The organism is Shinella sp. HY16, assembly GCF_028534175.1.
Lineage (GTDB): Bacteria > Pseudomonadota > Alphaproteobacteria > Rhizobiales > Rhizobiaceae > Shinella.
The window spans coordinates 1191558-1290555 of the sequence record NZ_JAHYXL010000002.1 but is presented as its reverse complement, the minus strand read 5'-3'; the positions used below and the strand labels follow the sequence as shown (position 1 = coordinate 1290555).

Below are 98998 nucleotides of genomic sequence, written 5' to 3'. Positions count from 1 at the left end.
TCAATCCTCTTGACGGTTGTGGGCGCTGTGCGGACCCATTTCCGTCACGATAGGCAGAGACTTGCCGATTCTACAAGGCGTTTTTCCTTAACGAGACGTTAGTGTTCCGGCTCGGAGCTCAAGCTTTACAGTTGTAAAGTCCGCCGTGCCGGGCAGAGGACTTTACAATTGTAAAGTTCCAATTTGCCTGATCGCCGCCGGCGTCGGGAATGCGAAGGCTGCGACGGAGAAATGATGCGTGGTGTATTTCATCGACCGCGTCAGTGCGGGTGGTCGGTTGGTGGCGGCTTATTGGCCGTTCAAGTGCTGCTGTCGGTCGCTAGAGGCGCACCGCGCAGAGCGTGCGGGAAGGGATGCCCGCTCCGTCGCCTGACCCGGATTGATGGAGTGCGATCCGAGTGGGTGCGCTGGCTATAGGGGGCAGGCAACCGTAGCTCAACGCGTTCTGTCGCGCCTCCGCCAGGGGTGGTAGCCTAGGTGGAGCCCTGCGGGAGGTCGCGCCCCACGAATATGCGGGGCATTTCCTTCAGTCGATAGCGCGCCCGATGCGTGCGGCGACGCGCCATGGAATGGATCCGGCGCTTGGCGGCAGGAGATGTGGTCCTTGCACATTCAAACGCGCCGACCAGCCGCCTCGAGATCATTCCCCGAGGGCGGTCCGGTGGAGTTAGGCTATGGCGCATTTGAGAACGCCGGCGATCGTCGGCTCCAAGAGCCGGCTTGTGGCCCAGTTTTTCGCGGACTACTGCGCCGCCAGCGTCTCAAAGGCGACCTTCATTCGTTCGCCGGCCTTCGCGGGAAGCTTGACCGATTTTGCGGTGTCGAGATTGGCGGATCCGTCGCCCACGCGAATGAGGGCGACCATGCCCATGCTGTAGTGCGGCGAGCACTTGATGCCGTAGTAGCCGGGCTCGGCGACCGTCAGTACATACTCTTCGTTGACTTTGCTCCTGAAGGGTTTGACGCCTTCGGGAAGCATGCCTTTGATACCTTCGACATTGTGGCTCTTGTCGGAGGGGATGAAGCGAACCGTGTCGCCTGGCTCTGCAGCGATGGCGGCGGGCTCGAAAACCATGGCGCCACTTTCGCCCTTGTTCAGCATCTTGACTGCATGCTCTGCGGCTTGGGCTGCGCCGCCTGCAAGAACCATCAGGGCCGTCATGGCCAAAAGTCTCGTCATTACATCCTCCTCCAGATCGGATGGAGGGATGTCCCATGGTGTGGGTAGTGTCGCAATGCGACCTTAGTGCCGGATCAGCCGGCAAGCACGAAGGCTTCCAGCGCATCGGCAGCAATCGGCTTGTACATGATCTCGATGCCGGCAGCTTCTGCTGCCAGCCGCGTTTGCGGCTTGCGATCGGCCGTCAGGATGCGGGTAGGGCGCGCACCATGTTGGGCGTGCAAAGCCTCTACCGTCTCGATGCCGGTAAGCGCGCCATCGAGTTGCTGGTCGATGAGGTAGAGGTCGGGCACGATGCCGATTTCGTCGAGCAGCGAAAGCGCCTCCTCGCCACTGGCCGCCTCCAGCACGCTGACCCCGCGCCGTTCCAGGAGCAAGGCAATGGCCCTGCGCAAACCCACATCGTTTTCGACGAGAAGTGCGATCCGGTCGCTGTTGTCGCCGGGTTCTTCCGGTATGACAGGCGTTGCTTCGCGGTAGATGGGGTTAGCCCGGGATGCCATGCGGGCGAGGTCGACGGAAAAACAGGTGCCGCGACCGGGTGTGGAGCGCAGATCAAGGCGGTGGCCGAGAAGAGCGCAAGCCCTCTCCACGATGGCGAGGCCAAGCCCCATGCCTTCGGAGGCTGAGGCTGATCCCTGAACCCTGTGGAATTCACGAAAGATCGCCTGCTGCTGGTCCGCCGCGATGCCCGGTCCCGTATCGTGGACCTCGACACGCACATGACCGTTCACACGACGCGGGCCAACGAGGATGCGGCCGCTCGCGGTGTACCGTATCGCATTGCTGATCAGATTCTGCAGGATGCGGCGTAGATACGTCGGGTCGCTCGAAACCGTAAGGCCACAAGGCAGGATATCGAGCCTCAGTCCCTTGCGGGCCGCGATCGGGGCGAATTCGTCTGTAAGCTGCCGAAGAAGCAGGGAGAGGGGAACCGGCCCTATATCGACCGCCGTCCCGCCAGCCTCCAGCCGGGAGATATCGAGCAGGGCGCCGAGAATACCCTCTACGCTGACGAGGGCGTTGTGCGCTTTTTCGAGTGTCCCACGCATCGGGGTCGCTTCCGCGTCATCCCTTGCGGCGGCAACGAAAAGCTTCGCGGCGGAAAGCGGCTGCAGGAGGTCATGGCTTGCCGCGGCGACGAAGCGCACGCGGGCTGAGTTGGCACGCTCGGCTTCGGCTAGGGCGGCCGCAAGGTCGCCGGTGCGTGCTGCCACGCGCGCTTCCAACGAGTTGTTGGCGCGGATCATGGCGTGGATGGCGAGCCGCTCGCGCGTGACATCGGCAAAGGACATGACAAAGCCGCGCCCCGGCACTTCCTGCGCGAAGACATCGAGGATGATGCCGGAGGCATGAGTGATCTCAAAGGATAGAGGCCCGCGCGGTAGCCGGCCATCGATCCACTGACGCAAGGTGTCACCGGAAAAACCATCGCCAAGGGTGATGGCGTCGGCGATGTAGTCTGCCAGCAGCTCGAAGGGTATTCCTCGCCGTAGGAGGCGTGGCGGAATGTCGAACAGCTGCGCGACCCGGCTGTTCCATCCCACCAGTCGGCGGTTGGCGTCGAAAATGCCGACGCCCTGATTTATGTGCTCCAGCGTGGCCCGGATCATACGGGCCTGGTCATCGAGCAGCTTGCCACGTTCGGAGCGCTCCATGCGGATCAGGTCAGTAATGTCGGTCTGGAGAATGACAGTGCCGCCATCGGCTGTTCGTTGCTCGCTGACCTGAAGCCAGCGGTCACCACTAAGCCCGACATTGAAGACCTGCCGTGCCCGGTGCAGGCGCATGCGCTCGGCTACCCAGGATTTGGGGGTCACGCCGCGGGGGAGGGCGAGGTACGTGGAGCGGCTGGCGGTTTCCACATAGTCGGCAAAGGTAATGCCGGGAGCAAGTTTCTCGTGAATGTCCACGAGGTCCCGACAGAAGCGGGAATTGCAGAGCACGAGCACTTCAGCCGGATCGAAGAGCGCAAACCCTTCCTCGATGGCCTCGATCGCCTGGGACAGGTCACGGCGCGCGCGCTCCGTGGCGCTGTTGGCCTCGTTGAGCAGTTTCAGCGTCGCTTCGAGATCCCGCGTACGTTGACGAACCCTTTCTTCGAGCATGGCCGCACGCCGGAACTGCTCGAAGGCGGCGCCACGGTCGCCGGTATTCTGCTCGACATGGCGCATCAGCGCGTCAGCGATGACAAGCATTTTCTCGAGGTTGCGGCTATCGCCATCGGCCGGATCAAACAGGCCGTCGGAAATCCGGGTGCTCATGAGCCACCTTCCGAAACGACGGTGCCGGGTGGGTAGAAGGCGAAGCCGGTCATCGTATGGTTTATGTGCATGGGGCCGATCTGCTCACCGTAGGTGGAAAAGCCAATGACGCCGTGCTGGCGCAGAAGTTCGGAGACAGGACCTGTCATCTGCCGCTCCTGTGCCTCGATGCGCCGCAGAATGCAGTCGAAGGCGAGAACTGCGACGGGATCGGCCGGATCCTTCAACGCCTGCAGCTCTGTTGAAAGATGCCCTACCAGATCGTGCGGCTCGGCGATGGTAAGCACCATGCCCTCGTCGATCGCTGAGAAGAACAGCAGTTCGCCGGATGGCAGTACCCGCTGAATGGCGCGGACGTGGTGACGGTCTCCCATCCGCACGGTCAGCGGATGAATGGCGAAGGTGAGGGTGTTGACGCTCTCCGGCTCCATGCCGATCAGGCGGGCATATTCCCGTACCGCCGGCTCGCCATTGATACACCGCACGATGCGGGCTGCGGGATTTGCCTCGGTTACGACCATCCGTCGCTCCGTCGGCTTGATGTGATCCATCTTGAACGGGCGCAACGGACAGTCGCCACGGATCACCGAGATGACCGCAGCATTGGGGAGAAGCCGCTCGCCCTCAAAGACGAGCGTTTCCCGGAAATGGACGCCGTCTCCCGCCGAACCGCCGATCAAAGGCATCGCACCCGTAGCGGCGGCGAGTGCGGAGGCGAGTTCGTCTTCGCGCGCTGAAAGCCCGTCGACGAGGAGGAGGGCGAACTCTTGCGCCAAATGGCCGTGATCGCGGGCAAGGGTCTGGCGGATGTGTAGCAGAGTATCGGACAGCGTGTCGGCGGCAAGCGTGGAGAGGTTCTGGATCAAAAATGTTTCGGCAGCGAAATGATTTGCACGAAACCCGACTGCGACAATGCTCTCCTCCTCATAGCCCGCCCCGGAAATTTCTCCGGCCGTGGTGCAGCCGGCGATCCTGGCACCCGGCCAAGCTCTGGAGCTCTCCGAAACGACGGCCGCGACATCGGCTTCGGGTGAAACAAAGAGCAGGACAAGCGCAAACGGGCCGGGGCCAAGACCCGCAGCCAGGCGCGCAACCGGACAGCTCTCATGCGCCGATACGAGCGCACGGGTAACGAAGTGTTCATCCACGGGCGATGGCCTCCTCCGCCGTTCCCCCGTCTCTATCTTAAGCATCCGCCGCGGGGCCGCGCCAGCGGGGAATGAAGCCGTTAGCCGATGGTCTTAGTATCCGCCAGAAAATCCCGACGAATTGGCCGATCGACACGTTCACGCACCGCCATGCCCGAAGTTCCGCACTGGCCTTCCAAAATCACCTTCAGGTGTCAGTAACCATGATTGCAAAGCTTGCTTCCTGCGCGAACAGCACCGCCTGCATGCGTGTCTGCACACCGAGCTTGCGCATAATGGCGGTGACATGCGCTTTCACCGTCGTCTCGGCGATGGAAAGCTCGTAGGCGATCTGCTTGTTCATGCGGCCAGCACAGACAAGCTGCAGGATGCGGGCCTGCTGGCGCGTCAGCAATGCAAGCCGCTTGACCGCCTCTTCCGAGGGGCTCGGTACGGATCCTTCCAGTGCCAGACGGCTTGCGTGGATCTCCCCGCGTGCGATGACGGCGAAGGCTTCGCGGAATTCTTCGCGCGAAGCATGTTTTGGCACGAAGGCATTGATGCCGGCCTTCAGGGCCGCCCGCACGATACGAACCTCATCGAGCGACGAGACGACGACGATCGGCGTCTCCGGCGCTGCCTGGCGCAGGCGCACCACGCCATCGAGGCCGTTGACGTCGGGCAGGTTGAGATCGAGCACGACAACGTCCGGCGACGGCCCGCTGGCAAGCCGCGTCAGCGCCGCTTCCAGCGTGCCGACGGCTTCGACATCCGGAATGCCCACCGGTCCCGTCAGCGTCATCGACAATGCATCGCAGAACAACGGATGATCGTCGACAATCAGCGCCGACCGCAGCATGCGAAGAGGTTTTTCCGGCACTAGAACTGGTATCATGCGAAATTCCCGATAGGGCTGGCGGTAGCTTAGCATCAAATTCGTCCGTCTTCATCGGCCTTTCGGCCAGCGCCAAAGCAACAAAGCCGGGCGTTTCCGCCCGGCTCTTCATCTCAGTCCAGCGAGGCCAGTTGTTTTGGCAGGCGGAAGGTCCAGACTGTGCCGCCCTGATTGAGGTAGTTGACCTTCTTCGCGACCTCTCCGCCCCACAGCGGAACGGCGCCGCCCCAACCCGAAATCACGGACACATACTGCTCGCCGTCCTGCTCCCAGGTCACTGGTTGGCCGACGATGCCCGAGCCCGTCTGGAATTTCCACAAATCCTCGCCGGTCTCGTTGTTAAGCGCGACGAAGTCGCCTTCCGGAGTACCGAAGAACACGAGGCCGCCGGCCGTTGCCATCGCGCCACCCCATAGCGGAGCACTGTTCTTGTATTCCCACTTGATTTCGCCGGTGCTCGGGTCGATTGCCTTGAGGCTGCCGATATGGTCCTCGAAGAGCGGTTTGATGGTAAAACCGGCACCGAGGTAAGCCGCGCCCTTCTTGTAGCTGATGGGCTCATTCCAGATGTCCATGCCCCATTCGTTGGAAGGCACGTAGAACAGGCCCGTCTTCGGGCTGTAGGCCATTGGCATCCAGTTCTTGCCGCCGAGGAACGAGGGCACGGCAAAGACCTGCTGGCCTTTAGCGCCGTCAGCGGCCGCGGCCGCATCGCCCGGACGGTTGTCCTCGTTGTAGATCGGCCTGCCGGTCTCATCGATACCCTTGGCCCACGTGATGTTCTTCACGAAGGGATGGGCGGCGACGAATTTCCCGTCCTCGCGGTTCAGCACGTAGAAGAAGCCGTTACGGTCGGCAGTGGCGAAGCGCTTGTTCCCGTCCTTGTCGACGAAAGGAACGACCTCGTTCACGCCGTCGAAATCCCAGCCTTCGCGGGGTGTCGTCTGGAAGTGCCACTTGATCTCGCCGTTTTCGGGGTCGATACCGAGGCGCGAGGCGGCATAAAGGTTGTCGCCCTTGTTGCCTTCCACAGGCTTGCCAGCATTGCGCAGATGGCTGTTCCACGGAGCCGGATTGCCCGCGCCGAAGATCAATGTCTTGGTGTCCTCGTCATAGGAACCGCCAAGCCAGGTCGCTCCCCCGCCCGTCTTCCACAGGTCGCCCGGCCAGGTCGCGTTGAGCGTCCCGGTCATCGTGCTTTCCTTGCCCTTGAAGGTTCCCATATGCCCTTCGATGACGGGACGGGTCCAGACGAGTTCGCCGGTCTCGGCATTGCGCGCCTGCACCTCGCCGACGACGCCGAACTCACCGCCCGAATTGCCCGTCACGACGAGACCGTTCACGATCAGCGGGGCGGCGGTGTAGCTGTAGCCTTCCTTGTAGTCTGCAATCTTCTTGTTCCAGACCACGTCGCCTGTCTTGCGGTTCAGCGCGACGATGCGCGCGTCGAGCGTGCCGAAATAGATGTTGTCACCGAAGATCGCCGCGCCACGGTTGACCACGTCGCAGCAGGGGAGGATACCCTCGGGCAAGCGCGCGTCATACTGCCAGACTTCCTTGCCTGTCTTGATGTCGATGGCATAGAGTCGGCTGTAGGAGCCGGTAATGTACATCATGCCGTCATAGATGATCGGCTGGCTTTCCTGGCCGCGTTGCTTCTCACCGCCAAGCGAGAAGGCCCAGGCCGGCACGAGATTCTTGACGTTCTTGGTGTTCAGCGTCTCCATCGGCGAAAACCGTTGCAGGCCGCGGCCCATGCCGTTGGTCAAGACGTCGCCGACGGTTTCGGCGTCCTTGGCAAGATCGTCCTCGGTCACGCCGGCATAAGCGGCGCTCGAACAGGCGATGGCCGCAATCGCGGCCAATACGAGTTTCCTCATGGCATCCTCCCACTCCATGCCCGCAGCAGGACGCGGGCTCCACGAGGGGGATCATCGGTGCTGTTCGGGAAGGGTTGAATTGGACCTTGGTCGTAAAATGCCCGTTGCGGCGGGTTTCCGGCCTCTTCGCCCCCCGTCAATAGGTCGTATATCGAGCGATAGGGCAGGGGGGTAGCATCTCGGGACCAAGGGGAGGAGAGCCCATGACGATCCTGAAATCGCTTGCCGGCGCGGTTGCGGCCGCGCTCCTGTCATTTACGCCGGCACTCGCCGAGACGCCCGTCGTGCGCGCCGCGCTGCAGCTTTCGGGCACGGTGAACTGGGAAGCCGACACGATCCGTCACTACGGCTTCGACAAGGCAAATGGCTTTGCCCTCGATGTGAGTGATGTTGCCGGTGCGCCGGCGGCGCAAATCGCGCTCGTCGCCGGCGAAGTGGACATGATCGTTTCCGACTGGCTCTGGGTGGCGCGCGAGCGCGCTGCCGGTCGCGATCTTGTCTTCATCCCCTATTCGCGCGCCGTCGGCGCCCTTATGGTCGCGGCCGACAGTCCGGCCAAAACGCTTGCGGATCTCAAAGGCCAGAAGATCGGTGTTGCGGGAAGCCCCATCGACAAGAGCTGGCTGATCCTGCGCGCCTATGCGCAGAAAGTGGAGGGCTTCGATATTTCCGGGACGACCGAGCAGATCTTTGGCGCTCCACCACTCGTCTACAAGGCAGCGCTCGACGGCGAAGTACAGGGTGCGCTGAATTTCTGGAATTTCGGCGCCCGCATGCAGGCGGCGGGCATGCGTCCGCTGATGACCGTCGATAAGGCAGCCGAGGCGCTCGGCCTCGACCCGCAAACACCGCTCGTCGGCTATGTGGTGCGCGGTGAACTGTTGAAGGCCAATCCGGGTCTTGGTGGAGCGATCGCCGCGGCCTCACATGCCGCCAAGACAAAGCTGACGTCCGATCCGGCTGCCTGGGCGCGTATCCGCCCGATGATGAAGGCGGCGAACGATGCCGAATTCGAGGCGCTGAAGGCGGGCTTCCTTGCTGGTACGCCGAAGGCGGGTGCCGTTGACGAAAAGGCTGCCGCCCGCATGCTTGCCCTCATGACCGAGCTCGGCGGCGCCGACCTCGTGGGCGACCTGAAAGAACTGCCCGATGGCGTTTTCCATCATCCCGGCAGCTGAGCCGGTCCTGCGGCTCGATCTGGAGAAAGGCGGGCCGGGCCGTGTGCTTGGCCCGATGGCGCTTTCGCTCGTGCCGGGTGAAACCGTCGCGCTGACCGGCCCCTCAGGCGCCGGCAAGACGTCGCTGCTGCGCATCGTTGCCGGGCTCGACAGGCGTTTCGAAGGACGACTGGAAGCAACGGAACGCGTCGCGATGGTCTTCCAGGAGCCGGTTCTCCTGCCCTGGCGCACGGCTCTGCAGAACCTCACCATCGTCGCGCGTGTCAGCGAAATCGAGGCACGGCACTGGATGGAGGAGGTTGGGCTAGCAGGGCTTGGCGGGCGCTTTCCGGGCATGCTTTCACTGGGCCAGCAGCGGCGCCTCTCGCTGGCACGGGCCTTCGCTTCCAGACCGGATCTCCTGCTGATGGATGAGCCGTTCGTCAGCCTCGACCCGGTGCTGGCCGATGAAATGATGAGCCTGTTCGAGCGACTGATTACCGCGCGGCCCTGTGCGACGCTGCTCGTCACCCATGTCCGGGCCGAGGCTCAGCGGCTTGCCGGCCGTATCCTTCGCCTGGAGGGCCGGCCGGCACGGCTTGTCGAGGAGGATCAGAAAGCCGGAGCGTATTTCCAGTTGTCGGCGTCGGGCGTCACGACGTCGAGGTCATAGCCGGCCCCCTTGAGGCGCCTTGCTGACGGAAGGCCGTTGTCGGCCGCCTCGTCGATGTAGCGGCGGCCGAGTGCCTTGTTTTCCAAGACGCCGCGCCCGCGCATGAGGTCGAGTCCATAGTTGAACTTGCCGACAGGATCGCCGGCTTCGGCCGCACGGCGGTCCCATTCTGCAGCGGCATCGGGGTTTTCAGGACCGCCGAGGCCATTGTCATCGAGCTGCGACATCCAGGTCATTGCTCCAGTCCAGCCGGCCTCGGCACAGCGCTCGAAGAGTTCGCGCGCCATCTCATGCCGGCCGGACTTGGTGATGTAGTAGCCGGTCGCGCAGATTGTCATGCTGGTGCGCCCCTCGGCGATATCCTTCATGACGCGGTTCAGCGTCAGTTCCTCCGGATTGAGCGTGCCGCCGGCGCCGGCATCCGCCTGCGACAGGGTCGTGTTGGCAGAAAGGAACAACAGGCTCGCGGTAACGATGACAAGACGCATGGTGGGTCTCCAGTTCAGGCCTTTCGCGCCGTCAGGCCACGGGCGGGGTCGTAACCCCAGATGGCGATGAGGCCGGACACGGCGAAGGCGGCGAGGGTGACGGCGAGCGCCGTAAGATTGCCCTTGGCGTAGAGGGAAAAGCGGATCAGCTCGACGGCATGGGTAAAGGGATTGAGCGCACACAGGTCCCGCAGGCGCGGCGAGGCTTCGGCCATCTTCCAGAGCGGATAGAGCGCCGAGGAGAGGAAGAACATCGGAAAGATCACGAAGTTCATCACACCTGCGAAATTCTCCAGCTGTCGGATGAAGGAGGAGAGCAGGAGACCGAGCGCGCCGAGCATCATCGCGGCGACCGCCATGGCTGGGGCGGCGGCAAGATAACCCAGCAAGGGAAAGCGAATCCCGTAAAGCGCGGCGATGGCGAGGAAGGTATAGGCCTGCAGCACGGCGATCAGGCTGCCGGCCAGCAACCGGCAGAACAGCAGCCACCAGCGTGGCAGCGGCGCGGTCAGGAGAAGCCGCATCGATCCCATCTCCCGATCATAGACGAGGCTGAGGGACGATTGCATCCCGCTGAACAGCAGGATCATGCCAACCAGCCCCGGTACGATGTAGATTTCGTAGGTGATGTAGGTCTGGTAAGGCGGCGTGATGGAAAGGCCAAGCGCCGCGCGAAAGCCGGTGGCGAAGACGAAGAGCCAGACCAACGGTCGTACCAGCGCCGCGACAAGCCGCCCGCGCTGTCCGAGAAACCGCAACGCTTCCCGATAGAGGATTGCCCGAAGCGCGGTGAGGGGACGGGAACGCCGTACGCCGCCAGTTTGCGGTTCAGCTCCGTCCAGAGCCTCCGTCGTCATGCCCGTTCTCCCGTCAGTGCAAGGAAGCGGGCCGTGAGATCCGCACCGCCGATTTCTCCAGCCTCGCCGTCGGCAAGCACGCTGCCACGATGGAGGATGACAAGCCGATCGGTCTTGCGCACCTCGTCCACCAGGTGGGTCGCCCAAAGCACGGTCAGCCCGTCCGCCGAGAGGTCGTGCACGTGGGCGGTGATGGCAGTGCGTGCGGCCGCGTCGAGGCCGACCGTCGGCTCATCCAGCAGCAGCACCTGCGGCCTATGCAGGAGGGCGCGGGCGATTTCCATCCGCCTGCGGTGGCCGCCGTTGAGTTTTGCGACTTTCTCCCCTGCACGCTCTGCCATGCCGAGCCGCTCAAGTGCTGCAATCGTGCGCATCTCCGCCTCGCGCCCCGAAAGGCCATGCAGCGCGGCGAAGTAGAGGAGGTTGTGCCGGACGGTGAGATCCGGATCGAGCGTGGAGGCCTGGAAGACGGCGCCCATGCGGGCGAGGGCGGCGCGTGGCGCGCGCGCCATGTCAAAACCCGCCATCACGATCCGGCCGGCACGCGGCGTGAAAAGCCGCGTGAGCATTCCGAACAGTGTCGACTTCCCGGCACCGTTCGGCCCGAGCAGGGCGCAAAAGCGGCCGGGTTCGACGGAAAACGACACGTCATCGAGCGCACAGCGCGCGCCCCAATCATGACTGATGCCCTCCACCGTCAAACCGCCCATGGTCGACTACTCTATGGTGATTGCGACCTGTTGGCTGTCGCCTGTGCTACCGGGAACCTTCAGGTGGTAGCTGCCCGGCTTGATCGCAACGAAGCTGATTTCCGCCTCGCCCGCCTCGTCGAATTCGATGGAATCGATGCCGAGGGGACGGATCTCGATACCCTCAATGACGATCTCGTTGATCCACACTGCCCTGAAGAACCCGGCTCCTTCCAGCGCCAGCTCCTGGCTGCCATCCGCTTCGATCTTCACCGTGTAGTACTTCCCCGACTTCAGCGTGAGCGGCGCCTTGGAAACCGGCTGCCCAGCCGAGAGCGTGATGTTTGGCAGGCTCTGGCGGTTGGATTTCGACAAGAGGCCGGCGAGCCCCAGGCCCGCCTCGGGTTTGGCGTCGTCTTCGTCATCCGCCTGCGCGGCGAAGGGTATGGCGGCGAGTATGATTGCGGCCAGAATTGCTTTCTTCATCTTATCCTCCCTCTCAAAAAGTCATGGACGGGTCGCCGCACCCCAGGGGAAACGGCCGACCTTGATGGATTTCACGGGTTCCAGCGTGGCGACATCGACCACGGTGACGTCCCCTGAAACACCGTTGGTGGTGAAGAGCTGCGTGTGGTCGGGCGAAAACGCGAGGTGCCAGACACGACGGCCGACAAGCACGTATTTCTGGACCACAAACGTATCGGCATCGATCACCGCCACGTGATTGGACGGTCCGAGCGCGACGAACGCCGTCTTGCCATCGGGCGTGAACTCGAAGCCGACGGGCTGGATGAGGTCGGCGTTGACACCCGTGATCTCGAAGCGGATCTTCGCCTTTTCCGCCTGGGTGGCGACATCGAAAACGGTAATCGTTCCGCCAATCTCCGAGGAGACCCACAGTTCTGCCCCTTCCCTGGCGAATTCGGCATGACGCGGGCGGGAATCCACCAGTGTGTTGGCGAAGATCGCCTTCTTCTCCGTGTCGATCCAATGGGCCATATTCGTCGTTTCCGAGGTGGTGATGACGATCTTGCCGTCCGGTGAGACAGCCATGCCCTCGGGCTCGATGCCGACATTGATCTGGCCCACGACCTTGCGCGTCTCGACATCGACGACGGTCGTCACCGCGTCGTCCTCATTGGCGATCCACAGATGCCTGTCGTCCGGCGCGAGAACGAATTGCTCGGGGTCCTCCCCGGAGGGAAGGTCATGCAGGATCTCGCCGGTTGCCGGATCCATCACCTGGACCGTGTCGCTGTCGGACGCACAAATGTAGACGCGGCTGTGGTCGGAATTGAACGTGATGCCGCGGGGTCGCTCACCGGTCTTGATAGTACGCACGACCTCGAGGGTCGCCGTGTCGATTACGGAGATCGTATCGTCCTTCTCATTCGTCACCCAAATCTCGCCGGCCAGAGCCTGGAGCGGGGCAGCGACCAGAAGCGGGGCGATCAACAGGACCGGAAATCTCATTTCATCCTCCAAAGGCAGTGCAGGCGCTTTCGGGCCGGTCGAGGCCCAGCGTGTCCATTTCGTTGGTCTGGTGCAGATAGCCGTCGAGCGGTGTCAACTCGACTAAGGCGCGGGCATTGACGACCGCCATGGGTTGGCGGAGTTGCCCGTTCCAGGCGCGATAACTGAGGCTGCGGCCCTTGAAGCCGTCGAGGGCGAATTTGTCCGAGAGGATGAAGCCGCGGATCACCGCGGGATCCGCGGTGTTGGTGCGTGTCACCGCTTCGCCGATGCTGCGCAGCGCCGTCCAGGCCGCGTAGTCGCGGGAGCCCATCTCGCGCCCGGCAGCCTTCTCGAACCGGTTCTGCAACTGCACGGCCGCCCATTGCTCGAGCACAGGTGCCCAGCCTTCGCCGCGAAGTCCGTCCGAGCCTGCGACGGGACGGGGCAGCCAGGTGTTGTCAGCGACATAGCGGGCAAAATCATCTGCCTCGTCGGCGATCAAAAGCACGTCGTGATCGGGAAAATCCTGGGTGAAGAGCGGAATTTCCTGCCCGGCAGCGCGACGCAGGTCCGTATCGAAGGACCACTCCTTCGAGGCGAGGATTTCGACGCCGAATTTTTGCGCCGAGGCGCGCAGGGTCTCGGCGAAGGCGCGATCCTCCGGTTTCGGGCCGGCGATCATCACCGTCCGCGTCCACCGGCGGGCTTTCAGCACCTGCATAAGGGCGTCGCTACGCATGGCATCTTCGGTCATGGTATGCAGCAGGTTGGGGCGGCACTCGACATCGCGCAGTCGCCGTTCGCCCGAGGCGACGTTGAACAGAAGGGCGTTCCGGGCCTCCGGCAAGTCCGCGACTGCAAGAATGCCTTCCGGCGTGGCATCGAGGAACAGGATTTTGGAGGCCGAAAGTGCCTTGCGAGCCGCGTCGAGAAAATCGCCGCCGGGTTCCACAGAGATGACGGAGAGGCTGTAGTCGTGACCCATGAAGCTGCCGGTCGTCTTCGTATCGGTCAGAGCAACCTGCGCGCCCGCAATGCCACGATCCTCCGGGATGGGGTCGAGATTGGAGAGAACCGGCGGTGCCGCCACCTCCTGCCGAAGATAGGTCATCGGTATGGTGATCGTGGCTGCAGCCGACGAAGCGCAAAAGACGAACGCGGCCGCAAGGCAAAGCCCCTCGCGGTGCGGCATGAAGCGTACCGGCATGTCTCATCCTCCTACACAGGCGAGCATGGCGGCAGCGCATGAACCCCGAAATACGACCTTGGTGCCATGGGGCGGGGCGACCTAGGTCGCATATCGCCGCGGCCGGGGCTTACCGTAGAAAAATGGCAGTAAGAAATGCGAGGGAGGACCGCATGTCGGCCAATATCATTCGCGGCGGGATCGCTGCTTTCATCCTCTTGGCGACGACGAGCATCGTGATCGCCCATGGCGACGTGGCGCCGCAGCCTGTCAACACGGATGCCCTGCCTGACGTGGGCGAGGAATGGCTGACCGAGAATCCCTATCGCGAGGCGGCGATCGGTCACGAGGCCTGGCTGAAGGCGGTGGAGATCGGCGCTTCGGGCTTCAACCAGAACTGCGCGCGCTGTCATGGCCTCGGCGCGGTTTCGGGCGGGCTTGCGCCGGACCTGCGCTTCCTTGAGGCCGAGGAAGCCGGCGACGAGTGGTTCATGGAACGCTTCCGCCACGGCTACACCCAGGACGGCACGACGAAGATGCCGGCTTTCGGCGACATTCTCGGTCAGAAGGCAGCCTGGGCGATCCGCACCTATGTGGAAACCCGGCCAGAAGATGGGGCGCTCGACAACCATGCCCAGCGCCTGCATGAGATCCGCGACGAACTGGGCAGCGGCAAGGTGGCTGATACGGCCGCGCTCAGGAAGGAACTGGAGACGATCGCGTCCGAAGTAAAGACCGCGTCCGGGGCTCCCGTGGCCGACAGCGTGACCTACGAGGCAGCACGCATTCTCTCAGAAACGCCGGAAAGCTGGAAGAAGGCGGCGGAAGTGCTGACGGTCGGCCTTTCCGCCACGCAGTAACGCACATGCTCCGCCGTGCTCTTCTGGCCCTTGTCCTCGGCGTTGCCCTCCCGGGCGGCGCTTTTGCGCGTTGCGAGGACTACAAGCCTCAACCCAAACCGCAGAACACTTTCGCGCAGGATGTCGGTCGCGATTTCGACCGGATTCTTGAAGAAGGCTGGATAGAATTCGCCGTCTATGCGGACTATGCGCCCTGGTCCTATGAGGAAAAGGGCAAAGCAGTCGGTGTCGACGTCGAGATCGGGCGGCTGATCGCCAAGGGCCTTGGTGTCGAGGCGAAATTCCGCCTCGTTGCCGCCGGGGAAAACCTGGAGGCGGACCTCCTGAACTATGTCTGGAAGGGCGCGACCGTCGGCGGCCGCGTCAGCGACGTGATGCTGCATGTGCCCTATGACAGTGCCCTCGTCTGCCGTATCGAGCAGGTTACCTTCACCGGACAATATGCCACGGAAAGCATCGCGATCGCCTATCGTGCGGCTGACTATGCGGAGAAAGGGCCGACGCCGCCCTTCTTCCGCTTCGATCCGGTTGCTGTCGAGAACGATTCCATCGCCGATTTCTACCTCACTTCCCTGATTGGCCCCGTCGACAAGATCCATCGGTACCGGTCGGTGGCTGCGGCAATGGATGGGCTGGCGGAGGGCGTAACCAAGGCTGCGATGGGTCCGCGTGCGGAGCTGGAAGCCGGGCTCGTGCGCCATCCGGAAAGCGGGTTGACGGTGCACGCCCCACCGCTTGTCGGCTTTGCCCGGGGAAGCTGGACGGTCGGCATCGGCATCAACTTCCAGCACAAGGACCTCGCCTATGCCGTCGACGAAGCTATCGCGGCGGCGCTCGCCGACGGTGAGATCGCGCGTATCTTTGCGGCCCACGGCCTGACCTTCACCCCGCCCACGCGCTAAGGTTCAGAACGTCGAAACATCGCCGGCGAAATCCACTGCCGTTACCCGCGTCACCGCAGGGGAGCGGTGGAGCGCGGCGCGTATCGCCTCGCAGGGCATCAGGCAAAAGGCCGTCGAGAAGCCATCGGCCAGTGCGGCGTTCTCTGCCTCCACCGAAACTGTCGACCAGCCCGGCGTTTCACCACGTGGGCCGAGGATATGGAAGTCGCCCCCGATCCGCATCGCCGTCGGGCTTGACGTGGCAACGGCATTGCCCGAAAGGCGGCGGGTGGCGATTCCGCCGAGGGCTGGATCTTCGATGGAAATGTGGAACGGCCCACCGAGTGCCGCGAACTCCCCCATATCGACGAGCGCATCGCGATAGCCTGCCTCCTGCAGCAGTCCACGCACCCGGTCGGCGGCATAGCCCTGCGCGATACCGTTGAAGGTCAATGCCTGTCCCTTGTCGAGCCGGATCGGCGGGCCGACCTGTACCCGTGCCAGGCCGATCGCGGCGTGCGCGGGCGCGGGGTCGCGCCCTTCCGCCAGAGCACGCCAAAGTGGCTGGATCGTCGGATCGAAACGTCCGTCCGTCATCGCATGCATTTTCCCGGAAAGGCGCATCAGGTCGAGAAGGACAGGGGGCGGATCGTCGAGCCGTCCTGCGGCATTCAAGCGGCTGAGGGCGGAATCGGAATTGAAGAGGCTTGCTGCAGCCTCCACCTCCGCGATTGCCGCGCCGATCCGGGTGGCGACATCCTGCGCAAGATCACGCGGGCCCCGCAGATCGACGCGCACCGTGCCGCCGAGCATGTCTGCCTGCCAGCGCGTGAGCCCGGCGCGGGCGGCGCCGGGAAAGGCGGCCACCGCGGCGGTTATCAGGAGAAAGCGGCGTCGGTTCATGCCCGTGCCGCCCGCGGGCTTGGTGCACTCTTCCGGCGGGCCAGCACGAGCGGCACGCATTGCGCGCCGTCATCGTGGATCGAGACGCAGTCGAGGCATTGGAAACATTGCGAATAGGCGATCTCGCCTGTCTTGCGGATGGCGCCATAGGGGCAGCGTACGCGGCAAAGCTGGCAGGGCGAACCGCATTCTGCACGGCGGGGAATCCATCGGCGCAGCCGCAGCAGGCCACCGATGGCCATGAGCGCCCCCAGCGGACAGACATAACGGCAGAAGCCTTTGAAGGTGACCATGGCAAGCAGCAGCCAGAATCCGGCATAGGCGACATAGTACCATTCACGTTGGAACAAGGTGGTGATTGCCGTCTTGAAGGGTTCGATCTCGGCGGCCGTCTCAGCCTTTTCCGGCGCGAGCACCGCGACCGCGAGGAGGCCGGCAAGCGCAAGCCACGCGCCGGCCTTCAACCGGCTGTCCCAGACAGGGGAGGGGTTCCACTGCGGCAGCCGCAGCAGCCTGCCAACATGGTGGGCGAATTCCTGCATGGCACCGAAGGGGCAGAGCCAGCCGCAGAAAAGGCCGCGCCCCCACAGCACGAAACCAAGAATGGCAGCCCCCCAGATCAGCAGCGAGAAGGGATCGTAGAGCAACACGGCGAGACTGCCACCATCGACCGCCGTCCGCAGCACGGCGAGCGGCGTGACGATCGAAAGCTGGCCTTGCCCCCACCAGCCGACGAACACGACGACAAGCGCCAGGAGGGCGAGCCGCGCCGGACGCAGCGTGGCGGGTTGAGCGAGACGATGCATGCCGGGGCCGACCGCCGCCAGCAGTCCTGTCAGAAGCACGCCGAGCGCGGCGAGATCCCATTTCCGATCGGCCAGTGCCGCCTGCCATGGCGCCAACGCAGCCGCAACCACCGGACGGCTGAAGAAGGCGGGGTCAGCCCTGAGGACGAGCGGGAAATGGACGGAGCCGACCTCCGGCTTCAGCATGCCATGCATGCGCACGGCCTGTGCGGAGAGCGTCCAGTCCCGCGTCGGGTCGAAGCCAAGGCGACGGTCGATACGCAGAAGCATCGTCGTGCCCAGCGGCACGCCCGTCCGTGTCTCTACCGCAAGGTCGGCATCGCGCAGCGCGACGGGCAGGCCGTCTTGCTCTGCCGCCAGGCGGTCCGGTGCCGTGTTGCGCACGAAATCCGGCGACACGAGGCCATGGCGCCCAGCTTCGATGAGGAGGATGGGCTCGTCATCGGGAGAGATGCGCGCAAGGCGCTGGAGGTCGGCAAGGCTTTCATCGTCCAGCACAGCGCGCGCGATGGCCGGCGGACCGATGTCGACCGCCCAGAGATCAAGGAAAAGCCCCTCTGGATCCGCTGCTGCCTCCGGGTCGTCATGCGCCCAGATCGTCTTGCCGAACGCCGCATCGAGCGCAGCGTTGGTAACCGTGAGGTTCCGGGCGAGGCCGCGCTCGACCAGCGTCGGCCAGTCAAGCACCTCATCGACTGCCGGATCGGGGTGTACCGGCGGGCCGCTCACCACGCCCTGCATCTTCTCGCGCACCACGTCGAGCGTTGCGGCGAGGATCGATTCATGGGCGATGCGCACCGACGCCGTCGCCTTGGTTACGCCGTCGAGATAGACGAGATCGGAGCCATTGCCGGCCTCGCCATAGGGTGTGCCGACGACCAGCGGCTCGCGGATCGAATGCCCGCGATACTGTTCGAGAAAGGCGCGCAAGGGCACCTCTCCCAGGCCGGAAACGAAGATGGGCTCGTTGTGCGAAAGGAGCCTGATGTCAAGAAAGCGGCCATCCCGGTCGATTGTCACAAGCATGTTGATCGGCGCGCCTGAAAAGCCGGGCAGCGGTGCGAGCGGCCCCGTCTCGAAGACATAGCCGGCCTCCGCCCCACCGGAGTTGAGCAGCGTCCAGACGCCCTTGTCGTTGACCGGCTCTCCCAGCGCATAGGGTGGCACGATCATGCCGGCTAGTGCCTGGTGGTCGAGCACGGCCGCCGGCGCGTTCCGGCCACACAGAAGAAGGCCGAGGATAAAAATGCTCAGCAGCAGGCCGCATCGCGCCAAGCCTCTTTCCATCGCCGGATCCTCCCGTCCCGATTTCTATGCACCTGTCGGAAGGCCGCCATACGACCAAGGTCGCGGATCGGCGGCATGGTTCGGCGGCTATAGTCGGGGTGGGAGATTTCCGATGACGCAGATCCATGCCGAAGACCGCCCGTCGGTTGGCGTCTTCTTTCTATCCCTCGGCCTCTTTGGCCTGTTCTGGGCGGCGCTTGCCGGCCTGAAGGCCGACCCGACGGTCTTGCCGGGGCCTGTCGACGTGGCGTGGGTCTTCTGGTCGGAAACCATCGCAGGGCGCCTGCCGCGCGAGCTTTTTGCAACGCTGCTGCGCGTTGTCGTTTCCTTCACGCTCGCCATGGCGGCCGGCAGCCTGCTCGGCTTCCTTCTCGGACGCTATCGGGCCCTCAACCGCTGGGCCGACCCCTGGGTCACGATCTTCATGAACCTGCCGGCGCTCGTGCTGATCGTGCTTTGCTATCTCTGGATCGGGCTCAACGAACTGGCAGCCATCGTCGCGGTGACCCTCAACAAGACGGCCATGGTGATGATCACCGTGCGGCAGGGCGTGCGTGCCTTCGATCCGGCGCTGGAGGACCTTGCCGCCGTCGCCCGCCTGTCCGGTCGTGAGCGCCTTCGCCATCTTGTGCTGCCGCAGCTTGCACCCTGGCTCGCGGTCGCCGCGCGCAACGGCATCGCCGTAATCTGGAAGATCGTTCTCGTCGTCGAATTCCTCGGCCGGTCGAATGGCATCGGCTTTCGCATCCACCTCTATTTCCAGCAGTTCGAGACCACCCATGTGCTGGTCTATTCCCTCGCATTCGTCGCCGTCATGCTGGTCGTCGAACACGGGATCATCCAGCGCTGGGAAGCCCGTGCAGCTCATTGGAAAAACCGATAGAAAGCGAGCGCCGGTCGCTCCATCGGGGGGAGGGGTAGACATATCGTGCGGTGCGTAGGAGACGGGGTGTCCCATCCCGGCGGTTCAATGTAGCCTGCTGGGCGATTCTCCGCTTCGTCACCGTTCCGCAGGCCTATGGAAACCTCACTCTACCTGCCCGTCAAAGGCTTCCTCGAAAAGGCCGGCTATGTCGTCAAGGGGGAAATCGGCGGCTGTGACCTTGTCGGGCTGAGCAATGACGATCCACCCGTCGTCGTGATCTGCGAGCTGAAGCTGACGTTCAACCTGGAGCTCATTCTCCAGGCCGTAGACCGGGCTGCCGTCTCGGACGAGGTCTGGATCGCCGCAAGGGTCTCGGCGAGGGGCAGGGGGCGGGAATCCGACAAGCGCTACCGTGACCTCTGCCGCCGGCTGGGCATCGGCATGCTCGGCGTTTCCGATGGCGATGACGTCAGCGTCATCGTCGGTTCCATATCCCCCATGCCGCGAACCAATCCGAAGCGCCGGTCGCGGCTGATGCGGGAGCACCAGAAGCGGCGCGGCGATCCGGCCCGCGGCGGCAGCACCCGTGCACCGGTCATGACAGCCTACCGCCAGCAGGCGCTCGGCTGCGCCGCCGCGCTTGCCGGTGGGCCGCTGCCCGTACGCGCAGTGCGCGCCAATGTACCGGATGCCGGTAAAATCCTGCTTTCCAATGTCTACGGCTGGTTCGAGCGCCTCGACAGGGGCGTCTATGGCCTGACGGATACCGGGCGAGACGCGCTGCAGCGGTGGCCGCAGCCGGACACCTCGTCGCCTTAACGGTGACGGTTACCGCGTTTCAATGATCGCTACATAGAAAACGGAACGGCGGCTTTACGCATCACGACCCTCATCAAATTGCGCGCTATGCTTGAAATGGCGTTCGTACCAAAAGCCATGATAGCCGAGGCACGGGTTCTGTTGCACGCTGAGGATGACGACAACCTGTCGTCTGCCTTTCGATCTTTAGCCCGGAGAGGTGATCATAGCCAGATCGCGTCATCTGCTATGGGAATGTTTGACACATGGTTTTGAGAAGGTGCTGAGCGAACCGCGTTAACTGAGGCAATGCGTCGTCAGTTGTCTGATGGGAACAGCCGGTGGGGTAAAACGGTCTTTCCATTCGGCTCGCTCGCTACGAGCATCTTTATTCAGATAAACATGAATTGAAAGCACCACTTTTTTACTAAAATACGGCATCTTGCCAGCCGGCGTTGGTTGACCTACTCGTGGCGCATAAGAAGCTGGGCCGGCGAACATGCGGTTCGGTGGCGCTGCCTTTCAGCAGCCGTGTACCTCTAGACGTTGGGATTGCGATGAACCTGTACCTGGACTATCTGGCCGAGATCAAAAGCAGAGAAACGCAAGGGCTCGCTCCCAAGCCGATTGATGATGGCGCGCTTGTCGGCGAAATCATTGCATTGATTGAAGATGCCGGTAGCGAGCATCGCAAGGACGCCCTAAACTTCTTCATCTACAATACGCTGCCGGGCACGACGAGTGCTGCCGGGGTCAAGGCTGCTTTCCTCAAGAAGATCATCCTCGGCGAAACTGTCGTCCCGGAGATCACCCCCGAGTTCGCCCTCGAACTCCTGTCGCACATGAAGGGCGGGCCCTCGGTCGAAGTGCTGCTCGACATCGCGCTTGGCGAGGATGCTGCAATTTCCGGGCAGGCCGGTGAGGTGCTGAAGACGCAGGTCTTCCTCTACGACGCCGACATGTTCCGTCTGCGAGACGCCTTCAAGGCTGGCAATGCGGTCGCGAAGGGCATTCTCGAAAGCTATGCCAAGGCCGAGTTCTTCACCAAGCTCCCGGATGTCGAGGACGAGATCAAGGTCGTGACCTTCATCGCCGCCGAAGGCGATATCTCGACCGACCTTCTGTCGCCCGGCAACCAGGCGCATTCGCGTTCGGACCGTCAGCTGCACGGCCAATGCATGATTACGCCCGAAGCGCAGCAGGAAATCGTCGCGCTGCAGAAGCAGCACCCGGACAAGCGCGTGATGATGATTGCCGAGAAGGGCACGATGGGCGTCGGTTCGTCGCGCATGTCGGGCGTCAACAACGTGGCGCTCTGGACCGGCAAGCAGGCCAGCCCCTATGTGCCCTTCGTCAACTTCGCACCGGTCGTCGCGGGCACCAACGGCATTTCGCCGATCTTCGCGACCACGGTCGACGTGACCGGCGGTATCGGCATCAACCTGAAGAACTGGACCAAGAAGACCGGTGAAGACGGCAAGCCGATCCTCAACAACGACGGTAACCCGGTCCTTGAGCAGAAGTTCTCGGTCGAGACTGGCACGGTCCTGAAGATCGACGTGAAGAACAAGAAGCTCCGTGGCGAGGACGGCGCGGAACTGGTCGATGTCGCTGCCGCTTTCACACCGCAGAAGATGGAGTTCATGAAGGCCGGCAGCTCCTATGCTATCGTCTTCGGCAAGAAGCTCCAGACATTTGCTGCCCAGACCCTCGGTGTGGAGCAGACCCCGGTCTTTGCCCCGAACAAGGAAATCACCGTCGAGGGTCAGGGCCTGACCGCGGTCGAGAAGATCTTCAACCGCAATGCCGTCGGTGTGACGCCGGGCAAGGTCCTGCATGCAGGATCCGACGTTCGCGTGAAGGTGAACATTGTCGGGTCGCAGGACACCACCGGCCTGATGACCGCGCAGGAGCTCGAGGCGATGGCGGCGACCGTCATCTCGCCGCTCGTGGACGGCGCCTATCAGTCGGGCTGCCATACGGCGTCCGTCTGGGACAAGAAAGCACAGGCGAACATTCCGAAGCTCATGTCCTTCATGAACAATTTCGGCCTGATCACTGCGCGGGACCCGAAGGGTGTCTATCACGCGATGACGGACGTCATCCACAAGGTGCTGAACGACATCACCGTGGACGACTGGGCGATCATCATCGGCGGCGACAGCCACACCCGCATGTCCAAGGGCGTGGCCTTCGGCGCGGACTCCGGCACCGTGGCACTTGCCCTGGCCACCGGCGAGGCGACCATGCCGATCCCGCAATCGGTCAAGGTGACCTTCAAGGGTACGATGCAGCCGCACATGGACTTCCGTGACGTGGTGCATGCGACCCAGGCACAGATGCTCAAGCAATGTGGCGATAACGTCTTCCAGGGTCGTATCATCGAAGTCCATATCGGCACGCTGCTCGCCGACCAGGCCTTCACCTTCACCGACTGGACGGCCGAGATGAAGGCCAAGGCCTCGATCTGCATTTCGCAGGACGAGACGCTGATCGAGTCGCTGGAAATCGCCAAGTCGCGCATCCAGATCATGATCGACAAGGGCATGGAAAATACTGCAGGCACGCTGAAGGGCCTGATTGCCAAGGCGGATGCACGCATTGCCGAGATTCGCTCGGGCGAAAAGCCAGCGCTTGCGCCGGATGACAATGCGAAGTACTTCGCGGAAGTCGTCGTGGATCTGGACGTGATCGATGAGCCGATGATCGCCGACCCGGACGTGAACAACGCCGATGTTTCGAAGCGCTACACCCATGATACGATCCGTCCGGTTTCGTACTACGGCGGCAACAAGAAGGTCGATCTCGGCTTCGTGGGCTCCTGCATGGTACACAAGGGCGACGTGAAGATCGTGGCTCAGATGCTGAAGAACATCGAGAAGGCCGAAGGCAAGGTCGAGTTCAAGGCCCCGCTCGTGGTGGCCGCGCCGACTTACAACATCATCGACGAACTGAAGGCCGAAGGGGATTGGGAAATCCTGCAGAAGTATTCGGGCTTCGAGTTCGATGATCTGCAGCCGAAGACCAGCAACCGGACCGAATACGAAAACATCCTCTACCTCGAACGCCCGGGCTGTAACCTCTGCATGGGCAACCAGGAGAAGGCCGAGAAGGGCGATACCGTTCTGGCAACCTCGACCCGTCTGTTCCAGGGCCGCGTGGTGGAAGACACTGCCGAAAAGAAGGGTGAGTCGCTGCTTGCCTCGACCCCGGTGGTCGTGCTTTCGGCGATCCTGGGCCGGACGCCAAGTGCGGAAGAGTACAAGGCTGCGGTCGAAGGGATCGATCTGACGAAGTTCGCGCCGCCGAAAGCGGCTCCGATCGATCCCCGTTCGGTCCAGTACTGAGGGTTTCCGCTAGAGGATGGCATCGGAAACCTGATGCCGATAACGTGAAGGCCGGCGGGTATGCCCGCCGGCAGAGCACGCGGTCGAGCGCAAGCTCATCCGCCGCCGCTACCAGATAGAGATTGTCGTCCTTCCATCTACAGCGTGAACTGGATGGAAGGTGGCAGGCTGGCTCTATACGCGGCAGGTGTTTGAAACCACCGCGGTGCTATCCTTCCCCTGCCAGCCTGACGATATCGTCAATAGACATCGCGCAGGTACCTTTTTTCCCGCTTCAGCCGGGCCACATAATCGGCGGCGCGGTCGTCCGGGAGACTGCCATGGGTGGCGATGATCTCGATCAGCGCCGTATCGACGTCGCGCGCCATGCGGCTGGCATCGCCGCAGACATAGAAGGCGGCGCCCTCCTCCAGCCAGGCGAAGAGCGCCTTGCCGTTTTCGCGCATGCGGGTCTGCACATAGATCTTTTCCTGCTGGTCGCGGGAAAAGGCGAGGTCGAGGCGCGTCAAGAGCCCGTCGCGGCTCATCTCGGACAGTTCGTCGGCGTAGATGAAATCGCTGTCGCGGTGCTGGTCGCCGAAGAACAGCCAGTTGCGGCCCTTCGCGCCCCGGGCGCGGCGCTCCTGAAGGAAGGCGCGGAAGGGGGCGACACCGGTGCCCGGGCCGACCATGATGACGGGCGCGTCATTGTCGGCGGGCAGGCGGAAGGATTTGTCCTGCGAGACGAAGATGCCGGCGTTTGAGCCTTCGGCCACGCGGTCGGCGAGGAAGGTCGAGCACACGCCACCGCGGTCGCGGCAATCGGCGTGATAGCGCACGCTGGCGATGGTGAGGTGCACGCTGCCGGCGGCGGCATGCGGGCTGGAGGAAATGGAATAGGCGCGGTGCTGGAGTGGCTTCAGCAGGGTAACGATATCCGTAGCCGGGAAGGCTGATGGCGGAGCCAGCGCCAGAAGATCGCAGATATCCTTACCCCAGAGGAAGGCGTCCAGTGCTTCCTTGTCACCGTTGCGCAGCACATGGGTCAGTTCCTCGTTGCCGGCGCGGCGCTCCACCTCGGCGATCAGGTCGCGCGAGGGGGTGGATATCTCGAATTTTTGCGTCAGTGCGGTTTCAAGGCTGGTTTCGCCGGCCGGCGTTTGCGGATCGGCCCCGAGATGCGCGAGGAGAAGCGAGACGAGAGCGGGATCGTTGACCGGGATCACGCCGAGCGCATCGCCGGCTTCATACTCCAGCCCGCTGTCGCCGAGATCGAATTCGTAGTGGCGGATTTCCTTGGCCGAGGCGCTGCCGGAAAGGCGGCGGTTGACGGCGAGACGGGACGGGTAGGGGTTCTTGCGGCTCCAGCCGGCCACCTTCGGGACTGCGGCGGTGACCGGCGCGCCGGAGAGGGCGCCGCCGCCGGCATTTTCTGCGGCGAGCGGCAGGGCTTGCCCGACCCAGGCGGCCGCCGGGTCCTCGTAATCGATATCGCAGTCCTGCCGGGCGAGGATGCGGGTCGCGCCGAGCTGTTCGAGGCGCATGTCGATGAGTTTGCCGGCCTGGCAGAATCCGTCATAGCCGGTATCGCCCAAGGCGAGGACACCGAAGCGCAGGTTTTCCAGACGTGGCGCGGTGGAGGCGGAAATCGCCTCCCAGAAGAGCTGCGCATTGTAGGGCATCTCGCCTTCGCCATAGGTGGAGGTGACGACGATCAGCCGCTCCATGGCGGCGAGCTCATCCATGGTGATGTCGTCGAGGCCAGCGACTTCAGGAGCAAGACCCAGCGATCGGGCACTCGCCGCCGCTTCCATCGCGACGCGCTCGGCGTTGCCCGTCTGGGTGCCATAGAGGATGTGGAGGCTGGCGGCCTTGGTGGGCGTGGCCGCAGCAGCGACGGCGGGTGTTTCAATGGCGAGGCGGGAATGCAGGCCCGCGAGGAAGCCGGAGAGCCAGGCCCGCTGGTCGGTGTTGAAGGGAGCATCTTCGGGGATGTAGGGGATTTTCATCGTCTTTGCCTCACTGTCTTGCCGGCGCGAAGCCGGAAATCGCCTGGCGCGCGAACAGCTCCTCGAAGCTGGGGATGCGGCCGATGCGCTCGATGTTGCGGGCGGACTGGTGGAGGATCCAGCCGTAGGTGCCGGGGCTGTCGATGGCGCGCGTGTTGCGGCCTTTCAGTGCCTGCCGGTAGTCGTCGAGGCGTTTTGCGGCGACCATCACCGCCAGCGCCTCGTCGTCATAGCCCGCGATGGCATCACGCGCGTAGCGGGCGAGTTTCTGCATCAGCGAAAAATCCTCCGTCAGCAGGAGGTTGCGCACGGCCTTCTCCACCGCAGGATCGGACGGCCCGCGCGCGCCGGGCACGCGGGCAAGGGCGATCGATTGCGCCATGCTGAGCACCGTGTAGTTGTTGAGGAGGACGAACATGCCTTCCGTATCGGTCTCGCCGTAGCCGGGCACATTGCCGTTGAGGACCGCCTTGCCGTCGCGGTAGGCGAGCTTGAACTTGCGCACCTGATGGCCGGCGAGCGCCGTCGACAGTTCCTCGACAAGGTCCTTGCGGCTCTTCGCCTTCAGGATGGCGTCGCTATCTTGGTAGAGCAGCAAAGCGCGCGGCAGGCCGTAGACGAAATTGTGCTTCTCGCTTTCCCAGTTTTCGAGAAGCCATTGCGCCTTTTTCGAGCCGGTCGCCGCGAGATGCCATTCGAGCAGCAGGCGCACGGTATCCGCATGGACGACCGCCATCGCGTCGCCCTCGTCGCCGATCGCGCCGAGCAGGATGGAATCGTGGCTCATCTTCTTCGGCAGGTCGCCATAGGGATCGTACTGGTAGACGAAGCCGCCACTCATGCCGTTGCCGAACCCTTTGCCGAAGGTGCCGAGGTTCAGCACCGCGCCGTTCGTCATGTATTCGCAGCAGAAATCGCCGACGCCTTCGACCACGGCCGTCGCGCCGGAATTGCGCACGGCAAAACGGTCGCCGGCCTGGCCTTCGACGAAGAGCCGCCCGCCCGTCGCGCCGAACAGCGCGAAATTGCCGACCAGCACATTGCCGCCCGCCTCGTCAGAGCCGCCGCCCGGCGAGCGCACGGCGATGACGCCGCCATTGGCGCTTTTGCCGACGCCGTCATTGCAGGTGCCGGTATGGGTCAGCGCCATGCCATCGTTGCAGAAGGCGCCGAAAGACTGGCCGGCCGAGCCCGAGGTGGATATGCGTACACTGCCGGCGTCGAGGAAGCGGCGGCCGCGGTCGTCCTGACGGACGGAGGGAAGGGCGTGCATCTGTTCCTCCGTCAGGTCGTAGTTGAGCAGACGCTCGATATCGACGGCGAGCTGGCCGCCGACCGTCTTGTTGCAATTGTTGAGAGGGCGATTGCCGCCAAGCTCCACGTCGACACGCCGGCCCTCGATGAGGGCGGAGCGCACAAGCTCGATGAAACCGTCGTCGACGGCGAAATCCTTTTCCATGTAGACGGGGTCGGCGATCGTCACCTCCGCGACGACGGCGAGCATGGCGCGCAGGTCAAGCTGCCCGACGCTCGCGGGATGATCGAGAAGGTGCAGCAGATCGCTGCGGCCGCGCGCTTCGCGCAGCGAGGAGAGGCCGAGCGCGGCGAGGATTTCCCGCGTCTCGTGCGCGATGTTGAGGAGATATTGCGCCAGCGCCCGCGGATCGCCGTCGAAGGCCTCCGGATTGGTGGTGAGGCCGGCGGGGCATTTGATGTTGCAGTTCTTCGCCATCACACATTTCAGCATCATCAGCGCGGTCGTGCCGAACTCGAAACTGTCGCCGCCGAGCAGCGCCGACTTGACGACGTCGCTCGCCGTCTGGTGTGCACCGGAGCAGCGCAGCAATACTTTCTGGCGCAGGCCGTTGGCGCAGAGCGCCTGGTGCACCTCGGCGATGCCGATTTCAGCGGCGCGGCCGGTATATTTCAGGCTGGTGACGGCGGCCGCGCCCGTGCCGCCGGTGTTGCCGGCAACGTTGATGACGTCGGCGCCTGCCTTGGCGACACCGACGGCGATGGTGCCGATGCCCTCCGAGGAGACCAGCTTGACGATGACGCGCACGCGCGCCGCCTTGCAGTCGTGGATGAGCTGGGCAAGATCCTCGATCGAGTAGGTGTCGTGGTGCGGCGGCGGGGAGACGAGCTCGACGCCCGGCGTGCCGCCGCGGGCGGCGGCGATCTCGACCGTCACCTTCTGGGCGGGCAACTGGCCGCCTTCGCCGGGCTTGGCGCCCTGGCCGATCTTGATCTCCAGCTCCTCCAGCATGGGATCGGCGAGATAGCCGGCCCAGATGCCGAAGCGGCCGGAGGCGAACTGTTTGATGCGCGAGGCGCGGATGGTACCGTAGCGCGAAATGTGCTCGCCGCCTTCGCCGGAATTCGACATGCCGCCGACCATGTTGGTGCCGTGCGCGACCGCCTCGTGGGCGTTCGCCACCAGCGCGCCGTGGCTCATCGCACCGGAGGAAAGCAGCGGGGTGATCTCGCTTGCCTTCTGCACCGTTTCGAGCGGAATGCTCTGCGGCGCCGTGCGGATCAGCGAAAGATAATCCAGCGCCTCGCCGGTCGCCTGCACCATCAGTGCGCCGCCTTCCAGCCAGTGGCCGAGGATATCGCCGCCGAAGCGCATGACGAGCGACTGGCCGAGCGCGGCAAGCCGGGCCAGTTCGCCGTCCGTGAGGGTGAGGCGGAACGTGTCCTCGCCGAAGGTTTCACACGCAAGGCCGCGCACCAAAAAACTGTTGTTGCCCTTGCGTGAGAAGCGGCCCATCTCCTTGCGGAAATCCTCGGCGGAGGAGAGGTAGGTGACGTCGGCCGGCAGCGCGAGGACGTCGCGCAGCGCGGCGGGGCGGCGCGCGCGCTCATCTGTCATCTGGCGGATGAAGGCGCGGTAGCCCGGGGTGATGGCGAAGCGGTCGATCGCTTCGGGCGTCAGTTTCTCAAAACCGTTGTTGCGATAGGCGGCGTCATCGAGGCCGAAGGCGTCGTCGAGCCGGTTGAGCGTCAGAAGGCGCAGGAATGGATCGTCCTCCTCCGGCCTCTCGAAACCGATCTTCTCCTCCGTCATGTCGATGAAGCCGCGCACGGCGGCGGTGCCGAAGGAGTGGCCGGCGCCTTCCGCGCGCTCCTTGAAGAGGCCGAGCAGGGGAATGTCGTCCTCCCGCTGCACCGTCAGCGCCTTGGCATGCCAGTCGGCGATGGCAGCGGCGATCACCTTGAAATTCACGCCGCCGACGGGCGTCTTGACGTTCGGGAAGTAGCGCTTCAGCACGCGGTCGTTGGTGTCGAGGAAGTTCGGCTCGAAGAACTCGCCGCCGATATAACTTTCGGCGGTGCATAGGCCGACCTTGCCCATCGTCTTCATCAACGACTTTTCGGCCGCCTTGGCAAAGCGCTTGAAGGCCTTGTCGGCCTCTCCGCCGAATTTTTCCTCGGCGCGGAACTGCACGCCGAGCGGATAGACCGCTGAAGCGCCGAAGCCGAGCACAGCCGCGACATGGTGCGAGGATGCGATCTGCCCGCTCTCGACCACCAGCGAAAGCCGCAGGCGCAGGCCCTCCTCGATGAGCTTCTGGTTGACGGCGGAGACGACGAGGATCATCGGCAGGGCGGCGCGGGTGCGGGCGACATGCCGGTCGGTGACGACGGCGATGCCGCCGTCCTCCCGGGCGAACCCCGCGATGGCGGTGCAGAGAGCGTCGATCGCCTGCTCCAGCGCCGCTTCGTTGGCCTCGGCATCCTGAAGATCAGGCGTGTAGAGCATTTCAAAACGCTTGACCGGCGTTTCCGCCTGCTCGCGGATGCGCAGCATGTCGAGATGGGTGAGGATCGGCGAGGGCACGACGATCTGGCGGGCGGCCTTCGCGCCGATGTTCGGCTTCGCGCCGAGCGCCACCCGCAGCGTCATACCATCAGCCTCGCGGATCGAATCGAGCGGCGGGTTCGTGACCTGCGCGAAGCGCTGCGAGAAATACTTCGCGACGCCGCCCTCCTGGTCGGAGAGGGCGTTGATGGCGTTGCCGTAGCCCATGGCGGAGATCTTTTCCACCCCGGTCGCCAGCATCGGGTCCATCAGGAACTTGAAACTTTCCTGGTTGAAGGAGTAGGCGACGTAGCGCTGGTGGCGTTCGAGATCGCCGTTGTAGCGTAGCGGAGAGCCCTGCGCTTCGGCCGGGATTTCCGGCAGGTCGGCGAGATTGATGCGCGCCTCGCGGAGGAGGTCGCGATAGGGGCGCCGGGCGGCGAGCATTTCCAGCGCCTCGTTCGTGCCGAAGGTGCGCTTTTCCGTGTGGTCGTAGCAGAGCATGCCGCCCGCTTCGATGCGGCCGCGGCGCAGCACGCTTTCCGGCGGAAAGGCGATCTGGCCGGCTTCCGACATGACGCAGAGATAGTCGGCGGTCTCGACGGTGCGCAGCGGCCGCAGCCCCAGACGATCGAGCCGTGCGCCGATCATGTCGCCGTCGCCGAAGATCAGCGCGGCGGGGCCGTCGTTCTTTTCCTCGTAGAGCGAGAAATATTCGAGCATTGCCACGACATCTGATGACAGCGTGTCGTCGTTCTCCCAGGCCGGCGGCATCATCGAGACGACGGCGGTGACGAGGTCGTGGCCGTCTTCCAGCACGCGCGTCTGAAGCGTCTGGTCGAGACGGCAGCTATCCGACTGGCCCTTCGGGCGGATGATCGAGGCGTTTTTGGCGAGCGCGATTGCGGCCTCGGAGAGCCGATTCTTGCGGTCGGTGTTGAGTTCGCCGTTATGCGCCATCAGCCGGAAAGGCTGGGCCATGGAGGGATGCGGGTCGGTGTTTGTGGAAAACCGCGTGTGGAAATACATGGTGTTGACGGTGTGATCCGGGTCCACGAGGTCGCGGAAATAGGGCATGACTTCGTTGGAGTTGAGCCGCCCCTTCAGCACCTGCGTCCTAGCGCTCAGCGAGAGCGGATAGAGCCCGGCAAGCTGCGGCTCGGTATAGGCGCGCGCCTCGATCGCCAGCAGCGCCTTGTGGATGCGGACATCGAACTCCGCCTGGCTCGCCTTTTCGTCGTGACACGCAAAGACCCATTGACGGATCGGGAGCTGGTGGCGGATCGCCGCCGGGCGGATGGCACTGTCATCGACAGGCACGTCGCGCGTCAGAAGCAGGGAGAGACCCTGTTCGGCAAGCGCGCCCTCGATGATGTTTTCGGCCTCCTGCCGAAATGCCGGATCGTTCGGCAGGAAGAAGTTGCCGACGCCGAAGCGGCGCGGTTGAAGGTCGTCCCGGCCGGTCAGCTTGCGAAAGAAGCCAAGCGAGATATCGACCGAAACTCCGGCGCCGTCGCCGACGCCCTCCGCCGACATGCCGCCGCGATGGGGCACGGCGCAGAGCGCTTCATGGCCTTTTTTCAGGACGTCATGTGTCTGTTTGCCGTCTTTTCGCGTGATGAAACCAACGCCGCAGCTGCTCTTCTCATGAGCGTGATCGTAAAGGCCGAAGGTTTCTTCGCGATGATCCAACGTGCGTCCTCCTGTCAAGATGCGTCAGTCATGCTGACCTATATTAACAGGAGTAGGTGAGTCAAGATTTTGTTCGAAAAATTCGCATGGTGCGATCAACGCGTAATTTTCTGATCAAATGAGAGCCGAGTTTGGCGCAAACTTGCGCCGCTCCCATTTCGAGTTCGGGCAGCGCTCTCAAGGTGGATCCAATCCGCTGATAGCGGTGCCGACAAGCCAGCCTCCGATTTGCCACAGAGCAGCAACGGCGCGGCTGAACGCCCATGACCCGGCAACGGCGAGCGTCGAGCAACTGTGGGAGCAGCCGGGCGCCGGTTTTGAAGCAAGTCGCTACGACACGTTGATATCCTATGCCGAGGCCTCGGATGGCGTCCGTGTGCCGATTTCCCTCCTCAAGTTGCGCGCGACGCCTCGCGACGGGTCCGCGCCGCTGCTGCTCTACGGCTACGGCGCGTACGGCATTGCTGCGAACCATCCTTTGATCCGGCAGTCCTGTCCCTTGTCGATCGCGGCTGGGTCTATGCCATCGCGCATGTGCGCGGCGGTGGGGAAAACGGGCGAGGCTGGCATGAGGCGGGCAGGGGGCGTTCGAAACCGAACAGCTTCTCCGATTTCGCTGCCTGTGCGAACGGCCTTGTTCAGGAAGGATACACCGCTGCAGGCCGCATTGTGGCCCAGGGCGCTTCTGCGGGCGGGCTCTTGGTTGGGGCGGCAGTCGACTTGGCTCCGGGGTTGTTTGGCGGTGTCATAGCGGAAGTTCCCTTCGTCGATGTTCTCAACAGCCAGAGCGACTATACGTTGCCGCTCACCCAACCCGAGTGCGCCGAATGGGGTGACCCGAAAAACGTCCCAGCGGACCATGCCGTCATCGCTGCTTATGCGCCTTACGAGACCATTGGTGCAAAACCCTATCCGCCCGTTCTGGCGACGACCGGCATTTCGGACGGACGGGTTCCCTACTGGGAGGCGGCAAAATGGATCGCGCGCCTGCGCACCCGTTCGACGGGCACCTCTCCTTTCCTCCTTGAGACACTGATGGAATGCGGCGGCCATGGCGGTGCCTCCGGGCGCCTTTCAGAGTTCCGGCATATGGCGCATGTCTACGCCTTCGCGGAATGGGCGCTCGGCTGATGCGGCTTCTGGCATTGATGCTTGCTGTCTTTCTGTAGCTCTTTGCCGGCGTTTCGGCGGCGGAGTGCATCACCGATATCCTGGGGCGTTCCATCGACCTTGCCGGCCCGCCGCAAAGAGTGGTGCTGGGGGACAGCCTCGATTTCATCTTTCTCTCGCTGCTGCTCGACGATCCGGCTGCGCCGATCGTCGGCTGGGCGGGGCCGACCGCATCGCCGCAAGCCTCCTTCCTCTGGACCGCCGGCGTTTTCCCGAGCTCGACCGCATAGCGAGCCTCGGCGATCCCAATGCCGGTGGCTTCTCCGTGGAGGCGGCGCTTGCTCTGGAACCGGACGTCGCGGTGCTTGGTCCAGGCTATACGCCGACGACAGCGTCGTCCGCCAGCTCGAAAAAGCGGGTGTCGCGGTCGTGTTCATCGGCGCGGCCTCCGATACGGTCACCCGCGGGCGACGAGAGATCACCCGCTCGATGCGCATCCTCGGCGAGATGTTCGGCAAAGCGGACCGCGCGGGCGCCTTCACCCGATTCTATGACGAGCGCATGGATCGCATCGAAGGGCTGGTCGCCGATCGCGCGTCCAGCCCTTCCGTCCTGGTGGAGGCACATGCCAACAGCGCGGACTGCTGCTGGTCGCCGGGTTCCACGTCGAACTATGTGGCGTTCGCCGGAGGTCGGAACATTGCGGACGGCAACACAAGGCGCCTGGCACGGCCGCATTTCGGCCTGTTGGCCAAATGTAAAAGGTTCGCGGTGTTGGAGAGATGCCAGGGGCAGGCTCTGTGAGCGGCAAGCAGTCAGGCCACAAACCGCTTTTTTGAGGTCGGCCTTTGCCGTTGAATTCTAAGACTGAGGCAGCGCAACGCGCCTATGCGAAGGGATCGACAGGCCTGGCCTCTCAGATTATCTATGATTCATGTCAACCACTGCAGACGAAACTCTTTCCGAACGCATTGCCCGTATTCTTGCCGGCCGGATCATCACGGGCGAGATTCCCCCGGGCGCGCGGCTGCGGCAGGACCATATCGCCGCCGAATTCGGGGCCAGTCATGTGCCGGTGCGTGAGGCTTTCCGGGCATTGCAAACGCAGGGGTTGGCGGAGAATGAGCCCTGGCGGGGGTTTCGTGTCACGGATTTCGACGTCGCCGAATTGCGCGAGGTTGCCGAGATGCGGTCGAGCCTGGAGATATTGGCGCTGCGCCACGCCGCACCCAACCTGACGCGCTTTATTATCGAGGAAGCAGAAGAGGTTAACCGGCTCGGGGATTGCGCAACGAATGTGCGGGACTGGGAGCTTGCAAACCGTCGCTTCCACCATCTTATCCTTGCGCCCTGCCGTATGCCGCGCTTGCTTCGAACGATCGATGACCTGCAGGCGGCCAGCGCGCGGTTTCTGTTTGCCGCCTGGCGTCGGGACTGGGAAGCTCGCACCGATCATGACCATCGTGCGATTTTGAATGCTCTGCGGGAAGGGCGGATTGATTTCGCTTGCTCGACATTGGCGCGCCATGTCGGCTGGATCGGCAAGCGGAAGCCGTCTGTAAAAAATGCTGATCCCAGAGAGACTTACGAGATTCCAGGATAATTATCTATAATCCTGATTGCTCACCCATCGCCCTTCCCCAAGATTATAGATAGATTCGAAACCTATCCTTGGAGGACGCCTCGATGGCATTGTTCAACCCCTCGTTAGAACGCTCGGTATCGCTTTGGCGCGAGGCGGCAATCGCCCTTTGCGGTGCGGCGATCATCACACTCGGCGCCAAGATACAGGTCCCATTTTGGCCTGTCCCGATGACGCTGCATACCCTTGCAGTGTTCTTCCTGGCCGCGGCCCTCGGCCCAAGGCTCGGCTTCCTGGCCATGGCCACCTATCTGGCCGCTGGGGCGACGGGCCTGCCCGTCTTTTCGGGCTCGCCGGAACGTGGGATCGGATTGGCCTATATGGCTGGTCCAACCGGTGGCTACCTGGTCGGCTATCTGGCTTCGACCGTGGTGATCGGGCGATTGGCACAGGGACGGGGCTGGATGGGACAGGCTCTGGCAATGCTCGCGGGCCTTTCCGTGGTCTATGCTGCCGGTCTTCTCTGGCTGGCGATCTTCGTGCCAGCATCCGGATTGATCGCGGCCGGTTTTGCGCCCTTCATCCTTGGAGACCTGATCAAGAGTGCGTTGGCAACAGCGTGCGTGACGGGCCTGAGTCGGCTGAAGGGGCGGATGTGATGAGCTGCTCCAAGGTCAGGTCCAACTGGACCGTGGAGGAGGCACGAACGATCCACGCGCTGCCGCTTCCGGATCTGCTGTATCGGGCACAGGGTCTCCACCGACTGTATTTCGATCCAACGGCGATCGAGACGGCCAGTCTGCTCAGCATCAAGACCGGTGGCTGCCCTGAGGATTGCGGCTACTGCTCGCAATCCGCCCACCACCAGACCGGCGTGAAGGCAACGAAGCTGATGGACGTGGATGCGGTCCTGGCGGCCGCCGGGCGCGCCAAGGCCGCCGGTGCACAACGCTTCTGCATGGGTGCGGCCTGGCGCAGCCCCAAGGACCGCGACATGGACAAGCTCTGCGACATGGTGCGTGGCGTCTCGAAACTGGGGCTGGAGACCTGCATGACGCTTGGGATGCTCAGTCCCGAGCAGGTTACACGCCTGAAGGTGGCGGGGCTGGATTTCTACAACCACAACATCGACACGTCGCCGGACTATTACCGGCAGATCGCCACGACACGGACGATGGAAGACCGTCTGGAGACCGTCGAGCATGTCCGGAAGGGCGGGATCAAGGTCTGTTGTGGCGGGATCCTCGGCATGGGCGAGACGGAAGAAGATCGCATCGCCATGCTGGTTACACTGGCCACCCTGCCGGCCCACCCCGATAGCGTGCCGATCAACCTGTGGAATGAGATCGAGGGCGTGCCGGTGCAGCGCACGGCAAGGCCGGTCGACCCGTTTGCACTTGTCCGCCTCGTGGCCTTGGCGCGCGTGCTTATGCCAGCTTCGGTGGTCCGCCTGTCGGCCGGCCGCACAGGAATGAGCGACGAATTGCAGGCATTGTGCTTCCTCGCGGGGGCGAACTCCATTTTCGTCGGCGATCAGCTGCTGACAACCGGTAATCCGGCGGCCTGGAAGGATCGGGATCTGCTGGCGCGGCTGGGCATGCATGTGGCCCCGGCCGTGAGGCCCGCTTCTCTGCTCGCGGGAGAATAAACTTGCCTAACCAGCTTCGGGGCAAGGTGCACGCCGTTCCGGCGAGCGCCTTGCCCATGAAAAGGGCTTGCCCGCGACTGGTTGCGTGAGCGTTTCAGAAACCTGTCCGCGTCTGGGTTATGAGGTTTTACGTCCTGCCGATCAGCACGAGCCGACCCGGTTCGATGACGCGGATGGCGTGCTCGACGCCGGCTTCCACGACAAGGTGGTCACCGGGATTGCAGGCGCGCGTCATGCCTTCCATGACCAGTTCGAAACGGCCGGAAACGACGATGGCGAATTCTTCGGTCTCGCCGGCATGGGACCCTTTGGCCTGCATCCATCCATTTGCCGTTCGCGTGCTGATCTTCGATCTGGCCGGGCCGGGGGTGCGGACTGGTATGTCAATCGGATCGAAATGGACACTGCCCTGCAATCCGGTTCACGATAGGAAGGGGTTTCAAGGCACGGGGAGCCTTGAAGGGTCCGGGAGTGAAGCGGCAGATGGATGAGTTCGATTATGTGATCGTCGGTGCGGGCTCGGCGGGCTGCGTGCTGGCGAACCGCCTTTCCGACGGTGGGCGCTATCGCGTGGTACTGCTGGAGGCTGGCGGCAGCGATCTGAATTTCTGGGTGCGCATGCCGATCGGCTACGGCAAGGCCTTCTATCACAAGACGCTGAACTGGAAGTATCTGACGGAGCCGGTGCCCGGTTTCAACGGCCGCCAGTCCTACTGGCCGCGGGGCAAGGTCATCGGCGGGTCCAGCTCGATCAACGCGATGGTGTTCATCCGCGGGCAGGCCGAAGATTTCGACGGCTGGCGCGCGCTTGGCAATCCGGGATGGGGTTATGCGGATGTCCTGCCACTCTTCCGGCGTATGGAGGACAATCTCGCCGGTGCCGACGCGTGGCGCGGCAAGGACGGGCCGCTGACCGTTACCAATATAGAGGGGGTCGTGCACCCGCTCTGCGGGAACTATCTTGCCGGCGGCGTCGAGGCCGGCCTGTCGCGCAATTTGGATTTCAACGGCGCGACCCAGGAGGGCGTCGGCATCTACCAGATCACGACGCGTGACGGTTTTCGCTGCTCGACGGCGACGGCTTATCTCGCTCCCGCCCGCAGGCGGTCGAACCTGCGGGTGATCAAGGCTGCACACGCGACCCGTGTGCTTTTTGAGGGAAAGCGGGCGGTCGGTGTGGAATACCGGCAGGGTGGGGCGGTTCGGCAGGTTCGCGCGCGGCGCGAGGTCATCCTGTCGGCCGGTGCGGTCAACACGCCCCAGCTGCTCCAGCTTTCCGGCGTCGGCGATCCGGCCCTCTTGAAGCGCAACGGCATCGATGTCGTTCACGCGGCGCCCGCCGTGGGGCGGAACCTGCAGGACCATATCGGCTTCGACCATCTCTACAGGAGCCGGCAGCCGACGCTCAACGACGTGCTGCGGCCGTGGTGGGGACGGTTGCGGGTGGGGCTGCGCTACGTGCTGACGCGCAGCGGCCCGCTCTCGCTCAGCGTGAACCAGGGCGGCGGGTTCTTTCGCACAAGCCCGGAGCGCGCGCGCCCGAACATGCAGCTCTATTTCTCGCCCGTCAGCTATACCCGTGCCATTCCCGGTCGGCGCGCATTGATGAGCCCCGATCCTTTCCCCGGCTTCCTCGTCGGCGTGTCGAACTGCCACCCGACAAGTCGTGGCCAACTCGCCATCCGTTCCGCTGACCCCTTCGCCGCGCCGGAAATCCAGCCGAACTATCTTTCGACGGAAGAGGATGTGCAGGAGCTGCTGGAGGCCGCGCATTTCCTGCGGCGCCTTTCACGGACCGGCCCGATGCGGGAGATCATCGAACAGGAGATCCGCCCGGGTGCCGGGGTCCTGGATGATGGGGGCCTGATTGCCGACATCCGCGCGCGCTCCGGTTCGGTGTTCCATCCTTGCGGCACCTGCGCCATGGGGCCGGATGCGCCGACGTCCGTTGTCGATCCGCGCCTGCGCGTCCATGGCCTGGAGGCGCTGCGTATCGTCGACGCTTCGGTGTTCCCGCGCATCACCTCGGGAAACCTCAATGCACCGACCATCATGGTGGGCGAAAAAGGATCTGACCTTATCCTCGCCGACGCGTGCTGAGCCGTCAGGCGCGCCTCACGCACTGATACGGTTCGGGCCATCTGCCTTGCGCATGTCCTTCAAGACCGCGCCGAGCGTTTCCGCCGCGCTGGCGATCATGCGCGGCGGGGCGGAGCTGAAGCCGAGGATGAGGCCGCGCTGGCGGACGGGCGTGATGGCGAAGCGGCCGATCGGCGAGACCAGGATGTTGCGCTCGGCCGCCCGGCGCGCGACGGCGCGTTCGTCGAGATCCTCGGCAAGACGCCCGACGGTGTGAAAGCCCGTTTCGGTGGGCGCGACTTCCAGAACACCCTGCATATGCGTCGCCGCACCGTCGAGCAGAGCCTGGAGCCGTTCGGCATAAACCCGCCGCATGCGCCTGATATGGCTGGCGAAATGGCCACACTCGATAAAGCTTGCGACGACGGATTGCAGGCTGGCGGCCGAGCCTTGCAATGTCGCTCCGGCGATGCGGTAAAAGACATCGACCAGACCGGGCGGCGCGACGACGTAGCCGAGGCGGAGGGCTGCGAACAGCGTTTTCGAAAAGCTGCCGACATAGATGACGCGGCCCGACGTATCGACGCTCTTCAGCGTCGGCGGCGGATGGCCGGCATAGTGGAACTCGCCGACATAGTCGTCCTCGATGATCCAGGCACCTGCCCTTTCGGCCGCGCGCAACAATTCGAAGCGGCGTTGCAGGCTCATCGTCACGCCGAGCGGGTGCTGGTGGGCGGGCGTCACGAAGGCGAGGCGGAAATCCGGCGCGACCTCCAGCCCCTCGGCGACATTGATGCCCTCCTCGTCGATGCTGAGCGGCACCAGCCGCGCACCCGAGGAAATCAGGCTGTTGCGCGCGCCGATCGCGCCGGGATTCTCGATCCAGACCGTATCGCCGGGATCGAGCAGGGTATTACCGATGCGGTTGAAGGCGTCCTGCGCGCCGTTGAAGATGAAAACCTGTTCGGGTTCGCAGGTGATGCCGCGGTTGGCGCGCAGATGCATCGCGACGGCCCGGCGCAATTCCATCAGTCCTTCGGCCGGTGGGTAGCCGAGCAGGAGGTTGCGCGGCTGGCGCCAGTAACGTGCCACCATGCTCGCCCAGAGCGCCATCGGGAACTCGTCGAAGGCCGGAATGCCGGTGATGAAGGGCCGCGGGTTTTCCGGGTGCGCGAGGCGGGGAAAGTAGTGTTCGGAGGCGTCCGCGCTGAGCTGCGCGAGGCGCGGCGGGCTGCGGATCTCGTCTCCGGCCGGGCTTGCCGCGGTGGCGGCGGGCCGGCCGTCGCGCAACGTTTCGGCGACATAGGCCCCGGCACCGATGCTCGACCGGATCAGCCCTTCCGCAGCAAGCTGTTCGTAGACGCTGATCGCCGTGGTGCGGGAAACGCCGTGATCTTTCGCCAGCGTGCGGCTGGAGGGCAGGCGTTCGCCGGGCTGGAGTTCGCCCGAGAGAATCATCTCGCGTAGCGCCGTGCAGAGCTGGGCACTGATCGGCGTTCGGGAGGTGCGGTCGAATTGCAGCGTGGGCAGCAGCGCTCCGCCCGGATATTTTACCATCTCGCCCTCCCGGTCTGTCGTGTCACCGCAATAATGGTCCGCTACGAAAAGCAAAGTGGACCTTCTCGCCCGAAGTTTTTCCGATGATTGTCGGACCAGTTCGCGGCGTCAAGAGCCCATCGCTTGCAAGACGCTTTCGCCCAACAGCAGACCGGACCGCCATGAAGATCAAACGCATCGAGACCTTCTCAAACCGCTATGTCGGCTTTGTCCGCATCACCGACGAGACCGGCGCGACCGGCTGGGGCCAGGTCTCGACCTACAATGCCGACATCACGTCAGAGGTGCTGCACCGCCAGGTCGCGCCCTATTCGCTCGGCACCGAGATCGTCGATCTCGACGATCATCTCGACCGCATTTTCGAGCGTGAGCACAAGTTTCCGGGTTCCTATCTCTGCCGCGCCATGTGCGGTCTCGACACGGCGATCTGGGACTTGCGCGGCAAAAAGGCTGGCAAGCCGGTCGCGGCACTGCTCGGCGGCTCTGCCGGCCCGCTGCGCGCCTACGCTTCCTCTATGAAGCGCGACATCACGCCGGCCGCCGAGGCCGAACGCTTCAAGCGCCTGCGCGGCGAATACGGTTTTGACGCCTTCAAGTTCCGCGTCGGCGCGGAGTGCGGCCGCAACGAAGACGAATGGCCGGGCCGGACGGAGGAGATCATCCCGACGATCGCCAAGGCCGTCGGCGAAGGAGCCGATCTGCTCGCCGACGCCAATTCCTGCTATTCGCCCGCCCGTGCCATCGACGTCGGCAGGATCATGCAGGACAACGGCCTCGTGCATTACGAGGAGCCCTGCCCCTATTGGGAGCTCGAACAGACCAGGCAGGTGAGCGAGGCTCTCGACATCGACGTCACCGGCGGCGAGCAGGATTGCGACCTGCCGACCTGGCGCCGCATGATCGAGATGCGCGCCGTCGACATCGTGCAGCCGGATATCTGCTATCTCGGCGGCATCAGCCGGACGCTGCGCGTGGTGCGCATGGCCGAGGCCGCCGGAATTCCGGTGACGCCGCACGCCGCCAACCTTTCCATGGTGACGCTCTTCACCATGCACCTGCTGCGCGCCATCCCGAATGCCGGCAAGTATCTCGAATTCTCCATCGAGGGCGAAGACTATTACCCCTGGCAGGACGGCCTCTTCCGCAAATCGCCCTATGCCATTGTCGACGGCAAGGCGACGGTGACGGAAGAGCCCGGCTGGGGCGTCGAAATCGATCCGGAGTGGCTGGCGCGCGCCGGCTACCAGATGAGCGAGGCGAATTGAGATGAGCACGAACACCCTCGTCGGCGAATATTTTGCGAACGGCACGCTTGCCGGCCTGCCCAAAGGCCATTTCATCAACGGCGCCTTCGTCGCCGCCTCCGGCGGGCGCACGATGGAGACGTTCGATCCCGGCTCCGCCCGCGCCTACCATGCCTTCGCCGCCGGTGACGGCAGCGACGTGGACCGCGCCGTCGCCGCCGCCCGCCGCGCCCAGCGCGCCTGGGGCCGCACCAAGGCGAGCGCCCGCGGCGCGATTCTGCTGCGCGTTGCCGAACTCATCCGGGCGGAGGCCGCGCGGCTTGCCGTGGTGGAAAGCCTCGACAGCGGCAAAGCGCTGCAGGAGGCGGAAGGCGACGTCTCCGGCGCGGCGCGCTGCTTCGAATATTATGCCGGCGCGGCCGACAAGATCCAGGGCGACACCTTTCCGCTCGGCACCGACTATATCGGCTATTCCATCGAGGAGCCGGTCGGCGTCACCGGCCATATCATCCCCTGGAACTACCCGCTCTCGACGGCCGCCCGCAGCATCGCCCCGGCGCTCGCCGCCGGCTGCACTGTCGTCGCCAAACCGGCCGAACAGACGCCGCTGACGGCGCTGATGCTCGCCGATATTCTCGCCCGCGCCGGGCTTCCGGCCGGTGTCTGCAACGTCGTCACCGGCACCGGTGCGGAGGCCGGCGGGCCGCTGGTGTCGCATCCGGATGTGCGCCACGTCACCTTCACCGGCTCCGTGCCGACGGGGATCCGCGTGATGCAGTCGGCCGCCGCGAACGTCACCAGCGTCGTGCTCGAACTCGGTGGCAAGTCGCCTGTCATCGTCATGGCCGATGCGGACATGGACGCCGCCGTGGAGGGCGTGCTCGGCGCAATCTACGAGAATGCCGGGCAGATCTGCTCGGCGGGCTCGCGCCTCGTCGTCGAGTGCGGGGTGCATGCGGAACTCGTCGAACGCCTCGCCAGGCGCGCGACCGGTCTCAAGCTCGGCCATGGCCTTCGCCGCCCGCAGGTCGGCGCACTCAGCTCGCTTGCCCATCTCGACAAGGTTGCCGGCTATGTCGAGGGCGCGCGCGACCGCGGCGTCACTATCGCCGCCGGCGGCGAGCGGACGGCGGACCCGGAAAGCGGCTCCGGCTGGTTCTTCAAACCGACGATCCTCGATGCGGTGCAGTCGGACGATCCCGTCATCCAGGAAGAGATTTTCGGACCGGTGCTCTCGGTACAGGTGGTCGAAAGCGAGGAGGAAGCTGTCGCTGTAGCGAACGGCACGGATTTCGGCCTCGTCGCTGGCATCTACACACGCGATTTCGGCCGCGCCCACCGCATGGCGCGCGATATCGACGCTGGCCAGGTCTACATCAACGAATATTTCGCCGGCGGCATCGAGGTGCCCTTCGGCGGCAACAAACTCTCCGGTTTCGGCCGAGAGAAGGGCTTTGCCGCGTTGCGCAGCTACACGCGCACGAAAAGCCTGACGGGGAAGATAAGCTGAGCGTCATAATGGTCTTACGGCAAGGAGATAATGGACCTTTCGGGCAAGCCAATCTCGTCCTTTGATGCCAGCGGCTCGAAATCGGGAATGAGAGCGTCATCGCCGGGAGTGAGATGGCCCTCAGCAGAAAAGAACGCCGGAAAAAGGCGATTTTCAACAGCCAAACGGAAGAGGAGAACAGCATGAAATCGACATTCGCGCTCGCCGCGACGACGGCGCTCGCCCTGTTCATGGCAGGCACCGCACAGGCCGAAACCCTGCGCCTGCTCACCTGGGGCGGTTATGCACCCGACAACGTCATCAAGCTCTTCGAGGAGGCGAACCCCGACATCACGGTCGAGGTGACGCTCTCCAACAACGAGGAGATGATCGCAAAGCTCCGGGCGACCGGCGGCGCTGGTTACGACCTTGCCCAGCCGAGCCATGACCGTATCTTCGCGGCCCAGCAGGAGTACAATATCTACAAACCGCTCGACCTCTCGAAGATCGAGACGGCAAACCTTGCGCCCAACCTTCTTGAAGGCGTGAAGGCCAATGCCACCATCGACGGCCAGCTCTATGCCGTGCCGCACCAGTGGGGCACGTCCGGCATCGTTGCGGACGTTTCCAAGGCGCCTGGTGTCAAGGGCTGGGGCGACCTCTGCAATCCCGAATACAAGGGCCGCACCTCGATGCGCCTGCGCCGCACGATCCTGCTTGGCACGGCCTTCTCGCTCGGCAAGGATCCGTTCGCGCTCTATGCCGACAAGGCCGCCTACCAGACGATGCTCGACGAGGTGACGGAAAAGCTGATCGCCTGCAAGGACAACGTCAAGACTTACTGGAACGGCGGCGACGACCTGTCGACGCTGCTTCTCTCGGGCGAAGTCGTCGTCTCGGAAGCCTGGGATTCCACGGCCTTCAAGCTCTTCGGCCAGAACAAGAACTTCGTCTACGTGCCTCCGGAAACCGGCGCGCTCGCCTGGATCGACACCTTCGTCATCCCGCGCAAGGGCGAGGCGGACGACGCCGCCTACAAGTGGATCAACTTCGTCATGAAGCCCGAGATCGTCAAGCTGATGTCGGATTCGACGGGCGCCATCGCCGCCGTCAGCAACGGCATCGATCTCCTGCCCGACGACAAGAAGGCCGCCGTCAACGCCGCCTTCGACGAGAAGGACCTCGCCAACCTCAAGTTCTTCGCCAATATTCCGGCAGGGCTCGAGGACATGGAAGGCAAGGCGCTGGAGCGCATCAAGGCCGCGACGTCCAACTGATCGCCTCCCAAGGCAAGTCTGGCCGGCCGGGACATTCTTGGCCGGCTGCTTTCCAGATGCCCGCGCACGCGCGCGGCGAGCAACGAGCCCTCCATGCACGATCTTCAATGCGAAAGCCTGGTGAAGCGCTTCGGCGCCTACACCGCCGTCAACAGCGTGTCCTTCAACGTCCCGCGCGGATCCTTCTTCTCGATCCTCGGCCCCTCCGGCTGCGGCAAGACCACGCTGATGCGCATGATCGCCGGCTTCGAGACGCCGACGCGCGGCGATATCCGCATCAAGGGGCAATCCGTGCTTTCGACGCCGCCGAACAAGCGGCCCGTCAAGATGGTGTTCCAGCATCTCGCGCTCTTCCCGATGATGAATGTCGGCGAGAATATCGCCTATGGCCTGCGTTGCCGCGGCGAGAACAAGGCCGATATCGCCCGCAAGGTGGCGGCGGTGCTCGATCGCGTCGGTCTGCCCGGCACGGCGGAAAAGCAGGTCTCCCAACTCTCCGGCGGCCAGAAGCAGCGCATCGCGATTGCCCGCTGCATGGTGCTGGAGCCGGATGTGCTGCTGCTCGACGAACCGCTCGGCGCGCTCGACCTGAAACTGCGCGAGCGCATGAAGATCGAGCTGAAACAGCTCCAGCACCAGTTCGAGACGACCTTCCTCTACATCACCCACGACCAGTCGGAAGCGCTTTTGATGTCCGACAACGTCGCCGTCATGAACGCCGGCCAGTTCGAGCAGATCGGTGCGCCGCAGGAACTCTACAACAACCCGAAAAGCGGCTTCGTTGCGGGCTTTGTCGGCGACAGCAACCGCTGGCCCGGCCGCGCGCTTTCGCTCGCCGAAGGCAAGGTGCGCGTGGCGATCGACGGTGGCGGTGAGGCGATCGCCTTTGCCGGTGACGCGCGCATAGCGGCAGGAGGCCCGGTCGAGCTTTTCGTGCGCCCGGAGGTCATCTCGATCGGCGCGGGCAGCGAGAACACGCTTCAAGGCACCGTCGAAAGCCTGCTCTTCAACGGTGCGAGCAGCCGCATCCTCGTGCGCATGGCGAACGGTCATCTGGTCGAGGTCGGCCAGGCGGTGATGGACGGCTCGGTCAAGGTCGCGCCGGGCGAAACGGTCGGGATCGGCTGGAGCCAGAACCACGGCCGCGCCTTTTCCGTTGCGAGGTGAGAGCAATGGCGCGCACGGACATCGGAAAACTCTCCTTCATCCTGCTCTTCGCCCCCTTCGCGCTGTGGATCGCGCTTTTGATCATCCTGCCGCAGCTCGGCATCGGCTATATCTCGCTGCGTGAAAAGGTGGGGCCTGGCGAATACACGTTCGGCTTTGCGAACTACATCGCCTTCCTCTCGGAGCCGATCTACTGGAACACGCTGCTGCGCACGGCCTGGATGTCGATCCTTGTCACCGCCATGGCGCTCGCCGTCGGTTTTCCCGTCGCCTATTACATCGCGAAAATCGCCCAGCGCCGCTCGCGGGCCGCGCTGTTCCTGATGTGCCTAATCCCGCTTTGGGTGAGCGACCTCGTGCGCGCCTTCGGCTGGATCGTCATCCTGCGCGAGACCGGCCTTGTCTCCAGCTTCCTGCAGAAGATCGGCCTCGTCAGCGGCCCGGTGGAACTGCTCTACAACGACGCCACCGTCGTCATGGGCCTCGTCTACACGGTCGTGCTCTTCATGATCGTGCCGCTCGTCTCGACGCTCGACGGCATGGACAATTCGCTGATCGAGGCGGGCTACAACCTCGGCGGCAGCCGCTTCACCGTCTTCCGCCGCATCGTCGTGCCCTATGCCATGCCGGGCATCGTCGCCGGCTGCATCATCGTCTTCATGCTGACGGCGGGCAGCTATCTCACGCCCATCCTGCTCGGCGGCAAGAACAGCATGTGGTTCACCGAGCAGATCTACGAACAGTTCGTGACGCGCTACAACTGGGAATCCGGCGCGACCTTCGGCGTGCTGCTGCTCGTCTTCACCTCGTTCGTCGTCTGGCTCGGCCTGCGGCTGACGGGCCAGAGCCTCGCCTCCACCGTCGCAAAGGACTGACCATGAACGTCGCGGCCCCGCAATCGCCCCTGCTGCAATGGCTCTATCGCGGCTACATGCTGGCGTTCCTCGCCTACCTCGCCGCGCCGCTCTTTGCCGCCGGCATGTTCGCCTTCAACGATTCTATGTTCCCAGCATTGCCCTGGAACGGTTTCACGCTCGACTGGTTCTTCAGCAGCACCGAGCCGAAGATCGGCATGTTCCACGACCGGCGCCTTTTGCGCGGTCTCGAAAACTCGCTCTATATCGGCGTGATCGTCTCCGCGCTCGCCGTCGCCGCCGGTACCTGCAATGCCTTCCTCTTCGAGAGAAAGCAGTTTCCGGCCAAGAATTTCTTCTACATCCTGATGATCGTGCCGCTGGTCATTCCCGGCGTCATCCTCGGCATCTCGATCCTCGTCTTTGCCAGCATGATCGCCAACGGCCTTGAAGAAACCTTTGGCATCGAATGGGACTTTCTGCGCCCCGGCCTGTTCCTCGTCATCCTCGGCCAGTTCTCGTTCCTGACGACCATCACCTCGCTGGTCATCGCCGCGCGCCTTCGAAAATTCGACATCTCGCTGGAGGAAGCCGCGCTCAATCTCGGCGCGACGCGGCTGCGCGTGCTGATGACGGTGACGCTGCCCTATCTGATGCCCGCACTGTTCTCCGCCTTCGTCGTCGCCTTCCTCGTCTCCTTCGAGAATTTCAACACGACGCTGATGCTGGTCGGCTCCGATGCGCCGCTGACCATCACCATGTACGACCGCATGGTGAAGGTCGGCTCGACGCCGGTGCTGAACGCCGTCTCGTTCTTCCTGATGGTGGGGTCGGGGGTGCTGGCGCTGCTGAGCGTCGTGGTGCAGCGCGGCAAGGCGTGATCCACCTAACGGGGCAGATGCGCCTCTTGGACGAGCGCCTGCTTGAGCCGCGCCGTCTCCAGGCCGAGCTCGATGAAGCGGTGTGCATGACGGGCGAGGGCGACATTGTCGTCCCACAGATTGCGCCAGATCGCCGTCTTCAGCGAAAGGTCCTTGTCGACGATCGTCGTGGAGAAGGATTCGAAGGTAACGTAGTCGTCCCAGCCGATGGCGGTGAGCGCATCGAAGATCGCCGGGAAGTCGATCGTGCCGGTGCCGAGATAGCCGCGATGGCTCTCGCCGATATGCAGGTAGCCGATCTTGTCCGCCGCGTGGCGGATGGCAAGGCCCACATCGGCTTCCTCGATGTTCATGTGGAACGTGTCGAGGTGCAGAAGGACATTCGAGGCGCCGGTATCGCGGATGTAGGCCATGCCCTGCGCGGCGGTGTTCAGCATGTTGCTCTCGAAGCGGTTGACGATTTCGAGATTGAGCGTGACGCCGGTTGCCTTGGCCCGCTCCGCCACCTTGGAGAGCGCGGCAACGCTCGTGTCCCAGCCCTTTCTCGACAGGCTGTGCTCCTGCTTGCCGTGGGCGGAGCTGAGGATGCCGGCGAGCTTCGTGCCGCCGAGGTCGCGCACCAGCGCCACGGCCCGGTCGAGGATATCGACGCCATGGGTGACGATTGCCGGATCGGCGCTGGAAATGTCGCCCTCCGGCGGCAGGCCCATGCTGATCGCGACGTCGAGACCGAGTTCCCCAACCCGGCGGGACAGCCATTTCACGTCGACCTGGCGAGGGTCCAGATAGGAGAACTCAATGAGCTTGTAGCCGAGCTGATGGGTGTTCTCGAGCGCTTTCTCAAGCTCGCCCTGCGACGAGCCAGCGCTCCAGACGAAGGAATGGACACCAATTTTCGACATAACCGGCCGCTCTCTGAAAGGAATGAAGCAAGGGGCGGCCGGGCACACCGCTTGCGCGAATGCGCCCGGCCTCTGGGAGGTGTGTTTAGCGAGCTGCGGTCCAGCCCTTGTAGTCCTTGATGTTGTCGGCCGTGATGAGCTGCGGGTCGAGCAGCACGACGGGTTCGGCCGGCTTGTTGCCCTTCAGCACCTCGACGCCGAGCTGCAGCGCCTGGCCAGCCATGACATAGGGATCCTGCGAGGCGGAGGCCTTGATCATGGAATTGCCGCTGGCAAGCGAGGTCTCGATGTCGGGCGCGCCGTCGACCGCGGTGAAGAAGAATTCGCTGCGGTTCAGCTGCTTGGCGGCGAGCTCGGCGCCGATCGCGGTCGGGTCGTTGATGGCGAAGACGGCGTCGATCTTGTCGAAGCGGGTCAGCAGGCCCTGCATCACGGCAAGGCCGCCGTCACGCGAGCCCTGGCCGTTCTGGTCGTCGGACAGGATCTTGATGTCGGCATGCTTGCCGAGCGCGCCCTTGCAGCCCTCAACGCGCTCGAGGATCGAGGAAGAGGCCGGGCCGTTGATGATGACCACGTCGCCCTTGCCGCCGAGCTTGTCGGCGATGTAGTTGCAGGCCTCTTCACCCGCCTTGACGTTGTTGGTCATGACGGTGACGTCGGCGCCGGGCGCCGACACGTCGAAGGCGGCGACGACGACGCCGGCGGCCTGCGCCTTCTTTACGGCGGGGGCGATGGCTTTCGCATCGACAGCGTTCAGCATGATGATATCGACGCCGGCGGCGATGAAGCTGTCGACCTGGGAGACCTGCTTGTTGAGGTCATAGTCGGCCGAAACGGAGATCACTTCGACATTCGGGTTGATCTCCTTGGCCCGGTCCTCGATGCCCTTGATGGTGGCGACGAAGAACGGGTTGCCGAGCAGGCCGACCGAGATGCCGATCTTGTTGAGGTCCTTGGCGGCTGCGGGCATGGCGATCGCGGCGGCCAGTGCGGTGCCGACGAGCAACTTTGGCATAAGACGCATGTTTTCCTCCTTTGGTGGCGTTTTTCGCCGTTGTTTCCGGTGACGACCGGTTCGTTCAGCCGGGCTCAGGTCCGGCTAATGCCCTTGAGCCTGTAGCGATCGAGGCCGACGGCGACGATGATGACAAGGCCCTTGATGATGTACTGCCAGATGTCGGAAACCCCGACGAGGATGAGGCCGTTGGAGAGCACGGCGATAATGAGCGCACCGATCAGCGTGCCCCAGATGGAGCCGACGCCGCCGACGAAGCTGGTGCCGCCGAGGATGACCGCCGCGATGGCGTCGAGCTCGTAGGCCTGGCCGAGCTGCAGGCCGTTGGCCGCATAGAGCCGGGCGGCCGACATGGCCCCGCCGAGGCCGGAGAGCAGACCCGACATCGAATAGACGAAGAGCAGGACCAGCGGCACCTTGATGCCGGTGAGCCGAGCGGCCTCTGCATTGCCGCCGACGGCATAGATCCAGGTGCCGAGCACGGTGCGCTTGAGGATGAACCAGGAGGCGATGATGGTCGCGATGGCGATAATGGCAAGCCACGGTACGCCGAACAGCGTTCCGTTGCCGATGAAGTCGAAGGGCAGGTCCGGGTTGAAGACGGTCGTGTCGCTGCCGAGCAGGCGCGCGACGCCGCGGATCGCCGTTAGCGAGCCAAGCGTCACGATGAAAGGCGGGAGTTTCAGCCAGGCGATGATGGCGCCGTTGAGGAAGCCGCAGGCAAGGCCCGCAGCGATCGCCGCCGGAATGCCCAGCATGCCGAGGTCGGGCACCAGCGAGACGATGACCGCGATCATCGCCGAGGCGGCAAGGATCGAGCCGACGGAAAGGTCGATGCCGCCGGTCAGGATGACGAAGGTCATGCCGGCGGCCAGCACCGTGTTGATCGAGGCTTGCTGCATGACGATCGACAGGTTGCCCACCGACAGGAAGCGCCCGGAGAGCAGATGAAAGCCGATCGCCAGCAGCACGAGCACCGGCAGCATGCCGAGCGCCGTCAGCGTCGATCGCAGTTTCAGCCTGTCCATCCGGGCGTCTTCGGTTTCGCTTGCAGCCATGGTTCCGTCCCGTTCTTTGCGTTTCGCCTCGTTCGTCAGGCGGCTTGGCCGGCTGTGCCGGTCGCCAGCGCCATGATCGCTTCCTGCTCGATCGGCTGTGCCACTTCGCCGGCGATGCGCCCCTCGCGCATCACCAGGACGCGGTCGGCGATGCCGAGAATCTCCGGCAGGTCGCTGGAGATGACGACCACGGCAATGCCGTTCTCGGCGAGCGCGTCGATGATGCGGTAGATTTCCGATTTGGCGCCGACATCGACACCGCGCGTCGGCTCGTCGAGAATGACTGCTCGCGGCTTCGTCTCCAGGAGGCGTGCCAGAAGCGCCTTCTGCTGGTTGCCGCCCGATAGGGCGCCGACATTGATCTGCGTGCCGGGGGTGCGGATTGACAGGGCCTTGACGGCCGCGAGCGCCCGGTCCCGTGCCCTGGCGAAGTTCAGGACGCCGCCGGCCTTCGCATCCTCAGCGATGACGCCGATATTGATGTTGTCGCTGATCGACATGTCGAGGAAGAGGCCCAGTGCCTTGCGGTCCTCCGTAAGATAGGCGATGCCGGCATCGAGCGCGTCGCGCGGCGTGGCGATCGCGAGCGCCTTGCCGTTCAGCGTCACCGTCCCCGTCGTCCGGCGGTCCGCACCGTAGACAAGACGGGCAAGCTCCGTACGGCCCGAACCCACGAGGCCTGCGATACCGAGGACTTCGCCGGCCCGCACCTCGAAGGAGCAGTCGTGCACGCGCGCACCGTCGCCGACATTGTCCACCGACAGGACGGCGGGGCGCGCACCCTCGGCCTGCCGGTGTTCCTTCTTGTAGAACGAGGAAAGGTCGCGGCCGACCATCATGGAAACCAGCGTGTTCGCGGAAAGGCCGGCCCGTTCCAGCGTGCCGACATAGGCCCCGTCGCGCAGCACGCTGACGCGGTCGGAGAGCTGGTAGATCTCCTCCATGCGGTGGCTGATATAGATGATGGCGATGCCATCGGCCTTGAGCCGGGCGATGACGTCGAACAGCCGGTCGGTCTCGCGCGTCGTCAGTGAGGTCGTCGGCTCATCCATGACGATGATGCGCGCCCTGGTCGTCAGCGCCCGCGCGATTTCCACCATCTGCCGCTCGCCGAGCGAGAGTTCCCCGACGCGGTGGGCGGGGGAAAAGCCGATGCCGAGCTGTTTCAGGATGGGCTCGGCCCGCCGGCGCATCTCGGCGCGGTCGGCAAGGCCGAAGCGCGCAGGCTCGTTGCCGAGGAACATGTTCTGCGCCACCGACAGGTTGGGGGCGAGCGAAAGCTCCTGGTAGATGACGGCGATGCCATGGGCCTTGGCTTTCAGCGGATCGCCGAGCGTCACCGGCTCCCCGCCGATCAGTACTGCGCCACCGGGATCGGCCGTATAGGCGCCCGACAGGATCTTCATCAGTGTCGACTTGCCCGCGCCGTTCTCGCCCATCAGCGCATGCACCTCGCCGGCATGCACGGTCAGGTTCACATGTGACAGGGCCTTCGATGCGCCGAACGTCTTGCTGATGTCGCGCATCTCCAGAAGGGCAGGGGCGTTCGTCCGTTCCGTCATGCGCGCTTCTCCTTTCGGGGCGCGGCCTGCATCGCTTCGACTTGCCGGCGCCATTCCCGCCTGTAGGCGTCGAGCTCGGCAAGGGCGGCCGGCGTGGCGACCGCGCAATCGTTGACGAAGGGGTTGTGGCCACGGTCCTCGAAGACGAGGGCCGCCGCGCCGAAGGCGCTGCCTTCCGGGTTGGCGCTGATGTGCACGGTCTGCGCGGGGCGCAGGGCCGCGAGGATGGCAGCATAGAGCCCCGTTTTTACCAGCCCGCCATCGATAACGATCGTATTGTCGGAGCCGATGAGATCGAGCGAAAGATCGGTCATCAACGCGACATAGAGCAGGGCCGCGGCCGCGCGTTCCTCGCTCTCGACGGTTGGTCCGGAAAAGTGCCCGGCGTGGCCCGGCACTGGGCCACCGGCAGTGAAGGAGGGCAAGGCGAAGGCGCGCTTTGCCATGACGGATGCCAGCGCCTCTTCGCGGATCGGCCGCGTCCAGCCGCCGCTCGCCAGGTCATATTCCCGCCCACCCATGAAGCGGATGGTTGCGATCGGTTGGCGATCGACCGTGACATTCGCCAGCATGTCGCGTGTCTGGTCGAGCCGTTCGAGCGGGCTTGCAGAATTGAAGACGATCACCCAGGTGCCGGTCGAGACCAGCGTGAAATCGGTAAAGCCGAGCGAGCGGTAGAAATAGAGGGCCGCATTGCTGTCGTGCACGCCGTTGTGCACCGCGATCTCCACCGTGCGGCCGTCGCCGAGCGCGACGGCGTGTGTGCCGATCACGGCGCCGGCGCGGGCAAAGCCAGGCATCTTGCCACGCCAGCCCATCTTGTCGACGAGGCTGCTGAAATCGTCCTTCAGCGGTGCCCAGAGATTGGAATGGCAGCCGAGATAGGAGACTTCCGAGACCTTCCGGCCGGAAAACGTCCAGCTCCAGAATTGCGGATAGGCGAGGATTGCATCGGCCTTCTCAAGGAGGCCCGGTTTACGCGCGTCCAGCCAGAGGAGGTGGCGTCCATAGTTGAAGCCGAGGGGCAGCGGAGGCGAGAAGGTCTCGCGGAAATCCGGCGCCATGGCGTCGATGCGGGCGGCGATTTCGGTGGGCGGCTCCTGCTCGTAGTCGAGGATGGGGTGGGCAAGCGCGTCGCCGGCGGCCAGCGCGAAGGTGCAGCCGTGACCGGAAAAGATGATGCGGTCGACACCATAGCCGGCGACGATGCGGGCAAGCTCCCCCTTCATCCAGGCAAGAAGCGCCGCATCATCCAGAACGTGTAGGTCAGCCTCGTCCCGCCAGACCGGGCGGGTACGTGCCTCGTCGATGACCTTTCCTTCGCTGGAAATGACGAAGAGCTTGGAATTTGTCTTGCCGAGATCGAAGACGGCGATGGGGGCGATGCTCAACTGGTCCCTCCCGTCCGTGCGATCAGGATGGTGACGCCGGCATCCTCCAGCATCCTGGCGGCGGCGTCCGTCAGGCCGTCATCGGTGATGATCGTGCCGATGCGCGAGAGTGGCAGCGCGACGTTGCGCGGCTGGATGGAGAACTTGCGGCTGTCGGCGAGCAGCACGATCTCGTCGGCGCAGGCCGACAGCTCGCCGATCACCTTGACCAGCAGCGGATGTGATTCCAGCAGCCCCTTGCTGCTGATGCCCTGCGTGCCGAGGAAGAAGCGCGAGGCGAAGAAGGCGGGCGAACCGGCGGCGCTGTCATGGATGATGCCCGGTTCGCGATAGAGTTCGCCGCCGGCAAGAGAGAGCTGGCAGGTGCCGTGCTCACCGAGATGGGCGGCCAGCGGCATGGAATTGGTCCAGATGCGCAGGTTGCGCTGCGCGAGCAATATGCCGAGCTGATAGCAGGTCGAGCCCGCATGCACGATGATGGAATCCCCGTCGCGTACGAGATCGGCCGCCGTTGCGGCGATGGCCCGCTTTGCCTCCACGGCGATGTCGCGGTTTTCGTCATAGGGTTTTGCCGAAAGGCGCCCACTGTCGGCCGCCTCGCTGGCGGAGATCCCGCCATAGACTTTCCGCGCCCGGCCGAGCTCGTGCAGCTTGTCGATGTCGCGGCGGATGGTGGCGGGCGACACGCCGAGATGCTCCTGGAGATCCCGCACCGAAGCGAAGGGCGTCTCGCGCAGAAGATCGATGATGGCCTTGTGGCGCTCGGTGTCGTTCACGGCTGATCCTCCCGGCGTCTCCCTCGCCGATGAACAAAGATAATCACAATAATGTATGGTTATCAAGAATGGTGACGAAAATTCTTCACTGTTGACGATCTGCGATCACATGAATACCATCTTGAGAAAAGTTCGCTCAGATTCCGGTGAGCCGGAAAGCGGGTGGTGGACTGTCTAGAGGAGGGGCTGCATGGCTTCGGGCATTCGGGCGGAGGACAAGGCGGCCTTCGAAGCATTTCTCGCGCTCTCGAGGGAGATCGGCAGCGACATCCTGAAAACACAGGGTGCCGGTGGAAACACCTCGTTCAAGTGTGACGGCGTGATGTGGGTGAAGGCTTCCGGTACCTGGCTTGCCCATGCTGGCGAACAGGACATCATGGTGCCGGTCGAGGTTGCGCCGCTGGTGGCGGCGCTCAGGGCGCGGGACCCGAGCGCGGAAAAGGCGACGGATTTCGTTGTAGCGGCGCTCAACGCTTCGGGCCTGCGCCCGTCGATCGAGACGAGCTTTCATGCGGTGCTGCCGCAGACCGTCGTCGCGCATTATCACTGTGTCAACGCTATCGCTCTTTCCGTGCTGGCCGGGCGGGAGCAAATCCTCGCCGAGCGCATGGCCGCGCTGCCCGATCTTGCCTGGGCGACCGTTCCCTACCGCCGCCCCGGCACGCCGCTCGCCTACGAGATCGATCGCGTCGCCGCGAACCGGCCGGACGTGTTGATCCTCTACAACCATGGCATCATCGTTGCCGGGGAGACGGTAGAGGAGGTGCGTACGCGCATCGCCTGCGTGACCGCGGCCCTCTCGGTGGATGAGCGGGCAACGGTGTCGGGGAACGCCGCGCATCTTCAAACCTTGATCGAAGGCGCCCCCTTTCACGTCGCCGAGGATGCCGGAAGCCACAAGACTGCGCTCCACCCCGCCAACATCGCTGTCGCCACGGGCGGTTCGCTCTATCCCGACCATGTCATCTTCCTCGGCACGGAGATCGGTGTGCTCGGCGCGGGCGAGAGCGTGACGGCCTATGCGCGGACGCGGGGCGCGCGCGGGCTCGATATGCCCAAGATGTTGCTTGTGCCCGATCAGGGTGTGCTGCTTGCCGACGCGCTTACCGATGGCGGCCTCGTCATGGCACGCTGCCTGGCGGAAGTTGTGTCGCGCGTGCCGGATGGGGCAGCTATCGTCCATCTTGGTAGCGACCAGGAATATGAACTGACCCATTGGGAGGCCGAACAGTACCGTCAGGCGCTGGACCGCAAGGCGAGCCAGCGGGCATGAGCGCGGCGCCCGGACCCGCCGTCGCGCTCGGCATCGATCTCGGCACGTCCGGCGTGCGCGCCGCGGCCCTTGCCGCCGACGGCACGCGTGTCGACATGGCGTCCTCGCCATTCCCGGATGCCGCGGCCGGCCGCTTGCCCACCGCGTGGCGGGCCGGTGTCCGCGCGTGTCTCGGCGAACTTGCCGCGCGCGGCTCGCTTGTCGCCATAACCGGCGTCGCGGTCGACGGCACCTCCGGTACGGTGCTCGCCATCGATGCCGACGGCACGCCGCTTGGCGACGCACTGATGTACAACGATCCCTGTCCCGACCGAGCCATCCTCGATCGGGTCGCGGCTTTTGCGCCGGCGGACAGTCCGGCGCGGGGTGTGACCTCGCCGCTCGCCCGGGCCATCTATCTTTCGCGCCAGGCCGGCGTCCACGCCGTCGTGCACCAGGCGGACTGGGTCCTCCTGCAGCTTGGGTTGGCCGCGCCTTCAAGCGACGAGAACAACGCCTTGAAGACGGGCTACGATCTCGCCGCGGAGCGCTGGCCGGACTGGATCGAAGCCTGCGGCATGGATGTCGGCCTCTTGCCGAAGGTGAAACGCGCAGGTGCGCCGCTGGCGACCGTCGGCGCGGCGGGCCGGGCCCTCGGTCTGCCGGATGGCTGCCGCTACCACGCCGGTACGACGGATGGCTGCGCCTCGTTCCTTGCGACGGGCGCCGCATCCGTCGGCGACGGCGTGACCGCACTCGGTTCGACGCTGGTCGTCAAGCTTGCTTCGGCGGAGCCGATCGATGCGGCGGATTACGGTATCTATTCGCATCGCATCCTCGATTTCTGGCTCGCCGGAGGGGCCTCGAATTCCGGCGGTGCGGTCATCCGCAGCCTGTTTGACGACATGCAGGTGAAGGCGATGACCGCGCTGCTGCGGCCGGACAGGCCGACCGGCCTTGCCTACTACCCTTTGCTGCGGCCGGGCGAGCGTTTCCCCGTCAACGATCCTGCCCTTGTGCCGCAGCTGGAGCCGCGCCCGGTCGATGACGTCGTTTTCTTCCAGGCGATCCTCGAGGGTATCGCGGGGATCGAGGCGTCGGGCTATGCGCGGCTGGCCGCGCTCGGCGGCCCCCGCGTACGCTCGGTGCGCTCGGTCGGCGGCGGCGCGGCCAATCCGGCCTGGACCCGCATGCGGGAGGCGGCGCTTGGCGTCCCCTTCCTGCCGTCGAATTCGGCGGAAGCCGCTGTCGGCACGGCGGCGCTCGTCCTTGCCGGAAAGGACCGCTGGCCATGAGCCTTGCCCCGCAGACCGACCTGGCGGCGCTGGCCGCCCGCTACGATGCCTTCCTCGTCGATCAGTTCGGCGTGCTCCGGGACGAGGACGGCGCCTATCCCGGGGCCAATGATGCGTTGCTGCGCCTCAAGGCACTGGGCAAGACCGTCATCGTGCTGTCCAATTCCGGCCGCAGCGGCGACTACAATGCGGAGCGGCTCGTCAAGCTCGGCTTCGACCGGGCGGGCTTCGACCGTTTCCTCACCTCCGGCGATGTCGCCTACGACATCCTTGCCGGCGAGACCGCCGGTTCTGCGGTCGGGACGCGATGCCTGACGATTTCCAGCGGGGGCGACCGCAACCTTGCCGACCGTCTCGGTTTCAAGAGCGTCGTTGATGTGGCCTTGGCCGATATCGTGATTGTTTCCGGCAGCGAGGCTGATCGTGTCCCGATGGCGGACTACCGCCGCCGCCTCGCCCCCGCCGCCCGGCGCGGCGTGCCCTGCTACTGCACCAATCCCGACCGGCACAAGCTCGCAAGCGGCGGCACCACGGCGCCCGGCGCCGGCAGCATCGCGCTGGCGTACCAGGACCTCGGTGGGCCGGTGCGCTGGTTCGGCAAACCCCATCCGGCAATCTACCGGCAGGCGCAGGCGCTGCTCGACGGTCTTCCGGCCGACCGGATCGTCTGCATCGGCGACAGCCTGGAACACGACATTGCCGGCGCCGCCGGCGCGGGGCTCGCCTCCTGCCTCGTCCGGACGGGCATCCTCGCCGAAAGCACCGAGGCCGATCTCACCGCCCTTGCCGGCCTCCACGGCGCGCGCCCGGATTTCGTGATGGACCGCTTCGCCATTTGAAGCCGTGCGGGGGCTTGTTACATAAGCCAAGTGTCAGGACTTGTAGGATACGTAGATTCAGCCGGGCGCTGCAACACCCGAAACCAGGAGGTGTGAATGGCTACGGGAAGGCTGTGACCGGAACGATTGCTTGAATTATACAGCAGCGGCCTCATCCGGCTAAACTAAGTTGATGTGACAAGCCCGTAATACAGGCGCAGGTGCCTCAAAACCCGACGAGCACCATGTCGAGGGCAAGCATGATTTCGGCGTCCTGCCCCGCAAGGCTGGTGACCGGGTTTCGCAACAATTTACGGGGAATGGCCGCCATGAACTGAGTGACCATGGTGTGGGGTTCGTCCCCGATAGCAAATACTGGATTGAGGCGTTTGGCTGGCAGCGGCGCCTGCGCCGAAGGTAGCAGCGGCACCACGATCCGCGTGTTCAACTCGTGCAGAACATCCGCCTGAACATCGAGCACATAACCTGTTCCGCCCGGATTGGCATGGACATCACAGCGTGCCATCAGAACTGTCGGTATTGATCCAGGGGCGAGCCGTGCGCCTCGGTCCATGCGTTCGAGCTGGCCAGAGCGTCGGCGTTCTCGCGCTGCCATGCCCGGGCCTTCGCGTCAGCGACGGCGCGTCGCAAACCGGCCTCTGCCGCTTCCGACAGGTTTATCCCAAACGATCTTGCTTCCATCAGCAAAGATGGATCGAGTGTCAGGTTGGTCGGCTTTCTGATGGTGGATTGGCCTTGCATGTGGTCCCTCTGTCTTGCGCATCATGCATACGCATGACAGCTCCGGCAAGGCTTGCGGCCACAACTCCACCTCGTCCTAGCGATCTTGTGCGCCACGGCGAAGAAATACGCCGACGTCTATTGGCGAGAAGGAGGATTTGTCATCCACGACAATCTACTGTCAACGGCGGAGTAAAAACCGGCCACGGGGCGGAGCAAAAGTCGGCCACTGTGGCGCCGGCCTGAGACCGCCGGGAGGGCATAGCCCGAGCGGGGGTCTCAGGCCGGCGCGGCGATTTTTTCAGGAGCGTTTCAGCCGGCCTTTCGGGCGCGACTTTGTGCGAGACGATAGCTGTCGCCGTTCATCTCGAGGATGTTGACGTGGTGGGTGATGCGATCGAGCAGCGCGCCGGTGAGACGTTCGGATCCCAGTGTTTCCGTCCATTCATCGAAGGGCAAATTGCTGGTGATCAGGGTGGCACCGTGCTCATAGCGTTGCGAGATCAGCTCGAACAGCAATTCCGCCCCGGTCTTCGACAACGGCACAAAACCCAGCTCGTCGATGATGAGCAGCTTGTAGGCTGCCATCTGCTTCTGGAACCGAAGCAGACGCCGCTCATCACGCGCCTCCATCATCTCGCTGACCAGGGCCGCCGCCGTCGTGAAGCCGACGGACAGGCCCTTCTGGCAGGCGGCCAGGCCGAGGCCGAGAGCGACATGCGTCTTTCCCGTGCCGCTCGGGCCCAGCGCAATGACGTTCTCGCGGCGCTCGATCCATTCGCAACGGGAAAGCTCTAGCACCTGCATCTTGTTCAGCTTGGGGATGGCTGTGAAGTCGAAGCTGTCGAGGCTTTTGACGACCGGGAATTTGGCCGCCTTGATCCGACGTTCGACCTTGCGGCGGTCCCGTTCGATCATTTCCCGTTCGGCAAGCCGGAACAGGTAGCCGACGTGATCGACGCCTTCGGTGGCGCATAGCCGAGCCAGCTTCTGGTGCTAGCGCTGGAAGGTCGGCAGCTTGAGGGTTTTGAGATAGTGGCCAAGCAGGATCTCTGGCGCGTCGCTGCTCATGCCGCTTCTCCCGCATCAGACGACAGGAGGCGCATATACGCCTTTGCAGACGTCTTCTCGACCGTCGCCCTCGGCAGGTAGGGATAGATCGCCAGGTCCAGTCGTGGTGGCCGGCGCTCGACCCGGCACAGGATCAGATGCTTGACCGCATCGAAGCCGATCGCGCCGAGTTGAATGGCCTGCTTAACGGCCGCATGCAGGTCGGCAAGGTCGAAGCTTTCCAGCAGGCGCAGAACCTGCACGTATTCCCGCCGCCCATGCTTGGCCATGCGGCCTTCCATCAGCCGGCGCAGCGTCGCGAACTCGTCTGGCAGATCCCAGCCCTGCAACGGAGCCGCCTGATCCAGGGAGTTGATCTTCTGCTCGATCAGCGGCAGGTAATGAATGGGATCGAAGACGACGTCTTCCCGTTCCCAGCATCGCGGATGACGCGTGATGATCTCGCCGCGACAGCCGATCACCACCTGATCGACATAGCCCCGGACCCAGACGTCCTGATGGCCGTAGGCGACCGGTACGGAATAGTCGTTGGTCTTGTAGCGGACGAGCGACTGGGCTGTCACAACAGCGCTGGCCTGGTCGCAGGCATCAAACGGCGACGCCGGCAAGGGACGCATGGCCGCAAGATCGCGCTGCAGCCGTTCGCCAATCGTCTCGCTCTCGCCCCGCAGCTTGTCGCGCTGGCGTTTGCGGCACTGCTCTTCCAGAAAAGCATTGAACGCATCCCATGTCGGGAATTGTGGGATCGGTACCATGAAGTTGCGACGGGCATAGCCCACGAGACCCTCGACATTCCCTTTATCGTTGCCCTTTCCCGGACGGCCGTAGCGATCCCGGATCAGGTAGTGGGACAGGAAGCCGCTGAACAGCGCTGCCCGCTTGCGTATTCCGTCGGGCAGGATCTTGGCGACAAGGCAACGGTCATTGTCATAGACGATCGACTGCGGCACGGCCCCGAAGAACGCAAAGGCGTGGACATGACCATCCACCCAGGCTTCGGCCACTGCCGCAGGATAGGCACGCACATAGCATCCGTCGCTATGAGGAAGATCCAGCACAAAGAAGCGTGCCTTCTGCTCGATACCGCCGATTACCACCGTCGCTTCGCCGAAATCGGCCTGCGCATGGCCCGGTGGATGCGACAGCGGCACGAACACCTCCTGGCGGCGTTGATCCCGCTCGCGCATATAATCCTTGATGATAGTGTAGCCGCCGGTGAAGCCGCACTCGTCACGAAGCCGGTCGAAAACCCGTTTGGCAGTATGCCGCTGCTTGCGCGGCATCACCATGTCAGCTTCCAGCCACTGCTCGATCGTCGAAACGAATGCATCCAGCTTCGGACGACGGATCGGCGAACGTCGCTGATAGCCAGGCGGTGTCGAATACGACAGCATCTTGGCCACGCTGTCGCGCGATACGTTGAAATGCTTAGCTGCCTGACGCTGCGTCATCCCTTCGGAAACAGCCAGGCGAACCCTCAAATAAAGTTCCACGGTGTAGATCCCCTGTCCCTCCTGCGTTCATTGCAGAAAGGAAATAGGTGGCCGGATTTTACTCCGCCCGCGGCTGGACTATTCCGCCGCTACCGTGGCCGACTTTTCCACCGCCGCTCTCATGTCCTTTGCCATGGGGCTCGACAAGTGGCAGTGGATGCTGGGAACAGGCGTCTATCTCGATGATGTCTTCGCTCAGACGGCGGCAGCGAAAGCGGACCTTCGCGAAAAGATCGGCCACACCTTCCTCGTTGTCGCATTCATCGCTGTACCGGCCGTGATGGTGGTGTTCGCCACGTGCATGCTCGTCACGCTGCGCGAGCGGCGCATGGCGGACGGCAAGCTCAAGGCGCTGACGCAGCGTATCATCGACACGCAGGAAGAAGAGCGCGCGCGGCTCGCCCGTGAACTGCATGACGGCATATCGCAGAACCTCGTCGGTGTACGCTATGCCATCGACCTTGCGGGCCGAAAGGTCCGCAACCACACCGACGATGCGTCCGGTGCCATTGAAAAAGGGGTGGAGGCCCTGAACGGCGCCATCAAGGAGGTTCGTCGGCTGTCGCACGATCTGAGACCCCCTGCGCTGGACGACCTTGGCCTGACGGCGGCCCTGACGGCGCTCAGCAACCATTTTTCCGAACGGACCGGCATCCACACCGTGCTGGAGGCTGATGCCGGCAAGGACAGGCTGAAGCCCGAGGCGAGCACCGCTCTCTACCGCGTGGCGCAGGAAGCACTGAACAATATCGAGCGCCATTCCGGCGCCGGGAAAGTCCAGATCAAGCTCTGGAGCGCCCGTGGCCGTATGCGCATGACGGTCGCCGATGACGGCAACGGTTTTGAAGAAGCTGCCGGCGGAATCCGGGACGGCCACCAAGGTGGTCTCGGCCTTCGCAACATGCAGGAGCGTATGGCGCATTTCGGTGGCATCCTGATGGTCAGGAGCACGTCGGATGGAACGGTGCTGACCGCGATGATGCCGCTTTCGGCCAATGCCAGTGCGGAAAAACAGGTGGAGGCCGCATGAGCGGGATCAAACCGATCAAGGTTGTCCTCATCGACAACCACCCGCTGGTTCTCGACGGTCTTCGCGCCGTGCTCGAAACCTTCCCGCACATAGAGGTCGTCGGCACGGCGGGGCTGGCGCTGACGGGGTTGGAAGTCGCGATCAGGACCAATCCGGCGGTGGTGCTGATCGATATCAACATGCCGAAACTCAGCGGCATCGAAGCCATCGAGCTGTTCAAGGCGAAGCTGCCGGACTGCCGCATCGTGATGCTGTCCATGCATGACAGCCGCGAATACATCTCGGCGTCGGTGCTGCACGGTGCGTCTGGCTATATCCTCAAGGACGTTTCCACGGACGAGATCGTTACGGCGATCGAGACCGTTGCCGCAGGGCGGACCTATTTCTCGTCCGGCGTTTCCGACGTTCTTCTCGAACGCCGGCCGAACGAGCCGGCCAATCCGCTGACCACCCGCGAGCACGACGTGCTGATGCTTTTGGCATCCGGCAAGAGCAACCGCGAGATCGCCCAGTCGCTTTCCCTTTCCGAGGCGACGGTCGAAACACATCGCAAGAACATCAAGAAGAAGCTCGGAATTTCCACGACTGCCGGTCTCATTCGCTACGCGATCGACAGCGGTTTTAGTCCCCCAGACAGCTGATGTCGGCGCCTACCCACTACTGGGTAGGCGTTTTTATTTGGCGACCCTGCCTATCTTGTTCCCCTCACAAGGACGCCATACGACTCCCCGCGACGGTCGGCGGAGGGTGCCGGCTGGGGAGGAATTCATCATGTCCGGCCTATTGTCGCTGTCGCGCGCTGTCGACGCGCTCAACACGTTTATTGGAAAGTCGGTGTCGTGGCTGTTGCTTGTTGCGGTGCTGATCAGTGCCGTCAATGCCGTCACACGCAAACTGTTCAACCTGAGTTCCAACGCCTGGTTGGAAGCGCAGTGGTATCTGTTTTCCGCTGTCTTCCTGATCGCGGCCGCCTATACGCTGCTGAGCAGCGAGCACGTCAAGGTCGATCTGGTTTACGGCCATATGCCGCGCAAGGTCCAGCTCTGGGTCGAGATCCTCGGCACGCTCTTCTTCCTGTTTCCCTTCTGCCTGATCACCATCTACCTCTCCTGGCCGATCGTGATCTCGAAGTTTCTGAGCGGCGAGGTGTCGAACAACACCGGTGGCCTGCTGCTCTGGCCGGTCTGGGCGCTGATCCCCCTCGGCTTCGGCCTGCTGGCGCTGCAAGGCGTCTCAGAGCTGATCAAGCGCATCGCGATCCTGCGGGGCGACATGCCCGATGCGACGGCCCTTGCCGACGCCGACGCCCAGACGCTCTAACGCCAGGAGCCCGTATCCATGTTTGCTTTCTTCGCGGAAAATCTCGCGCCCATCATGTTCCTGTCGCTGATCGTCGTGCTGCTGATGGGCTATCCCGCCGCCTTTGCACTGGCCTTCGTCGGCTTCGGCTTCGGCTTCATCGGCATCGAAATGGGCCTTTTGCCGATCAACCTCTTCGGCGCCATACCGGACCGGATCTTCGGCCAGATGTCGAACGAAACATTGCTGGCCATTCCCTTCTTCACCTTCATGGGGCTGATCCTGGAGAGAAGCGGCATGGCGGAGGATCTGCTTGATACGATCGGGCAGCTGTTCGGCCCGATCCGTGGCGGGCTTGCCTTCGCGGTAATCTTCGTTGGCGCCATTCTTGCGGCCACCACCGGCGTTGTCGCGGCCTCGGTCATCTCGATGGGGCTGATCTCGCTGCCGATCATGCTGCGTTACGGCTACGACCGGCGCGTGGCAGCCGGCACGATCGCGGCGTCCGGGACCCTGGCGCAGATCATCCCGCCGAGCCTGGTGCTGATCATCCTTGCCGATCAGCTCGGCCGCTCGGTCGGTGACATGTACAAGGGCGCACTGGTGCCCGGCTTGCTGCTTGTCGCGATCTATGCGGGCTATATCATTTTCATGTCCTATCTGCAGCCTTCGAGTGTCCCGGCGCTGCCGCCGGAGGCCCGCACGCTGCGCGGATGGAAGCTCGCCCGCAAGGTGGTCACATCGCTGGTGCCGCCGCTCGTGCTGATCTTCCTGGTGCTTGGCACGATTTTCATCGGCCTTGCGACGCCCACCGAAGGCGGCGCCATGGGTGCGGTCGGCGCGCTCATTCTGGCTGCCAGCAACCGCCGACTCGATCTCGCCATGATAAAGTCGGCGCTTTACGCCACCGCAAAACTGTCGTCCTTCGTGATCTTTATCCTGCTCGGCGCACGCGTCTTCTCGCTCACATTCTATGGCGTCGACGGCCATATCTGGGTCGAGCATCTGATGACCTCGATCCCTGGCGGGGAAATCGGCTTTCTTATCGTCGCCAACCTGCTGGTCTTCTTCCTGGCCTTCTTCCTCGATTATTTCGAGCTGGCCTTCATCATCATCCCGCTTCTGGCGCCGGTCGCCGATGCGCTCGGCATCGATCTCATCTGGTTCGGCGTGATGCTGGCGATCAACATGCAGACGTCTTTCATGCACCCGCCCTTCGGCTTTTCGCTGTTCTATCTGCGTTCCGTGGCCCCCAGTCGCGCCTACAAGGACAGAGTGACCGGAGCGACCATCCAGCCGGTGACGTCGGGCCAGATCTACATGGGGGCCTTGCCGTTCCTCGGGATCCAGCTGTTCATGGTTGCCGTCGTCGTCGCGTTCCCGGGTCTTGTCACCCACTACAAGTCCGGCCAGGCAGCCGTCGATCCTGCAGCGATCAAGCTGAACGTACCGATGCCCGGCGCAGAGGGCGAAAATCCTTTCGGAACACCGACGCAGCCCTTTGGCGCCCCCGAAACGTCCGGCGACAGTTCGACGCCGTCCTTTGGAACGGAGACGCCTGAATTCGGGTCGCCGCAGCCCAGCTTCGGCCAACCCGCACAGTCCAACTGACCCCAACCAACAATCCGGACGCACATCCGTGCAGGCCGGACCACGCAGCCACCTGAGGAGGAAACGATGACTGATATCTTGAACCGCCGTAATTTTCTGACCAAGGGCGCACTCGGCGGCGCAGCAGCGGTCGCCGGCGCGTCACTCGCTGCACCCGCAATCGCCCAGGACCTTCCGACCCTGAAATGGCGCCTGACCTCTGGATTTCCGAACAACCTCGACACCATCTACGGCGGGGCCGTCGTCATGGCCGAAGCGCTGTCGAAGATGACTGAGGGCAAATTCCAGATCCAGGTCTTCCAGGCGGGTGAACTGGTGCCCGGTCCGCAGGCGATCGACGCGGTGCAGAGCAACACCGTGGAAATCGCCCACACCTGCGGCTACTACTTCACCGGCAAGAACCCGACCTTCGCGATCGGGTCGACGATCCCCTTCGGCCTCAACGCCCGTCAGCAGAACGCCTGGCTCTACCACGGCGGCGGCAACGAACTGTACGACGAGTTCCTGTCGGAATACGGCATCGTCGGCAAGCCGGGCGGTGGCACCGGTGCGCAGATGGGGGGCTGGTTCCGCAATGAAATCAAGTCGGTCGACGACCTCAAGGGGACCAAGATGCGCATTGCCGGCGTGGCAGGTTCCCGTCACGCCGGTTGCATTCGGAAGACGGATGCAGCAAAGCTAGGCGGCCAGGCCGGACCGCCGCGCCTCTGTTGGAAAGAGCCGTTGCATGGAACAGTCCGCCCTCATTGACATCGGCCTACCGATCGCCGTGTTTATCATCATGACCGGCATCGGCATGACGCTTGCTCCGGTCGATTTCCAGCGTGTGGCCACGCAGCCGAAGGCCCTGGTCTGGGGTATCGTCGCCGCGCTCCTGGTGATGCCGCTGGTGGCCCTTGTGCTCGCCACGGTCATGGGCCTGCCGCCGGAAATCGCCGTCGGCCTCGTCGTCGTCGCCGCCTGCCCGATCGGCACCACGTCCAGCCTGTTCTCCTATCTTGCAAGGGGAGACCTGGCCCTGTCGATTGCCCTGAGCGCCGTCGGCAGCCTGGTGGCCATCGCGACGCTGCCGCTTTTCGCCAATTTCGCGATCGAGCGCTTCAGCCAGGGCGATGCCCGGGTTTACCTTCCGGTGTTGCGCACGATCGGGGTGATGATCGCCATCATCCTGTTTCCGGTGATGGTCGGCATGGGCATCCGGCAGAAGGCCCCCGGTTTTGCCGCGCGTGCCGAAAAACTGGTCGGCGCATTCGGCCTCCTGGTGCTCGTCGCCCTGATCGTCGGTATCGGCATTTCGGTCTATCAACGATGGGTGGAGATCCTCGTCAGCGCAGGGCCGGCCGTCATCGCCCTCGTTATCTGCGCCGTCGCAGTCGGCCTCCTGGGATCGCGCGCCCTCGGCCTTTCGGCTGCCGAGGCGGTCACGGTGACCCTTTCCATCAGTATTCGAAACGCGGCGATCGGCATGGTCCTTGCGATCACGATGATGCATTCGCCGGAAATCGCCGTGCCGCCCGCCCTGTTCGGCCTTTTGATGTACGCGACCGGCTTCAGCCTCGTCGCCTATGGTCGCAGGACCATAAAAGCCCCGGCCTGAAGGCCGTGCAGCATGCCGATGCGCCTCACCGCGCCGAGACGCGGTAGTCGTCCGGCGTTACGCCCGTCATGCGCTTGAACATCGCGATGAAGGACGAGGCGTTGCTGTAGCCGAGGGCGGCGGAAATGTGCTCGACGGTGTCGTTCGCCTCCAGCATCGACATGGCCTGCACCACCCGCAGACGCTGCTTCCATTCGGTGAACGGCATGCCGAGATCGCGCAGGCAGCGGCGGATGAGGGTCCGCTCTGCCAGTCCCGCCAGCCGCGCATGCTCGGCAAGGGAGCGGTTGTCGGCTGGGTTGTCCTGAAGACGGGCGAGCGCGGCTTCAAGCGCCGGGTCTGTCGACCACGGCAGGTAGGTTCCTACCCGCGGCGCTGCCGCGATGAGATCGATGACGACCTGGAGAAAGCGCAGGTGCTCCGCCGCGCCCGGGTCTGCACCATCTCCGGCGCGCAGGTGCTCGAGCATGGCCCTCAGAAGCGGGCTGACTTCGAGAGCGGTGGTTTCCTGCGGCAGGCGTCCGCACAGCGAGGGATCGACATAGAGCGAGCAGTGCACCGCGGCATGCCGGTTCAGCCCCCGGTGCTCGATGTCCGGCGGCAGCCAGACGGCATATTGCGGCGGCGCGAGATAGTGCCCGTCCTTCAGGCTCACCTCCATCATGCCGCTGTAGGAATAGACGAATTCGCCCCAGGGATGGCTGTGCTGCGGATAGGTGGCGTTCTGCGGCATCTGCGCGGAGCGGAAGTAGAGCGGGTGGGGCAGGGCACTGCGAAAGGGCACGTCGCGGAAATGTGCACCGCGGTCCGCCCGGTTGCCTGTCAGGCTCTCGATACCGACTGTCATGAACTCATTATATCCGCCTTATCTGCCAAATGCTATCCCAGCCGCATCATCGGAGCACGCATCTTGGACAGCCGCAAATCTATCGACGTCACCGCGGTCGGCATCATGGTCGCCGTCTGCCTCATCTGGGCCTTCCAGCAGATCGGCCTGAAGTCCACGGCCGTCTTTGCCGCGCCGGTCCTGCAGATCGGCCTGCGATCGGGGATCGCCGCCATGCTCGTCTTTGCGCTTGTTTGCGCGCGCCGGCAGCGCCTGGAGTTCTGGGGCAGAACGGCCGGCCTGGGCATTCTCGCAGGCCTGCTGTTTGCCGTGGAGTTCTTTCTGGTCGGTGAGGCGCTGAAGCATACGTCTGCCTCCCATGTCGTGGTCTTTCTCTATACCGCGCCGATCTTCGCGGCGCTCGGCCTGCATGGAAAGCTCCCTTCGGAGCGCCTTTCCGCGGTGCAGTGGGGCGGCATAGCCGTGGCGACGGCCGGTATCGCCTTCGCCTTCCTCGCGCCGCAGGGCAGCGGGCAGGGCCCCGCCGATCTCGGCGCTATGCTGTGGGGCGACGGTCTGGCGCTGTTGGCGGGCGCGGCCTGGGGGCTGACGACGGTCCTGATCCGGACGACGCGGCTGAGCACGGCGCCGGCCACCCATGTGCTGTTCTACCAGCTCGCCACCGCCTTCCTTGCCCTGACGGGGGCGGCGGTGCTGGCGGGCGAGGCGGGCATCGTGCCGTCAGGGCCGCTGCTTTTGAACATCGCCTTCCAGGCGGTCGTCGTCTCCTTCCTCAGCTTCCTCACCTGGTTCTGGCTGCTGACCCAGTATCGTGCCTCGCAACTCGGTGTCTTTTCCTTCATGACGCCCGTCTTCGGCGTCCTGCTGGGCGTTCTCCTGCTGGGCGAACCGCTGACGCCAGAATTCGCGATCGGCACGGCTGGCGTCGTGGCCGGGATTGTCATCGTCAGCGCCTATCCCTGGCTCGAGACCATGCTGGCCGGCACACGGTCCCGCCGCACGCCGGCAAACCTTGCCGCTGTCCGGCGCCGGAGAGATTGAACGGCCGCCACGGCGCGCTGTTGCGCTTCGGCAATGCAGGGTGCGAAACAGCGCGCCGATGCGCGGGCATGGACGCTACGGCGAGTGTCGACGGTGGTGCCAAAGGGGTGTCGCCGGCGACCGGCCAACAAAAAGAAGTGGCTTGTGTGGTAGAAGCGGCGCCGTCGATCGTCTTATCCGATGAGCACCACAACGAAAGCCCGCCTGCCTATGCCTGATCTCCTGAAGCGTTTTGCGTCCTACTACCGCCCGCACCGTGGCCTGTTCGCGTTGGATTTCTCCTCGGCGGTGGCGGCGGGTCTGCTGGAACTGGCTTTTCCCGTCGCGGTGACGCTGTTCATCGACCGCCTGCTGCCGACCGGCCGGCTCGATCTCGTCGCGCTCGCCGCCGTCGGCCTCTTCCTCATCTATCTCTTCAATGCCGGCCTGCAGGTCATCGTCACCTATTGGGGCCACATGCTCGGTATCCGCATCGAGGCGGAGATGCGCCGCAAGGCTTTCGATCACCTGCAAAAACTCTCCTTCGGCTATTTCGACAACCAGAAGACCGGCCATCTCGTGGCAAGGCTGACGAAGGATCTCGAAGAGATCGGCGAGGTCGCCCATCACGGACCGGAGGATCTCTTTATCGCGGTCATGACGCTGATCGGCGCCTTCGCCCTCATGCTCTGGGTTCATGTGCCGCTCGCCCTCATCACCGCGGTTGTCGTGCCGCTGACCGCCTTCGTCACCGCCCATTACGGTGCGCGCATGACCGCCAACTGGCATGCGCTCTACGGCCGCGTCGCCGACTTCAACGCCCGCATCGAGGAGAATGTCGGCGGCATCCGCGTCGTGCAGGCCTTCGCCAACGAGGACCACGAGCGCGAGCTCTTTGCCGAGAGCAATCGCAATTATCTCGTCACCAAGCTTCAGGCCTACAAGGTGATGGCGGCGTCCCTGTCGCTCTCCTATCTTTCCATGCGCTTCGTGCAGGTGGTGGTGATGCTGGCGGGCGCCTGGTTCGTCACGCGCGGCGAACTGTCGGCCGGCGGCTTCGTCGGCTTCCTGCTGCTGGTCGGCGTGTTCTTCCGGCCGATCGACAAGATCAATTCGATCATCGAGACCTATCCGAAGGGCATTGCCGGCTTCACGCGCTACACGCAGTTCCTCGACACCGAGCCCGACATCACCGACCGGCCCGGCGCGACGGCGGTCAGCCGCCTTCGCGGCGATATCGACTATCGCGGCGTTGGCTTCGGCTATGCTGCCGGGCGGCCGCTCTTTTCCGGACTCGACCTTTCGGTGAAGGCGGGCGAGACGGTGGCCTTCGTCGGTCCTTCGGGTGCCGGCAAGACGACGATCTGCTCGCTGCTGCCACGCTTCTATGAGGTGACCGGCGGGGTCGTCAGTATCGACGGCACCGACATCAGGGACATGACGCTGAAGTCGCTACGCTCGAACATCGGCATCGTGCAGCAGGACGTCTTCCTGTTCGCCGGCACGGTGCGCGAGAACATCGCTTATGGCCGGCTGGGAGCGGGCGAGGCGGAGATCATCGAGGCTGCCAGGCGCGCGCGCCTCGACGACGTGATCGCCAATCTTCCTGACGGTCTCGACACCGTCATCGGCGAGCGCGGCGTCAAGCTCTCCGGCGGGCAGAAGCAGCGGCTTGCGATCGCTCGCATCTTCCTGAAGAACCCGCCGATCCTGATCCTCGACGAGGCGACCTCGGCGCTGGATACGCAGACGGAGCGCGCGATCCAGCAATCGCTGGCCGAACTTTCGGCCGGACGCACGACGCTGGTCATCGCGCATCGCCTGGCGACCATCGCCAATGCCGACCGCATCCTCGTCGTCGATGACGGCCACATCGTCGAAAGCGGAAGCCATGCGGACCTCATCGCCCGCAGGAACGGACGATACCGGAACCTTCATGTCGCGCAGTCAGCCTAGGCCCGCGCATAGAGACGGAAAGTATCAGGTCGCCTCCACCATAGTTCGTATCGGGCGCCTGACGATGTATGAAGCAAGATTTTCTATGCCTGGTCGGCTCAGTGGCCTGTGTCGTTCCGATGGGCAGGATGTGTCTATAGATAACCGGGTGCGTCCATCGCGACCAGATCGCCAGGGTGCTGACCGGCTGTCGATGGCGCGCGGTCGGAGTTCGCGGCCTATCAGCCGGTCGAGTGACATCCCGCCGCCACCCCTCAGAGCGATATAGAAAAAGGCGGCAAACCACAGGGCGAACAACTGATAGTTCACACCCTGAGGGATCATGACGGTGATGAGGATCACGCCAAACAGTCCGACGAACATCGCCGCAAAAGGACGGGTCAGTAAGCCGATCGCAATCGCAATGCCGCCTAGAAATTCAAGCCAGATGACGAAGGAGGCCCAGATCTCAGCTGGCTCGAAGCCGATTTGCCGGATGATGTCGATATCCATCTGCGCGCCGTCTTCGGTGAATAGCTTTGAGGCGCCGAAGGTGGCAATCATAGCGCCTGCAATCGTGCGCAGCACCGTGTAGCCGAGCGGCGTCAGGTTGCGGTAAAGCGTTGCGAGCGGTTGAATGATCAGCGGAGTCTTTGAATCTTCGAGCGTGGTCTCTCATATGTGTTTCGATTGAGGTCCGAGGACTTTGATAAGGGTTCCATCGACCAATCTGCCCCTCGTCAGTTCCAGTTATCGAGCGTCCGCCGGCGAGGCGGCGAGGCGGTCGTGTACGACCTTGCCATCGACGATGGTCAGCAGAGAACGGATGGTGTCGATCTCCTCCGCCGGCATGCCGAGGAACGGTTTGTCGAGCACCGCAAGGTCTGCCAACTTTGCCTCGGCAAGCACGCCCCGTTGCTGCTCTGCAAAACCGATCCAGGCCGCGTTCCGCGTGTAGAGCTGCAGGGCCTCCTCCCGCGAGAGACGCTGGCGCTCCGGTTTCTGGATGGCGCCGCCCAGCGACCGGCCGGTCACGTGATATTCGATGGCCTGCCAGACGCCGAAGACGCCGATGCGTGTTGAATCCGTACCGCCGGCGACGAGGATGCTCCGATCGAGAGCCCCGCGTGTCGGTGGCGAGCTGGCCGCGACCGCTTCGCCATTCGCCTCCCGGATGGCCGGGCCCTCGAAGTAGGGTCCCATCTGGACCGTGAAGGACAGACCGAGCGCCTTCATTCGGTCCAGCGTACGCTCCGAGCCGGTGTTGAGGTGGGCTATGGCCCAGCGCAGGTCCTTCAGCGGATGGTTTTTGTCGACACCCTCGAAAACGTCGAGGATCGCGCCTGCGGCATCGTCGGTATAGGCATGTATTTCCAGTGGAATATGCCGCTCGGCAGCAAACTCCGCGACGGTCCGGAGCGCATCTCTGGCCTCCTTCGACGGGGCAAAGCCCGGCCCCATCTGCACGCCGTCGTTCATGGCGGCGACGATGGATTCGCCGATGCCGACGAAGCTGACGAGACCTGCCTCATAATGCGGTTGGCGGAACGCCATGACGTCACGAAACCATTGCGCTTCCTCGCCCGGCTTCATGGCGGGGATCCGGTAGCCGGCGCGGATGGTGAGCTTGCCTTCGCGCTGCAGAGCGAAGAGCGTTTCATAGCTGGAGGCGGGCCCTGCCGAAGGATCGATGAAGCCGGTCATGCCGGCGCTGTTGAGCGCGGTGAAGAAGGCTTGCAGACTGGCTTTCCTATGCGGTTCATCCTGCGCCGCAATCTGTGCGAAAAGGGCGTTGTAGGAACCGATATGTCCGAGCAGCTTGCCTGTCGCCTTGCCGTCCGGGCCGCGCTCGATGGTAATGCCGGGCGGGACGGCAGGGTCGGCGCTGTCGAGTTTCAGCGCCTCCATGCCCTTGGCATTCACGAGGGCGTAGTCGTAGAGGTACTGGATGTAGACCGGATGGTCCGGAACAGATTGCGTCAGCTCCGTGACGGTCGGAGCTCGCTTCTCGTCGAATTGCTCAGGAAGCCAGGAGCCGACGACGGCAACCCATTCATTCTCGCCACGTCCAAGCGCCGTTTTCCGCAGCGTTTCCAGGGCCGCCGGTAGGCTCGTTTCGCCATACCAGTAGGTTTCGAACGTGTAGGTCTGGCCGCCCCTGATGGCGTGGATATGCGTATCGACAAGGCCGGGGATGACGGTCTTTCCCTCAAGGTCTATGACGCGCGTCCCCCCGGTGGCCAGGGCCTTGATTGCCTCGTCCCCGCCGATGGCCGTGATGCGCTGACCGGTGATCGCCAACGCGCTGGCCCGTGGCCTTTCGGCGTCCATCGTGAGGACGGTGGCGTTGTGGAGAACGAGATCCGGTCCGTTTGCAAAAGCCGCGCCGGCAAGCAGGATTGAACCGACCGAGGCAAGCGTTGTGGCTGCGAACATAGATTTCATCATCGTCGATATCCTCGATGAATGGCGTGGGGGGACGGTCAAGCATGCTGCTGGAAAGGCGACGGGTTTCCCCGCCGCCTTTCCTTGGAGGTCAGCCGCGCTGAGAGTCGAGCTGTTCGTGGTTCTTCTCGACGTCCTGCGCCTTGAGATAGCTCTCGATCAGCAGCTGATAGGCCGGGAAGATCTTGGTGTAGATGTTCGCCCATTCCTGGGCGTCGTCACGGTGCCATGTCTTCTGCAGCTCGGAGGCGACAGCGGCCGTATCCATCGGCACGACGCCGGCTTGCACGACGCGGGCCAGGGTGATCTCCTGCGCCATCTTGGAATAGGTGCCGGAGGCATCGACCACGGCGAACACCTTGTAGCCGTCATAGGCTGCGCTGATCGAAGGGAAGGCCATGCAGACGCTGGTGATCGTGCCGGCGATAATCAGGGTCTTTCGGCCGGTCGCCTTGACGGCGGCCACGAAGTCCGGGTTGTCCCAGGCGTTGATCTCGCCCTTGCGGGCCACATACGTGGCATGCGGGGCGTTCTCGTGGATTTCCGGGATCAGCGGGCCGTTCGGGCCCTGCGGCACGGATGCGGTGGTGACGACCGGCATTTTGGACAGCGTCGCCATCTTGGCGAGCGCTGCGGCATGGTTGCGCAGGACCGGCATCGGCATGTCGGCGACGGTCTGGAACAGGCCGCTCTGGTGGTCGATCAGCAGCATGACGGCGTCGTCGACATCGATGACCGGGCGTTGGCCGTTGAAGTTTGCGGGAGTGCTCATGTCATTTCTCCTTGGTTGCGGTTGCAGGTGGAGGGAGGCCGGAGATATCTCCGGCCCGGTTTGCTTCGGGCGAGGCACCGAGGGCAAGCTTGGGGTCAGGCGGCGATCGTGCCGAACCTGCCGGCGCGGAAATCTGCGAAAGCCTGCTGCAGTTCTTCCGGCGTGTTCATGACGAAGGGACCGCGCATGGCGACCGGCTCGCCGAGCGGCGCACCGCTCAGCACCAGAACCGTTGCATCGCTTTCGGCCTCGAGGCTGAAGGCGCCGCCCTTGCGGTCGAGCAACACGAACTGGCCGCCGCGGGCCACCGACGCGCCGTTCACCAGAACGGAGCCGCGCGGCACGACGAACCCGGCCGTGTGGCTCTCGGGCAGGTCGAGTGAAACGTCCTTGCCCTGGTTCAGCCTGAGGTCCCACAGGTCGATCGGCGAGAAGGTGCGGGCCGGTCCCTTGTGACCTTGATAGGCACCGGCGATCACCCGCAGGCGGCCGGCCTCGTCGGCAAGCGTGACGGCTGGAATGTCGCGATCGAGCAGTGGCTGGTAGCCGGGCGTGGCATCCTTGTCCTTTGCTGGCAGGTTGACCCAGAGCTGGACCATGTCGAGCGTGCCGCCCTGACGGGTGAAGGCGGGTGAATGGAATTCCTCGTGCAGGATGCCGGCCGCGGCGGTCATCCACTGCACGTCGCCCGGTCCGATGACGCCGCCCGCACCGGTCGAGTCGCGGTGTTCGACCTCGCCCTCATAGACGATGGTCACGGTCTCGAAGCCGCGGTGCGGATGGGCCCCGACGCCACGCGGCTGGTCAGCGGGCGGGAAGGCGGTCGGGCCGGCGTGATCGAGATGCAGGAACGGGCTGACATGCTCGCCGAGCGTTGCATACGACAGCATCGAGCGGACCGGAAAACCATCACCGACCCAGTGCTGGGCCGGGCTGCTGTAGATGCCGAGGATCTTTCTCATAGGATATGGCTCCTTGGGATTTGCCGTTGGGCAATCTGTTGAACTCAATATACGGCTGCACCAAATCTGGCAGTAGACGGCAATGTCGTGCTAGTATGTCCTGAATTCAGGACAATGGAGCGGAGATGCAAGATCTCAACGACTTCCGTTTTTTCGTTGACGTGGTCGAGCAGAACGGCTTTTCCGCCGCTGCCCGCAAGCTTGGCATGCCGCGTTCACGGCTTAGCCGCCGCATCGGCCTTCTGGAGGAAAGCCTCGGCGTCCGCCTCGTGCAACGCTCCACGCGGCAGTTCATGGTGACCGAGATCGGCCAGGAGTTCTATCGTCATTGTTTGGCGATGGTCGTCGAGGCGGAGGCCGCCCAGGAGGTAATCGAGCGCATGCGTGCCGAACCGCGCGGCACGGTGAAGGTCAGCTGCCCGTCCTCGGTCATCTATTTCCAGGTGGGTGAGATGATCGCCCGCTTCATGGCCAGGCACCCTCAGGTCCATGTGCATCTCGAAAGTACCAACCGGCGTGTGGATGTCATCAAGGAGGGGTTCGACATCGCCATTCGCGTGCGTTTCCCGCCCCTCGGCGACAGCGATCTCGTGGTCCGCAAGCTTGCCGAGAGCACCCAGCGGCTCGTCGCAAGTCCCAGCCTCGTGGAGGGGTGTTTCTCCCGGCCGCTGGTTCCGGCGGATCTTACGACCATGCCGAGCCTATCCTGGGGACCTTCCACCGGCGGACACGAGTGGCGACTGGAAGGGCCACAAGGCGCAACAGCGACCGTGCCGCACGATCCGCGCCTGGTGACGGAAGACATGGTGGCGCTCCGCCAGGCCGCGCTGTCCGGCATCGGCGTGTGCCAGTTCCCGACCATGGTCGTGCAGGAGGACCTGGCGGCCGGCCGGCTCATCGACATCCTGCCGCAATGGGCGCCGCGCAGCGGCATCATCCACGCCGCCTTCCCCTCCCGCCGTGGATTGCTCCCCTCCGTGCGGGCCTTGATGGACTATCTCGCGGGCGAATATGCGGCCCTGGCCAAGGCCGAGCAGGAGAGCTATGCCCGTTGAACGTCCTTCTGCCGGAAGATGCCGTCAGGAATCGTCCGGCAAGTGGTCGAGGGCTTCCTGTGCCCGAGTGATTTCTGCCTCTTTTTCAATCGCCCAGCGACCGAGCCCGTCGCGTTCCATGCCTTTCAGCGTCAGCGTGAGCATGCGTTGCGAGATGGTGCCGATGGCCGGATGTTTCCACTTGTCCGGCAGTCATGCCTCGATTGTCTCGAGGGTCGCCGGTGAAAGGTAGCTGCCGCCGATGTCGGACAGGCCGATGCCGGCAGAAGCGACCTACGCATTGGAAGGTCGGACCTACAGCGAGAAGATCAAGCGCCGCCCTCGGCCCTATGCCAACGACGAATGTGTGCGGTTTGAAATGGACGGCGGCCGCAGCGGTCGTTGCCACCAGATGCATGCCCTATCCCGCCCGGAGAGCAGGCTGACGATGACTGCAGCGGGCGGAACGCGCAATGCGAGCGCCTTCATGTTTGTTTTCCGATGGCATCTGGGTCTGGAACTGGTGTGCCGGGCGGACAGGGTGGTCGGGGCAGAGGAACCAAAGCCGGGTTCCGCAGTCAACCTTTGTCGGCGAGCGTGAATGAATCGGCCCTGTTTCTGGCGTCGCCGCGGCGATGAAACTCTTGTAAATTAAAAAATACATGTGTAATGGTCTCGGCATGGGCTTTGGGAGCAAGCCTCGATACGAAGCCCATGTTCCATCATTCGGCGGGAGGAAGTTGCGCCCGCTCCAAGGGAGGTCACTATGAAAAAACTTGCCATGCTGCTGGCGTGCGCCGCCGCATTTGCCTTGCCCGTCGCGGCCTCGGCGCAGGATGCCGCCGGAACCGTCAAGAAGGACAGCTACCGCTTCGTCGTCGTGCCGAAGGTCGTGCATCCGTGGTTCGACAAGGTGAACGAGGGTGCGCAGGCCGCCGCGGCCGCGATCAAGGCGCAGACCGGTTCCAACGTCGAGGTCGTCTACTCGGCGCCGCAGTCCGCTGACGTCGTGCAGCAGAACCAAATCATCGACAGCGCGCTTGCGACCCAGCCCGACGGCCTGGCGCTCGACCTGCTCGATCCGTCCGGCAACCGCGCCTCGCTCGAAGAAGCGCAGAACCAGAAGATCCCGCTGGTGATCTTCGATTCGATCCCGCCGGAAGGCATGGCCATCCCCTATATCGGCTCCGATTTCTGTGAGCAGGCCAAGATCGCGGCCCGCCGCCTCGTCGAGGTTCTCGGCGGCGAAGGCGAAGTCGCCATCATGCAGGGCGTGCCGACCGCGCCGAACCATTCGATCCGCGCCGAATGCCATCGCCAGGTCTTCGCCGAACATCCGGGCATCAAGGTCGTTGCCGAAGGCATCGACAATGACAGCATCGAGACGGCGCAGCAGCAGGCGGCCGCCATCATGCAGGCGAACCCGAACCTCAAGGGCTGGGTCGCATCCGACGCCGCCGGCCCGATCGGCATCGGCCAGGCGATCGTCGAAGCCGGCAAGCAGGGCCAGGTCACCCTCGTCGGCCTCGACAACCTGCCGGAAATGCTCGACATGATCCGCGACGGCGTGGCCGACAGCTCGTCCGCCTCGCAGCCGGAGCTCCAGGGCTACTGGTCAGTCATGCTGCTCTGGGCGCAGGCGACGGGCGCCAAGGTGCCGGGCTACCTCGACACCGGCAACGCCTTCCTCACCAAGGAAAATGTGGGCGGCTGATCCGGCACGACCGGATTGACGCGAGGCGCGGGGCACTCCCCCCGCGCCTTTTCCATCTCATTCCTGTACGCAGGTGCCCCATGGCTTATCTCGAAACCCGCGGCCTTGGCCGGGACTTTCCCGGCGTGACCGCCCTTGACGGGGTCGATCTGACGATCGAACTCGGCCGCACGCACATTCTCGCCGGCGAGAACGGTGCGGGCAAATCCACCCTCGTGAAGATCCTGACCGGCACCGACCGGCCGTCCCGCGGCCAGGTGCTGATCGATGGCCGCGATCCGGCAGAGGATGCGAGCCTCTACAAGAACGTCGCCTATGTGCCGCAGGAGCTCAATCTCTTCCCGCAGATGAGCGTTGCGGAAAACCTCTTCATGCCGTTCGACAGGACGGGGCATGGCGGCCTTCTCGTCAATCGCAACGCGCTCGTCGAGGAAGCCAGGACCTATCTGGAACGCTTCGGCATCGAGGCTGATCCGCGCGATCTGGTCGCCAATATCTCCGTTTCCGACCAGCAGCTCTTGCAGATCGCCCGCGCCTGCACCAATGCCGCCATGAAGGTTCTCATCCTCGACGAACCGACGTCGTCGCTGACGCGCGTCGAGGTGGACCGCGTCTTCAAGGTCATCCGCGGCCTGCTCGACCGCGACCACGCCATCGTCTTCATCAGCCACAAGATGGACGAGGTCTTCGCCATCGGCGACGACTACACGGTGCTGCGTAACGGCGAGAAGATCGAAAGCGGCCGGATCGCCGACATTGCCGAGGCGGACCTGATCCGCGCCATGTCAGGCCGGGACCTTTCCTTCGACGAACATTTCCGCCCGAAAGGGCCGGTCACCGACACGATCATGCAGGTGCGCGGCCTTTCCGGCGCACGCTTCCACGATGTCGATTTCGAATTGCGGCGCGGCGAGATCCTCGGCTTTGCCGGGCTTGTCGGCGCCGGCCGCTCGGAAGTCATGCAGACGATCTTCGGCTTCCTGAAGGCCAAGGCCGGCAGCGTGACGGTGGACGGCAAGCCGTGGACGCTCAACGACACATCCGCCTCGGTCGATGGCGGCATGCTGTACCTCTCGGAAGAGCGCAAGCATCACGGCATCTTCCCGCTTCTGTCGCTGCGCGAAAACATCGGCATCTCCATCCTCTCGCTGACGAAAGGTGCCCTCGGCATCAGCGGCGGGCGCGAGCGCGAGGCGGTGCAGAAGATCATCGACGACTACGGCATCCGCACATCCGGCATGGGCAAGCGCATCTCGCAGCTTTCCGGCGGCAACCAGCAGAAGGCCATCATCGGCCGGGCGATGGCGACGCGGCCGCGCGTGCTGATCTTCGACGAGCCCACCAAGGGCATCGACATCCGCACCAAGACCGAGATCTACAGGATCATGAAGGGTCTGGCGGAGGAGGGCGTCGGCGTTATCCTCGTCTCATCCGAACTCGACGAACTCAAGAAATGCGCAAGCCGCATCGTGACCATGCATCACGGCCGCATCACCGGCGAGTTCGACACCACCAACACCAGCAACGAAACCCTCGTAGGCGCCATCTTCGGCACGGAGGCGAAAGCCCATGCAAACTAGTTCCACGCAAACCAGGCCCTGGGCGATCCTGTCGCGCAGCCCGCTTGCCGGCGTCTTCGTCGCGCTCGCCGTGATCTTCACGCTCTCCGCGCTGATCTCGCCCTATTTCCTCACGCCCTACAACCTGTCGGTCATCGCGCGCGGGCTTGCCTTCGTCGGTCTGATCACCATTGCGCAATCCATGCTGATGGTGCTGGGCGAACTCGACCTGTCGCTCGGCGTGATCGGCGGGCTTTGCGGCGTCATCTCCGGCATCCTCATGGTGCGGCTCGGCTTCGAGCCCTATTCGGCCATGCTGCTGGCGATCCTGCTCGGCGCCTGCCTCGGCCTCATCAACGGCCTGCTGGTGACGGTGCTGCGGCTACATTCGCTGGTGCTCACCATCGGCACGGCCGGCATTTTCGGCGGCGCCAACCTGGTTTTGACGCGCGGCGTCGCGATCACCGGCATTCCGAAGGACGTGCACTATCTCGGCCGTGGCGACCTTCTCGGCATTCCTGTGCCCTTCATCATCATGCTCGTGGCGCTGGCTGTCGCCACCTTCGTCATGCTGAAGACGCCCTTCGGCCGCTACATGTATGCGATCGGCAACAACCAGGCCGGCGCCCGCATGCTCGGCATCAAGGTCGACAAGGTGCGCCTTCTCGTCTTCACCGCCGCCGGCGCCATTGCTGCGCTCGCCGGCGTACTGATGGTCGCCCGCCTCGGCACTGCCCAGCCGTCGATCGGCGAGACCTGGGTCCTGGCGCCGATCGCCGCCTCCGTCATCGGTGGCGTCGCCACCACCGGCGGCATCGGCAGCCCGATCGGGGCGATCTTCGGTGCGGGCATCATCGCCATCATCGAGAACATCATCGTGCTCTTCGGCGTGTCGCCCTATTGGCAGGGCATCGTCTCGGGTGCGATCGTCGTGCTCGCCATTTCCTTCGACGCCGTTTCCCGCCGCTATCTCCGCCGTGACGCTTGAAGCCGACGGCCGCATCGATCTGACGAAAGAAAGCAGAATGAACCAGGAAGTCAAAACGAAGAAGCTGATCAACGCGCCGGAAAACATCATCGCGGAGATGATCGAAGGCATGGTCGGCGCGCATCCGGACATGTTGCGCGTCGAGGGTGCGACGGGGCGGGCGGTCGTCGCCGTCGATGGCCCGCGCGATGGCAAGGTGGGCATCGTCGTTGGCGGCGGCTCGGGCCATGAGCCGGCTTTTGCCGGCTATGTCGGGCGCGGCCTTGCCGATGCCGCCGCTGTCGGCAACATCTTTGCTTCTCCCTCGCCGTCGCACATCGTCGAGGCGGCGCGCGCCGTCGATGGCGGCGTCGGCGTCGTCATGCTCTACGGCAACTATACCGGCGACGTGCTGAACTTCACCATGGCGGCCGAGGAGCTGGAACAGGCCGGCATCGCGGTGCGCCATGTCGCGGTCGCCGACGATGTCGCCTCCGCCCCGATCGAGCGCAAATCCGAGCGCCGCGGCATTGCCGGCGACTTCTTCGTCTTCAAGGTGGCCGGTGCCGCCGCCGATCTCGGCGAGCCGCTGGCGCGCGTCGAGGCGCTGGCGCAGGCCGCCAATGACGCGACCCGCTCGATGGGCGTGGCGCTCAGCCCCTGCTCGCTGCCGCAGACCGGCAAGCCGAACTTCACCATCGGCGACGATGAGATGGAAATCGGCATGGGCCTGCACGGCGAGCCCGGCATCCGTCGCCAGAAACTCGCGCCGGTGGACGAGGTGAGCGATGAACTCGTGGAGGCGGTTCTGAAGGAGCTGGACCTCAAGGCGGGCGAACGCGTCGCTGTTCTCGTTAACGGCCTGGGCGCCACGTCGCAGATTGAGCTCTATCTCATCTTCCGCCGCGTCAAGCAGCGGCTCGATGCTCTTGGCATCGAGATCCACGCCTCCTGGGTCGGCGAATATGCCACGTCGCTGGAAATGGCCGGCGCCTCCGTGACGCTGATGAAGCTGGACGATACCTTGCAGGCGCTGCTCGACCATCCCTGCCGCACGCCGGCCCTCGTCGTCGGCGCCTTCGAGAAGACCGACGACATCGCGATCCGCAGCCGCAAGGCGGTGAAGCTTGCCGAAAGCGGCGCCGCCGTTGAGGAAAAGCCCCGCGAGCTGCTGACCGAGGGGGACGTGACGCCGGCGATCTTCAAGACGATGATGCATGCCGTCGGCGACGAGATCATCGCGGAGAAGAACTGGCTTTCCGAACTCGACGGCGTGATCGGCGACGGCGACCATGGCGTGACGATGGAAATCGGCTGGAAGGCCGTGCAGCGCGCGCTGGAAGATACGCAGGACGACGAGACGATCGAAGGCATCTGCAAGCGCATGGCCAAGGCCTTCCTCGATGCCGTCGGCGCCTCCTCCGGCCCGCTCTACGCCACGGCGTTCCTGCGCGCCGGCACGGCCGTCAGCCACCGCCTCAACCTCGATGGTGCAGGCATGGCGGAATGGCTGAGTGCTGCCTGCCAGGGCATTCGCGACCGCGGCCGCGCCGAACAGGGCGACAAGACGATGATCGACGCCTGGGTGCCGGCGGTCGAGGCGGGCTTTCGTGCTGCCAATAGTGGCGGCTCCACGCTGGACGTGCTGGTTGCCGCCCGCGATGGCGGGGAGGCCGGCATGAAGGCGACGGCGGCGCTCGAATCCCGGCGCGGCCGCTCGGCGAAACTCGGCGAACGCTCCGTCGGCCATATCGACCCCGGTGCGGCCTCGACTTATGTGACGCTACGCGCCATGGCGGCCGCGCTACAGAAGGCGCTCGCCTGATCCAGGACAGTCAGCGCGGGCCTTGCAGCAAGGCCCGCGCGACACCCTCGTTGGTGACGAGCCGGTTGACATAACCGGCGCGCAGGATCGCCCGGATGATCGGGATCTTGCGGATACCGCCGGACACCAGCACGGAAATCGGTTTGAGCTTCAGCTTGTCCGGCGGCAGCGCGATGATCGAGTCATTCAGGAAATGATCGATCGCCTGGCCGCGCGCATCGAGGAACCAGCCCATGAATTCGCCGACGGCGCCGCGCTTCAGCACCGTATCGAGATTGTCCTTCACGACGCGGATCTGGGTGAGCGACGTGTCCTGCGCCAAGGCCCCGCAGGAGACGATGCCGATATCGGCGATCTCGGTGCGCGCCAGCACGTCCGTCAATTCGTCGTTGAGCAGCAGGGCATTGCGGCTTTCGGGATTGGCGCAGTAGATCGGCGCCGTCAGATAGTGACATTCGACGCCGAGCGCGCGGGCAAAGGCCGTCGCGACCTCGAACGTGTTGGTGGCCGAGCCGCTGGTGACGCCGCCGGTGAGCCCGACGACCCAGCTTTCGGATTTCGGCCGGGCGCGCAGGCTGCGCACGGCAAAGCTCAGCGTGCGCCCGGAGCCGATGCCGACCCCCATGTCGCGCCCTTCGATCAGTTCGCTCGCCAGCGAACCGGCGGCTTCGCCGATGACCCGCTTCTGCTCCAGATAGTCGTCGAGATCCGGCACCACCAGCGCATCGACCAGGCCGTAGCGGGCGGAGACCTTTTCGGCGAGTTCGATGCAGTCGGTCAGAGGCAGGCTGACATTGACCTGCACGCTGCCGGATTCCCGCACCTGGCCGATGATCTTGTTGACCTTCAGCCGCGTGATGTTCATGCGCTGGGCGATTTCCTGCTGGGTTTGCCCGCCGATGAAATAGAGCCAGGCGACGCGCGCGCGCTCCAGTTCCTCATCGAAATGTCCCCAGTCTTCGTTCATGCGGCACGGTTTCCTTGATGTGTCTGATTTATGCGTCAACGCTGGCTGCCGTCCAACGCCGAGAACCCTGAATACCGTGCGCATTCACTGTTGGCTTCAGCCATCTTCGATATTCCAATGCGTCGTTATGGCGTTGATAAAGCCCCTCAATATTTTCCATGGGCACGATTGGTTGCAAACTGAATAGCCCGGGGCTCCATAGACATCGTCACGTCACTCTTTTTGGCGCTTTTCGAACTCGACAGATGATAGCATTCCGTTTTTGACGTGTTTGCGTTTTAGGTTGTAGTATATCTCGATGTAATCGAACATGTCCTGCCTGCCCTCGTTCCTTGAGCGCTTGACCCTTCAGCCTCTCCGCTCCCGCTTCATCGGATTGAAGAAGCTCTCAGTCGCCATCTGCCACGACGAATGGGCGCACGTTCTAACCTTTCAATGGCTTAGCTATGGCATGAAGCTCGGTAGTGGCCTTCGTTGCCAAGGGCTCGGAGATGCCACGAACTGAAGCACGCTTAGATCATGCCCGCGATCTTCAATCCCGCTCAAAATGGCGGCTGACAACATGTGAGTCGCCTTTGGGCGACGTTCCATGTGCAGCGCGCAGCGGCACTTCTCCTCGAACTGCCGCCGGAAGCCGTGGGCGTGCGCGAAGCATGGTTGAGGGTTTAAGAGCTTGAGTGCGTCTGCGAAGCTTGGAGCCGTTCGCTGCTCTCGGCTGTGGCTGGCTCAATCATCGGAGCCGCGGAGGCAACGTGGTCTTCCGCAATGCTCAAATCCAGTTTTCCCCAGATCGACGGTTTTTGGTTGCTGGGCTTCAGCTTCCGGGATTGCTTGATTTCAACGGTGAACGGTTTTGTCTGCTGACGCATTCTTCCTCCTGATGGCGAATCGCTGTGCAACTCTAGCGCGGCGATCTTGTCTCGCAAGCGGACCTTGCAAAGGTCGGCGATCTGTCTTCGGGCTTCATGATAGCGGTGGAGACTGATCCCGCTTCGCGGTCGCTTCCTTGATGGTTCGGTTCATCCGTTCGACCTGGTCGTTGGTCCATGGATGATTGGGCTTTGTCAGCTGCGGTCGTATGGATGCCCACGCCATCTGGCAGCCGGACTGGAGCACTTCTTCGGCAGATCAGCGAACCGATGCCATTGTCGGTAGGGATGTATGAATGCGGTGGGGCACGACGGCGACGATTTCATCGAGGAATAGCCGGGCTGCGGCGCCGGTGGCGCGTGGCACCAATCTCGCGAAGACGAATTTGCAGGTCCGATCGGTACCCGCAAAGATACAAAGCTTGTCCTCGGTGCTCGTGGCAAGCCCGGGTGTCCGCCCACCATGCGGGCGGCAGCGTTGCGGGTGCCTTGATATCACGCAAGCGATCGCGCTGACCGGGGCCAACCGCCTTTCTCAAAGCGCACGAAGAGGAGTGCCATCAGGCATGCAAGCTGTCGGCTGCGCGTTCACCGCTCCGCGAGCTGAAGGACGACTTCGACCTCTTCGTCGAACATTCCGCCAGTGGGAGAAAAGCCGAGCTTCTCATAAAATGCCTGCGGGCTGCCAGGCCCAAGGCCGTAGCTCGTGTAGAGCTCCCGAACACCCTGTGACCGAAGGCGCATGGCGATCCTGGAGATTGCCTGCTTCCCAAAGCCCTGGCCTTGAAAAGGCCTGGCGATCATGAAACGCCATAGATAGGGGCCAGGGCAGTCGATCCCGTCATCCCAATCCGATCCATCATGCACCATGACGAAACCGATCAGGACGTCATCCGCATAAACGCCGCGGAACCAGGCCGATTGCGAACAGAATCCCTCGGCAATCGAAGTCCCGTTGTCCGCGACAAAATCCCTCTGTTCTTCCGAAAGGGTTTCGCTCAACTCACAAATTTCAGAGACATTCGCAGACGTTACCCGGCGAAACGTCACCTCTGCGTTGTTCGGAGGGAGTGTCATATTTTTCTTTCTCTATTTATTTTATCAATATCTAAAAAATAACCACATCTGGGTGTCGACTCAGAAAGAACAGCTTGATGCTTCCATTGTCCAGATTCAGGCATCTAACGTCGCGATAAAACATTGTGCCTATGCCCGCAACAAACTGCTGAGGGTTTTCTGCGTTATTGCCATCGCCACGCCCAATCGCACGACGGCTTTTGATGTCACCACGCCCTCCGCTGGCATATTTATGGACGGATTCCCACCAATAGCTCGGCGGCGGCCGAAATCGCGTCCTGTTGCCAGGGGCGTAGGTCCTGGCCCCGGTAGTTCAGGAAGACCGGCAGGAACGGGTCATCGATGTGGGTCCTGATGCCCGAGAGCTGCTCCATCACGGCGAGGCCGCAATAGGGCACGTAGGCGGCGGAGTAGCCGCCCTCGTGCGACATGACAAGGCGCCCGCCACACAAATCCCCGGCGGCCTCCATGAGCATCCGCGTCATCGCGCGATAGGTGTCGCTATGCAGCATCATGCGGCCAAGCGGGTCGGCGCCCGACGCGTCGAATCCCGACGGCACGACGATGAGGTCGGGCCTGTAGGCCGTCAATGCCGGAAGCACCACCTGTTCAAAGGCGGCGATGTAGGCACCGTGGCCGCAGCCGGCCGGAAGCGGAACGTTGAGATTGTAGCCGTAGCCCGCGCCCGCGCCGCGTTCTTCCCGGTCACCGCTGTCATGGGGATAGAGCCGCTCTTGGTGGAGCGAGATGGTCAGCACGTTGGGATCGGTCCAGAACGCAGCCTGCGTGCCGTTGCCGTGGTGAACGTCCCAGTCCACCGTCGCCACGCGCTCGAACCGGTGCTTCTTGCGGCTCTTCAGGATGGCAACCGGAACGTTGCCGAACAGGCAGAAGCCCATGCCGTTGTCGCTTTCGGCATGGTGCCCCGGCGGGCGGACCAGCGCATAGCCATTTTGGAGTTCGCCGGAGAGGACTTTGTCCATCAGCGCAAACGTGCCGCCGGCCGCAAGGCAGGCAATCTCGTAGCTGCCGCGACCGAAGGGCGTGAGATAACTCGCGTCGCCGCCGCGGTCGTCGCTGAGCGCCTTGATGCGGCGAATGTAGTCGCGCGTGTGGAAGAGGGCGAGGTCGTCCTCGTCGACCGGTACCGATTTGACGCTGGTGAGCTGGTCGGTAAGTCCGGAAACCTCCATGAGATTCCGGAAGCGCCGCTTCGTTTCGGCATTCTCCGCATGTTCCCCGGGTTCGACGGTCAGACTCGCAGGAAAGAATTGCGCGGCCGCGCCCGTATCGTGCCACAGATATAGTTCGTGGAAATTCCAGCCGGTCTTCATTGTCTGCTCCCCGTTCATGCGCCGACCGTCACCCACACGCCCTTGCTCTGCGTGTAGGAGAGGATCGCATCCATGCATTTGTCGCGTCCGTTGCCGCTTTCCTTCCAGCCGCCGAAGGGCAACTGCATGTCGCCGTTCATGTAGCTGTTGACGTAGACCATGCCGGCCTCGACATCGCGCGCAAAGCGGTGTGCCTTGCCGAGATCGCTCGTCCAGATGCCGGCTGCCAAGCCGAAGGGGCTGTCGTTGGCGATGGTGACCGCCTCGTCGTAACCCGATACGGGAATGATGCTGGCGACCGGGCCGAAGATCTCCTCGCGGGCGATCGTCATGGTGTTGTCGACGCCGGTGAAGATGGTCGGAGCGACATAGGCGCCGTGCTCCAGCCCGTCGGGCGTGCCGCCGCCGAGAATGCACTGCGCCCCGCCGCGGCGGCCGATGTCGATATAGTTCAGCACGCGCTGCTGCTGCTCGCGGGTGACGAGAGGCCCCATGGTCGTTGCCTCGTCCAGCGGATCGCCGGGGATGTAGCCGGTTCTTGCCTGCACGGTGAGCGCATCAACGAAGTCCGGGATGGCCGATTTCTCCACGATGATGCGTGAGCCCGCACAGCACACTTCGCCCTGGTTCCCGAAGATGCCTATGGCGGCCCACCAGGCAGCCGTTTCAAGGTTTTCGGCGTCCGCAAGAACGACGTGCGGAGATTTGCCGCCGCATTCCGTGGCGACTTTCTTCATGTTGGATTGGCCGGCATAGACCAGCATCAACTTGCCGACCTCGGCTGAACCGGTGAAGGCGATCTTGTCGACGCCGTCGTGCAAGGCCAGCGCTTTGCCGGCCTCTGCCCCGAAACCGTTGACCACATTGAGCACGCCGGCCGGTCCGCCGGCTTCCACAAAGAGCCTCGCGAGCAGCAGCGCAGAGAGGGGGGACTGTTCGGCCGGCTTCAGCACCACCGAATTGCCGGCAGAAAGTGCGGGTGCTATCTTCCACGCCGTCATCAGCAATGGATAATTCCATGGCACGATGCAACCGACCACACCGAGCGGCTGGCGGATGACGTAGGACAGCACGTCGCTGGACGTCGAACCGACGCTGCCTTCGATCTTGTCGATACACTCGGCGGTAAACCGCAGGCAGGTAAGCGCCAGCGGGATGTCGACCGTCAGCATTTCCCGGATCGGCTTACCCATGTCGAGCGTATCGAGCAGTGCGAATTCCTCGGCATGCTTTTCGATAAGCTCGGCGAACCGCAACATGACGGCCATGCGGGCACGCGGCGCCATGCGCGACCAAGCGCCCGACCGGAACGCCCTGCGCGCGGAGGAGACGGCGAGGTCGATATCGGCTGCCGCGCCGAGCGATACCGCCGCGATGACGCTGTCATTGGCGGGATTGACCGTCTCGAATTTCGAGCCGGACACGGCTTCGCGGAAGTCGCCGTCGATGAAGAGCCTGCCTTCGAAGGAAAGCTTTGCGGCCCTGTCGTGCCAACGACCCGTGAATGGGGCGATGTTCATGGATGCGTCTCCTTAGCCGGCGAGGATCATCTGGGCGGCACGCTCGGCGATCATGATCGTCGGCGCATTGAGATTGCCCGAAACCATCTTCGGGATGACCGATGCGTCGGCAACGCGCAGGCCTTCGAGGCCGCGAACCTTGAGCGTCGCGGGATCGGTAACGGCCATCGCATCGACGCCCATGCGGCAGGAAGAGGAGGGGTGGTAGAGCGTCGTCATGTGGCCGCGGACATAGTTGGCGATTTCGGCGTCCGTCCTGCACTCCGCACTCGGACTGATCTCGTAGTCGACAAGCGCGCGGATCGGCGACTGCTCCATGATATGGCGATTGATCTTGATGCCCTCCACCAGGGTGGCAAGGTCGAGGCCTTCCGGGTCGCTCACAAAGTATCGGGGGTCGATCGCGGGATGCTCTATCGGATTGGATGAGCGCAGCCTGATTTCGCCGCGGCTGTTCGGGCGCTGAAGCGTGGAGTGTGTGGTGATGCCCGACTGTCCGCCGAGGAAGCGGGCGTAGTCGCGATGTGGGCTCATCGCACCGTAGAGCTGGAGGTCGGGTTCGACGCCGGGCCTGCTGCACACATGGCCGCCGGAGGCGACCCAGGGCGAGGTGCGGATGCCGGTGCGCCGGTCGCGCCATTCCTCGAAACTGTCGGCGATCACCTCGTCGGTCCAGGCGCCGATGCCGAGGGCTTCCTTGGTGTAGAAGGTGATTGGGATGTTGAGGTGGTCCTGCAGGTCCTTGCCGACGCCGGGAAGGTTGTGGATGGGATCGACACCCACCGCCTTCAGTTCGTCCGCCGGGCCGACCCCCGACAGCATGAGGAGCTGGCAAGAGCCGACTGCCCCCGAAGACAGAACGACTTCGCTGCCGGCATGGGCCGTGTGCGGAACGCCGTCGATCAGGTAGTTGACACCCGTGGCGCGGCCATTCTCGATGATGATTTTTGTCACGAGAACGCCGGTCTTCACCGTCAGGTTGGGCCGCTCGAGCGCGGGCCGCAGGTAGGCCTTCCCGGTTCCCCAGCGCTCGCCGTTCTTGATGGTGAACTGGAAGAGACCAACCCCTTCCTGGGTTTCACCGTTGTAGTCGGGATTGTAGGGATAGCCCGCCGCTTCCGCGGCCTCGATCCAGATCCGTTCGTATTTGTCGACATAGGGCACATTGCCGATGTGCAGGAGGCCGTCGTTGCCGTGATAGGGGCTCTCCTTGATGTCGGCGTTGGCCTCGGAATGGAGGAACACCGGAAGCACGTTGTTCCAGCCCCAGCCGGCGCAGCCCATCGCTTCCCAGGCATCATAGTCCGAAGGCAGCCCCCGGATATAGATCATCGCATTGAGCGCACCGGAGCCGCCCACCATCTTGCCGCGCGGCCAGAAGATGCGGCGCCCGCGGCAGCCGGCCTGCGGCTCGGTGTAGTAACCCCAATCGGCGCCCGTGTTGAACATGGTCACCCAGTCGGACGGGATATCGGAGGCGAGGGGGGCGGCGCGTCCGGCCTCGAGGACGAGGACCTTGCGGTCCGGATCGGCGCTCAGCCGGTTTGCAAGCACGCAGCCGGCCGAACCTGCGCCGATGATGATCGTGTCGTACATGGGACCCCCTCACTTCCCGGCGGTTGCCGGCTTTTCCTGGAAATTGACGCTGGAGACGGCCGCGGCGTTGCGGTGGCGCAGCCAGAAGACGAGATCGCCGAGCCGACCGACGAGGCCTTTCGGCATGAGCAGGATCGACAGAGCGATGATGAGGCCGAGGCCGAGCGTGCGGAACTCACCCGCCTCGCGCATCAGCTCGTCGGCCGCCACGAGCACGATCGTGCCGACGAGCGGCCCCCAGAAGGTGCCGACACCGCCGACGACGGTGATCGCGATGATGAACATCAGCTGCGACATGGAGAGGATGCCGGGACCGATCGCCTGGAAATGCGCGGCGTAGAAGCCGCCGGCAAGGCCCGTGAAGAAGGCCGAGATACCGAACACGAGAAGCTGCGCCTGGAACCGGTTGACACCGCGCGCCACCGCATAGCCGGGATTGTCCTTCAGCGCGCGAAACGCAAGCCCTATCGGGCTTTTGACGATGATGTATGTGACGATCATCGTGATCGCAAAGAGGGTTGCGACGATCGCATAGTTGCCGACGAGCCATTGGCCCTTGAGAAGCGCCCGCGTGCCGAGATCGCCGAAGCGGGCAAAGCCGACAGCGCCACCGGTGAACTGCCGGCAGATGGAGCCTACCATCGTGAAGCATTCGGTGTCCGCGACAATCAGCAGATACATGGTCTGGGCGATGGCGAGCGTGAGCAGCGCGACATAGACGCCGGTCAGGCGAAGGCACGCGAGGCCGACGATCAGCGAGAAGACAACGGCAGAAAGCGCGCCCGGCAGCAAGGCCGTCCAGACGTTCCATCCGAAGTAGAAGCAGATCATAGCGGTCGCGTAGCCACCGAAGGCGAACATGGCCATCTGTGCCAGCGAGAAGACGCCGGCAAAGCCGAAAAGCAGGTTCCACTGTGAGGCAATAGTGGCGTAGAACAGGGCCAGCACGATCTGGCCGAGCACGTAGCGGCTGTCGATCATGAAAGGAAGTGCTATCGCGGCTGCGATGAGCAGCAGGCTGACGAGAAGGTCGAGACGCGCGCTGCGGGCCATGCCCTTGAAACTTGAAGTCTGGGTCACGGCGTCACCTCACATTCGACGGATTTGGACACGGCCGAAAAGGCCGGCGGGCCGCCATATCAGGACAGCGATGACCACGAAGAGCAGCGTTGGAAAACCCCAGCGCGCGCCGGCGACGTATTGGACGAAGGCCTCGAGCAGCGCGAGACCAAAGGCGGCGGCCACCGCGCCCGGCAAATTGCCGAGCCCTGCGACCACGCACATGATGAAGGCTTTCAGCATGGGGTCGTTCCCGAGCGGCGGCGAAAGCTGGGTCATGGAACTCACCATCACGCCGCAGATGCCGGCGATCGCGCCCGACAGGACGAGGACCTGAAAGTAGACGCGGTTGACGGCAACGCCCATGAGTTGCGCCGCCTCGCGGTTCTGGGCTGTCGCACGGATGGCGCGACCCATGCGCGTCTTGCCGAGAAGAAGCGCTATGACGGCCATGAGCGCTATGACGACGAAGACGATGAGCATGTTCTGATAGGGAAGGCTCACCGGACCGAGCACGAGTGATCCCGTTGCCGAGATCGGCTGTTTCAACGGCTGGCCACCATAGGTCAGAAGAATAGCGTTTTCGAGCGCAATGCCGATGCCGACGGTTGCGATCATCACATTGGATTCGAACGTCGCCTTGTCGTTCTTCAGCAGGTTGCGCACGATCAGGACGTAGAGCAATCCGCCTGCGACGGCGCCGACAAGAATGGCGCCGGCGAAGCCGGCGATGACCGGTAGGCCGAGGACGGTGCAGAGCGTGAAGGCGGAATAGCCGCCAAGCGTCAACATGGCGGCATGCGCCATGTTGAGCATGCCCATGGAGCCCCAGACGAGGGAGAGGCCGACGGTTGCAAGCGCATAGAGAGCCCCTGTCGTAAGGCCTGCGATGAGAATGGCGGTCAGGATGTCGAGCATGATCGTCAGCCCCCCAGATACGTTGCGAGGAGTTCGTCGCGGGCAAGCAGTTCAGCAGGTGGGCCCGACCACACAATCATACCGTCATCCAGAAGGTGGAGATGGTTTGCGAGGTCGGCGACGCGGGCCGGATTCTCCTCCACGAGCAGGATCGTGCGGCCGCTTCTGGAGAGTTCCGTTATCACGCCATAGATCTGCTCGATGATCAGGGGGGCGAGACCCAACGACGGCTCGTCGATCAGGAGGATCTGCCCGCCCATCATGAGGCCACGGCCGATGCCAACCATGCGCCGTTCTCCCCCCGAGAGGGACGATGCGATCTGGTCGCGCCTGTCCGAAAGCTTGGGCAGGAGTGTATAGACTTCGTCCAGCCGCCGATCGATTTCCGCCTTGGAGGGAGCGAGATAGGCCCCCATGAGCAGGTTTTCCAGGACGCTCATTTCAGGAAACAGCATGTCGCCCTGTGGAACGTGGGCCACACCGAGCGCGGCGATGGCATGCGGTTTGGCAAGCGTCGGCGCGCCATTGATGCGGACCGCGCCCGATGTCAGCGGCACGAGGCCGGAGATGGTCTTGAGCAGCGTCGATTTGCCGTGGCCGTTTGGCCCGACGACCGTGACGAAGTCGCCGGCGGCGACATCGAAGGATATGCCCTTCAGCACCTCCAGTCCGCTATAGCCTGAGACCACGTTGGAAAGACTGAGGACGGGCGGTTTCGTGAACGCACTCACGGCTGGACCTCGCCTTCGGAAAAATAGGTCTTGAGGCGCTTGCGCGTTCCCTCTCCGAGATAGGTTTCGACCACGACCGGGTCTTCAGCGACTGCTTGCGGCGGTCCTTCGAAGATTTTCTTGCCATGATGCATGATGAGGACACGGCTGGAGAGTGCGAGCAGGAAGCGCATGACGTGTTCGATGAGAACGACGGTCATGCCGTTCGCCTTCAGCCGTTCCACCAAACGGATGATGTGGTCGATCTCGCTTGTATTGAGCCCGCCGACCGGTTCGTCCAGAAAAAGCAATTTGGGTCTGGTTGCGATCGCACCGGCAATCATCAGCAGTTTGCGGTCGAGCACGGGAAGCTGCGCCACCGTCGCATCTGCCTTGTCCGCAAGACCAACGAAAGCCAGTGCTTCTTCCGTCTGGTCGCGTACGTCCCTGCCGAGCTTCAGCCCCGGCAGCGTCCTTCGGCTACGGCCGAAATAGGCGGCGACGTCGATGTTCTCGCGTACCGTCAGGCTGTCGAATGCCGCGTTGAGCTGGAATGTGCGCGCAATGCCATGCTGACATATCCTGTCGGCGCCAAGTCCCGAAATATCGTGGCCGTCGAAGACCATCCTTCCTTCGGTCGCTGGCGTTACGCCTGTCACCACGTCGAAAAAGGTGGTCTTGCCTGCGCCGTTCGGCCCGCCGATGCCGACGATCTCGCCACGGCTGACGGTCAGCGACATACCATCCACCGCCGAAAGCGAACCGTAGCGCTTCACGACGTTTTCGCATTCCAGCAAGATTGTCCCGCTGCTTTCCATCATCCCGCTCCTTCCGCCATCGGTATCGGCCACTTTCGCGGCCGATACCCAGATTCAGCGCTGCACCTGCAGGAGCCTATTTGATCCAGGGTGGCAGGACGAACGCATCGGTGGCGTAGAGCGCCGGCGCGATGAGCTTGGGGTCGGTCGTGTGGTCCTGATGCTGCAGGAACTGATGCGGCATGCCCAGCGAAGGATCGGCCGTCTGCGTCGGGTAGCAGTAGGCCGACTGTCCGGCGGTATCGGCCCGATAGGTCCCGTTGACGCCGCGATAGACATTGCGTCGCATGACGGCCGCCACCTTGCCCACTTGCTCCTTGTTGAAGGGCTCGCCCGGACCGCCGGCAATGGCGGCGGCAATCGCCCACATCCACAGGCCGTCATAGGTCTGCGATCCCGTGATGTAGGCGGAGTTCGGGCCGAACTTCGCGCGATAGGACTCGCGGAAGGGCTTCGAGAATTCGTCCGGAAGGCAGCCGACGACCGTTGAATAGATGACGCCGTTGATGCTCTCGCCGCCGATCTCGCGAAAGGCGGGAAGCGACGGGCCGTATTGCATGTAGACGAGGCTGTTCGTGGGCTGGGAAAGGAACTGCACCATGAACTGCGCAAGATCCTGCGGCAGGAAGTGCGTCACGATGATGGCGGCCGGCGGGTCCTGCCGCAGCTTTGCCAGCGTGGGCCCCCACTGGTTGGTCGGGAACGGCACGGTTTCGAACAGGCTCACCTCGAAACCGTAGTCCTTGGCCTTGTCGCGGATCGCATTGGCGATCACGATGGAATACTCGTTGGCCGAGGGAATGATGGCGATCTTCTTGTTCGGCGCCGTCCACTTGCCGCCTTCCGAAAGAGTCTTCAGGAAGTTCAGGCAGCCCGGTCCATACCAGAATTCCGGAGGGTCACCCTGGAAGGAACCGTAATACCGCTCGGGATCGGTCTTGAACTTCTCGTTGTGCGAAATGAGCGTGTTGTAGTGCATCATGATGACGTCGTTGTCGGCTGCGACGTCCATTTCGATCATGTTGGTGCCGAGGTTGTAGCCGTTGATGATCACCGGCGTGTTGAAGCGATCGACCAGCCGCTGCATGGATTGGGATACGAGGTCGGCGCCCATCTCCTTGGTGTCTTCGATGTGAATCTCGACGGGCCGGCCCAGAATGCCGCCAGCGGCGTTGATCTCCTCGGCGGCAAGGTCGAGCCCGTTCTTGAACTCGATGCCGTCCGCCGCTGCGATGCCGGACATCGGCAGCGCCGAGCCCACCGCGATCGGGGACGTATCCTGCGCCCGGACGGACCTGTTCATATCGGCAAGGAGCATGCCGCCGGCCGCACCGGCTCCCAAGGCTCCCTGAAGCATTGCACGTCTATTCATCATAACGGTTACCCCTTTTATAGTTGGTTGTGTTCGTCATGCGTGGTCGGTGCTTACCTGGAAAACGTCACCTCCAGGCCGGCCGCGGCGGAAAGGACGGCAGCGTCTTCGCCGCGTGCTCCGATGATCTGGAAACCGACAGGCAGGCCGGCGGAGGTGAAGCCGCACGGTATGACGCAGGCCGGTTGCTGGCTCAGGTTGATGGGAAAGCTGAAACCGGCCCATTCCGTCCAGCGGCTGAAAGCGCCTCCCGCCGGCACTTCGAGCCCCGCGTCGAAGGCAGGCAATGCCGTCCCGGGCGAAACCACAAAATCGTATTCGGCAAGCAGGCGATCCATCGCTGCGCCGTATTCGCCGCGCCGGACCTGTGCGAGAACCAGTTCCGTCGAGCTATACGCCGCGCCGGCACGAGCGATTTCGAGAAAGCCTGGATCGATCAACCCACGTTCCGCCTCGGGGATTGAGGAAAGGCGCGCCGCAGCACCGGTGAACCAATGATGATGGAAGAGGTCCAGAAGGCCTTCCGCGGGCAGCGCAATCGGCTCCACGATAGCCCCCGCGGAGGACAATCTCGAGACCGCGGCATCGACCACCGCGGCGACCTCGGGATCGAGTGTCCCGCTGGCTGGTTTCGACCAGTATCCGATGCGTTTTCCGGCGAGGCTCGCAGCTTCTCCAGGCTCGAGGCTCGCCAGCTTGCCGACGCCCTGGGCCCAGTCCCGGATGTCCCTGCCGGACATCGCCCTTAGCATGGCTGCCGCGTCGAGGGCGCTTCGCGTCATTGGCCCCACATGGGCGACGGTGCCGAAGGCGCTTGCCGGATGGGCCGGAACCCGGCCGAAGGTCGGCTTGTGGCCCACGATACCGGTAAAGGACGCAGGAATGCGGATCGAGCCGCCGCCGTCTGTTCCGAGATGAAAAACCCCCGCCCCGACGGCAGCGGCTACGGCTGCGCCACCGGATGATCCGCCGGGCGTTTTTTCCGCGTTCCACGGATTGCGCGTCACGCCGAAAAGTGCACTGTCCGTGATGGCTTTCCAACCGAATTCCGGCGTGGTGGTCTGTGCGATGAAGATCGCGCCGGCCTTGCGCAAACGGGCCACGGACGGCGCGTCATCGCCATGGGGGCGTGCCGGTGTCGTGGTGCTGCCGTAGCGCACACTCCAGCCTTCGACCCACACGATATCCTTGAGCGTTGTCGGGATGCCATCGATATCCGAAAGGGGCGCCCCCTTCGCCCAGCGTTTCTCGGCTGCGTCGGCGGCTGCAAGTGCACCATCATGATCGATGAATGTGAAGGCGTTGAGCTTGGCATTCACGTTCTCGGCGCGTTCTATGGTTGCCCTGGCGACTTCGACCGGCGAAAGCGTGCGATTGCGATAGGCTGCCGCAAGCGCTGCGGCGTCCATACGGCATAGCTCCGCCGCCCCTTCGAGAGGGTTTTGAAAAGACATTCTATCGTTCCCTTGATTTCGTATATCCCTGCATCTTGCGGCAGGTTTGTTCGTTGAGGGCAGAATGAACCTTTCCTTCGCACGCACAAAATGTATTCTTTCGCATAACTTCATACATTTTCTGGAGCATTCGGTTCGATGAACCTGACGATCCGGCAGCTGCGCTATGTCTGCGAAGTCGCAAGCCTCGGCAGTGTACAGGCTGCGTCAAAGGTCCTGCATATCTCGCAATCCTCCATTCTTGCGGCGATCACACTCGCCGAAGGGGAGATGGGTGCACGCATCTTCGAGCGGCGGCCGGCGCGCGGAGTGCAGGTCACGCCGGCCGGCGAGCGCTTCATCAGCGCAGCCCGGATCATGCTTGCGGCTGCGACGGAGTTCGACAGGGCAATCGGCGACCTCGCCGACCGTGTGCCGAAGGTCTTGCGCATCGGCTGTTTCGAACCGTTCGGTGCCCTGTTCATGCCGGAAATGCTGCGCATGTACATCGACAATGTCGGCGATGTCGAAATCGACCTTCTCGAAGGGGACCAGGTGCAGCTGCAAACCTGGCTGGGCGAGGGGCTGATCGATCTGGCTGTTCTCTACGATATCGGCACCATCACGACAGGGACGATGACACGGATTTGCAAGGTTCCGGCCCACGCCGTCCTGCACGTCGATGACCCGCTGGCGGCCAAGGATGCCGTCTGGCTATCGGAGATTGCGACGCGTCCATTCGTGTTGCTCGACATGCCCCAGACGGCGACATATCTGCTGACGCTGTTCGATATCCTGGCGAAGCGGCCGGATGTCCGCTTTCATACCCGCTCCTATGAAACGGTCCGCTCCGCGGTTGCGTCTGGTTTTGGTATGTCGATCCTCAACATGCGCCCCATAGGTCGGGCAACGTCGGACGGCCAGGGCATCGTGAGGCGCCCGATCCTCGAAGAACTCCCGCCGCCATCGGTCATCGTCCTGGATCTCTATGGAAACGCGAAGCCTCTGTTCGTGCGGCTGTTCATCGAAATCATCCGCCGGTTTTTTCGCGAGGTCGGCCCGTCCGGGTTTTCCGTTTGCATTGAGAAGAGGCATTCCGCCTTGATCTTTGGCTGATAGCGGCGAACTGGACGATGGCCGCGGCATGCATCATCGGCAATTGTACAGGACCTGATCTGCGCTTGCAGAGATTGCCTGCATCGCCTCGGCAAGGATAGATCGAGGGGGTACGATACGATCTTAACTCAACTTTGTTTGGTCGTGTTTAGCCCCCAGAGGCGTGGCATCGTCAATACGTCGTCCTTCCGCCGGAGAGATCGAAGGTCGCGGCGGTTGTGAAGCTGTTCTCCTTGGAGAGCAGCCAGGCGACCATGGAGGCCGCCTCGTCGACGTCCAGGAAGCGGCCCCGCGGTATGCGCGAGCGCATATATTCGATGAACTCCGGCGTCAGCTGTTCGAGGATACGGGTCTGGGCGGTCGCCGGCGTGATGCAATTGACGGCGATGTCGTAGCCGGCAAGCTCCTTGCCGAGCGACTTGGTAATGCCCATCACGGCAGCCTTCGAAGCCGAGTAGGCCGCGGCATTCGGATTGCCTTCCTTGCCGGCAACCGAGGCGATGTTGACGATACGGCCGTAGTTGCGTTCCTTCATGCCGGGCACAAGCGCCCGGTTGACGTAGAAGGTCCCATTGACGTTGATGTCGATTATCTTTTTCCACATGGCGATGTCGTAGATATCGAGCGGCGCTGCGGCCCCGGCAATGCCGGCGGAGTTGACGAGAAGCGAGGCAGGGGCTGCGATCTCTTCGGTGCGCGCCCGCGCGCCGTCGACCTGCTCCCAGTCGGAGATATCGACGATAACTGTTGTGGCGGCGCTGCCGAGGGTCTTGCGGGCCGAGGCCAGCAGAGCCTCATCGACATCCCAGAGCGTGACGGTGGCACCCGATGCAACGATACGGCGTGCCATGGCAAAGCCAAGGCCCTGCGCGCCGCCTGTTACCACCGCATGCTGGCCTGACAAATCGATCTGGTTCATGGCTTTCCTCCGCTATCGGGCGCTTTTCTCCGGCACCGTTGTGCTGCCTTGATCTCCGCTATTATATTAGTGTAACAACGCAAGCAAGGGTGACCGGTGATTTTCGCGCGGTCTTGCGAGGAGGGTTTCATGCGGGCGGGCGAAGCGAGGACAGTTGGCAGGACAGGGCTTAAGGTGACGGCTCTCGGCATGGGTACGGCGGCCATGGGAGGGCTCTATGCGCCGGTTTCGGCGGATGCGTCTCTGGCGGCCCTCAAAGCGGCCTGGCAGGCCGGTATCCGTCATTTCGACAGTGCACCGATGTACGGTCTCGGTCGCGCCGAACATTTGCTCGGCCATTTTCTGCGGGAAAAGACGGACACTGCGGCAACGTTCACGGTCAGCACCAAGGTCGGCCGGCTCATGGCGCGTGAAAGGCCGGGCCGCGATCTGCCGCCCGCGCCACCGAAAAACCCGCTCGATTCCGGTTGGCACAACGGCCTGCCGTTCAGAGAGGTCTTCGACTACTCCTACGATGCCATCATGCGCAGTTTCGATGACAGCGCCCAGCGCACGGGGCTTGAGCGGCTGGACCTCCTCTTCGTGCACGATATCGGCACCGTTACCCACGGCGTGGCGCAGGTCACCCACTGGATGGCGCTGACGAAGGGCGGGGGCTTTCGGGCGCTGGAGGAGCTGCGGGCAGCCGGCCTCATCCGTGGCTTCGGTCTCGGGGTCAACGAGGCCGATATCGTGCTGGACGCAATGAACGAGGCTGCGCTCGACTGCGCGCTCTTGGCCGGCCGTCACACGCTGCTGGAGCAGAACGCGCTCACCCTGCTCGACAAGGCACAGGAGGTCGGCATGGGCATCATGATCGGCGGCGTCTTCAATTCGGGCATTCTTGCCGGCGGTCCCGGTGGCCATCGAAAGTTCAACTACCAGGACGTGCCCGAGGCTGTGGGGATACGGGTGAAAGCCCTCTCGGAGATCTGCGAGCGTTTCGGTGTGCCGCTCTCGGCGGCGGCCATTCAGTATCCGCTGCGCCATCCCGCCGTCACGACGGTGCTGATCGGTCCACGCGACGCAGAGCAGGTCCGACAAAACATCGGCTGGTTCGAGCAGGATGTACCGGGGGAGCTCTGGAAAGCCCTGCAGCACGAAGGTCTTGTTGCCTGATCGGGAAGGCTTTACGCCCCTTTTTGCAGGGGGCGTGTGTGCCTTACATCGTCGCACCGATGTTCCAGGGCACGAATTCGAGATCGCCATATCCGAGTTGCTCGGATTTCGTGAGTTCGCCGGATGCCGTGCGCAGGATGAGATCGAATATCTGCCGGCCCTTTTCCTCCAGCGAAACGCCGCTTAACACGTCGCCGCAGTCGATATCCATGTCTTCGATCATCTGCTCGTAGATGTGGGAGTTGGAGGCGAGCTTGATCGACGGCGTCGGTTTGCAGCCGAAGGCTGAGCCGCGGCCCGTGGTGAAGCAGAGGATGTTGGCCCCGCCCGCCACCTGCCCGGTCGCCGAGACCGGATCGTAGCCCGGCGTGTCCATGAAGACGAGGCCGGTCGTATCGACAGGATCGGCATATTCGAACACGGCGCGCAGGTTCGTCGAGCCACCCTTTGCCGCCGCGCCGAGTGATTTTTCAAGGATCGTTGTCAGGCCGCCGAGCTTGTTGCCGGGCGAGGGATTGTTGTTCATTTCCATATTGTGGCGGGCAGTGTAGTCCTCCCACCAATGGATCCTTTCGACGAGTTTCTCGCCGACTGCGCGGCTTTCTGCGCGCCGGGTCAAGAGATGCTCGGCGCCATAGATTTCCGGTGTTTCCGACAAGATGGCCGTGCCACCCTGCTCGACAAGCAGGTCGACGGCCGCGCCGAGCGCCGGGTTCGCCGTAATGCCCGAATAGCCGTCCGATCCGCCGCATTGCAGTGCAAGAACCAACTCCGATGCGGGCGCAGCGGTTCGCTTGTGCGCGTTCACGGCCGGCAGCATCTCGTAGATCGCATGCACGCCCGCTTCCACCGTCTTGCGCGTGCCGCCGGCCTCCTGGATCGTCAGGGTGCGAAAGGTGATGTTTTCCTCGACGCCAAAGGTTTTCATCCAGCGCGGAATCTGGAAGACCTCGCAGCCAAGACCGACCATCAGCACGCCGCCCACATTCGGATTGGTCGCAAAACCCCATTGAGTCTTCTTCAGCATGTCATGGGCTTCGCCATTGACGTCCAGGCCACAGCCCGTGCCGTGCACGAGCGAGATGACGCCATCGATATTCGGATAGTTCCTGAGCACGCCCGATTTGTTGACTTCCTCGGCGATGAAGCGGGCAGCACTCGCCGAACAGTTCACGGATGTCAGGACGGCGACGTAGTTTCGCGTGCCGACCTTTCCATTGGCGCGGCGATAGCCGAGGAAGGTGGCTCGCGCCGCTTCCGGCAGCACATGTGTCTCCTTCCGGTTTTCGCCGAACATGTAGTTCCGCTCAAAGGTATCGACATAGACATTGTGTTCGTGAACCCAGTCGCCGGGTGCGATCGCATCCTTCGCAAAGCCGATGACCTGACCGTATTTGATGATCGGCTGATCCTTGCCGATCGCTGTCATCGCCATTTTGTGGCCGCGGGGGATGCGGGTCGTTGCCACCACGCTCCCCGCAAGGTCGCCCGGATTGAACGGGTCGGTCACCAGGACGATGTTGTCGGCGGCGGAAAGCTGGATGAAACGGGCCATGGTATGCTCGGGCGGGTGACGCAGGCGCGCTCCGCAATAGAGTTTGTGATATTTGAATACTAATATAATAGCGACGGTGCGGTCAAGTATGGCAATGCTCTGGGAGCTGCATCGAAACCTCGCGGTGCGAGATGGAGGGGATTTACGTTCCCGGGACGTCAGTCGTGATGGAAGACTTCGACCATGTCCGCCCACCACTCTCCGTCCTTGCGGGTGGCAAACGGCTGCTGCAGCGGGTCGCAAATCTCCCACCATTTCTGCATGGCCGGCGAGCGTGCCATCTCGGCGGCATCCACCTTGAAGTCGGCGCCGTGATATTCCCAGTAGGCAAAGAGCAGATTTTCCGGCTCGCGCAGAAAGATCGAATAGTTGCGGATGTTGGCCGCGCTGATGACTGCCAGCACCTCCGGCCAGACGGCTGCGTGCAGCGCCCTGTATTCGTCGATGACGTCAGGCTTTAGCCCGATGCACAGGCCCATGCGCTGCATGCTGCACTCCTTGAAGAGAGGTGAGGGCGGGGCGGCTGAACCCTTCAGCCGAATGCGTTGTTTGCGACGGCAACTTCCAGCGTGTTGCGCAGGGACGTATTGAGGTGCTCGCGCATGGCGGTGGCCGCTG

85 protein-coding genes and 4 pseudogenes (1 of these 89 running past the window's edge) are annotated in these 98998 nt (G+C 63.6%); 40 read left to right on the top strand and 49 right to left on the bottom strand.

Annotated features, from left to right (window positions below; translation table 11 throughout):
* Window positions 1-742 precede the first annotated feature (742 nt).
* The 5 genes from K0P03_RS26465 to K0P03_RS26445 all read right to left on the bottom strand — a co-directional run bounded on the left by K0P03_RS26465 (window position 743) and on the right by K0P03_RS26445 (window position 7346).
* Window positions 743-1180 (bottom strand): pseudoazurin, encoded by a 438-nt coding sequence (locus K0P03_RS26465; RefSeq protein ID WP_024270714.1) that lies wholly within the window; start codon window positions 1178-1180, stop codon window positions 743-745.
* Window positions 1181-1254: 74 nt separating this feature from the next.
* The gene (locus K0P03_RS26460) at window positions 1255-3444 is read right to left on the bottom strand and encodes a hybrid sensor histidine kinase/response regulator (protein WP_130519313.1); all 2190 of its coding nucleotides are present in this window, start codon (window positions 3442-3444) and stop codon (window positions 1255-1257) included.
* Entirely contained in the window at window positions 3441-4592 is a 1152-nt protein-coding gene (locus K0P03_RS26455; RefSeq protein WP_272791084.1) for an FIST N-terminal domain-containing protein, read from the bottom strand. The genes K0P03_RS26460 and K0P03_RS26455 overlap by 4 nt, the downstream gene beginning before the upstream one ends.
* Window positions 4593-4779: 187 nt before the next feature.
* A complete protein-coding gene (locus K0P03_RS26450) occupies window positions 4780-5466 on the bottom strand; it encodes a response regulator (RefSeq protein WP_037407719.1) in 687 nt (228 codons plus the stop codon).
* Between the two features lie 113 nt (window positions 5467-5579).
* Entirely contained in the window at window positions 5580-7346 is a 1767-nt protein-coding gene (locus K0P03_RS26445; protein WP_272791083.1) for a PQQ-dependent methanol/ethanol family dehydrogenase, read from the bottom strand.
* A gap of 203 nt (window positions 7347-7549) precedes the next feature.
* Between K0P03_RS26445 and K0P03_RS26440 the strand changes: the two genes are divergently transcribed.
* Window positions 7550-8524 carry an ABC transporter substrate-binding protein gene (locus K0P03_RS26440; protein WP_130519305.1) on the top strand — a complete coding sequence of 325 codons (975 nt, stop codon included), beginning with the start codon at window positions 7550-7552 and terminating at the stop codon, window positions 8522-8524.
* Entirely contained in the window at window positions 8496-9176 is a 681-nt protein-coding gene (locus K0P03_RS26435; RefSeq protein WP_050745939.1) for an ABC transporter ATP-binding protein, read from the top strand. The genes K0P03_RS26440 and K0P03_RS26435 overlap by 29 nt, the downstream gene beginning before the upstream one ends.
* On the opposite strand, the gene K0P03_RS26430 is transcribed toward K0P03_RS26435, so the two are convergent.
* Genes K0P03_RS26430 through K0P03_RS26405 form a run of 6 tightly spaced genes read right to left on the bottom strand, consistent with a single transcriptional unit; the run spans window position 9116 to window position 13872 of the window.
* Window positions 9116-9664: a tetratricopeptide repeat protein gene (locus K0P03_RS26430; RefSeq protein ID WP_272791082.1), complete on the bottom strand. Its 549-nt coding sequence runs from the start codon at window positions 9662-9664 to the stop codon at window positions 9116-9118. The two genes, K0P03_RS26435 and K0P03_RS26430, sit on opposite strands and share 61 nt — an antisense overlap.
* A 14-nt stretch (window positions 9665-9678) precedes the next feature.
* Window positions 9679-10521 carry an ABC transporter permease gene (locus K0P03_RS26425; protein WP_272791081.1) on the bottom strand — a complete coding sequence of 281 codons (843 nt, stop codon included), beginning with the start codon at window positions 10519-10521 and terminating at the stop codon, window positions 9679-9681.
* Window positions 10518-11231, bottom strand: a complete 714-nt coding sequence (locus tag K0P03_RS26420; RefSeq protein WP_272791080.1) for an ABC transporter ATP-binding protein — start codon at window positions 11229-11231, stop codon at window positions 10518-10520. Before K0P03_RS26420 ends, K0P03_RS26425 begins: the two co-directional genes overlap by 4 nt.
* Before the next feature lie 6 nt (window positions 11232-11237).
* A complete protein-coding gene (locus tag K0P03_RS26415; RefSeq protein ID WP_023512726.1) occupies window positions 11238-11696 on the bottom strand; it encodes a hypothetical protein in 459 nt (152 codons plus the stop codon).
* Window positions 11697-11717: 21 nt separating this feature from the next.
* Window positions 11718-12683: a YVTN family beta-propeller repeat protein gene (locus tag K0P03_RS26410; RefSeq protein WP_024270717.1), complete on the bottom strand. Its 966-nt coding sequence runs from the start codon at window positions 12681-12683 to the stop codon at window positions 11718-11720.
* 1 nt (window position 12684) lies between these two features.
* Entirely contained in the window at window positions 12685-13872 is a 1188-nt protein-coding gene (locus tag K0P03_RS26405) for an ABC transporter substrate-binding protein (protein WP_272791079.1), read from the bottom strand.
* 152 nt (window positions 13873-14024) lie between these two features.
* Between K0P03_RS26405 and pedF the strand changes: the two genes are divergently transcribed.
* Window positions 14025-14711: a cytochrome c-550 PedF gene (pedF, locus tag K0P03_RS26400; protein ID WP_023513585.1), complete on the top strand. Its 687-nt coding sequence runs from the start codon at window positions 14025-14027 to the stop codon at window positions 14709-14711.
* A gap of 5 nt (window positions 14712-14716) precedes the next feature.
* On the top strand, window positions 14717-15613 hold the full coding sequence (locus K0P03_RS26395) for a substrate-binding periplasmic protein (protein WP_023513584.1): 897 nt from the start codon (window positions 14717-14719) through the stop codon (window positions 15611-15613).
* A gap of 3 nt (window positions 15614-15616) precedes the next feature.
* Here the strand turns inward: K0P03_RS26395 and K0P03_RS26390 are convergent, their stop codons facing one another.
* Window positions 15617-16495: an FAD:protein FMN transferase gene (locus K0P03_RS26390; protein ID WP_272791078.1), complete on the bottom strand. Its 879-nt coding sequence runs from the start codon at window positions 16493-16495 to the stop codon at window positions 15617-15619.
* The gene (locus tag K0P03_RS26385; RefSeq protein WP_272791077.1) at window positions 16492-18588 is read right to left on the bottom strand and encodes a 4Fe-4S binding protein; all 2097 of its coding nucleotides are present in this window, start codon (window positions 18586-18588) and stop codon (window positions 16492-16494) included. Before K0P03_RS26385 ends, K0P03_RS26390 begins: the two co-directional genes overlap by 4 nt.
* Before the next feature lie 112 nt (window positions 18589-18700).
* Here K0P03_RS26385 and K0P03_RS26380 point away from each other — a divergent pair, with 112 nt between their 5' ends.
* The 3 genes from K0P03_RS26380 (at window position 18701) to K0P03_RS26370 (ending at window position 23598) form a co-directional block, all read left to right on the top strand.
* Complete coding sequence (locus K0P03_RS26380; protein ID WP_272791076.1) at window positions 18701-19471, top strand: ABC transporter permease; 771 nt, start codon at window positions 18701-18703, stop codon at window positions 19469-19471.
* 135 nt (window positions 19472-19606) lie between these two features.
* On the top strand, window positions 19607-20272 hold the full coding sequence (locus K0P03_RS26375) for a DUF2161 domain-containing phosphodiesterase (protein WP_272791075.1): 666 nt from the start codon (window positions 19607-19609) through the stop codon (window positions 20270-20272).
* Between the two features lie 536 nt (window positions 20273-20808).
* Entirely contained in the window at window positions 20809-23598 is a 2790-nt protein-coding gene (locus tag K0P03_RS26370) for a bifunctional aconitate hydratase 2/2-methylisocitrate dehydratase (RefSeq protein ID WP_130519283.1), read from the top strand.
* Between the two features lie 239 nt (window positions 23599-23837).
* Here the strand turns inward: K0P03_RS26370 and K0P03_RS26365 are convergent, their stop codons facing one another.
* Together K0P03_RS26365 and K0P03_RS26360 are read right to left on the bottom strand one after the other, a co-directional pair.
* Window positions 23838-25586, bottom strand: a complete 1749-nt coding sequence (locus tag K0P03_RS26365) for a sulfite reductase subunit alpha (RefSeq protein ID WP_272791074.1) — start codon at window positions 25584-25586, stop codon at window positions 23838-23840.
* Window positions 25587-25596: 10 nt separating this feature from the next.
* Entirely contained in the window at window positions 25597-31080 is a 5484-nt protein-coding gene (locus tag K0P03_RS26360) for a glutamate synthase-related protein (RefSeq protein WP_272791073.1), read from the bottom strand.
* A gap of 345 nt (window positions 31081-31425) precedes the next feature.
* Here K0P03_RS26360 and K0P03_RS26355 point away from each other — a divergent pair, with 345 nt between their 5' ends.
* From K0P03_RS26355 to bioB, 6 genes are all read left to right on the top strand, one after another.
* On the top strand, window positions 31426-32211 hold the full coding sequence (locus K0P03_RS26355; RefSeq protein ID WP_272791110.1) for a prolyl oligopeptidase family serine peptidase: 786 nt from the start codon (window positions 31426-31428) through the stop codon (window positions 32209-32211).
* Between the two features lie 122 nt (window positions 32212-32333).
* Entirely contained in the window at window positions 32334-32480 is a 147-nt protein-coding gene (locus tag K0P03_RS26350) for a hypothetical protein (RefSeq protein ID WP_272791072.1), read from the top strand.
* 139 nt (window positions 32481-32619) lie between these two features.
* On the top strand, window positions 32620-32994 hold the full coding sequence (locus K0P03_RS26345) for a hypothetical protein (protein ID WP_272791071.1): 375 nt from the start codon (window positions 32620-32622) through the stop codon (window positions 32992-32994).
* 130 nt (window positions 32995-33124) lie between these two features.
* The gene (locus K0P03_RS26340) at window positions 33125-33793 is read left to right on the top strand and encodes a GntR family transcriptional regulator (protein ID WP_023513956.1); all 669 of its coding nucleotides are present in this window, start codon (window positions 33125-33127) and stop codon (window positions 33791-33793) included.
* A gap of 83 nt (window positions 33794-33876) precedes the next feature.
* A complete protein-coding gene (locus tag K0P03_RS26335; protein WP_272791070.1) occupies window positions 33877-34431 on the top strand; it encodes a biotin transporter BioY in 555 nt (184 codons plus the stop codon).
* A complete protein-coding gene (gene bioB / locus K0P03_RS26330) occupies window positions 34431-35420 on the top strand; it encodes a biotin synthase BioB (protein ID WP_023512389.1) in 990 nt (329 codons plus the stop codon). The genes K0P03_RS26335 and bioB overlap by 1 nt, the downstream gene beginning before the upstream one ends.
* Window positions 35421-35547: 127 nt before the next feature.
* Here bioB and K0P03_RS26325 read toward each other — a convergent pair whose 3' ends face one another.
* Window positions 35548-35739 carry a cupin domain-containing protein gene (locus K0P03_RS26325; protein WP_023512390.1) on the bottom strand — a complete coding sequence of 64 codons (192 nt, stop codon included), beginning with the start codon at window positions 35737-35739 and terminating at the stop codon, window positions 35548-35550.
* A gap of 164 nt (window positions 35740-35903) precedes the next feature.
* Here K0P03_RS26325 and K0P03_RS26320 point away from each other — a divergent pair, with 164 nt between their 5' ends.
* On the top strand, window positions 35904-37520 hold the full coding sequence (locus K0P03_RS26320; protein ID WP_272791069.1) for a GMC family oxidoreductase: 1617 nt from the start codon (window positions 35904-35906) through the stop codon (window positions 37518-37520).
* A 15-nt stretch (window positions 37521-37535) separates the two neighbouring features.
* Here the strand turns inward: K0P03_RS26320 and pdxR are convergent, their stop codons facing one another.
* Window positions 37536-39056 carry a MocR-like pyridoxine biosynthesis transcription factor PdxR gene (gene pdxR / locus K0P03_RS26315; protein ID WP_272791068.1) on the bottom strand — a complete coding sequence of 507 codons (1521 nt, stop codon included), beginning with the start codon at window positions 39054-39056 and terminating at the stop codon, window positions 37536-37538.
* Between the two features lie 161 nt (window positions 39057-39217).
* Here pdxR and K0P03_RS26310 point away from each other — a divergent pair, with 161 nt between their 5' ends.
* The 6 genes from K0P03_RS26310 to K0P03_RS26285 all read left to right on the top strand — a co-directional run bounded on the left by K0P03_RS26310 (window position 39218) and on the right by K0P03_RS26285 (window position 45968).
* Window positions 39218-40321 (top strand): mandelate racemase/muconate lactonizing enzyme family protein, encoded by a 1104-nt coding sequence (locus tag K0P03_RS26310; RefSeq protein WP_272791067.1) that lies wholly within the window; start codon window positions 39218-39220, stop codon window positions 40319-40321.
* Between the two features lies 1 nt (window position 40322).
* The gene (locus tag K0P03_RS26305) at window positions 40323-41810 is read left to right on the top strand and encodes an aldehyde dehydrogenase family protein (protein WP_272791066.1); all 1488 of its coding nucleotides are present in this window, start codon (window positions 40323-40325) and stop codon (window positions 41808-41810) included.
* A 182-nt stretch (window positions 41811-41992) separates the two neighbouring features.
* Complete coding sequence (locus K0P03_RS26300) at window positions 41993-43066, top strand: extracellular solute-binding protein (protein WP_130519259.1); 1074 nt, start codon at window positions 41993-41995, stop codon at window positions 43064-43066.
* Window positions 43067-43159: 93 nt separating this feature from the next.
* Complete coding sequence (locus K0P03_RS26295) at window positions 43160-44233, top strand: ABC transporter ATP-binding protein (RefSeq protein WP_272791065.1); 1074 nt, start codon at window positions 43160-43162, stop codon at window positions 44231-44233.
* A 5-nt stretch (window positions 44234-44238) separates the two neighbouring features.
* Complete coding sequence (locus tag K0P03_RS26290) at window positions 44239-45108, top strand: ABC transporter permease (RefSeq protein WP_023513131.1); 870 nt, start codon at window positions 44239-44241, stop codon at window positions 45106-45108.
* 2 nt (window positions 45109-45110) lie between these two features.
* A complete protein-coding gene (locus tag K0P03_RS26285; protein WP_272791064.1) occupies window positions 45111-45968 on the top strand; it encodes an ABC transporter permease in 858 nt (285 codons plus the stop codon).
* 5 nt (window positions 45969-45973) lie between these two features.
* On the opposite strand, the gene K0P03_RS26280 is transcribed toward K0P03_RS26285, so the two are convergent.
* The 6 genes from K0P03_RS26280 to K0P03_RS26255 form a co-directional block, all read right to left on the bottom strand.
* The gene (locus K0P03_RS26280) at window positions 45974-46870 is read right to left on the bottom strand and encodes a sugar phosphate isomerase/epimerase family protein (RefSeq protein WP_272791063.1); all 897 of its coding nucleotides are present in this window, start codon (window positions 46868-46870) and stop codon (window positions 45974-45976) included.
* An 85-nt stretch (window positions 46871-46955) separates the two neighbouring features.
* Window positions 46956-47894, bottom strand: coding sequence for an ABC transporter substrate-binding protein (locus K0P03_RS26275; protein WP_023513128.1), 939 nt, complete (start codon window positions 47892-47894; stop codon window positions 46956-46958).
* 65 nt (window positions 47895-47959) lie between these two features.
* Complete coding sequence (locus K0P03_RS26270; protein WP_023513127.1) at window positions 47960-48943, bottom strand: ABC transporter permease subunit; 984 nt, start codon at window positions 48941-48943, stop codon at window positions 47960-47962.
* 35 nt (window positions 48944-48978) lie between these two features.
* Window positions 48979-50505 carry a sugar ABC transporter ATP-binding protein gene (locus tag K0P03_RS26265; RefSeq protein ID WP_272791062.1) on the bottom strand — a complete coding sequence of 509 codons (1527 nt, stop codon included), beginning with the start codon at window positions 50503-50505 and terminating at the stop codon, window positions 48979-48981.
* A complete protein-coding gene (locus tag K0P03_RS26260) occupies window positions 50502-51896 on the bottom strand; it encodes an FGGY-family carbohydrate kinase (RefSeq protein ID WP_272791061.1) in 1395 nt (464 codons plus the stop codon). The genes K0P03_RS26265 and K0P03_RS26260 overlap by 4 nt, the downstream gene beginning before the upstream one ends.
* Window positions 51893-52672 carry a DeoR/GlpR family DNA-binding transcription regulator gene (locus K0P03_RS26255; RefSeq protein WP_023513124.1) on the bottom strand — a complete coding sequence of 260 codons (780 nt, stop codon included), beginning with the start codon at window positions 52670-52672 and terminating at the stop codon, window positions 51893-51895. The genes K0P03_RS26260 and K0P03_RS26255 overlap by 4 nt, the downstream gene beginning before the upstream one ends.
* Before the next feature lie 190 nt (window positions 52673-52862).
* On the opposite strand from K0P03_RS26255, the gene K0P03_RS26250 reads away from it, so the two are divergent.
* The 3 genes from K0P03_RS26250 to K0P03_RS26240 are packed head-to-tail and all read left to right on the top strand — an operon-like array spanning window position 52863 to window position 56058.
* A complete protein-coding gene (locus tag K0P03_RS26250; protein ID WP_272791060.1) occupies window positions 52863-53945 on the top strand; it encodes a class II aldolase/adducin family protein in 1083 nt (360 codons plus the stop codon).
* A complete protein-coding gene (locus K0P03_RS26245; protein ID WP_272791059.1) occupies window positions 53942-55219 on the top strand; it encodes an FGGY-family carbohydrate kinase in 1278 nt (425 codons plus the stop codon). Before K0P03_RS26250 ends, K0P03_RS26245 begins: the two co-directional genes overlap by 4 nt.
* Complete coding sequence (locus K0P03_RS26240) at window positions 55216-56058, top strand: TIGR01459 family HAD-type hydrolase (RefSeq protein WP_272791058.1); 843 nt, start codon at window positions 55216-55218, stop codon at window positions 56056-56058. The genes K0P03_RS26245 and K0P03_RS26240 overlap by 4 nt, the downstream gene beginning before the upstream one ends.
* Window positions 56059-56263: 205 nt before the next feature.
* Here K0P03_RS26240 and K0P03_RS26235 read toward each other — a convergent pair whose 3' ends face one another.
* From K0P03_RS26235 to istA, 4 genes and pseudogenes are all read right to left on the bottom strand, one after another.
* Window positions 56264-56563, bottom strand: coding sequence for a CcdB family protein (locus tag K0P03_RS26235; protein ID WP_272791057.1), 300 nt, complete (start codon window positions 56561-56563; stop codon window positions 56264-56266).
* Window positions 56563-56799, bottom strand: coding sequence for a type II toxin-antitoxin system CcdA family antitoxin (locus tag K0P03_RS26230; protein ID WP_272791056.1), 237 nt, complete (start codon window positions 56797-56799; stop codon window positions 56563-56565). The genes K0P03_RS26235 and K0P03_RS26230 overlap by 1 nt, the downstream gene beginning before the upstream one ends.
* Before the next feature lie 291 nt (window positions 56800-57090).
* Window positions 57091-57849, bottom strand: a pseudogene (gene istB / locus K0P03_RS26225) (IS21-like element helper ATPase IstB).
* Window positions 57846-59342: an IS21 family transposase gene (gene istA, locus K0P03_RS26220; RefSeq protein WP_272791055.1), complete on the bottom strand. Its 1497-nt coding sequence runs from the start codon at window positions 59340-59342 to the stop codon at window positions 57846-57848. The pseudogene istB and the gene istA overlap by 4 nt, the downstream one beginning before the upstream one ends.
* 121 nt (window positions 59343-59463) lie before the next feature.
* On the opposite strand from istA, the pseudogene K0P03_RS26215 reads away from it, so the two are divergent.
* From K0P03_RS26215 to K0P03_RS26190, 6 genes and pseudogenes are all read left to right on the top strand, one after another.
* Window positions 59464-60372 (top strand): annotated as a pseudogene (locus K0P03_RS26215) (histidine kinase); the annotation flags it as partial.
* Window positions 60369-61013: a response regulator transcription factor gene (locus K0P03_RS26210; RefSeq protein WP_272791054.1), complete on the top strand. Its 645-nt coding sequence runs from the start codon at window positions 60369-60371 to the stop codon at window positions 61011-61013. The pseudogene K0P03_RS26215 and the gene K0P03_RS26210, both read left to right, overlap by 4 nt.
* 130 nt (window positions 61014-61143) lie before the next feature.
* Complete coding sequence (locus tag K0P03_RS26205) at window positions 61144-61692, top strand: TRAP transporter small permease subunit (protein ID WP_130519225.1); 549 nt, start codon at window positions 61144-61146, stop codon at window positions 61690-61692.
* An 18-nt stretch (window positions 61693-61710) separates the two neighbouring features.
* Complete coding sequence (locus K0P03_RS26200) at window positions 61711-63282, top strand: TRAP transporter large permease (RefSeq protein ID WP_272791053.1); 1572 nt, start codon at window positions 61711-61713, stop codon at window positions 63280-63282.
* Between the two features lie 66 nt (window positions 63283-63348).
* Window positions 63349-63918, top strand: a pseudogene (locus K0P03_RS26195) (twin-arginine translocation signal domain-containing protein); the annotation flags it as partial.
* A 91-nt stretch (window positions 63919-64009) separates the two neighbouring features.
* On the top strand, window positions 64010-64879 hold the full coding sequence (locus K0P03_RS26190) for a bile acid:sodium symporter family protein (RefSeq protein ID WP_272791052.1): 870 nt from the start codon (window positions 64010-64012) through the stop codon (window positions 64877-64879).
* Window positions 64880-64904: 25 nt separating this feature from the next.
* Here the strand turns inward: K0P03_RS26190 and K0P03_RS26185 are convergent, their stop codons facing one another.
* The gene (locus tag K0P03_RS26185; RefSeq protein ID WP_272791051.1) at window positions 64905-65726 is read right to left on the bottom strand and encodes an AraC family transcriptional regulator; all 822 of its coding nucleotides are present in this window, start codon (window positions 65724-65726) and stop codon (window positions 64905-64907) included.
* Between the two features lie 63 nt (window positions 65727-65789).
* On the opposite strand from K0P03_RS26185, the gene K0P03_RS26180 reads away from it, so the two are divergent.
* The 3 genes from K0P03_RS26180 to K0P03_RS26170 are packed head-to-tail and all read left to right on the top strand — an operon-like array spanning window position 65790 to window position 68702.
* A complete protein-coding gene (locus K0P03_RS26180) occupies window positions 65790-66767 on the top strand; it encodes a DMT family transporter (protein WP_272791050.1) in 978 nt (325 codons plus the stop codon).
* Entirely contained in the window at window positions 66764-66985 is a 222-nt protein-coding gene (locus K0P03_RS26175) for a hypothetical protein (RefSeq protein ID WP_156334135.1), read from the top strand. The genes K0P03_RS26180 and K0P03_RS26175 overlap by 4 nt, the downstream gene beginning before the upstream one ends.
* Window positions 66978-68702 (top strand): ABC transporter ATP-binding protein, encoded by a 1725-nt coding sequence (locus K0P03_RS26170; RefSeq protein WP_272791049.1) that lies wholly within the window; start codon window positions 66978-66980, stop codon window positions 68700-68702. Before K0P03_RS26175 ends, K0P03_RS26170 begins: the two co-directional genes overlap by 8 nt.
* 24 nt (window positions 68703-68726) lie before the next feature.
* Here K0P03_RS26170 and K0P03_RS26165 read toward each other — a convergent pair whose 3' ends face one another.
* The 4 genes from K0P03_RS26165 to K0P03_RS26150 all read right to left on the bottom strand — a co-directional run bounded on the left by K0P03_RS26165 (window position 68727) and on the right by K0P03_RS26150 (window position 72860).
* Entirely contained in the window at window positions 68727-69269 is a 543-nt protein-coding gene (locus tag K0P03_RS26165) for a DoxX family protein (protein WP_272791048.1), read from the bottom strand.
* A 162-nt stretch (window positions 69270-69431) separates the two neighbouring features.
* Window positions 69432-71129: an amidohydrolase gene (locus tag K0P03_RS26160; protein ID WP_272791047.1), complete on the bottom strand. Its 1698-nt coding sequence runs from the start codon at window positions 71127-71129 to the stop codon at window positions 69432-69434.
* 88 nt (window positions 71130-71217) lie between these two features.
* A complete protein-coding gene (locus K0P03_RS26155; protein ID WP_272791046.1) occupies window positions 71218-71898 on the bottom strand; it encodes a hydrolase in 681 nt (226 codons plus the stop codon).
* Between the two features lie 95 nt (window positions 71899-71993).
* Complete coding sequence (locus K0P03_RS26150; protein WP_272791045.1) at window positions 71994-72860, bottom strand: pirin family protein; 867 nt, start codon at window positions 72858-72860, stop codon at window positions 71994-71996.
* Window positions 72861-72985: 125 nt separating this feature from the next.
* Between K0P03_RS26150 and K0P03_RS26145 the strand changes: the two genes are divergently transcribed.
* From K0P03_RS26145 to dhaL, 6 genes are all read left to right on the top strand, one after another.
* Entirely contained in the window at window positions 72986-73915 is a 930-nt protein-coding gene (locus K0P03_RS26145) for a LysR family transcriptional regulator (RefSeq protein WP_272791044.1), read from the top strand.
* Window positions 73916-74171: 256 nt separating this feature from the next.
* On the top strand, window positions 74172-74495 hold the full coding sequence (locus K0P03_RS26140) for a hypothetical protein (protein WP_272791043.1): 324 nt from the start codon (window positions 74172-74174) through the stop codon (window positions 74493-74495).
* Window positions 74496-74660: 165 nt separating this feature from the next.
* Window positions 74661-75608: a substrate-binding domain-containing protein gene (locus tag K0P03_RS26135; RefSeq protein ID WP_272791042.1), complete on the top strand. Its 948-nt coding sequence runs from the start codon at window positions 74661-74663 to the stop codon at window positions 75606-75608.
* A gap of 80 nt (window positions 75609-75688) precedes the next feature.
* Window positions 75689-77188: a sugar ABC transporter ATP-binding protein gene (locus K0P03_RS26130; protein ID WP_272791041.1), complete on the top strand. Its 1500-nt coding sequence runs from the start codon at window positions 75689-75691 to the stop codon at window positions 77186-77188.
* Window positions 77178-78155: an ABC transporter permease gene (locus K0P03_RS26125; RefSeq protein ID WP_272791040.1), complete on the top strand. Its 978-nt coding sequence runs from the start codon at window positions 77178-77180 to the stop codon at window positions 78153-78155. Before K0P03_RS26130 ends, K0P03_RS26125 begins: the two co-directional genes overlap by 11 nt.
* Window positions 78156-78192: 37 nt before the next feature.
* Window positions 78193-79959 (top strand): dihydroxyacetone kinase subunit DhaL, encoded by a 1767-nt coding sequence (gene dhaL, locus K0P03_RS26120; RefSeq protein ID WP_272791039.1) that lies wholly within the window; start codon window positions 78193-78195, stop codon window positions 79957-79959.
* A gap of 10 nt (window positions 79960-79969) precedes the next feature.
* On the opposite strand, the gene K0P03_RS26115 is transcribed toward dhaL, so the two are convergent.
* From K0P03_RS26115 to K0P03_RS26055, 13 genes and pseudogenes are all read right to left on the bottom strand, one after another.
* A complete protein-coding gene (locus K0P03_RS26115; protein ID WP_023517189.1) occupies window positions 79970-80926 on the bottom strand; it encodes a sugar-binding transcriptional regulator in 957 nt (318 codons plus the stop codon).
* Between the two features lie 213 nt (window positions 80927-81139).
* Window positions 81140-81316 (bottom strand): annotated as a pseudogene (locus tag K0P03_RS26110) (IS3 family transposase); the annotation flags it as partial.
* A 275-nt stretch (window positions 81317-81591) separates the two neighbouring features.
* On the bottom strand, window positions 81592-81795 hold the full coding sequence (locus K0P03_RS26105) for a hypothetical protein (protein WP_024270761.1): 204 nt from the start codon (window positions 81793-81795) through the stop codon (window positions 81592-81594).
* Between the two features lie 588 nt (window positions 81796-82383).
* Window positions 82384-82872, bottom strand: coding sequence for a GNAT family N-acetyltransferase (locus K0P03_RS26100; RefSeq protein WP_272791038.1), 489 nt, complete (start codon window positions 82870-82872; stop codon window positions 82384-82386).
* Window positions 82873-83102: 230 nt separating this feature from the next.
* Window positions 83103-84206, bottom strand: a complete 1104-nt coding sequence (locus tag K0P03_RS26095) for a class II histone deacetylase (protein ID WP_272791037.1) — start codon at window positions 84204-84206, stop codon at window positions 83103-83105.
* 14 nt (window positions 84207-84220) lie between these two features.
* The gene (locus tag K0P03_RS26090) at window positions 84221-85726 is read right to left on the bottom strand and encodes an aldehyde dehydrogenase (RefSeq protein WP_272791036.1); all 1506 of its coding nucleotides are present in this window, start codon (window positions 85724-85726) and stop codon (window positions 84221-84223) included.
* A gap of 12 nt (window positions 85727-85738) precedes the next feature.
* Window positions 85739-87322 (bottom strand): GMC family oxidoreductase, encoded by a 1584-nt coding sequence (locus K0P03_RS26085; protein WP_272791035.1) that lies wholly within the window; start codon window positions 87320-87322, stop codon window positions 85739-85741.
* A gap of 9 nt (window positions 87323-87331) precedes the next feature.
* The gene (locus K0P03_RS26080) at window positions 87332-88402 is read right to left on the bottom strand and encodes a branched-chain amino acid ABC transporter permease (RefSeq protein WP_272791034.1); all 1071 of its coding nucleotides are present in this window, start codon (window positions 88400-88402) and stop codon (window positions 87332-87334) included.
* Window positions 88403-88411: 9 nt separating this feature from the next.
* Window positions 88412-89299, bottom strand: a complete 888-nt coding sequence (locus K0P03_RS26075) for a branched-chain amino acid ABC transporter permease (protein WP_023516055.1) — start codon at window positions 89297-89299, stop codon at window positions 88412-88414.
* A 5-nt stretch (window positions 89300-89304) separates the two neighbouring features.
* Window positions 89305-90030 (bottom strand): ABC transporter ATP-binding protein, encoded by a 726-nt coding sequence (locus K0P03_RS26070; protein WP_024270763.1) that lies wholly within the window; start codon window positions 90028-90030, stop codon window positions 89305-89307.
* Window positions 90027-90830, bottom strand: a complete 804-nt coding sequence (locus K0P03_RS26065) for an ABC transporter ATP-binding protein (protein ID WP_272791033.1) — start codon at window positions 90828-90830, stop codon at window positions 90027-90029. The genes K0P03_RS26070 and K0P03_RS26065 overlap by 4 nt, the downstream gene beginning before the upstream one ends.
* A gap of 73 nt (window positions 90831-90903) precedes the next feature.
* Window positions 90904-92202: an ABC transporter substrate-binding protein gene (locus K0P03_RS26060; protein ID WP_023516454.1), complete on the bottom strand. Its 1299-nt coding sequence runs from the start codon at window positions 92200-92202 to the stop codon at window positions 90904-90906.
* 50 nt (window positions 92203-92252) lie between these two features.
* The gene (locus tag K0P03_RS26055; protein ID WP_272791031.1) at window positions 92253-93608 is read right to left on the bottom strand and encodes an amidase; all 1356 of its coding nucleotides are present in this window, start codon (window positions 93606-93608) and stop codon (window positions 92253-92255) included.
* A 183-nt stretch (window positions 93609-93791) separates the two neighbouring features.
* Between K0P03_RS26055 and K0P03_RS26050 the strand changes: the two genes are divergently transcribed.
* Entirely contained in the window at window positions 93792-94748 is a 957-nt protein-coding gene (locus tag K0P03_RS26050) for a LysR family transcriptional regulator (protein WP_272791030.1), read from the top strand.
* A gap of 172 nt (window positions 94749-94920) precedes the next feature.
* Here the strand turns inward: K0P03_RS26050 and K0P03_RS26045 are convergent, their stop codons facing one another.
* On the bottom strand, window positions 94921-95667 hold the full coding sequence (locus K0P03_RS26045; protein ID WP_272791029.1) for an SDR family NAD(P)-dependent oxidoreductase: 747 nt from the start codon (window positions 95665-95667) through the stop codon (window positions 94921-94923).
* Between the two features lie 129 nt (window positions 95668-95796).
* Here K0P03_RS26045 and K0P03_RS26040 point away from each other — a divergent pair, with 129 nt between their 5' ends.
* Window positions 95797-96825: an aldo/keto reductase gene (locus tag K0P03_RS26040; protein WP_272791028.1), complete on the top strand. Its 1029-nt coding sequence runs from the start codon at window positions 95797-95799 to the stop codon at window positions 96823-96825.
* Window positions 96826-96868: 43 nt separating this feature from the next.
* Here the strand turns inward: K0P03_RS26040 and K0P03_RS26035 are convergent, their stop codons facing one another.
* The 3 genes from K0P03_RS26035 to K0P03_RS26025 all read right to left on the bottom strand — a co-directional run.
* Window positions 96869-98380 (bottom strand): UxaA family hydrolase, encoded by a 1512-nt coding sequence (locus tag K0P03_RS26035; RefSeq protein WP_024270767.1) that lies wholly within the window; start codon window positions 98378-98380, stop codon window positions 96869-96871.
* Between the two features lie 158 nt (window positions 98381-98538).
* Window positions 98539-98868, bottom strand: coding sequence for an L-rhamnose mutarotase (locus K0P03_RS26030; protein WP_024270768.1), 330 nt, complete (start codon window positions 98866-98868; stop codon window positions 98539-98541).
* A gap of 44 nt (window positions 98869-98912) precedes the next feature.
* Window positions 98913-98998: the final stretch of a GntR family transcriptional regulator gene (locus tag K0P03_RS26025; RefSeq protein ID WP_024270769.1), read on the bottom strand. 595 nt of this gene lie beyond the right edge of the window; 86 of the gene's 681 nt are visible here — the last part of the coding sequence; its start codon lies beyond the right edge, outside the window — the gene reads right to left on this strand; it ends in the stop codon at window positions 98913-98915.

Bases quoted from the DNA above. Each gene is read 5' to 3' on its own strand.
- K0P03_RS26465 (WP_024270714.1), bottom strand. From the start codon at position 1,180: ATGACGAGACTTTTGGCCATGACGGCCCTGATGGTTCTTGCAGGCGGC.
- K0P03_RS26460 (WP_130519313.1), bottom strand. From the start codon at position 3,444: ATGAGCACCCGGATTTCCGACGGCCTGTTTGATCCGGCCGATGGCGAT.
- K0P03_RS26450 (WP_037407719.1), bottom strand. From the start codon at position 5,466: ATGATACCAGTTCTAGTGCCGGAAAAACCTCTTCGCATGCTGCGGTCG.
- K0P03_RS26445 (WP_272791083.1), bottom strand. From the start codon at position 7,346: ATGAGGAAACTCGTATTGGCCGCGATTGCGGCCATCGCCTGTTCGAGC.
- K0P03_RS26440 (WP_130519305.1), top strand. From the start codon at position 7,550: ATGACGATCCTGAAATCGCTTGCCGGCGCGGTTGCGGCCGCGCTCCTG.
- K0P03_RS26435 (WP_050745939.1), top strand. From the start codon at position 8,496: ATGGCGTTTTCCATCATCCCGGCAGCTGAGCCGGTCCTGCGGCTCGAT.
- K0P03_RS26430 (WP_272791082.1), bottom strand. From the start codon at position 9,664: ATGCGTCTTGTCATCGTTACCGCGAGCCTGTTGTTCCTTTCTGCCAAC.
- K0P03_RS26425 (WP_272791081.1), bottom strand. From the start codon at position 10,521: ATGACGACGGAGGCTCTGGACGGAGCTGAACCGCAAACTGGCGGCGTA.
- K0P03_RS26420 (WP_272791080.1), bottom strand. From the start codon at position 11,231: ATGGGCGGTTTGACGGTGGAGGGCATCAGTCATGATTGGGGCGCGCGC.
- K0P03_RS26415 (WP_023512726.1), bottom strand. From the start codon at position 11,696: ATGAAGAAAGCAATTCTGGCCGCAATCATACTCGCCGCCATACCCTTC.
- K0P03_RS26410 (WP_024270717.1), bottom strand. From the start codon at position 12,683: ATGAGATTTCCGGTCCTGTTGATCGCCCCGCTTCTGGTCGCTGCCCCG.
- K0P03_RS26405 (WP_272791079.1), bottom strand. From the start codon at position 13,872: ATGCCGGTACGCTTCATGCCGCACCGCGAGGGGCTTTGCCTTGCGGCC.
- pedF (WP_023513585.1), top strand. From the start codon at position 14,025: ATGTCGGCCAATATCATTCGCGGCGGGATCGCTGCTTTCATCCTCTTG.
- K0P03_RS26395 (WP_023513584.1), top strand. From the start codon at position 14,717: ATGCTCCGCCGTGCTCTTCTGGCCCTTGTCCTCGGCGTTGCCCTCCCG.
- K0P03_RS26390 (WP_272791078.1), bottom strand. From the start codon at position 16,495: ATGAACCGACGCCGCTTTCTCCTGATAACCGCCGCGGTGGCCGCCTTT.
- K0P03_RS26385 (WP_272791077.1), bottom strand. From the start codon at position 18,588: ATGGAAAGAGGCTTGGCGCGATGCGGCCTGCTGCTGAGCATTTTTATC.
- K0P03_RS26380 (WP_272791076.1), top strand. From the start codon at position 18,701: ATGACGCAGATCCATGCCGAAGACCGCCCGTCGGTTGGCGTCTTCTTT.
- K0P03_RS26375 (WP_272791075.1), top strand. From the start codon at position 19,607: ATGGAAACCTCACTCTACCTGCCCGTCAAAGGCTTCCTCGAAAAGGCC.
- K0P03_RS26370 (WP_130519283.1), top strand. From the start codon at position 20,809: ATGAACCTGTACCTGGACTATCTGGCCGAGATCAAAAGCAGAGAAACG.
- K0P03_RS26365 (WP_272791074.1), bottom strand. From the start codon at position 25,586: ATGAAAATCCCCTACATCCCCGAAGATGCTCCCTTCAACACCGACCAG.
- K0P03_RS26340 (WP_023513956.1), top strand. From the start codon at position 33,125: ATGTCAACCACTGCAGACGAAACTCTTTCCGAACGCATTGCCCGTATT.
- K0P03_RS26335 (WP_272791070.1), top strand. From the start codon at position 33,877: ATGGCATTGTTCAACCCCTCGTTAGAACGCTCGGTATCGCTTTGGCGC.
- bioB (WP_023512389.1), top strand. From the start codon at position 34,431: ATGAGCTGCTCCAAGGTCAGGTCCAACTGGACCGTGGAGGAGGCACGA.
- K0P03_RS26325 (WP_023512390.1), bottom strand. From the start codon at position 35,739: ATGCAGGCCAAAGGGTCCCATGCCGGCGAGACCGAAGAATTCGCCATC.
- K0P03_RS26320 (WP_272791069.1), top strand. From the start codon at position 35,904: ATGGATGAGTTCGATTATGTGATCGTCGGTGCGGGCTCGGCGGGCTGC.
- pdxR (WP_272791068.1), bottom strand. From the start codon at position 39,056: ATGGTAAAATATCCGGGCGGAGCGCTGCTGCCCACGCTGCAATTCGAC.
- K0P03_RS26310 (WP_272791067.1), top strand. From the start codon at position 39,218: ATGAAGATCAAACGCATCGAGACCTTCTCAAACCGCTATGTCGGCTTT.
- K0P03_RS26305 (WP_272791066.1), top strand. From the start codon at position 40,323: ATGAGCACGAACACCCTCGTCGGCGAATATTTTGCGAACGGCACGCTT.
- K0P03_RS26300 (WP_130519259.1), top strand. From the start codon at position 41,993: ATGAAATCGACATTCGCGCTCGCCGCGACGACGGCGCTCGCCCTGTTC.
- K0P03_RS26295 (WP_272791065.1), top strand. From the start codon at position 43,160: ATGCACGATCTTCAATGCGAAAGCCTGGTGAAGCGCTTCGGCGCCTAC.
- K0P03_RS26290 (WP_023513131.1), top strand. From the start codon at position 44,239: ATGGCGCGCACGGACATCGGAAAACTCTCCTTCATCCTGCTCTTCGCC.
- K0P03_RS26285 (WP_272791064.1), top strand. From the start codon at position 45,111: ATGAACGTCGCGGCCCCGCAATCGCCCCTGCTGCAATGGCTCTATCGC.
- K0P03_RS26280 (WP_272791063.1), bottom strand. From the start codon at position 46,870: ATGTCGAAAATTGGTGTCCATTCCTTCGTCTGGAGCGCTGGCTCGTCG.
- K0P03_RS26275 (WP_023513128.1), bottom strand. From the start codon at position 47,894: ATGCGTCTTATGCCAAAGTTGCTCGTCGGCACCGCACTGGCCGCCGCG.
- K0P03_RS26270 (WP_023513127.1), bottom strand. From the start codon at position 48,943: ATGGCTGCAAGCGAAACCGAAGACGCCCGGATGGACAGGCTGAAACTG.
- K0P03_RS26265 (WP_272791062.1), bottom strand. From the start codon at position 50,505: ATGACGGAACGGACGAACGCCCCTGCCCTTCTGGAGATGCGCGACATC.
- K0P03_RS26250 (WP_272791060.1), top strand. From the start codon at position 52,863: ATGGCTTCGGGCATTCGGGCGGAGGACAAGGCGGCCTTCGAAGCATTT.
- K0P03_RS26245 (WP_272791059.1), top strand. From the start codon at position 53,942: ATGAGCGCGGCGCCCGGACCCGCCGTCGCGCTCGGCATCGATCTCGGC.
- K0P03_RS26240 (WP_272791058.1), top strand. From the start codon at position 55,216: ATGAGCCTTGCCCCGCAGACCGACCTGGCGGCGCTGGCCGCCCGCTAC.
- K0P03_RS26235 (WP_272791057.1), bottom strand. From the start codon at position 56,563: ATGGCACGCTGTGATGTCCATGCCAATCCGGGCGGAACAGGTTATGTG.
- K0P03_RS26230 (WP_272791056.1), bottom strand. From the start codon at position 56,799: ATGCAAGGCCAATCCACCATCAGAAAGCCGACCAACCTGACACTCGAT.
- K0P03_RS26210 (WP_272791054.1), top strand. From the start codon at position 60,369: ATGAGCGGGATCAAACCGATCAAGGTTGTCCTCATCGACAACCACCCG.
- K0P03_RS26205 (WP_130519225.1), top strand. From the start codon at position 61,144: ATGTCCGGCCTATTGTCGCTGTCGCGCGCTGTCGACGCGCTCAACACG.
- K0P03_RS26200 (WP_272791053.1), top strand. From the start codon at position 61,711: ATGTTTGCTTTCTTCGCGGAAAATCTCGCGCCCATCATGTTCCTGTCG.
- K0P03_RS26190 (WP_272791052.1), top strand. From the start codon at position 64,010: ATGGAACAGTCCGCCCTCATTGACATCGGCCTACCGATCGCCGTGTTT.
- K0P03_RS26185 (WP_272791051.1), bottom strand. From the start codon at position 65,726: ATGACAGTCGGTATCGAGAGCCTGACAGGCAACCGGGCGGACCGCGGT.
- K0P03_RS26170 (WP_272791049.1), top strand. From the start codon at position 66,978: ATGCCTGATCTCCTGAAGCGTTTTGCGTCCTACTACCGCCCGCACCGT.
- K0P03_RS26160 (WP_272791047.1), bottom strand. From the start codon at position 71,129: ATGATGAAATCTATGTTCGCAGCCACAACGCTTGCCTCGGTCGGTTCA.
- K0P03_RS26155 (WP_272791046.1), bottom strand. From the start codon at position 71,898: ATGAGCACTCCCGCAAACTTCAACGGCCAACGCCCGGTCATCGATGTC.
- K0P03_RS26150 (WP_272791045.1), bottom strand. From the start codon at position 72,860: ATGAGAAAGATCCTCGGCATCTACAGCAGCCCGGCCCAGCACTGGGTC.
- K0P03_RS26145 (WP_272791044.1), top strand. From the start codon at position 72,986: ATGCAAGATCTCAACGACTTCCGTTTTTTCGTTGACGTGGTCGAGCAG.
- K0P03_RS26140 (WP_272791043.1), top strand. From the start codon at position 74,172: ATGCCGGCAGAAGCGACCTACGCATTGGAAGGTCGGACCTACAGCGAG.
- K0P03_RS26135 (WP_272791042.1), top strand. From the start codon at position 74,661: ATGAAAAAACTTGCCATGCTGCTGGCGTGCGCCGCCGCATTTGCCTTG.
- K0P03_RS26130 (WP_272791041.1), top strand. From the start codon at position 75,689: ATGGCTTATCTCGAAACCCGCGGCCTTGGCCGGGACTTTCCCGGCGTG.
- K0P03_RS26125 (WP_272791040.1), top strand. From the start codon at position 77,178: ATGCAAACTAGTTCCACGCAAACCAGGCCCTGGGCGATCCTGTCGCGC.
- dhaL (WP_272791039.1), top strand. From the start codon at position 78,193: ATGAACCAGGAAGTCAAAACGAAGAAGCTGATCAACGCGCCGGAAAAC.
- K0P03_RS26115 (WP_023517189.1), bottom strand. From the start codon at position 80,926: ATGAACGAAGACTGGGGACATTTCGATGAGGAACTGGAGCGCGCGCGC.
- K0P03_RS26105 (WP_024270761.1), bottom strand. From the start codon at position 81,795: ATGCGTCAGCAGACAAAACCGTTCACCGTTGAAATCAAGCAATCCCGG.
- K0P03_RS26100 (WP_272791038.1), bottom strand. From the start codon at position 82,872: ATGACACTCCCTCCGAACAACGCAGAGGTGACGTTTCGCCGGGTAACG.
- K0P03_RS26095 (WP_272791037.1), bottom strand. From the start codon at position 84,206: ATGAAGACCGGCTGGAATTTCCACGAACTATATCTGTGGCACGATACG.
- K0P03_RS26090 (WP_272791036.1), bottom strand. From the start codon at position 85,726: ATGAACATCGCCCCATTCACGGGTCGTTGGCACGACAGGGCCGCAAAG.
- K0P03_RS26085 (WP_272791035.1), bottom strand. From the start codon at position 87,322: ATGTACGACACGATCATCATCGGCGCAGGTTCGGCCGGCTGCGTGCTT.
- K0P03_RS26075 (WP_023516055.1), bottom strand. From the start codon at position 89,299: ATGCTCGACATCCTGACCGCCATTCTCATCGCAGGCCTTACGACAGGG.
- K0P03_RS26065 (WP_272791033.1), bottom strand. From the start codon at position 90,830: ATGATGGAAAGCAGCGGGACAATCTTGCTGGAATGCGAAAACGTCGTG.
- K0P03_RS26060 (WP_023516454.1), bottom strand. From the start codon at position 92,202: ATGATGAATAGACGTGCAATGCTTCAGGGAGCCTTGGGAGCCGGTGCG.
- K0P03_RS26055 (WP_272791031.1), bottom strand. From the start codon at position 93,608: ATGGACGCCGCAGCGCTTGCGGCAGCCTATCGCAATCGCACGCTTTCG.
- K0P03_RS26050 (WP_272791030.1), top strand. From the start codon at position 93,792: ATGAACCTGACGATCCGGCAGCTGCGCTATGTCTGCGAAGTCGCAAGC.
- K0P03_RS26045 (WP_272791029.1), bottom strand. From the start codon at position 95,667: ATGAACCAGATCGATTTGTCAGGCCAGCATGCGGTGGTAACAGGCGGC.
- K0P03_RS26040 (WP_272791028.1), top strand. From the start codon at position 95,797: ATGCGGGCGGGCGAAGCGAGGACAGTTGGCAGGACAGGGCTTAAGGTG.
- K0P03_RS26035 (WP_024270767.1), bottom strand. From the start codon at position 98,380: ATGGCCCGTTTCATCCAGCTTTCCGCCGCCGACAACATCGTCCTGGTG.
- K0P03_RS26030 (WP_024270768.1), bottom strand. From the start codon at position 98,868: ATGCAGCGCATGGGCCTGTGCATCGGGCTAAAGCCTGACGTCATCGAC.